This window comes from Snodgrassella sp. W8132 (assembly GCF_016100865.1).
Taxonomy (GTDB): domain Bacteria; phylum Pseudomonadota; class Gammaproteobacteria; order Burkholderiales; family Neisseriaceae; genus Snodgrassella; species Snodgrassella alvi.
The window spans coordinates 1-83,139 of sequence record NZ_JACFRQ010000003.1 but is presented as its reverse complement, the minus strand read 5'-3'; the positions used below and the strand labels follow the sequence as shown (position 1 = coordinate 83,139).

Sequence of the window (83,139 nt, the reverse complement as noted above, 5' to 3'; positions counted from 1 at the left end):
AGGCGAACTATACGCCTCCACAAATCCCCTGTCAACTCCTGCCTGCATTTATTTTTGACTTTCTCTTCACTCAACTGTTTTTCCTAAGTTTATTTTTTGCTCCTTTGACTCAGTTTTGCGGTTTTATTTGACTCCACTATCTGCCGATAGGGATGATGACTTGTTTATAGCCTCTGTTTCCTTTTACTTGTGACTAGATGACAGTACTATTTATCAATGTCATTTTTGAGTTTAGCATTTTCATAGTATTCTTTTTTAAATCTCAACAATGCTATTTGCTTTTTTAATGTTTCCACGGTGTCGAGCAGCTTTTGTTCTTGCTGGCTAATTATATTCAGCCGCTGATCCAGTGTTTTGTCTCCTTGCAAACAGAGCTCTACATAGTGTTGAACATCTTTTATGGACATATTGGCATTGCGTAAACATTCGATTAATTTTGCCCATTGTAAATCTGCATCTGAAAAAAATCTTTTGTCATGCTGATCTCTCTGTAAGAACGGGAATAGATTAAGGGAATCGTAATAGCGCAGAGTATGTGCTGATAATCCAAGAATTTGGGCCGCTTCGGTTACGGAATATTTGGGTTTGAGGCTTAACTGCCCATTATTGGCTATTGATAAAATACAATCCTGTAAATCCACCATTTTTTACCTCTTTAGTTTTATAAATCAACAAAATATCATAATTAGTAAAGACGGGATATTAAGCTTGACTTCGAGTTACTCTAATTATTACATTTAATGCCTATTAAATGAATAAAATCTGAAAGAATGGGAATATGAACCTAAATAATATTAGAAATTTTTGTATTATTGCTCATATTGATCATGGTAAATCTACGCTGGCTGACAGGTTAATTGAAATGACAAAAACGGTCAGCGAAAGAGAAATGAAAGAGCAATTATTAGATAATATGGAGCTTGAAAGAGAGCGCGGTATTACTATTAAGCTCCAGACTGTGCGTATGTACTATCAGGCCGAAGATCAGGCTGAATATGAACTTAATCTGATTGATACGCCCGGTCATACTGACTTTGCCTATGAAGTTTCCCGCAGTTTAGCCGCTTGTGAAGGGGCATTATTGGTGATTGATGCCACACAGGGAGTACAGGCTCAGACTATTGCTAATTTAAAATTAGCGCAGGAGCAGAATTTAACGATTATTCCGGTTATCAATAAGATTGATATGCCAAATGCGGATGTAGAACGTGTTACCAAAGAGCTCGAAGAGCTGGATGGGATTAATCTGGACAATATTATATTGGCTTCGGCCAGAACAGGGGCCGGAGTCGATAATATTCTGAATGCTATTGTTAAAGAAATACCGGCACCTAGTGGTGAGCAGGATCGTCCTCTTCAGGCTTTAATTTTTGATTCGCATTACGATATGTATCGTGGTGTGGTTCTGCATGTCCGTATCTTCAATGGTTCGGTGACTACTGGTCAGAAAATTAAAATGATCAAAAGTGAACTGGAGTTTGAAGCATTACAGATTGGTGTATTTTTGCCTGAAATGAGGTCTGTTGAAACGCTTGTTGCGGGCGAGGTAGGCTATATTTCTACTAATATAAAGGTGGTCTCCAATGTGAAAGTTGGTGATACATTAATTGATATTAATGCACCAGACACTCCGCCCGTACCCGGATATAAAGATGTTAAACCCATGGTATATGCAGGCTTGTTTCCTATTAAAAATGAGGAACAGGAAAAGCTGCGCGATGCGATAGAAAAACTGGCTCTGAATGATTCGGCCTTTGTTTATCAGCAGGAAAATTCTCTGGCACTTGGCAGTGGCTTTCGTTGTGGCTTTCTAGGTATTTTGCACATGGAAATTATTCAGGAAAGACTGGAACGGGAGCATGGTATTGAAATTATTTCTACGTTTCCTAGTGTTGAGTACCGGGTAACGCTTACGAATGGCCAGGTAATAACGGTAAATAATCCGACATTGTTACCGAGTTTTGAAAAAATAGCTTCCATTGAAGAACCTTTTATTGAGTCAGCCATTATTATTCCTGTGGAAAATATTGGCGAAATTATGAATCTGTGCCAGGAAAAGCGTGGCATATTCGTTGATATGACCTACCTCAATAATAAAATGGCGGAACTATTTTTTAAGCTGCCGATTTCTGAAATTGCCTATACTTTTTTCAATTCATTAAAATCCATCACGCATGGTTATGCTTCAGTTGATTACCGCGACAGATGTTATATTGCGTCTGATCTAGTGAAAATGGATATCTGGCTGAATGATGAAATAGTAGATGCATTTTCATTTATTTTACCGCGCAGCAGTAGTTTTGAACGCGGTAAGCAAATAGCTCTGAAAATGAAGCACGTGATTCCGCGCAAGTTATATCCCATGCCAGTTCAGTCTGTGGTTGAAAACAGAGTTATTGCGCGTGAGGATATTCCGCCCTTACGCAAAAGCGTAACCGGAAAAGGATATTCCGGCTCTCTATCCAAAAAGAGAAAAATTGCTAAAAATATAAAGGATAATAAAGTCAGACAACGTAAATTTGGCGGTGTAGATATTCCTCAAGCTGCGTTCCATGCGGTGCTGGATATTAGCTGATAAGTATTTATCTCTGTCAATTTAAAACTAAGAGGGTATGCTTTTTCTATACCCTCTTAATTTTTCTACAGCTATTAAAATAATACTTTGAGTATTAACTGTTTTAGCTTACATTTTTTGTACCTGAATTTCATTTAGATAGATATCCTTTTCAGGTAAAGGTTATATACGACAAAATTATCAATGGTTATATACCATATAGATATAGCTTATAAAATAAGAACATCACTGGCAATCTGTTATCTTTATTAGGAATTATTGACAACTAAAAACAAAATAAATTGTCATGAATTAATCAAATAGAGTTCATTGAATATCGTAGTACAACTTTTAATATATCCTCTCGTTCCAGTTAGAAATCTATTTTCTAACGAGATCAAAATAAATTCTCATAATGCAATAAAAAACTCTGCTCGATAATTTAACTGAGTTAATTATTTAATCAACTGTTCGTCATTAAGATAGTTTTAAGAAGTAGAGCAATCTTTTCCATTGTGGTCACGAATCAGCTCAAAATCATGGCCCAGTGCAAAATTTGTTGCACTAAAGGCCTACTATTTTATTAACACACTCCATGATATTGTTTGTTTTATAAAAAGAATTGTTATTTTATACATAATAAATGATAATGATTATTATTACTTTAATAAGGTACTCATTTAATGAAACCGTGTAATTACAGTCCTGCTTCTCGACTTTGGCAACTCACCTTTAAAAATAAAATTTTAATTATTTTATCTTGTTTATTTTCAGTTTTAAGTGTTGCTACTGCTTTTATCCCTTTTATTTCGGTTTATTATATTGTTTACGAAATAATAATGAGTTTAGTCAATAAGGACGTATTAAATAACGGGCTTATTATTCATTATGGTTGGCTGGCTTTTATTGCGGCTGCATTGTCGCTATTTTTTAATTTCCTTGCACTCTGCTTCTCGCATATTGCTGCGTTTAAAACGCTCTACTATTTGAAATATAATTTCGTTCGGTATTTATCATATTTACCATTAGGATTTTATACTGAACATTCGAGTGGAGAGTTACGAAAAATCGTTGATGATGATATTGAAAAGATAGAAATTTTTATTGCTCATCAACTCCCTGATATGGTTGGTTCGTTTGCGACTCCGATTATCATTTTAATTATTTTAGCTGTTTTTGACTGGCGTTTAGGGTTGGCAACGCTGGTACCCATTATTTTGGCTTATATTGTTTTGATAAGCGGCTACCGTCGTAAAGATATTAAAAACCATATGCAGGAGTTTCAAAATCGACTTATTGATATGAGTAATGCTTCAGTTGAATATATTCGTGGTATTGCTGTTGTAAAAGCTTTTAATCAAACCTTTTTCTCATTTAAACGCTTTTATGAGTCAATTAAAGCGTATCAAGTATTTTGCCTTAAGTTTACTGATTGTTTTAAATATCATATGGCATTTTTTCTGCTGATATTAAATAACATCTATCTTTTTATTCTCCCGGTAATAATTTTCTTACTCGGTTCTGTAGATAATTATGCAAATTTTATCTTAGCTTCTATTTTTTATTTAATTTTCTCACTGGCATTACCAGCGCCTTTTTTAAAACTGATGTATGTTTCTCAAGGCCTTCAAAAAGCAGTTAAAAGCGTTGAAAATATGGATAGTGTTTTAAACGTAAAACCTTTAGCTGAACCCGAATCCGGTTTAGAAGTAAATCGTTATGATATTGGTTTTAATGATGTTACCTTTGCCTACAATAAGATTCAGGGTAGTGAGGCTTCAGAGAATAATGCGCTAAGTCACATTTCGTTTACGGCAAAACAAGGAACAACTACTGCTCTGGTTGGGCTTTCCGGCAGTGGTAAAAGTACAGTCTCACTGCTTATTCCCCGCTTCTTTGATCCTGATGAAGGTTCGATAACGATTGGTGGTGTAGATATTAAGCAAATGAAAAGTGAGTATTTATTGTCGTTAGTGAGTTTTGTGTTTCAGGATGTTTTTCTCTTTAAACAAACTATTTTAGATAATATTAAAATCGGCAAACCCGATGCCCGGTTAGATGAAGTTATTGCCGCCTCTAAAGCTGCACAATGTCACGAATTTATTGAAAAGCTGCCAGACGGCTATCAGTCGGTAATAGGTACTAAAGGACTGCATCTTTCAGGCGGTGAAATGCAACGTTTAGCAATCGCCCGCGCATTACTAAAAAACTCACCTATTTTAATTCTTGATGAAGCCACTTCTTTTGCTGATCCTGAAAATGAATACAAAATTCAGCTTGCCTTGAAAGTTTTGATGCAGGGTAAAACCGTTATTATGATTGCTCATCGTTTATCAACAATAAAAGATGCAAATCAAATTGTGGTATTAGATAAAGGTCGAATTGTTGAAAAAGGAACGCATGAGCAGCTAATTGATAAGCATCATACCTATTACAAAATGTGGCAATACTATAAACAAACATTAAATTGGCAATTGCATCAGTCTGGTCAAGATGATGAGGTGGCATATGTTTAAAAAATTATTGATGTTGTCTGATGCAGAGAATAAAAATCTTAATCAAGCTATTATCGCCTGTATCATCTCTAATTTGACATTAATGTTACCGTTTGTCATTTTATTACAGATAATTATCCTGCTAATTAAGCCATTAACTGACCAAATTCCTGTAAATATAAATTACTTATGGATTATGGCTGGAGCAGGCGTAGTTTCAGCCTTATTATTCTTATTTTGTTATAAAAGAGAATATGAAAAAACTTACGCTAATGCTGTTAGTCAGGCTGCCAATACCCGAATTGAAGTTGCTGAAAAAATCCGCAAACTACCGCTTAGTTTTTTTAATCGAAAAGATCTTTCTGAACTTACGGCTAATATTATGGGTGATTGTGCCGTTATTGAGAACATGCTTAGCCATGTGATACCTCAATTAATCGGTTATTCAATCAGCAGTCTGATAACTTGTTGTTTATTGGCATTTTATGATTGGCGGATGGCTGGTGCTATTTTTTGTACTCTGCCGATTTCTATTATTATTGTTGTTATTGGTAAAAGACTTGAACAAAAATTTGGTGAAAAACATGTTCAGGCTAAATTAATTGTTTCCGACGAAGTTCAGGAATATCTGGATGGTATCAAAATCATCAAAGGTTACGGAATAAGTGGTAAAAAATTCCAACGTCTGGATAAAGCCCTAAAAAAAATGATGTGGGCATCAATTAAGTTTGAAGGAATAGGAGGAATTATTGTCACTTTGTCTACTATGACATTACAAGTCGGTTTAGGCATAGTGGTTTTACTCGGTGTTTCGCTGATGGTTTCTGGCAGCTTAGATCCAATTACTTTTATTGCCTTTGTTATTATCAGTTCACGAATTTATAGCCCTCTGATTTCTATTTTGACATTATTACCCGAGCTGTTTTATATGCTTGTTTCAATCGATAGAATGAGAAGTTTACAAACTGAGTCTATTATGGAAGGAAAAGAAGATGTGACTTTTGCTAATCATACTATCAATATTGATCATGTTAATTTTTCCTACAATCAAATAAACGTTATTAATAATTTAAGCTGCACTATTCCAGAAGGAAAAATGACAGCATTAGTTGGACCATCAGGTAGTGGTAAAAGCACTTTATTACAATTGATTGCACGCTTTTGGGATGTAAATTCGGGGAGGATTACCATTGGTAATCTCGATATTAAGCAAATTGACCCTGAAACTTTGATGCATTCAATGGCTTTTGTTTTCCAACAGGTGGTATTGTTTGATGATACGATTATGAACAATATTCGCATTGGAAGGCATAATGCGTCTGATGAAGAAGTCAAACTTGCCGCTAAAATAGCCAGATGTGATGAACTAATTGCCCGATTACCTGATGGCTGGAATACCTTAATAGGTGAAAACGGCAGTAAATTATCAGGTGGTGAAAGGCAACGAATCTCAATTGCCAGAGCATTATTAAAAAATGCTCCTATTATTTTGCTTGATGAGGCTACCGCCTCATTGGATCCTGAAAATGAGATTTATATTCAGGAAGCAATCGCCAGTCTGGTCAAAGACAGAACTGTAATCGTTATTGCTCATCGTTTAAAAACGATTATCGGTGCGGATAATATTATTGTTCTGGATAAAGGTTCAATTGCAGAACAAGGTAATTATCAAGACTTGATGAACAATAATGGTTTATTTACTAAGCTTTATAGTTTTCAAAAACAAGCATTATCTGTTAATTATTGATTAATTATTTTTCTCATAATTATCGGTATATGCTATAGCAATATAACTGATAAGAAACAGGCGCAGGTTGCAGTCATTCATTTAACGGGGAAATACCATGTTTTATTTATCTGATGCTGAGCTGGATAAACTATTACTCGATGATATCGCTTATGGTGATTTAACCACCCGTGCTTTAGGTTTTGGCCGGCAGGCTGGAAAAATGACATTCTGTTGCCAGAAAGCTGGCAGGGTTAGTGGTGTAGCCATTGCAGCCAGGCTGTTGCAGAAGCTTGGGCTGGAAGTAGTGATACAAGAACAAGACGGTGCTGATGTTAATGCTGAAACCGTACTGTTAACCGCTTTTGGTCAAGCTGAAAATCTGCATCAGGGCTGGAAGGTGGCACAGAATGTACTGGAATGGTGCAGTGGTGTAGCACAATATATGGCGCAAATGCTGGCTAGTGCACATGAGATTAATCCGCTGGTACAAATTGCCTGCACGCGTAAGAGTATTCCCGGTACGAAATCTCTGGCTATTGCGGCTGTAATAGATGGCGGAGGAATATTACATCGTGCCGGCACAGCTGAGTCTGTTTTGCTGTTTGCCAATCACCGCCATTTTTATGCACAGCCGGATGATTGGGCTGCTATGGTAACGCGTTTAAAGTATGCTGCGCCGGAAAAGAAAATTATTGTCGAAGCAGATAATATCGAAGAGGCTTTCGCAGCACTGGCAGCACAGGCAGATATTGTACAGCTGGATAAATTTACGCCGGAAGAATTTGCGATGGTGTTGGCAAAACAGCAAATATTAGCGCCAATGAGTTTATTGTCTGCTGCCGGTGGCGTCACTTTATTAAATATAGCGGAATATGTTCGTGCGGGAGCGCAATTACTGGTTACCTCTGCGCCCTATTATGCCCCGCCGGCAGATATTAAAGTGAAATTGCAACCAGTTTAATGCTGATTTGTGTTTTAAATGATTAGCTGATGGTTTACTGCATAGTATTGGCGACGGCATTTAACTATGGATGATGGAATAGTTATAAATAATAGCGCATCAACCATAGTTTATTGTAAGTGACTAATTATCTGCTTTTACTTATCCAGACCCTGCTGCACCATGTGTGCTGCTCTGATTACTGCTCTGGCTTTATTTTGAGTTTCCTGCCATTCCAGTTCTTCATCTGAATCAAAGACGATACCGCCACCACTTTGTACATATAGTGTATTGTTTCTGACAACACCAGTACGAATAGCAATACATAAATCCATATCTCCGGAAAAACTCAGATAACCGGCTGCTCCGCCATAAACACCGCGTTTGTTTGGCTCCAGTTCTTCGATGATTTCCAGAGCACGTACTTTTGGCGCGCCTGAAAGCGTACCGGCCGGAAAGGTGGCAGCCAGTACATCCAGATTCGATGTTCCATCCTGTAATTCACCTTCAACATTGGATACCAGATGCATTACATGAGAATAGCGTTCGATAATCATTTTATCGGTAACTTTTACCTGACCGATTTTACTAATGCGTCCGACATCATTGCGTCCAAGATCAATTAACATGACATGCTCGGCCACTTCTTTGGGATCATTTATCAGATCCTGTGCCAGTGCCTGATCTTCGTCTGGTGTTCTGCCCCGAGGACGCGTTCCGGCAATAGGACGTACGGTAACGCTGCTTTGTTCACGTCTTACCAGAATTTCCGGAGAAGATCCTACCACATAGAAGTCGTCAAAATGATAATAAAATAAATAAGGGGAAGGATTCAAAGTACGCAGAGCACGGTACAGACTTAATGGATTATCGTAAAAAGGCATGCTGAGACGCTGACTGGGGACAACCTGCATACAATCGCCATTGAGAATGTACTCTTTCACCCGTTTAACATAATTTTTATATTGCTCTTCGCCAGTTTCTGTCACTGGCTCAGTTAATTCACTGCCAAGTGACAATGGCAACTGCACACTCTGACGCAGCGCGGTGCGTAACTCTTCTAAACGTGCTCTGGCCTGCTGATAACCATCTTTTTTACTGGTATCGGCATAAACAATCAGATAAATTTTGCCTGATAAATTATCCACAACCGCCAGCTCTAATGAAAGCAGCAGAAAAATATCAGGCACACCAATCGGATTAGGTTTGTCTGCCTGCTTCAGCCGGTGGGCTATCTGTTCAAAATGATAAATGGTTTCATATCCGAAATAACCTACCAATCCGCCTGTAAATCTTGGCAGGTCAGGAATATCAGGAGTTTTATATCTGTTCTGAAATGTTTTAATGAATTCCAGCGGATTACCCTGATGCGTTTCTATTAGCTGATTTTTCTGGTATACCCTTGTGTTTTGTCCGGATATTTTAATATAGGTATCACAGGGCAAACCGATAAAAGAATATCGACCAAAACGCTCACCATTTACTACCGACTCCAGCAAATAGCTGAATGGTTTATTTGCCAGTTTCAGGTAAAGTGACAATGGTGTATCCATATCTGCCAGCACTTCCTGTACTAATGGAATATGAGTATAGCCGGCAGTCATTTGTTGCTGATATTCAGCTAAAGTGATCATGATTTATGCTTGGTGTTGTTTAAAAGGTGTGGTTTCTGATCGGAAATTTTTACAAATAGTACTATTTTCCTTTTCAATATCATAACTTAAATCCGCTTTAAAAGCATTTATCAGATGTATACCTAAAGTAATGGAATGGTCTCTGACTCTGCAACTCATTTCCGTATTATCAATGGTATTGCTTATTCCATACGCAATTACCTTCCTTTGAACTATATACTATCCAGAATTTTCCAGTCGATTTTTAACTTATATAAGCTAATAAAAAAGCTGCTTAGTGTAGCTAAGCAGCTTTTTAAAACAGACCCGTTTAGTCTTCGGCAGGCATTTCACCATCAGTATCATCCAACTGCCCTTCGGTATTCTGAGCAGTGATACCTACTTTATTGCGAATTTTAAGATTAATTTCGTCGGCTATTTCCTGATTATCTTTCAACCATTGACGTACATTGTCTTTACCCTGACCTATTTTACTGCCATTGTAGCTGTACCATGCACCTGATTTTTCAACAATGCCTAGCTTAACGCCGATATCAATCAACTCACCTTCCCAGCTGATACCTTCGCCATACAAAATATCGAACTCAGCCTGTTTAAATGGCGGAGCTACTTTGTTTTTGATTACTTTAACGCGTGTTTCATTACCAATGACATCATCACCTTTTTTAATCTGGCCGATTTTACGGATATCCAGACGTACAGATGAGTAGAATTTCAGTGCATTACCACCAGTAGTGGTTTCAGGATTACCAAACATGACACCGATTTTCATACGAATCTGATTAATGAAAATAACCAGAGTATTGGTTTTTTTGATGTTACCAGTGAGTTTACGCAAAGCCTGACTCATCAGACGAGCCTGCAAGCCGACATGACTGTCACCCATTTCGCCCTCAATTTCAGCCTTGGGTACCAGAGCTGCAACCGAGTCAACAACAACCATGTCCACCCCGCCACTGCGAACCAGCATGTCACAAATTTCCAGAGCCTGTTCGCCGGTGTCAGGTTGTGATACCAGTAATTCTTCAACTTTTACCCCAAGTTTACGGGCGTAAATCGGGTCAAAGGCATTCTCGGCATCGATAAACGCACATACACCACCATCTTTCTGACACTGTGCTATGGCTTCCAGACACAACGTGGTTTTACCGGAAGATTCCGGTCCGTAGATTTCTACGATACGACCACGTGGTAAACCACCCACACCCAGAGCCAGATCCAGTCCGAGTGAACCGGTAGAGATTACTTCGAGATTTTCATCGGTATGGCTGCCATCCATTTTCATGATGGAACCTTTACCAAAATTCTTTTCTATCTGCGCCAGTGCCGCAGCCAAAGCCTTGCTTTTTTCATCTGACATATTGATATGCTCGCTTGTACTGTATGATTAACTTAATAAAGTTAATTATCTCATAAGCCTATGATTAGATGTTTAGCAAAAGCTTATTTATGCTATCTATTTGAATTATACGATTTTGTTATCTGTTACTTAATAGCTGAATGCCCGTCTGCAAAAGGTTATACAAAGCTGTAATGACTTCATTCAAATGCTAATTTACGAATTTTTATTTAATTTTAGCCAGATAGCAGTCAGGTTTATAACGGGTTGATAAAGATGATACACTATTGGTTTACATTAGTGACTATTTTGTCACAATAACCATAACATCAATGATTACCATCTGCCGTTATGGTGCTTTTCTAAAAATAATGATATTTGAACAGTCATCTATTCTATCCAATTCGTAACAGTTGTATGTATTTGCAGACAACAACTGGAGGTTGTCAAAATGAATGCTTTTGCCAGCCTGGGTTTATCTCAGGAAATTGTTTCTGCGCTAACAGAACAAGGTTATCACGAACCTACACCTATACAGTATGCGGCTATTCCGAAAGCACTGGCAGGTATGGACCTACTTGCTGCCGCACAAACAGGCACAGGAAAAACTGCAGCCTTTATGCTGCCAAGTCTGGAAAGACTGAAACGCTATGCTAATACCAGTACATCTCCGGCAATGCATCCTGTGCGTATGCTGGTACTGACGCCAACCCGTGAGCTGGCTGACCAGATTGATCAGAATGTACAGGGTTATCTGAAAAATCTTTCTTTACGCCAGACTGTGCTGTTTGGCGGGATGAATATGGAGATTCAGAAACAGGATTTACGTCAGGGCTGCGAGATTGTTATTGCTACAGTAGGACGTTTGCTTGACCACGTACAACAAAAAAATATCCAGCTAAACAAAGTAGAAATTGTGGTTCTGGATGAAGCAGACCGAATGCTCGATATGGGCTTTATTGACGATATCCGCAAAATCATGCAAATGCTGCCATCACAGCGTCAGACTTTACTGTTTTCAGCAACTTTTGCACCGGCCATTCAGCGGCTCGCTCAGGATTTTATGCATAATCCGGAAAAAATTCAGGTAGCGGCACAAAATACCACTTCTGCCAATGTGGAACAGCATATTATTGCACTGGATAACGGACGCAAGCGTTCACTTCTGCAGCGGCTGATCTGTGATCTGAACATGAATCAGGTAATTGTATTCTGTAATACTAAGCAAAGTGTTGATCAGGTTAATCGCGAATTGAACCGCCGCGGAATAAGTGCACAAGCCATTCATGGCGATAAATCCCAGCAAACACGTCTGGAAACACTGGCACAATTCAAGGAAGGCGGTTTGCGTGTTCTGGTGGCTACGGATGTAGCGGCACGCGGTCTGGATATTGCTGAACTTCCGTTTGTAATCAATTATGAGCTACCTTTGAATGCCGAAGATTATGTACATCGTATCGGACGTACCGGTCGTGCCGGCGCTGAAGGGGTAGCTATTTCCCTGATGGATGAGCAGGAACAAAAAGTATTTAATGCAATAAAAGAATTAACTCAGAATAACCTGCAAATTGAACGCATTGAAGGCTTTGAACCACGCTGGTGGGAACAGGCACCCGCTGAAAATAAAGCGTCACAGACTTCTTCGGTTAAAGTTGAGAGTGATAAACCGCGTCAGCGTGAACGAGCAGCTAAAGCCAATCAGGCTAATGCAAATAATCAGACAGGCAGAACTCAGGATAGTAATGACGTAAGTGTCAGCTGTCAGCAAATTCCGGGACGTGCGCGCCGTTTCAGCCGTCATAATCATCCGCAATGCGCTCTGCTTCAACCGGATTATGGTGTACGTAAAACCAAAATCAGCCTTTAATTTTTGCGATTAATTATTTGAAATAGCTATTGTTTTAACAATAGCTATTTTTGTTTGTATTAAAATTAAGAAAATAGTTGGGAATTAGTCTAACTACCGGTATAATACCGCGCTGTGGCGGGTCTCCCCGCATGGTTATTTAGGACAACGGGTCAGGTGCGGAAGCAAGCAGCCCATCTTAAAGCGACCAGTGCCGGGGGTTTGGCTCGCCACCCTTATTTCTAAATTCTCTGTATATTCCTCATCTTTTCCCATTATTATCAAATAATTATTGTATTTAATCTGTCACCTTGCTAATCTGCTTTAATTATATTGTGACAAAGGTTTGTACAATGAACCGCCGCTTTATTTCATATATCTTCATAGTATTACTATCTGTATATTCAACAAGTAGCAGTCTGGCAGAAGAAATAAAATTAAATTATGGTGTAGTAGAACTGAGTGCACAGGCGTCGCAAACCGTTACCCGGGATGAAATGGTGCTGGTATTAAAGATTCAGCAACAGGGAGCGGACAGACAGCAGATCAGCAATAAAGTTACCAGTCAACTGAATCAGATTCTGGCTAATGCACACCGACATGCTGATTTTAATACCACACAATTAACGCGTGCGGTTGAGCCAAGATTTGATTATCAAAAAGATAAACGCATCGATAATGGCTGGCAGGACAGTGCTCTGATACAGATTAAAAGTACAAATTTAGCGACTTTAAATCAGTTCGCTGCTACAGTACAGCGTCTGGCAACCATTGAAGCTATAAATTATCAGGTTGCGGATACAACACTGAACAACTATGAAACAAAATTAACCCGACAGGCCATTGCCCGTTTTCAGGAGCGTGCAACACAAATTACTCATGAACTAGGCGGTCATGGATACAAAATAGTGAATATAAATTTAGGCAATGGCCAACCTACCCAGAATTATGCAGCCTATGCTCAACCTATGATGCTAAGCCGTACAGCCGGCTCTGCTCCGGTTCAGGATATTGCAGCCGGTGAAACTCACCTCACATTAAACATTAATGGAAAAATTCAGATAACCGGACTACCTGAATAAAAAAACCAGTCACTCTTACTTAAATTAGTTTAATAAATTTATGAATTCTGAACAGAAATCTGGATAAAAGAAAAGCCAGCTTAAAAAGCTGGCTTTTCTTATTAACTGGCACGCCCACGGGGAATCGAACCCCGGTTACCGCCGTGAAAGGGCGATGTCCTAACCGCTAGACGATGGGCGCGGAAACTTGGTGCACCCGGAGCGATTCGAACGCCCGACCCTCTGGTTCGTAGCCAGATACTCTATCCAACTGAGCTACGGGTGCGAGAAAGATGTGCAGTATAGGTAACATCGGCATTACTGTCAAGACCAGTCATAATTAAAAAATAGCAATATTAAGCAATATACTGTTTTATCGACAGATAAATTCATATTTAAATTCTGAAGACCTGTATAGATAGTGTTTATATAAATTCATTAAACTTCTTAGTATAAAGGCATTATTCCATAACATGCATTTTAGTATAGAATGACTATTTTTTAAGCGTTAGTTATTTGCGTCATGAGTATTGTTACCAACGATGACGCCGCTGCATTTGCCGAGCTGGCAGCGGTTTTTTGTACGCTGCCTCTGCCTGTTGCCATAGTCGATCTTGAAACCACCGGTGGCCATTTCGCTCAGGACCGGATTACTGAAATCGCTATTTTACGTTTTCATCAGGGTTGTATCAGCCGACATCAATGGCTGGTTAATCCGCAGCAGCCAATCAGCGATTTTATTACTAAGTTAACAGGTATCAGCAATGAAATGGTGCAGGATGCACCGAGCTTTACCGACATTGCAGGTGAGCTTCTACCTTTACTGCGCGGACACCTTCTGGTCGCACATAATAGTCGCTTTGATTACACTTTTTTGCGTCATGCTTTTGCACGCAATAATATTAATTTTGCAGCACCAACACTTGATACAGTCCCCTTTTCACGCAAATTATACCCACAGCATTTTAAACATAATCTGGATGCCATTATTGCACGTTTCGAAATTGATCTGAACGCAGCCGACCGCCATCGTGCCATGGGTGACGTTCTTGCTTTAACTGAGTTTTTACAGCGCAGCTTGCGTGAGCATGATAATGCCCATTGGCTGTCTCAGTGGCGGACAATGATTAAACCGGGTTATTTCCCTGCATGGCTTAAACCTGGATTACGTCAGCAATTATATGCACTGCCAGACAGCTCTGGGCTTCTGTTACAACATACTCCGAATCAGCCTGAATCTTTAATGATAGTGGAACGGGCTTTTACCGATATATGTATACAGTTTCAGCGCCAAAATACACAAAACTACTGGAAAAATACTACAGAAATTAATTTTATTCCCGCAGTCAGCTCTTTGCATGCATTATGGCTATATGGTTACTATCAGTTACACCCACAAACACAAACACATTTATCCAAATCTTCCTCACCAGCTAACTGGTATACGGTTTCTTTTATAGCCAATCAGCGCGGACAATTACAAGCAAGAATTATTCGGCTACAGGAAGGAATATTGCAACATCCGCCTTATGGATTATTTGCTCATCCGCGTGCAGCAAAACGTGCATTATCTGACTGGGCACGCCGCTATGATCTGTGCCCAGCGGTACTGGATATTCTGCCGCAAAGCATCAGCACTCATGAGCCTTGTCCGAAACAGGCTGCTCATTTATGTGATGGTCACTGTCGTAAAGAAACAGCTATGGATGAACAAAATGACAAAGTTATCCAATATGCGCCATTGTTACCGATTTGCGACTGGGGAAAATGGCATCAGATACGTGTTACTGAAACAGATGCCGTAACTGATACGAATGTGACGATTGAGGCTCAGGCAGGCTGTATCCGGCTGGATGACCAGCACTGGTATTTTCATCCTCTTTTACCTAAACTACTTAAACAGAGATTGAAAAAACCGGAAAATATCGAATTTATACGCTAATTAAAATAAAAATCAGGCTGTAGCAAAAGTTTTGCTACAGCCTGATTTTTTAATGCATTAAACCCTAATCAGGATTTACTCTGTTGTAGATCAACTGATTTTTCTGTTGGCCCACCGTCACGTGTAGTATTTTTGCTTTTAGGACGTGTCAGCTGCTCGTGGCTATGTATCACGTTAGGACCGATACGATCAGGTACCTGATCCGGCATGCCGTTAATTGGGATGACGGCCGCTTGCATCACATCAGTATAAGGCAAGGTCGAATCCGCATCTGTTTGCGGATTTTTATTTTCTGAACTGGTCATAAATGCCAAAGTGACACTTTTATCAGCACGTTTCTGTAGCAGTTCCTGCAAAGTATTTTTTTCCATCAATTGCTTTGCATCAATATTGAGTTGTTGCAATACTTTTTCATAGCAGCGGTTTAACTCATCTACAGCACTGGCCGTATGAATAAAATGCTGGTCTACCTGCTGACGATAACTGTCAAAGCTGGCTTTAACTGACTGATATTGCTGATTCTGATTACTGCGCCGCAATAACAGCCACATCAGTCCCATACCAAGCACCAAACCGATTATTGCAGCAATTAATACATACAACCAAACCTGACCACTCATGCTGTTTTCCTTTTCCTGTTGAATATCATATCTGACATCAGCCCCATGCAGATTACTTTATCATTATGGTTAGCATAGCATAACGCATTCCGGATTATTATTGATTAAAGATTTAACTGTTTTATGCAATTTTATCTGAATATATTCAAGTTTGAATCATAAGATGATATACAGTATCCCGCCAGTAATAACACCAGTAAACTAAAAATTGCCGCAATCAAATCATCCAGCATAATACCGAAACCGCCGTGTACCCGGGCGTCAAACCAGCGAATAGGCCATGGTTTTACAGCATCGAAAAAACGGAAAATAACAAAAGCAGCCAGCCACCATATCCAGCCTGCCGGGATACAAAATAAAATCAGCATCATAGCAGCAATTTCATCCCAGACGATGCCTCCATAATCCTGCCGGCGCAATGCTTGTTCAGTATAATCACAAATAAATATACCAACCAGAAACAGCGACAAAGCAAAAATGATATTCAGCCACAGGGGTAATCCCAGCATAAGCCATAATGCGGCCAATGGAATGGCTGGTAGCGTCCCGAATGTTCCGGGTGCTTTCGGCGCTAATCCCGTACCAAAACCAAAACCCAGCCAGCATACCGGATGCCGGCACAACCAGCGCCAGGTAGGTGTTACCGGTGCAGTAGTCAAATCTTGTTCAGCCAAAATGGTCAAATCCTTGTTTAGATAAGCTGATAATATTGCCCGCATTATCTTTTAACTGCAATAGTCCTGATGCAGTAATAGCACCAATTCGTGTTACCGGTGTAACAGTCGTCTGAGCTGCGGTTAAAATTGCTTCACGTTGTACAGGAGGTGCAGTAAATACCAGTTCATAATCATCACCTCCGGCCAGCATCCATTGCCTTAATTGCTGCTCATCATCAGATATCTGCCGTAAAGTCTGTAAGCCGGGAATAGCATCGACATTCAACTGTGCACCCACCTTACTCGCAGCCAGAATATGTCCGAGATCCTGAGCCAGACCATCAGAAATATCCTGCGCAGCATGCGCAAGGGAGAGCAGCTGTCTTCCTAGTGCAACCCGTGGTTCCGGACGCAGACGTTTCTGTTCACACGTCTTATATACATCTGCGGGTAATTTTACTTTTCCCCAGTGCATATCCAATGCAGCGGCAGCCAGCCCCAACTGACCGGATACCCAGATATCATCACCGATTTTTGCGGCATCACGTCGCAAAGCCTGTCCTCTAGGTGCTTCACCAATAATATTAACATTAAATATCCAGTTACCTTTAGTGGTATCACCACCAATCAGTGTTACCCCAAAACGCGCAGCAAGAGCAAACAAAGCATCACAAAACGCTGTTAACCATTCTTTATTTAGCTCAGGCAGCGCCACACTAAGCAATGCCCAGCGTGGACTGGCTCCCATAGCGGCCATATCCGACAAATTAACAGCCAGTATTTTATGCGCCAGATCCCCCGGGGCAACATCCGGAAAAAAATGTGTTCCGCCTATCAGCATATCAGTACTGAAATGCAGATCATAGCCATTACGAGGTCTTATAATAGCGGCATCATCCCCAATACCCAGAATAAGTTGCTCATCCTGCTGCTGACGATATAAATATTGACGAATAAAATCAAATTCATTCACGATAGACAGACTTTAGAATACAAATCAGATTCAGATTTTAAGATGTCTGCCTGAATCTTTCCAGAAAGTCTATTACCATAACCAGGCAGAGTTTATTGCCTTATCTAAAGATATCATTGCTTAAATTTAAAAGAAATTTCTCCAATAATTAAAAAGTTATACAATCAATTCTAGATAAATCCATACAATAAATATATATGGATAAAACATTAAAAAACGATTTAACTGCCATCAATGAACTATTAGAAAATACTTTTCATCAATCTATCGACTTTCTAAACAACCTCGACAGTATGCCAACATGTTGCCAATTAACTCAGCAACAGCAAAATAGTTTACCGCAACTAAATCTACCCGAACAAGGTTATGGCGGATTAGCGGCCTTAAATCAATTTAATACTCAGTTTAAAGAGTTTATTGTTGCTTCAGGCGGTCCCAGATATTGGGGGTATGTAACCGGAGGCAGTACACCGGCTGCAATAATAGGCGATATTCTGGCCACTATTTACGATCAGAATACTCAGGCTATCAGCGGCGAGGAGGATGTATCTGCACGTATTGAAACTCAGACAACTGATTTATTACTGGATTTATTCAATCTGCCAAGAGAATTTACCGGCGGATTTGTCACCGGCACGACCATGGCAAATTTTTCTGCGCTGGCTGTGGCCAGACAATGGTATGGCACTCAGTTTAAACAGGATATTGCTGCTGATGGTTTAATAAATCTATCACTGCCAGTTATATCGGCTACCCCTCATTCATCAGTATTAAAATCATTGGCTATGCTTGGTTTAGGCAGAAATAACTTAATTACCATTCCTACTCTTTCAAATCAGCGTGAAGCCATTAACGTAGCCGAATTAAAACCGTTTATTGAAGATCGTTTCAAACATCAGCCATTTATTCTGGTTTTAAATGCCGGTACAGCCAATACAGCTGATTTTGATGCTATTGCGGAAATTATGTAGTTGAAACATAGCTATAACTGTTGGATACATATTGATGCCGCCTTTGGAGCATTTGCCGCCTGCTCTTCACACTATCCGCATTTACTTAATGGTTGGGAAATGGCTGACAGCATTGCCATAGATTGCCATAAATGGTTAAACGTACCTTATGAAAACGCCTGCTTTTTTATACGAAAAGAGCATTTCAGCTTACAGTTTAACCAGTTTAAAAACAGCAGTGCTCCATATCTGGAAAATCAACTGGAAAATTTTAACTTTATGAATATCTTGCCGGAAAATTCAAGAAGACTAAAAGCATTACCAGTATTGTTCAGCCTGTTGGCCTATGGCAGAGAAGGGTATCGGTATATTGTGGATAATTCTATTGAGCTGGCTCAAGAATTTGGTAACTATATACGTAAAAGCAGCTATTTTGAATTATTGGCTGAAGTACGTTTAAATATTGTCTGCTTTAAAGTTACTGCCGCCTGCGATACCGCTGAATTTCTGCAAAAATTAAATAAAACCGGCCTTGTATTTATGACACCAACCACTTTTAATCATGAAAAAGGCATTCGTGCAGCATTTGTAAACTGGCGAACTACTATTGAAGATATTAAATTAGTATGTTCATTAATTGAAAACATGATCAATATTAAATAATCTATAAGAAGTTATACATATTATTGGTTTACCCGTTTATCGGTTTTCTATTTTTATTTAAATACTTACTTTGAATAAAAATTCACTTATTATTTATTGCCTTGTAATTTTTTTGGCTAGCTATCTAATTTAAAGGAGTACTCCGTTCTTAACTGCCTTAAGGCAACAGACCGCTTAACTCTCCCAGAAACCAGTTTACCCGTGGATCAGGCGTAGGACGGGTAACAGCAAAATGATTTACTATATTAGTCGCCTGCTGTGCCAGTAATGGCACCAGTTCACCTGTACGAACGTAAGGCTCAGCCATATCTTGTGACAAAAAACCAAGATGGCTGCCTGCGAGAATAAACAATAATGTTGCCCGCTCTTTATCTGCAGTAGCCGTAGTTACTCCGGCAGAAAAGCCGGCATTAGCCGGAAAATCAGCATAGGTACGTTTTACCCAGTGATATTCTTCAGCAAGCTGATTTAACGTTAAATCCTTAACTTTTGCAGCCGGATGTTCTGCATGACAATAAACATGCTCACGCTGCTCGAAAACTATCTGATATTGCAAATTTTTCAGCAGGCTATAGTAATAGCCGATACCAAAATCCATCTGATTATTGGCAATAGCGGTTTCGATATCATGTGGCGCACAAATATCAATAGTCAGACGCAGCTCCGGATAATGCTGATAGGCACTGGCAATGACCTGATTAAAAATACGCTGAAAATCAGGTGGTAAATACTCAACTAAGCCAATTCGCAACTTACCGGAAAGCACAGAACGATGCCATTTAATATTCTGTACTTCCCGATGAAACTCAGAGGTTGCCTGTAAAAGTAATGTACAAGCTTCATATAATTGATGTCCGGCTTTAGTCAGCCCGAAACCGGAACGACCGCGCCGGCATAATATCACGCCCAGACTTTCTTCCAAATGCGCCAAATGCATACTGATTGCCGATTGTGACATATTCAGCCGTTTTTGTGCAGCAGTCACACCCTGACATTCAACAATGGCCACAAATGCCTGTAAAGCCTTCAAATCATGTTTAATCAAGGTATGCAACATCACTATTTCCCCATATCAGAAATCAGCTCAGAACCGGAATAGATACGTCATCATCACAGGCGGCAGACAGCACCTGATTTAAGACCGCAAAAAATTCACTGCCATCCCGTGCTGAAAGCCATTGACCGTTCTTGCAGGCAAAATGATAACCGCCACTTTTTGCCGCTATCCATAATTCCTGAGTGGCAGCATGCCGGTTTACAATAATCTGCTCACCTCTTTCTGCTTCAATTGTGAGTACATTTCCGCCAGCTTCACAATCGAGATCCCAACCGCCCTCATCTATTTTTTCCTCAATATAGCCAAACAAATCATCACTATATTGCAAAAATTCACTTTCGGTCATCTTACTTACCATACCCCTGCATTTTATTACATTCACACTGTTATCTTGCCATATAATATGTTTAAATCCTAGTTTTATCCGTTCTGGCAGTACAGCTGTTCACTGCCAGCTTAACTACAATAGGTCAGATTAATGTTTCGTTTCTTCTTTTTAACTGTAATTGCAACCAGTTGTTTAGCGGCCTGTGGTTATAAGGGTGATCTTTATTTGCCAAAAGAGGGAGATAAAGCTAAATACGGACCTGTACAAACCGGACTGACTATTGATCCGATTGATCAGAAAAATTTACCTAAACATGACTAATTCCCTGAAATGTGAACAAGTACCCTACTCTGTACTGGCTGCACAGTATGGTACACCATTATATGTTTATAGCCAGAAAGCAATGACAGATGCTTTTAATCTTTATCAGCAGGCTTTTGCCGATTTAAAACCTTTAATATGTTACGCAGTCAAAGCCAATGGAAATTTATCTATTCTGCGCTATTTTGCCAGTCTGGGCTGCGGTTTTGATATCGTTTCAGGCGGAGAATTAGAGCGGGTATTACTGGCTGGCGGAGCTGCCGACAAGGTCATCTTTTCCGGCGTGGGCAAAAGCAGTGCTGAAATTGAATTTGCCCTGAAAAACAATATTCGCTGTTTTAATGTTGAATCACTGGCTGAGCTGGAACGTATTAATAGTATTGCCCAGCGTCTGAATAAAATTGCTCCGGTATCATTGCGTATTAATCCTGATGTTGATGCTCATACTCATCCGTATATTTCTACTGGGTTAAAAGCCAATAAATTCGGAATTGCCAGTCAGGATGCATTAGCAGCATATCAGCTTGCTGCTACGTTACCGCACTTAAAAATTACAGGAATTGACTGCCATATCGGCTCACAACTAACGGATTTATCACCTTTAATCGAAGCATTGCAACGATTGTTAGTACTAGTAGACAAACTAGACGAACTGGGAATCCGGATAGAGCATATTGATTTGGGTGGTGGCATAGGTATTGTTTATCAAAACGAAAATGTGCCTGATCTGAATGCTTATGCAGCAGCAGTCAGCAAATTGTTATCCGGGCGTAACCTACCTTTAATACTGGAACCCGGGCGCAGTCTGATTGGTAATACCGGCAGTTTGCTCACTACAGTTGAATACATTAAACAAGGTGAAGAAAAGAACTTTGTGATTGTAGATGCGGCCATGAATGATCTGATGCGGCCTTCACTATATCAGGCCTATCACAATATTATTAACGCCAGTCCGACAACAGCAGATAAATTTGTTGCTGATGTCGTAGGACCAATTTGCGAAACCGGAGATTTTCTGGCTAAAGACCGAACCATTGCGGCTAAAGCAGGTGATTTACTGTTAATACAAAGTGCTGGGGCATATGCTTCCAGTATGGCAAGTAACTATAACACTCGCTGTCGTGCCGCTGAGGTATTGGTTAATGGTACAGAACATCATCTGATTCGAGAGCGAGAAACAATTGACAGTCTGTTAGCTACCGAAACAGCATGCTTATGAATAATCCATACTTATTGTAATAATGAAGTACAAGTATAGCGTTATCTGTCAGTATTTTTGCACAGACGCTATACTAATTTTATGTTACTCATCGAAAAGCTTTTCAGATATTGAATATTCTCCGGCTGATATTACGCTTTATAAGTACAATAAAAAATTCGTTGCATTATCCAAACCATAATTAAAAAATAATTTTAAAATCAAATAAGATAAATATATTTTAACAATTAAGCAAATATCATCTAAAAAGGTCAGATTTATGCCCTGGAAATTTTCCCGACGTGCGCAAAATTTAAAAAGCTCAACCATCAGAGAAATCCTTAAAGTCACCGAACAAGCAGATGTTATTTCATTTGCTGGCGGCTTACCGGCACCAGATACATTTCCATTATCAGAAATCAAAGATGCAGCTAATGCCTTACTGGAAAACCAGGATATTTATGGTGCACTACAATATGGACCAAGTGAAGGCTATACACCTTTACGGCAATGGATAGCTAATTATTTATCTGAACGTGATCATGTATCTGTCAGTAGTGATGAAGTTCTGATAGTAACTGGTTCACAGCAGGCATTGGATTTAATCGGGAAAGCACTAATTGATACTAACGATAAAGTACTGGTAGAAACTCCGACTTATCTTGGGGCATTACAATCCTTTAATCAATACAATCCCGAATATATAGCTATTGCCAGTGATAATGAAGGCTTAATTCCTGAAACTATTGATAATGAACTGGCAAGCTCTGCAAAATTTCTATATAGCATTCCAAACTTTCAAAACCCTACCGGACGTCGGTTACCATTACACCGGCGAGAGACTTTAGCCGCAAAAGCAAAACAGAATAATTTATTGCTGATTGAAGATGACCCTTATGGCGATTTGGATTATCAGGGTCAGCGTTTGCCTGCTTTATATACGCTGGCACCAGAAAACACTGTTTATTTAGGTTCTTTTTCCAAAATTTTAGCGCCGGGACTCCGCTTAGGATATTTGGTTGCGAATAAGCAATTCATCAGTAAACTGCTTCCGCTAAAACAGGCTTCGGATTTACATACCCCTAGCCTGACTCAGTACATTGCTTATCAGGTTCTTAGTAAAAATAATTTTCTCAATCATCATATTCCGAAAATCCGCCAGCTCTATAATGCCCGCTGCCAGTATATGTTGCAATCATTAGCACAGTATATGCCTAAAGAAGTTAGCTGGAATCAACCTGAAGGAGGTATGTTTATCTGGGTTGAATTACCTGAATATATTAATGCTACTGAATTACTCAAAGAAACCATTGCTCAAAAAATAGTTTTTGCTCCCGGTGAAACTTTCTATGTACACGGTGAAAAAAATAATTGTTTAAGGCTGGCTTTTGTAACTGTTTCAGAAGAAAAAATCGATACAGGGATAAAAAAAATGGCAGATATAATTAAACATCACATTCAACAGTAACAATTGCTGTGAAATATTAGCAAACTGCATTAATCTGTTTTTTCCATCACGGCCCATACCCAGTATAGTATTGTTTTTTTAGGGCTTAAACTTAACTAAATACTCTTCACACCAATTCAAGCTGGCTAATAAATTCCGCATTAATGGAAAAATCATTAACCGCAAAATATCCATCTCACCTGTCACAGCACAGATTTTGCCTAAAATTCTGGATTGGTTATTCTAGCCTATTCAATTAGCCGAATTAAGAATAAATAAAAAACGGACTGGATAATATCCAGTCCGTTTTAGTAATTCAATTAATTATTGAACTTTAATTTCAACATCAACACCAGCTGGCAAGTCCAGTTTCATCAATGCATCAGTGGTTTTATCAGTCCAATCGATAATGTCCATCAGACGCAGATGAGTACGGATTTCCAACTGTTCACGTGAAGTTTTATTCACGTGAGGAGAACGCAGCAGATTAAAACGTTCGATTTTGGTTGGCAGAGGAATCGGACCTTTTACCACAGCGCCAGTACGTTTGGCAGTGTCTACGATTTCCTGTGCAGAACGATCAATTAGAGCGTAGTCATAAGCTTTCAGACGAATACGGATTTTCTGGTTTTTCATATCTATATTCTTCCTGATTAAGCGATAACTTTAGCAACCACACCGGCACCAACTGTTCGGCCACCTTCACGAATCGCAAAGCGTAAGCCTTCTTCCATCGCAATCGGATGAATCAGTTCTACGTCTATCGTTACATTCTCTCCCGGCATTACCATTTCCACACCTTCCGCCAGGCTTACTGCGCCAGTTACGTCTGTTGTACGGAAATAGAACTGCGGACGGTAGTTCGCAAAGAACGGTGTATGACGACCACCTTCTTCTTTGCTCAGTACGTATACTTCTGCTTTGAATTTGGTGTGCGGGGTGATACTGCCCGGTTTTGCCAGTACCTGACCACGCTCTACTTCTTCACGTTTGGTACCACGCAGCAATACACCTACGTTATCACCTGCCTGACCCTGATCCAGCAATTTGCGGAACATTTCAACGCCAGTACATGTGGTTTTCTGGGTATCTTTCAAACCAACGATTTCAATTTCGTCACCTACATTGATTACACCGCGTTCTACACGACCAGTAACCACGGTACCACGACCTGAAATTGAGAATACGTCTTCAATCGGCAACAGGAATGGTTTGTCTACTGCACGTTCCGGTGTAGGAATGTAGCTGTCCAATGCATCTGCCAAAGCCATAATTGAAGCTTCACCGATGTCTGACTGGTCACCTTCCAGTGCTTTCAGAGCTGAACCTTTAATCAAAGGAACATCATCACCCGGGAATTCGTAGCTTGACAACAGGTCACGAATTTCCATTTCTACCAGTTCCAACAATTCTTCGTCGTCTACCATGTCACATTTGTTCATGTATACGATAATGTAAGGTACACCTACCTGACGAGCTAACAGGATGTGCTCACGGGTTTGTGGCATTGGACCGTCAGCTGCAGAAACCACCAGAATCGCGCCGTCCATCTGGGCAGCACCGGTAATCATGTTTTTCACGTAGTCAGCGTGTCCCGGACAGTCAACGTGTGCATAGTGACGTTCTGCGGTTTCGTATTCTACGTGTGATGTATTAATGGTAATACCACGGGCTTTTTCTTCCGGGGCATTGTCAATCTGATCATAAGCTTTGGCTGCACCACCGAATTTCTGGGACAGAATGGTACACATTGCAGCAGTCAAAGTGGTTTTACCATGGTCAACGTGACCAATGGTGCCAACGTTTACGTGCGGTTTGCTCCGCTCGAATTTTTCTTTAGCCATGAGCTAAGTTTCCTTGAATAAAGATCATTAAAGAACGATGATAACCTGAAAGTACAGGTACTTTCAGGTTATCGGTAAATAAGTTAGCCTTTACGTGCAGCAATTACCTGCTCGGCTACATTATTTGGTGCTTCAGCGTATTTCTTGAACTCCATGGAGTAAGTAGCACGCCCCTGAGTAGCAGAGCGCAGGTCGGTTGAGTAACCGAACATTTCTGCCAGTGGTACTTCGGCACGAACTTTCTTGCCGCCGATACCATCATCATCCATACCCAGCACGATGCCACGACGACGATTCAGGTCGCCCATTACATCACCCATGTAGTCTTCCGGTGTTTCCACTTCAACCGCCATGATAGGTTCCAGCAATGCCGGAGAAGCTTTGCGCATACCGTCTTTGAATGCCATAGAACCGGCTAATTCAAACGCGATTTGCGAAGAGTCCACATCATGGTATGAACCGAAAGTCAGGCGCACACGGATATCCACAACCGGATAACCGGCCAGAATACCATTAGTCATGGTATCACGAATACCTTTATCCACAGACGGAATAAATTCACGTGGAATCACACCACCTTTAATTTCGTCGATGAATTCGTAGTTTACACCACCCGGTTCCAGAGGTTCCATAGTGATCACTACATGACCATACTGACCTTTACCACCAGACTGTTTAACGTATTTGGCTTCGGATTCCACTGATTTACGGATGGTTTCACGATAAGCTACCTGTGGTGCACCCACATTGGCTTCTACACCAAATTCACGTTTCATACGGTCTACAATAATTTCCAGATGCAATTCACCCATACCGGAAATAATAGTCTGACCAGATTCTTCATCTGTTTTCACACGGAAAGACGGGTCTTCTTTAGCCAGACGATTCAGAGCCAGACCCATTTTTTCCTGGTCAGCTTTAGTTTTTGGTTCAACTGCAACGTGGATAACCGGTTCCGGGAATTCCATACGTTCCAGAATAATCGGAGCGTCAGTATCACACAGCGTTTCACCAGTAGTTACATCTTTCAGACCAATTACAGCTGCAATGTCACCGGCACGTACTTCTTCGATTTCATCACGATCATTGGCTTTCATCTGTACCAGACGACCAATACGTTCTTTAGTGCCTTTAACAGAGTTCACTACAGTATCGCCAGATTTCACCACGCCAGAATATACGCGGATAAAAGTCAGCTGACCAACGTATTTATCGTTCATCAGTTTAAATGCCAACGCAGAGAATTTCTCATCGTCGCTAGCTTTACGGCTGTCTTTTTCACCATCCGGTTTTTCACCGGCTACTGGCGGAATGTCTGTCGGGCTGGGCAGATACTCAACCACAGCATCCAGCAGACGCTGTACACCTTTGTTCTTGAATGCTGAACCGCACAGTACTGGCTGAATTTCACCGGCCAGTGTACGTGCACGCAGGGCAGCAACGATTTCATCCTCGCTCAGCTCTTCACCACCAAGGTATTTTTCCATCAGTTCTTCGTTGGCTTCTGCTGCAGCTTCAACCATTTTTTCGCGCCATTCTTCGGCAACGTCTTTCAGTTCAGCAGGAATATCAGCATACTCAAATTTCAAACCCTGAGTTGCATCATCCCATACGATAGCCTGCATCTTCAGCAAATCTACCACGCCTTCGAAACCGTCTTCAGCTCCTACCGGAATGACAACCGGTACCGGATTGGCACGCAGACGGGTCTGCATCTGTTCAACCACGCGGAAGAAGTTGGCACCCTGACGGTCCATTTTATTTACAAAAGCCAGACGAGGCACTTTGTATTTATTGGCCTGACGCCATACAGTTTCAGACTGAGGCTGTACACCACCCACAGCACAGTAAACCATTACCGCACCATCCAGTACACGCATAGAACGCTCTACTTCAACAGTAAAGTCTACGTGTCCCGGGGTATCAATAATATTTAAACGGTGTTCTTTAAACTGACCTGCCATACCCTTCCAGAAGGTGGTAACAGCAGCAGAGGTAATGGTAATACCACGTTCCTGTTCTTGTTCCATCCAGTCGGTGGTGGCTGCACCGTCATGTACTTCACCCAGTTTGTGAGTCATGCCGGTGTAAAACAGAATACGTTCTGAAGTGGTGGTTTTACCAGCATCAATATGTGCAGAAATACCGATATTACGGTATTGCTCAATAGGGGTTTTACGAGCCACGATAATTGCCTTTCTGCATTAGAAGCGGAAGTGAGAGAAGGCTTTGTTGGCTTCAGCCATGCGATGTACTTCCTCACGTTTTTTCAATGCACCGCCGCGACCTTCGGCCGCATCAATTAATTCACCAGCCAGACGCAAATCCATGGATTTTTCACCGCGTTTACGAGCCGCATCGCGTACCCAGCGCATGGCCAGAGCCAGACGACGGGCAGGACGAACCTCAACAGGAACTTGATAGTTAGCACCACCAACACGACGGCTTTTTACTTCTACCACCGGTTTGGCATTGGCAATGGCTTCGTTAAACACTTCAATGGCTTCTTTGCCGGTTTTCTTTTCAATCTGTTCCAGAGCGCCGTATACAATGCGTTCTGCTACAGATTTTTTACCGTCAATCATCAGCACATTCATGAATTTGGATAATTCGATACTGCCGAATTTCGGATCAGGCAATATGTCACGTTTTGGGACTTCTCTACGTCTTGGCATTTCAATTTCCTTAAACTATTCAGCTGGGCATAGCCCGCGAATATTTATGTAAATATTCACTTACTCGACAGATAATCTGCCGATGCGTCCGATTATTTAGGACGTTTAGCACCGTATTTAGAACGGGACTGCTTACGGTCTTTAACACCTGCAGTGTCCAGAGAACCGCGTACAGTATGGTAACGCACACCCGGCAAGTCTTTTACACGACCGCCGCGAATCAGTACTACGCTGTGTTCCTGCAAGTTGTGGCCTTCACCACCGATATATGAAATCACTTCATAACCGTTGGTCAAACGCACTTTGCATACTTTACGCAGCGCTGAGTTAGGTTTTTTCGGAGTAGTGGTGTATACACGGGTGCATACGCCACGTTTTTGAGGACAAGCCTCTAAAGCAGGTACTTTGTTGACGTAAACCGGAGCCTGACGTCCTTTACGTACCAATTGGTTGATAGTAGGCATATTTTCTCTTTATCCTGTTGAGTCAATATATGCCGGCACCATGCCGGCAAAACGGGTATTCTAACATTCCTGCTTTATTATGGTCAAGATAATCAAACTTTAAACGCTTTATATCTGTTGAAAAAACAACTATATAAAACCATGTGCAAAATAAAACCGCTGAATGGCTTTCAGCGGTTTTATTTACAACAAATATTAAAGCTTATTCGCTTTTCTCTGCAGCCTCAGCAGCCAATTGCTCCTGCCATTTCTGGCGGCGACTGCGATGGTAAGTCAGTCCGGTACCGGCCGGAATCAGACGACCAACAATTACGTTTTCTTTCAGGCCGCGCAAATCGTCACGTTTACCCATAATAGCCGCTTCAGTCAGCACACGGGTAGTTTCCTGGAAGGATGCAGCAGAAATAAACGAATCGGTAGACAATGATGCTTTAGTAATACCCAGCAATACATTGTCAAAGCGTACCGGTTCTTTACCTTCCGCCAGCAACTTCTCGTTGGCAATCATTACATCACCGCGTTCAACCTGCTCACCAGTAATGAAGTGACTGTCACCGGCATCGGCAATATTTACCCGGCGCAGCATCTGGCGAATGATCACTTCGATATGTTTATCGGAAATCTTCACACCTTGCAGACGATACACTTCCTGTACTTCCTGCACGATATAACGAGCCAGCGCCTCAATACCCTGCAAACGCAGAATATCATGCGGATCGACTGCACCATCTACAATCACTTCACCGCGATTAACCACCTGACCATCATGTACCAGCACCTGTTTTTCTTTGGAAATCAGGGTTTCATAAGCAGCACCGTCTGCATCAGTAATAATCAGACGCTGTTTACCCTTGGTTTCCTTACCGAAAGAAACAGTACCAGTTACTTCAGCCAGCATACCCACATCTTTCGGAGTACGTGCTTCGAACAATTCAGCTACACGCGGCAGACCACCGGTAATATCGCGGGTTTTGGATGAAGCCTGAGGAATACGGGCCAGTACATCACCTTTACCCACTTCCTGTCCTTCTCGTACAGTAATCACCGCACCAACCGGGAAGGCCATGGAAACAGCGGTTTCACTTCCTGCCATGCGAATTTCTTCGCCTTTGTCATCCAGCAGTTTTACTGTCGGACGCAACAGTTTAGACTGAGTAGAGGAACGACGTTTACCATCAATAACTACCAGTGTAGACAAACCGGTAACATCATCGGTCTGTTTAGCTACAGTAACGCCTTCTTCGATATTTTCAAAGCGGACACGACCAGCAAACTCGGTAATCATCGGACGGGTATGCGGATCCCATGTAGCCAGTGTCTGACCGGCTTTCACCACACCACCATCTTTTACCTGCAATAATGCACCGTAAGGTACTTTATGGCGTTCACGCTCACGACCAATATCGTCATGAATCACAATTTCGGATGAACGACCAATAACGACCAGTTCACCTTTGTTATTAGCCACATAACGCATCTGGCTGGAGAAACGAACCGTACCACCAGATTTAGCCTCTACCTGACTAGCAGCTGCAGCTCGTGAAGCAGCACCACCAATGTGGAAGGTACGCATAGTTAACTGAGTACCCGGCTCACCAATAGACTGAGCAGCAATCACACCAACAGATTCACCGGCATTGACCAGTTTACCGCGCGCCAGATCTCGGCCATAACATTTGGCACACAATCCATGGCGTGTTTTACAGGTAATCGGAGTACGTACTTTAACTTCATCGACACCAGAGTTATCAATCAGATCAACCAGACCTTCGTTCAGCAGCGTACCTGCTTCAACTAAAGTTTCACCACTGGTCGGGTCAACTACATCTTCAGCAGTAACACGTCCCAGTACGCGATCACGTAATGATTCAATGATATCACCACCCTGTACCACTGCTTTCATCACAAAACCGTCGTTGGTACCACAATCATCTTCTACTACCACCAAGTCTTGTGTCACATCAACAAGACGACGAGTCAGATAACCGGAGTTAGCAGTTTTCAATGCCGTATCAGCCAGACCTTTACGGGCACCGTGAGTAGAAATAAAGTACTGTAATACTGTCAGACCTTCGCGGAAGTTAGAAGTAATCGGTGTTTCAATAATGGAACCATCCGGTTTCGCCATCAAACCACGCATACCTGACAACTGCTTAATCTGAGCGGCAGAACCACGGGCACCGGAGTCAGCCATCATGTAAATTGAGTTAAATGACTCCTGATCAACCAGATTACCTTCGCGGTCAACTACTTTCTGAGTAGACAGATTATCCATCATCGCTTTGGCAATCTTGTCACCGGTACGACCCCAGATATCGACTACTTTATTGTAACGTTCGCCATTGGTTACCAGACCCTGACGGTACTGGTCTTCAATTTCTTTAACTTCAGCATTAGCTTCAGCCAGTAACTGTGGTTTACTTTCAGGCACCAGCATATCGTCAACGCAGATTGAAATACCGGCACGAGTTGAGAATGCATAACCGGTATACATCAGGTGGTCAGCAAAAATGACAGTATCACGCAATCCGCAGCGACGGAATGAAGCATTAATCAGCTTAGAAATTTCTTTTTTCTTCAGCGTTTTATTAATATGATCGAAAGACAAACCTTTTGGCAGAATTTCTGACAGCAGAGCACGACCGACTGTAGTTTCATAACGATTAACTACCGGTACAAATTCGTCCTGACCATTTTTCACCCATTCACGCAAACGTACAGTAATTTTAGTACCCAGCTCTACCTGACGAGTCTGGTAGGCACGGTGTACTTCTTTTACATCAGCAAACAGGCTGCCTTCACCCTTACCATTAATTTTGTCGCGGGTCATATAATACAGACCCAATACGATATCCTGTGACGGTACGATAATGGGTTCACCATTTGCTGGTGACAATACATTATTCGAAGCCAGCATCAGGGTACGCGCTTCCATCTGTGCTTCCAGACTCAGTGGTACGTGCACAGCCATCTGGTCACCGTCAAAGTCGGCGTTAAATGCAGTACATACCAGCGGATGCAGCTGAATTGCCTTACCTTCAATCAGAATCGGCTCAAATGCCTGAATACCCAAACGGTGCAAGGTTGGTGCACGGTTGAGCAGAATCGGATGTTCACGAATAACATCTTCAAGAATATCCCATACAATCGGCTCTTCCTGTTCTACCATCTTTTTGGCTTTTTTGATGGTAGTTACGGTCGGATCTAACTGTTCAAGTTTATGGAAAATAAATGGTTTGAACAGTTCCAAAGCCATTTTCTTCGGCAAACCGCACTGATGCAGACGCAGGTACGGACCAACGGTAATCACAGAACGACCGGAGTAATCGACACGTTTACCCAGCAGATTCTGACGGAAACGACCGCCCTTACCTTTAATCATATCTGCCAGGGATTTTAGCGGACGCTTATTAGCGCCAGTCATGGCTTTACCACGACGGCCATTATCCAGTAATGAATCTACCGCTTCCTGTAACATACGTTTTTCATTGCGTACGATGATATCCGGTGCACGCAGTTCAAGCAGGCGTTTCAAACGGTTGTTACGATTAATGACGCGACGATACAGGTCATTCAAATCAGAAGTAGCAAAACGGCCGCCATCCAGCGGTACCAGCGGACGCAAATCCGGTGGTAGTACTGGCAGCACATCCATAATCATCCATTCCAGTTTCATACCGGAACGCTGAAATGCTTCCAGAACTTTCAGTCGTTTAGCAATTTTCTTAATTTTTGTATCTGAACTGGTTGAATCCAGTTCCTGACGCAATACAGTAACCTCATGGGCAATATCCATAGCTCGCAGTAAATCGCGAATGCCTTCAGCACCCATCTTGGCTTCAAAATCGCCGCCAGACTCTTCATATTTGGTAATGTATTCTTCTTCACTGAGCAGCTGACGCGGCTGTAATGAAGTCAGCCCCGGATCAGTTACCACATAAGCTTCAAAATACAGAATACGTTCAATGTCACGCAAAGTCATATCTAATACCATACCCAGACGGGATGGCAAAGATTTCAAAAACCAGATATGCGCAACCGGTGCAGCCAGTTCGATATGTCCCATGCGCTCGCGGCGTACTTTGGACAAGGTTACTTCCACACCACATTTTTCACAGGTTACCCCGCGAAATTTCAGACGTTTGTATTTACCACACAAACATTCATAATCTTTAATCGGGCCAAAAATCTTGGCACAAAACAAGCCGTCACGTTCCGGTTTAAAAGTACGGTAATTAATCGTTTCCGGTTTTTTCACTTCACCGTACGACCAAGAACGAATGGTATCCGGCGAAGCAATGCCGATTTTAATTGCGTCAAATTCTTCTTCGGCACTGGCATTTTGCAGCGGATTAAATAAGTCTGATAAAGCTTTCATATTTGCTCCTGACGATGCCGTATACAGTATGCCTCACACACTGTATACGACCGGTGTCGGTTAGTAACGTTCCAAATCCATATCCAGGCCTAAAGAGCGAATCTCTTTCAGTAACACATTGAATGATTCCGGCATGCCGGCATCAATCTTGTACTCGCCTTTAACAATGTTTTCATACATTTTGGTACGACCGGTGACGTCATCTGATTTCACAGTCAACATTTCCTGCAGAGTATAAGCAGCACCATAAGCTTCCAGTGCCCAAACCTCCATCTCACCAAAACGCTGGCCACCGAACTGAGCTTTACCACCCAGCGGCTGCTGAGTGACCAGACTGTACGGACCAGTAGAACGAGCATGCATTTTTTCATCAACCAGATGATGCAGTTTCAGATAATGCATTACACCCACAGTCACCTTACGGTCAAAGGCTTCTCCAGTATGACCATCATACAGTGTCATCTGCGTACGGGTATCATTAAAGCCCAGTTTCTGAATTTCTGGATCATCTTCTGGATAAGCCAGTGCCAGCATATTTTTGATTTCGGATTCTTCCGCACCATCAAATACTGGTGTAGCTACAGTCATACCTTTACGCAAATGCTGAGCCAGATTGATGATTTCATCGTCATTAAATTGCGATAAATCCTCTTTCTTACCACTGCTGTTGTACACTTTTTCAAGGAAAGCACGAATATCATCAGCAGCACGTTTTTCTGTCAGCATACGGTCAATACGCTCACCAATACCTTTGGCAGCCCAGCCCAGATGTACTTCCAGAATCTGACCAATATTCATACGGCTTGGTACACCGAGCGGATTCAGTACGATATCCACAGCGCGTCCGTCAGCCATGTAAGGCATGTCTTCAACCGGCAGAATGCGGGATACCACACCTTTATTACCATGACGGCCGGCCATTTTGTCACCGGCTTTCAGGCGACGTTTAATGGCAATAAACACCTTAACCATTTTCTGTACACCCGGCTGTAATTCATCACCTTGTGTCAGTTTTTTCTTCTTGATTTCATACAGAGCATCTGATTCTTCATGCTTGGCCTGCAAACTTTCCTTAATCAGTTCCACCTGCTTAGCAATACTTTCATCACTCAGACGAATATCAAACCAGTCATGACGGCTCGGCAATGAAGCCAGATATTCTTTAGTAACTTCTGCACCTTTAGCCAGTTTCAATGGTCCGCCATTGACTTTTTGTCCCAGTATCAGGCGTTCAGTACGGTCAAAAGCATCATCATTGAAAATACGCAACTGATCAGTCAGATTCTGACGATAGCGTTTCAGTTCTGCATCGATAATCGCCTTAGCACGTTTATCGCGTTCAATACCTTCACGGGTAAATACCTGAACATCAATAACAGTACCACTCATGCCAGTAGGCATACGCAGTGAAGTATCTTTTACATCACTGGCTTTTTCACCAAAAATAGCACGCAACAGTTTTTCTTCCGGTGTAAGCTGAGTTTCACCTTTAGGTGTCACCTTGCCTACCAGTACATCACCGGCCTCTACTTCAGCACCAATGTAAACGATACCGGATTCATCCAGACGATTTTGCATACGCTCAGACAAATTCGGAATATCACGGGTAATTTCCTCGGCGCCCAGCTTGGTATCACGGGATACCACATTCAATTCTTCAATATGAATTGAAGTATAACGATCACCGGCAACGACACGTTCTGAAATCAGAATTGAGTCTTCATAGTTATAACCATTCCATGGCATGAAGGCGATAGTCATATTCTGACCCAATGCCAGCTCACCTAAATCAGTAGAAGCACCATCCGCAATAACATCACCGCGCTGGATAACATCACCCTTCTGTACGGCAGGACGCTGATTAATATTGGTTGACTGGTTAGAACGGGTGAATTTCACCAGATTGTAAATATCCACACCCACTTCACCAGCAGTAGCCTCGTCATCATTAACACGTACTACGACACGGTTTGCATCCACATATTCCACAACACCGCCGCGACTGGCCGCAATAGCTGTAGCACTGTCAATAGCCACAGAGCGTTCAATACCGGTACCAACCAATGGTTTTTCAGCACGCAGGCAAGGTACTGCCTGACGTTGCATGTTGGCACCCATCAAAGCACGGTTGGCGTCGTCATGCTCAAGGAACGGAATCAGTGAAGCCGCTACTGAAACCACCTGACCGGTAGCCACGTCCATATACTGTACGCGATCCGGTGTTGCCATTATGGTTTCACCTTTTTCACGGCAAGTTACCAAATCACCGATAATCCGGCCGTCTTTATCCAGATCGGCATTCGCCTGGGCAATAACAAAACGACCTTCTTCAATAGCAGACAAATAATCAATGTCATTGGTTACTTTACCGTCGACAACTCGACGATAAGGGGTTTCCAGAAAGCCGTATTTATTAGTACGGGCATAAACTGCCAGCGAATTAATCAAACCAATATTCGGACCTTCAGGTGTTTCAATCGGACATACACGACCGTAATGAGTCGGATGTACGTCACGCACTTCAAAACCGGCACGCTCACGGGTCAGACCACCAGGTCCCAATGCAGATACACGGCGTTTATGGGTGACTTCAGACAATGGATTAGTCTGATCCATAAACTGAGACAACTGACTGGATCCGAAAAACTCTTTGATTGCAGCAGAAACTGGTTTGGCATTAATCAGGTCATGAGGCATCAGATTTTCTGATTCGGCCTGATTCAGGCGTTCTTTAACGGCACGTTCTACACGTGACAGACCACTACGGAACTGATTCTCAGCCAACTCACCCACAGAACGTACGCGACGGTTACCCAAATGGTCAATATCATCTACTTCACCATGTCCGTTGCGCAATTCAACCAGTGTAGCAATTACGGATACAATATCTGGAATAGTCAGTACATGATTGCCTTCTTTATCAGCATTGGCAAAAGTTTGCGTCATCAGACGGCCATACCATGAATCTTGCTGTGCTTCCAGCAATTTTTGCTGATAGGTACGGGTGTTGAATTTCATCCGGCCGACACGTGACAAGTCATAGCTGTCTTCACTAAAGAACAGGCGATTAAACAATGCTTCAACAGCGTCTTCGGTTGGCGGCTCACCCGGGCGCATCATGCGATAAATAGCAATACGTGCAGCCTGCTGACCTTCAGTTTCATCAGTACGCAAAGTATTAGAAACATAACCACCCTGATCCAGATCATTGATATACAGCGTTGAAATTTCTTTGATTCCCTGTATATCAAACTGTGCCAGCAACTCTTCCGTGATTTCATCATTGGATTTAGCCAGTATTTCACCGGTATCCGGAACAACTACATCAGCAGCCAGTACCTTGCCAATCAGACTTTCCGGTTCAACTTCCAGCCATTTAATATCTGCAGCAATAATGTCACGGATATTCTTGGCATTAATACGTTTGCCTTTTTGTACCAGTACTTTGCCGTCTTTATCTACCAGATCAAACTTGGCAGTTTCACCTCTCAGACGTGCCGGAATCAGATCAGTATGCACACCATCTTTAGACAGGTGATAACTTTCACGGTCATAGAACATGTCCAAAATCTGTTCCGGTGTAAACCCAAGTGCTTTCAGTAAAATAGTTACTGGCATTTTACGACGACGGTCGATACGGAAATACAGCAAATCTTTCGGGTCAAATTCAAAGTCAAGCCAGGATCCGCGATAAGGAATAATCCGTGCTGAAAATAATAATTTACCAGATGAATGTGATTTACCTCTGTCATGTTCAAAGAATACACCCGGAGAACGGTGCAACTGTGAAACAATGACGCGTTCTGTACCGTTAATAATGAATGAACCACTGGGTGTCATCAACGGAATTTCACCCATATATACTTCATTTTCACGAACTTCTTTAACCACATTAGGTTTGGATGACTCTTTGTCCAAAATCACCAGCCGGATACGCGCCCGCAACGGGGCTGCATAAGTGATACCACGCAGCTGACATTCCGGAATGTCAAACACTGGTTCACCTAATACATAATGGGTGAACTCAAGGCGGGCATAACCGTTATGACTGATAATCGGAAAAATAGACTGAAAAGCAGCCTGAAGACCAACATCTGCACGCTGGTCGTAGGGTGTTTCCATCTGTAAAAACTGTGTATAAGAATCCAACTGCGTAGCCAATAAAAACGGCACTTCTAATACATTCGCACGTTTGGCAAAGCTTTTACGGATACGTTTTTTTTCAGTAAAAGAGTAGGACATGTACAGTCTCCAGTAGGGAGGTTTGGCAAGTAAGGTTTTATAAATACTCAGATAACTGTTGATATCAAAAGAGTAAAATTAGGTAAATTAAAGGTTTTTTTGTAAATATTTATAAAATATCACTTGAGGTAGACAAGCGAAAGCAGGCTGGTAGCCTAAGCTACCAGCCTGTAAAACGCAACTGAAATTACTTGATTTCGACAGAAGCGCCGGCTTCTTCCAGTTGTTTTTTAATGTCGTCAGCTTCAGCCTGAGAAACACCTTCTTTAAGAGTTTTAGGTGCACCGTCAACCAGATCTTTAGCTTCTTTCAGACCCAGACCAGTGATAGCACGAACAACTTTAATCACGCCAACTTTCTGAGCACCAGCAGAAGTCAATACTACATCGAATTCAGATTTTTCTTCGGCAGCTGTAGCACCGTTATTAGAACCATTATTAACAGCCAGAGCAGCTGCAGATACACCAAATTTTTCTTCAAAAGCTTTAACCAGATCGTTTAATTCCATAACGGTCAGGTTACCAACTGCTTCCAGAATGTCTTCTTTAGTAATAGCCATGCTATTAAACTCCAATAATTGAGAATAAAAATTTAAATATAAATCAGATGAAATTTAGGCAGCTTCTTCGCCGGCTTTTTTCTCAGCCAAAGCAGCAAGTGCACGGGCAAAACCTGAAACAGGAGCTTGCATAATACCCAGCAATTTCGCGAGCAATTCGTCGCGGCTCGGAATAGAAGCAAGTTCTGCTACCTGAGCAACATCCAGCAGATCACCATTATATGAACCTGCTTTCAGTACAATTTTTTCATCTTTTTTCGAGAACTGGTGCAGTACTTTTGCAGCAGCAACCGGGTCTTCAGATACCGCATAAACCAACGGACCAACCATCTGATCAGCCAGAGCGGCAAATGATGTACCTTCAACAGCGCGACGGGCTAATGTGTTTTTCAACACATGCAGGTATACACCTGCTTTACGAGCATTGGCACGCAGTTCGGTCATACTGGCAACACTGATACCACGATACTCGGCAATAACCATAGTTTGAGCGTTAGCAATGGCTGCTACGATTTCGGCTACGGCTGCTTGCTTGGTTTCAATATTGAGACTCAAGGTCTACCTCCCACTGTTTTTAATCAGAGCGATATGAATACCACTCCACCCAGCGCGGCAACCCAAAAAGACATCCGTAAGCAAAGCTTACACAAGATTATCCGGGACTACCGTCTGCGTAGGGTTAATTTTTAAAATTTGTTTTACTACCACAAATTCCCTACGGTCTTGGACATCTACTTATTTCTAAGTAGCCCAACATATAAATGTAAGACATTTATATGAATTTTTAAGGCAGTCTGATATGAGACCAAACTGCCAAAATTCAACGATACTTCTTAATTATTTACAGAGGTACTGTCAACACGCAGACCTGTACCCATCGTGCTGGATACGGCGATTTTGCGCAAATACTGACCTTTTGCTGCAGCAGGTTTAGCTTTAACAATGGCGTCTAGTAATGCGTTAAAGTTTTCACGCAGATCAGCGACATCAAAAGAAGCACGACCAATAGTTGCTTGTACAATACCATCTTTATTTGTACGATACCGTATGCCAGTTTTCGCATTTTTAACAGCTTCAGCAACATTCGGTGTAACAGTACTGTCTTTCGGATTTGGCATCAAACCACGCGGACCCAAAATAGTACCCAGCTGACCTACCACACGCATAGCATCAGGAGATGCAATTACCCGATCAAAGTCCAGATTACCTGCTTTTACTTCAGCAGCCAGATCATCGAAACCAACCACATCAGCACCAGCCGCTTTTGCAGCTTCGGCATTAGCACCCTGAGTAAATACAGCTACACGTACAGTTTTACCGATACCTTTAGGCAGTACTACACTACCACGAACAATCTGATCAGATTTACGTGGATCAATGCCTAGATTGAAAGATACATCGATAGATTCATCAAATTTGGCCGTAGCATTAGCTTTAACCAGACTCAGTGCTTCATCAATAGCATATAATTTATTGGTTTCCACAGCAGCACGAATAGCCTGCATGCGTTTTGAAAGCTTAGCCATTTACACACCCTCCACATCTAAACCCATTGAACGGGCACTACCGGCAATGGTGCGTACCGCCGCATCCAGATCAGCAGCAGTTAAATCAGGCTCTTTAGTCTTGGCGATTTCTTCCAATTGTGCACGAGTCACTTTACCCACTTTCTGGGTTAATGGATTTGAACTACCTTTTTGCAGACCAGCTGCTTTTTTCAGCAAAATAGAAGCCGGTGGCGTTTTCATTACAAAGGTAAATGATTTATCTGCAAATGCAGTAATCACTACCGGAACCGGCAGACCCGGCTCAACATTCTGCGTAGCCGCATTAAAGGCTTTACAGAATTCCATAATATTCAGACCACGCTGACCCAGCGCCGGACCTACCGGAGGAGACGGATTGGCTTTACCTGCAGGAATCTGCAGTTTGATATAGCCTACAATTTTTTTTGCCACTTGATTTAAACTCCAAATAAACGGGTATGACGCAGCAAATGCTGCTCCCCAAAAGCAAGACCCGTGATTATAAAGAAAAAACCTTTTCCTTACAAGCACAGGTTAGTTTATGTTGTATTATTGCAGTTAAATTTTCTCTACCTGAGAAAATTCCAGCTCAACCGGTGTTTCACGTCCAAATATCTGCACAGCAACACGCAGTTTATTGCGTTCGTAATTGACTTCTTCTACAACGCCATTAAAGTCTTTAAACGGACCTTCATTTACCCGCACTTGCTGACCAACATCAAAGAGGACTTTTGGTTTCGGTTTTTCTACTCCACTTTGCACCTGATGCAAGATAGCATCCACTTCACGAGCTGAAATAGGTAATGGTTTATTGGCTGTTCCACCAATAAAGCCCGTCACACGTGGTGTATTTTTAACCAAATGCCATGAAGCATCGGTCATATCCATTTCTACCAGAACATAACCAGGAAAAAATTTACGTTCAGTAATACTGCGACGCCCGTTTTTTATATCCACAACTTCTTCTACCGGCACCAGTATCTGACCAAAATATTCACCCATTCCTTCACGCTCAATGCGCTCTTTTAAGGTTTTTTGTACATTTTTTTCAAAACCAGAATAAGCGTGTACAACATACCACTGTTTTGCCATGATCAGCTTCTCCTCATAAAGATGTCAAATAACAACCATGAAATCAGGCTGTCAACACCCCAAATAAATAACGACAAGACAGCAACAAATATCAGTACAAACAGGGTCATGCGCAATGCCTCATTACGCTCTGGCCAAACTACTTTTCTGGCTTCCGATACACAGTCGCGCACATAGGCAGTAAGTTTGCGTCCACCCGTACTCCAAAAAAATACAATTACAATGGCTGCTACTACACCTACCAATGGAAATAAATAACGGATATAAAGTGGCAATTGCGCATCAAGAGCATAGAATGCCTCAATACCAGCGGCAACCAATATAGCAGAGAGAAGATATTTCAATAAATCAAACCATTTATTACGTTTGACTTCCAACTCCTGCTGTTGCTTAGCTTCAGCTTTTAATTGTGCTTTGGTTTTGGCTCCTACATCTTTTGATGTTTTGTTGTCCATATAACCACCTTTTAATTAATACAAAAAAGACTAACCGACCATTGGCCGATTAGTCTGATTTTTTGGCAGGCCAGGAGGGTCTCGAACCCCCAACCCTCGGTTTTGGAGACCGATACTCTACCAATTGAGCTACTGGCCTACAAAACTTTAAGCGATAACTTTAGCAACCACACCGGCACCAACTGTTCGGCCACCTTCACGAATCGCAAAGCGTAAGCCTTCTTCCATCGCAATCGGATGAATCAGTTCTACGTCTATCGTTACATTCTCTCCCGGCATTACCATTTCCACACCTTCTGCCAGGCTTACTGCGCCAGTTACGTCTGTTGTACGGAAATAGAACTGCGGACGGTAGTTCGCAAAGAACGGTGTATGACGACCACCTTCTTCTTTGCTCAGTACGTATACTTCTGCTTTGAATTTGGTGTGCGGAGTGATGCTGCCCGGTTTTGCCAGTACCTGACCACGTTCTACTTCTTCACGTTTGGTACCACGCAGCAATACACCTACGTTATCACCTGCCTGACCCTGATCCAGCAATTTGCGGAACATTTCAACGCCAGTACATGTGGTTTTCTGGGTGTCTTTCAAGCCAACGATTTCAATTTCGTCACCTACATTGATTACACCGCGTTCTACACGACCGGTAACCACGGTACCACGACCTGAAATTGAGAATACGTCTTCAATCGGCAACAGGAATGGTTTGTCTACTGCACGTTCCGGTGTAGGAATGTAGCTGTCCAGTGCATCTGCCAAAGCCATAATTGAAGCTTCACCGATGTCTGACTGGTCACCTTCCAGTGCTTTCAGAGCTGAACCTTTAATCAAAGGAACATCATCACCCGGGAATTCGTAGCTTGACAACAGGTCACGAATTTCCATTTCTACCAGTTCCAGCAACTCTTCGTCGTCTACCATGTCACATTTGTTCATGTAAACGATAATGTAAGGTACACCTACCTGACGGGCTAACAGGATGTGCTCACGGGTTTGTGGCATCGGACCGTCAGCTGCAGAAACCACCAGAATCGCGCCGTCCATCTGGGCAGCACCGGTAATCATGTTTTTCACGTAGTCAGCGTGTCCCGGGCAGTCAACGTGTGCATAGTGACGTTCTGCGGTTTCGTATTCTACGTGTGATGTATTAATGGTAATACCACGGGCTTTTTCTTCCGGGGCATTGTCAATCTGATCATAAGCTTTGGCTGCACCACCGAATTTCTGGGACAGAATGGTACACATTGCAGCTGTCAAAGTGGTTTTACCATGGTCAACGTGACCAATGGTGCCAACGTTTACGTGCGGTTTGCTCCGCTCGAATTTTTCTTTAGCCATGGCTACTTCCTATCTAAAGATGATTAGGTTTATCAATTCTAATGGTGCCCATGGACAGAATTGAACTGTCGGCCTCTCCCTTACCAAGGGAGTGCTCTACCCCTGAGCTACATGGGCGTACGGTAGGTATTTACTTATCTGGAGCGGGTGAAGGGAATCGAACCCTCACCGTAAGCTTGGAAGGCTTCTGCTCTACCATTGAGCTACACCCGCATACTCACTTAAAAAAACTACAAGTAAGACTGGAATTTTGGTGGAGGGAGAAGGATTCGAACCTTCGAAGCTTTCGCAACAGATTTACAGTCTGCCCCCTTTGGCCGCTCGGGAATCCCTCCAAAAGAGAACGGCATGATAATGTTCATTTGCCACTTCGTCAAGTCTATTCAGCATTTTTTTTTGCTTTAAATAGTAATTAACTGTTTCAAATACATTTCATGCTTGGAAAAATTTACTCTTTTTCCGCCATTAGCTGCTGATATTTTGCTTCCAGCTCTTCTTCGCTTTCCGGATGTTCTTCATCAATAATGATACAGTCTACCGGGCAAACCTGCTGGCATTGCGGCTCATCATAATGGCCTACACACTGTGTACAGCGCTCCGGGGTGATTTCATAAATCTCATCACCCTGATAAATAGCGTTGTTCGGGCACTCAGGCTCACATACATCGCAGTTAATGCACTCATCTGTTATCAAGAGTGACATGTTTTTCCTTTATCGTTAAATTTAACTCTAAACCGTTGGGCGCGGATTATAGCACTATTTTGTTTTCTCTCCTGCAATCCCGCCTTTCTCTCTATTCAGCATCAATTTTATGATAAGTCAATAATTCAAAACGACTTATACCTGACTTTCCTTGTTTAAGCACCTCCCAGCCAGCTGGAAGTACAGGTAATGTGTTACTTTCCATATATACGCGCGCATTCGGAAGCAAATGTAATGAAAGAGCATCCAGCAGTTCATGCCATTGCTGCCAGACATACGGCGGATCGAGAAATACTATGTTAAATTGCTGGTGATTATTTATGAGAAAACTGTGTGCTTCTGTACAGATAAGCTCTATCTGCCCAAAATTCAATTGTTGCACATTACTTTTTATTGCCGCAGCAACCTGCCGATTTTTTTCTATCATAGTAACTTTGGCAGCATTTCGTGATGCAGCCTCCAGCCCCATTACCCCGCTACCGGCAAAAAGATCCAGAACTGCCATTCCGGTTAAATCCTGTCCCAGCCAGTTAAACAATCGTTCACGCACGCTATCTGCAGTCGGACGCAATCCTTCGGCTGCCGGAAATGTTAATTTACGTCCGCGATGAGTACCGCCAATAATGCGTACCTGATTGCGATGCTGATACTGTACTTTTGCCACGTATACTCACTCCGATAAAAAAAGACTTTCAGGCATTCTGAAAGTCTTGATACATCTAATTTTTTAAAGCAGCCTGATTTATTCTTTTGGTGCAGGTGGTTCAATCTGCTCGGTATAACCGCACTCTTTTTGCGGACACACTTTTTCAGTTCCGCGCCGCTTAGTTGTTTTGATGGTCATTATTGGCCAGCCACACTGCGGACAGCTTTCTTTAACCGGCGGATTCCAGACAGCATAATCACAGTCCGGATAGGTATTACAACTGTAAAATAATTTACCATAACGGCTTTTACGCTCAATCAGACTGCCTTTATGACATTTAGGGCACTCAATACCAGTGTCTTTTGGCTTTTCAAGCGGTTCAATATATTTACATTTAGGATAATTGGAACAACCGATAAATTTGCCGTAACGTCCGCGTTTATATACCAGTTGTCCTTCACACTTCGGACAAACCCGCCCTTCTACAACTGTCGGTTCTTCCGCTGCCTTTGCTGCTTCCTCGGCTGTTTCATTAACATTGCGGGTGTAGTCACATTCTGGATAACCGCTGCATGCAATAAAACGCCCGCGCTTACCAAATTTAATTTGTAATTGGTGGGTACCGCATTTAGGACAGATTTCATCCAGATTTTCGGCAGTTAATTCTGCGCGGGGTATATCTTCCTTAGCTTTGATTTCTTTATCAAAGCCTTTCCAGAACTGCTGCATTACGGGTTTCCATTCCCGCTTACCGCCGGCAATATCATCCAGCTGATTTTCCAGTCTGGCAGTAAAGTTATAATCCACATACTGACCGAAATGTTCGGTCAGAAATTTATTAACCACTTCACCGGTATCAGTGGGCATAAAACGTTTCTGTTCCAGAGTAACGTATTCCCGCTCTTTTAGTGTGGAAATAATACTGGCATAGGTTGATGGGCGACCAATACCATACTCTTCCAGTGCTTTAACCAGACTGGCTTCAGAATAACGCGGTGGCGGCTGGGTAAAATGCTGCTCGCCAAAAATCCTGTCAACCGGCAAAATGTCACCCTCATGAAGTTCCGGCAATTTTTTGGCATTCTCATCTTCTTCGCTGTCGTCCACACCCTCTTCATAGACACTGAGGAAACCGGCAAAAGTTTGTACCTGACCGGTTACTCTGAAGATACCTTTACCCACAACAATATCAACACTGGTAGTATCAAAGCGTGCAGGTGCCATCTGACAGGCCACTGCCCGCTGCCATATCATCTGATACAGGCGAAACTGGTCGGCAGTCAGAAATGGTTTTACTGCTTCCGGCGTACGATACACTGAGGTAGGACGAATAGCCTCATGCGCTTCCTGTGCATTTTTAGATTTGGTTTTGTATATTTTGGGCGATGAAGGTAAAAATTCATTACCGATTTTGTTGTCAATATAATGACGTATTTCTGTTACAGCTTCATCTGAGAGACTAACCGAATCGGTACGCATATACGTAATCAGACCCACAGCTCCTTGTCCGACATCCACACCTTCATATAACTGCTGTGCGGTACGCATGGTACGATCAGTTGTCATACTCAGCTTACGTACTGCTTCCTGCTGCATAGTCGAGGTGGTAAATGGAGCTGCAGGATTACGGCTGCGCTTTTTCTTTTCTACGTTAGATACATGTGCTGGCTGACCGGCCAAAGCTGAAACGATACCTTGCTGACGTTCTTCATCAGGAATGTCAAATTGTTCCAGCTTCTGCCCCTGCCAATGGGTTAGTTTAGCGGTAAATTTAGTACGTGCTTTATGGCTGTCAAGGTGTATAGTCCAGTATTCCTGTGCAGTAAACTCGCGAATTTCCTCTTCTCGCTCACAAATCATGCGTAATGCCGGGCTTTGTACTCTGCCAGCAGATAAACCACGACGAATTTTTTTCCACAATAAAGGTGACAGATTAAAACCTACCAGATAATCCAGTGCCCGTCTCGTCTGCTGCGCATCTACCAGCGTTTGTGACAGTTCACGCGGATGGGCTACTGCATCCAGTACAGCTTTTTTGGTCACTTCATGAAACACTACCCGCTTTGGCTGCAAGTTTTTCAGACCGCGTTTGGATTTCAGTATTTCCTGCAAATGCCATGAGATGGCTTCACCTTCCCTATCCGGGTCGGTAGCCAGATACAATGCATCAGCCTCTTTAGCTGCAGCCACAATTGCATCGAGATGTTTGGCATTACGACTTACTAACTGGTATTTCATAGCAAAGTCATTTTCTGGATCCACTGCACCGCTTTTGGGAACCAGATCACGCACGTGACCGTAGGAAGCGAGAATTTCAAAATCGCTACCTAAATATTTCTTCAGCGTTTTCGCTTTAGATGGAGATTCAACAATCAACAGGTTTTTTGCCATTAGTTCAGGCTCACATTCGTAATTTAAATATTTGTGATATGTTGTTAGTCTGGATTATTCTAATAAATACATTTGAACAATGCAAAAAGCTTTCAGACACGCTGACTGAAAGCTTTCATGCAACTGTATCGCTTCAGTAACTTACTGCATGACGGCTTCACCATTGAGTGCAGCCATTAATTCATCACCTATCAGCACCGGTAATTCTGAGCGGTGTGCCCATAACACCAGTAAAGCTAATACTTTAGCATGATCCACCGTAATATCTTCGTAAGGTAAGTTCATCAGGGCATTGAGTACAAATTCACGCTGCTCAGGATTAAGAGCACCATTCTGCTCCAGAAAATGTACCAGTCCACGCACTTCAAGCGGAAGCGCATCGAGCTCTTCATTATTATAAATGCGTGATCCAGTGCTATTGCGTAACTTTTCTGCCGGAATTAATGGTTCAAAACGCAAATCGTCCAGACAGGATAAAGCGTCGCCGATTTCTTCATCATTAAAACCGACTTCTTCCAACAATACACCTAAGTCTTTACGCGGTGGAAATGCATCAACGTCTTGAAAGTGCTCAATCAAAAACGCTATTACATCAATCATTTGCTTTCCTCTCAAGATTTAATGCGTTGATAACAGCCGCCTGGCAGAGTGGTAATCCAGCCACCAAGCTCCAATGTCACGAGATGAGCATACACATCTGTAGCAGCCATGCCAAGTGCTGTAACTAACATATCCGGATGCATTATGCCGTAACCCAGTCCGTCCAGCACCTGCTGCTCCATCGGGTTAAGTATACAATCTGGTGAATGAACTGATAATGAATCTTCTGAACTATCAGTATTTGTAGATGATTTACTTATATCATCAGTTTGCAGATGAGGACGATTGCTATATGATTGCAAATCTTTTTTTTGCAAGAGGCGTGGACATTCCTGCAAAATATCTTCCAGATTTTCTACTAATTTGGCACCCTGTTTGATTAATGCGTGGCAGCCTTTACTTAAAGGGTTATCAATAGAACCCGGTATCGCCATAACTTCCCGCCCCATTTCGCCAGCCAATCTTGCAGTAATCAATGAGCCCGATTCAGTTGCGGCTTCAACTACCAGCGTACCCTGACTAAGTGCAGCAATCAAGCGGTTACGTCGCGGAAAATTTCCGGGCGAAGGACGAGTACCCAAGGGAAATTCAGAAATAATACAGCCATGAGCAGCAATTTGTGTGGCTAAATTTTTGTTACGTGCCGGATATACTCTGTCAATACCTGTACCCCAAACTGCCACTGTTGTACCCATTGCCTGCAAAGCACCCTGATGTGCTGCTGTATCTGCCCCACTAGCCATGCCTGAAATAATTGTTACACCTTTCCGTGCCAGTGCGGCTGCAAAATCATGTGTAATGCGCATGGCTTGTGGTGTAGCATGCCGACTGCCAACAATTGATAAAGCAGGTTGATGCAAACACTGGCTATCACCGCGAACAAACAATAATGGAGGCGGTGTTAAACCCTTGGTCAGCATTGCCGGAAAATCATTATCTGCTAGTAGTAATAAACGTGCATCAGTATGCGCTTGCTCCCATTCTATAGCTGCTTCAGTTGCCTGCTTTGCTACATCACTATGCCAATACTTACTGATTTGCCGTTGACAAAAAGACGATATTTCAGCAGCCGATGCACTAAGAGCATTTTGCGCGGAACCAAAATATTTAATTATGCGAAGAAAAGTTTCAGCCCCCACAAACGGAGTCAATGCCAATTCAATCCAGGCTAGGCGTTCTTGTGTATCCATATTATATTTTTAATATTTATTACATTTGATTATGACAAAATTATTAAAAATAAACAAATTTTGTTTTTTATTATTATTTATTCACATAATATTCAAATCAAATAATTTTACAATTATGACAAACATATTAAATAGATAATTCCCCGTTTACCATAAGCTAATTAATTAGCTTTTAAAAATATAATTTTATCTAATATTCTTTATATATAAAAAAATTAATTTATGATATGAAATTATTATTTTTTATAATGTAAATATTTAAAATAAATTTAATAATTTATATTAATTAATGTTTACTTTTGTAAATTTAATATATATACTAAATTTAGGAAAATTTATGACTCCTGATACTGATTAGATTTCCAGATAAGAATTAAAGGTATTGATATGCTAACGCCTCTTAAATTTAAAGATTTTCTGCATCCGCGTCCGGCTCCATCAGGCATAGATGTAGACTGTAAATTAAAACATTTTGCTATTATTACTTACGCGATTGATGCAGAGAGATTTGCAGGATTATTTCCATCACGTTTTCAGCTGGATAGTGTCATAATTAATGGTGAGCAAAAAGGCTTGTTATCAGTAGTACCTTTTATGGATGTTGATTTCACTTCAGCCGTTTATCCGTTCCCTGTTTTTACCATGGGGCAAACCAACTATAGAATTTATATTATAGATACCACTACTGGTGAACGCTGTATCTGGTTTTTGGGCACAACTCTAGACTCCTGGACGATTATGGTACCCCGTAATGTATGGAAATTACCCTGGCATCGGGGCAAAATAAGTTTCAATTGTCACTTTGACCCACTTTCCAAATGTTACCAGCACTATGAAATGCATACAGAGTCTGACTGGGCACCTGCACAGGTACAATTAAGCCAGCAGCCAGACCAACAATTTCATTTTCAGGGGTTTCCTGATAATGAAACTGCACTGGTATATCTGACTCATCCACTGGCCGGCTTCTACTATCGGCGTAATGGCAAATTGGGAACTTACCGTGTTTGGCATGATCGACTAGATGTAAAACCGGCAAAACTTGAGTCAGCACAATTTGGCCTGTTAAGTAGGATGAATTTAGTTAATCAGGATGAACAACAGCATCCCTACAGCGTTTTACTTCAGCCTATCAACGAATTTACTATTTATTTACCACCAACAGCGTTATAGGTTTTATCAACAAAAATTATAAGTTACTAATAGTATTGTTTTGCACATAGAAATAGGTACTTTGACGTATAGCAGAATAACGTCTGGCGGACAGAATTCAACGAAAACGACCAGATTTAAGGGTTAGTCCCTGTTGAATTCTTGAAGCCAGACTATAATTTCGTAAAGCATGAGTTAATGCTACTGCTAAAGCATCCGCAGCATCAGCCTGAGGCGTACCCGACAGTGACAGCATTTGCACCACCATATGCTGCACCTGCTCTTTAGCAGCTTTCCCCTTACCTACTACAGCCTGTTTGACCTGTAATGCAGTATATTCAAATACAGGCAGCTCTCCCAGGGTTAATGCTGCCAATACGGCTCCGCGAGCCTGTCCCAGTACCAGTGTTGCAGCAGGATTAACATTGACAAAAACCTGTTCTACAGCAGTTTGCGTTGGCTGATAGGTTATAATCACCTCACGTAAATTTTGAACGATTATACGGATACGCTCAGCTAATGGGGCACCTGAAGTCGTTTTAATACAACCGGAAGCAACATAAATATGCTGGCTACCGATGACATCAATCACTCCAAAGCCGGTAACTCGGCTGCCAGGATCAACGCCCAGAATTCGAATATGAGTTTGCTCTGTCGGCTGTTTTTGCATGTTTTACTACTTAATCACTGAAAAACAAGAATTTATGCTGACAGGTTGTGACAATATCTCATAAAATGGATATTCGCTCTGCCAGTTGAGTAAAATATGTTACCGTATATTAATCATACCTGTTAGTGATTCATGATATTTTTTCAACAAGCCATTGATTTGCTTGTTTCAATCGCTCTACTGTACCTACATCCAGCCAATAGCCGTCATAATACTCTCCGCTCACCAGCCCGGTTTGTATAGCTGTACGCAACAAAGGTGCCAGTTTAGCCCGGGTATATCTTGGTATCTCATTAAAAAGAGCAGGATGATAAACACCTACACCACTGAAAGTAAATGTCAGGTTTTCTGGCTGCCGATCAATAATATCTCCTTGGTCCCTCAGGCTAAAATCCCCCTCTGGATGATGTCCCGGATTATTAACCAGCCATAGATGTGCCAGCTTACCTGTTTGCTGTAACTTTTCACTAATCTTGAAAGCCTGTGTAAAATCAATATCGGTTAAGACATCTCCGTTTATAACTAGAAAAGGGGCATGACCCAATAAAGGTAAGGCCGTAGCAATCCCTCCGGCCGTTTCCAATCCACCCTCGGCTTCTGCTGAATAACGGATATCCACCCCATAAGCATGCCCTGAGCCTAAAGTATCTTCAATTTGTTGTCCAAGCCAGGCATGATTAATAACAATATCATTAATTCCGGCTGCCTTTAACCGCCGTAAATGATGAGCAATTAAAGGTAGACCACCGACATTCAGCAATGGTTTCGGACAAGTATCTGTCAGTGGACGCATACGCTCACCGCGTCCGGCAGCAAGAATCATGGCTTTCATGGTGATTGATTATTCCGTAGTAAATACAGTTAAATTAAAGACAGGATAAGATCAAGCCGATAATATAACAGGCAAAGCATATAGCTTTGCCTGAATATTCGAAATCATAGCTGATTAATAAATTTAATCAGTTTAAATCAGATTCAAATCTGCCCCAGTATCAAAGATTGCCGCACCCTTTTCACCCTGTTCATACAGATTAATACGTAAACGTAAGTCATTGGGTGAATCAGACTGACGCAAGGCTTCGTCAAAATCAATAATACCATCAGCATATAACTGAAACAGACACTGATCGAAAGTTTGCATGCCATCATTACCTGCTTTAGCCATCAGTTCTTTTATCTGCATTAATTCGCCTTTGTAGATATAGTCCTGAACAGTAGCAGTATTAATAAGTAAGTCAACCACAGCACGACGGCCTTTACCATCTTTTTTCGAAGCCAGACGCTGACCAATAATACATACCAGATTCAGTGCCAAATCCATCAATACTTGTTTATGCTGCTCTTCCGGATAAAAATTCAGAATACGTTCAATAGCCTGATTTGCACTGCTGGCATGCAGAGTAAAAAAGCATAAGTGGCCGGTTTGAGCCAGCTTTAATGCATACTCCATGCTTTCATCACTGCGCACCTCCCCCACACAGACTACATCAGGAGCCTCACGCAGTGCACTCTGCATAGCATTATCCCAGCTCAGCGTATCTACGCCTACCTCGCGATGAGTAATAATGCTTTTCTTAGGTTTATGAACATATTCAATCGGATCTTCAATAGTCAGAATATGGCCGGCAGAATTAGCATTGCGATAATCCAGCATAGCAGCCATAGTAGTGGATTTACCGCTACCGGTAGGACCGGCAAGAATAATCAGCCCGCGTTTTTTCATTACCAGCTCATCCAGCACCGGTGGGAGAAAAAGGCTTTCAGTAGTTGGAATATCGGTGGTAATCCGGCGCAGTACCATGCCTACCCGACCTTGTTCATGATAGGCATTTACTCTGAAGCGCACGCCGTTTTTAGCAATAATGGAATAGTTAAGATCCAGTTCCTGGATAAACCGCTGACGTTGCGCCATAGTCATGGTTGACATAGCAATTTTGGCAGTTTCATCAGCAGTTAAAGGCTTAGTAGGCGCCGGTGTGATCCTACCATCAATTTTCCATGATGGCGGGAATCCGGGACTGATAAAGATATCAGCAGCATTTAAACGCACAGCTTCCACAGCCATTTTTTCCAGTACCGGATGGAGGTGGATGGTTTCCCGTTCGAGAGTAAGGGAAGCAGGAGAACTGACAGAGGCAGCTGCACTGATATCTGGTGTATGTGAATCTGTCATTGCGCTTGTAAGTTTTGTCATTGTATTTATTTCAGAAGTAACAGAAGTCTTTGCAGGAATACGTTCTGCAACCGGTACAGATACAGCTTTTTCAGTTTGTGATACCGCTGTAACAGCAGATTTTGTCATATTTCCGGCAGTTGCTGTTGTGGCTTTTGTGTTCGGCGTTGATATTTGGTTTGCTGTCGTTACCGTAACCTCTTTTACAACAGCATTAGACTGCAAAACCGGTTGTTCTGTTGTCACTGTGGATGTATTGGCAGCTGTACCGGAAGCAGAAGTATCGGCCCCGGTTGCTGCAGGTTGTTGATAATGTTTAACCATATCTGCAAGTAAATCAGATAAAGCGGACGACTCCTCAGCAGAACCTTTCAACGTACCCATATCAATACACTTTCCTGAATAAAAAATAACAAATAATTAGCCTACCATCTGATCCGGACTTACTGCTTTGGCACGTGCAACATCTATACTAATACGATTTTCACGCACTAATTGCTGTAAACACTGATCGAGTGTCTGCATTCCGAATTTCTGACCAGTTTGTAAGGTGGAGTTGATCTGAGCAATTTTGTTTTCCCGAATCAGATTACGTACTGCCGGAGTGCTGATCATAATTTCATGTGCTGCCACACGGCCGTTACCATCTTTAGTTTTAAGCAGAGTCTGAGAAATCACTGCCTGCAAACTTTCTGACAGCATGGAGCGAACCATTTCTTTTTCACCTGCAGGGAATACATCCACAATACGGTCAACAGTTTTAGCAGCACCTGTGGTATGTAAAGTGCCGAATACCAAGTGACCTGTTTCGGCAGCAGTTAAGGCCAGACCAATCGTTTCAGGGTCACGCATTTCGCCTACCAGAATCACATCCGGATCTTCACGCAGTGCCGAACGCAGGGCATTGGCGAAACTATGAGTATGCTGATGCAGTTCACGCTGATTTACCAACGATTTTTTACTTTGATGTACAAACTCAATCGGGTCCTCAATTGTTAGAATATGACCGGCATCATTATTATTGATGTAGTCGATCATTGCTGCCAGTGTAGTAGATTTACCGGAACCAGTAGGGCCGGTTACCAGTACCAGCCCGCGCGGCAGTTCTGCAATTTTCTGAAAAATTGCCGGAGCCCTCAGTTCTTCAAGTGTAAGAACTTTACTTGGAATGGTACGCATAACGGCTGCAGGACCGCGTTCAGTATTAAAGGCATTAACACGGAACCGCGATACATTGGGCAATTCGAACGAAAAGTCAGTTTCCAGGTTTTGCTGATATTCCTTGCGCTGATAATCGTTCATGATAGAAGCAATCATTTTGCCTACTTCTTCTGCACTCAGTTCAGGCAGATTGATACGACGGATATCACCATTAACGCGTATCATGGGAGGCAGACCAGCACTCAGATGCAAGTCGGAAGCTTTATTTTTAACGCCGAAGGCCAATAAATCGGTTATCTGCATATTTACTCCATTATGCTTGCCTGCATAATACAGGCACAAAATATGGTTCTTATTCTAATCAAGTTGTCGTATCTTTAAAATGAAAATATTTGTCACTATGCCAAAATTTTTACAAATATACTTAGATCTAATCAGAAAAAATTGAAAAATATCATTAATTATGAAAAATACAGTCATCTTAATTCAACACTGGCAACAGGTACTGGCAAACATAAATGATGTCTGCCAGCAAACTGAGGCCCCACAGCAGGTACAGCTAATTGCTGTTAGTAAAACCTTTCCTATCAATGATATCGTTACTTTATATGAGGCTGGCCAACGCGATTTTGGTGAAAACTATATTCAGGAATTCAGCGAAAAAACCAGTCAGCTTGCTGAGCTGGATATTGTCTGGCACATGATAGGGAATATTCAGTCAAATAAAAGCCGAATTGTGGCAGAACGGGCACACTGGGTACACACTATTGATCGTGAAAAAATTGCCCGGAGGCTGCATGAGCAGCGTCCTGAATGTTTACCACCCCTCAATGTCTGCATTGAGGTGAATATTTCAACAGAAAGCAATAAACATGGTATTAGTCCGGATAAAAGCGAATTACTGGCACTGGCTAATATGATCAGCGCATTACCTCGTCTTAAACTTCGCGGACTTATGTGTGTAGCCAAGGCCGGCAGCACAGACTCTGAATTACAGCAACAGTTCCATCAGATGCAAAACCTGTTACAGTACTTGCACCAGGCTGGTTTTGCAGTTGATGTATTATCAATGGGTATGAGCTCGGATTTAAGTATTGCTATAGCTTGCGGAGCTACTCATGTACGGGTAGGCAGTGCAATTTTCGGGCAGCGCAACTACACTCAGACAGAAAATAATTCTTAGAAATAAAATTATGCCGGTAAGGATTTCTTACTGGCAGCACAAAAATTATCATCATTATGATAAATATATAAATCAATCAGGCTATTTTCTCAGCCTGAAAGCGATGTGTAGGATGAGCAATTTCTTCCTGAGCAGCGACCACCTGCAACTCATACTGCCGGCGTTTCAGAGTTTCCAGCATAACGCCGTATACTGCAGCAGTAGTATGCTCAAATGACTCCAGCAAGGTCTTACCGGACAGATAGTCAGCCAGAAAAATACCACTGGTCATATCTCCCACACCTACCGGCTGCCGTTCACCAAAATCCACCAGTGGCCGGTGAATATGCCATGCTTCCTCAGCAGTGACCAGCAGCATTTCAAAACGGTCTGTCTGATAGCCGGCACGGCTCAAATGTTTCACCAGAACCACCCGCGGACCTTTATTGCATAAAGCACGGCAGGCTGCAACTGCTTCCTCAACATTATGAATACGTTGTTGGTTGTTCAATTCTTCCAGCTCAAACAAATTCGGCGCAATCATATCACTCAGCGGCAAAGCCACATCACACAAAAATTCAGCTACTCCACCTGCCACAATACAGCCTTTTTCTGGATGTCCCATTACCGGATCACAAAAATAAATGGCTTGCGAATTAGCCTGTTTCACTTTTCTGACAATATCAGTAATCACATTGCCTTGTTCAGCTGAACCCATATAACCACTTAGTATAGCATCACAATTTTTTAATTCATCAATTGCGGCAATACCATCTGCAATATCCAGTAAATGTGCAGCCGGCATTACCATACCTTTCCATTGCTTGTACTGAGTATGGTTAGAAAACTGTACTGTATTTAATGGCCAGACATTGACACCTAACCGACGGATAGGAAAAACAGTAGCACTGTTACCTGCATGACCAAATACCACGTGAGACTGAATTGAAAGTATATTTTTCATAATAATGCCATTTACAATCCGATGAGTGTTTACCCGGCGGATTTCATAAAAACCTGATAATCAGCTAAACATGCTAAACGAAACTGATTATACTCAGATTATATTGGTTCGGATAAATCATTACTTATATCAACATCCCAGCCCGGAATCTTGCTTTTCATACCTGTATACACACTAATTACGAACATAATTTGTCCGGATTTATCTCAAGTATTGCAAAAACAATACGATATAAAATTTATTTACATAATACTCAGATATTCATCTAACAGCCAAACCTTGTATTTTATTTTTTCTCAATATTTATTGGTTTTATACATTCAGAATACATACTGCATATCATGACCTGAATAATACAGATTCTGATTGCAGAATATAAACCAGACAAGAGTTGAATTGAATTAAACTAAAAACAATTATTTTTATTACTGAAATAAATTACAACCTTTAAATTACTTCAAGGGCATAAATTTTTGTATCTACCAAATCTGATAATTGTAGTGAGCAAATAAGACTGATTCATAAGCAATAAAAAACGAAAAAGCCAGCTTTAAAAAAACTGGCTTTTTAAGTTATTAAACTATCCGGTTCAATAACTCTGTTTATTTTCTATTAGAAATAGAATTTAATATGCTAGTGAATCATGACTTAGTTGTCTTTATCGTCCAGAGCAGCTGCCTTTCTGACTAATTTTACAAATTCAGCGCGGTAGCCCTGCTTATCATCACCTTTGGCATTATTTGCCCAGCTTGCTATCTGCTGATAAGATGTTTTAGACAATTCAGGATTATTACGCAATTTTTGTCCGTATGCAGCCACAGCGGCCATAAACCGTGTTTCTACTCCGGCACTAGCAAAAGAACTGGCCAGAGCTTTCTTTTCTATAGGCAGGGAAACCAATTCACTTTTTTCACCATGTGGTGCTTTCCAGCGTAATTTAAGAAAAGCAATTTCATTATTGTTTGCATTTATAGCTGGTGCTGATTTTTTGTTCTGATAACGTAAAGGATCAATACTTGGTTTACCACCGGCCAGCGTCAGTTCATATAAAACCGTCAGCTTTTTCCCCGCACCAATATCACCTGCATCAACTTTATCATTATTAAAATCTTCCTGCTTTAACTGCCGTTTTTCATAACCGATCTGGCGATACTCGAGTACCTGAGCCGGGTTAAATTCGATCTGGGCTTTGACATCTTTAGCTACCGTAACCAAAGTAGCACTCATCTCCTCCTGTAATACCTTTTGTGCTTCTTCGAGACTATCGATATAGCTGTAATTACCATTACCTGCATCGGCAATCTGAACCATCATTGCATCATTGAAATTATTAGTACCAAAACCAAGTGTAGATAATGTTATACCCTTTTCTTTTTCTCTGCTGACAAATGCTTTCAGCTCTTCTGTGCTATTAATACCAACATTAAAATCACCGTCAGTAGCCAGCAATATCCGGTTGATTCCACCGTTTACTTTGCCCCGCTCTGCCATCTTGTAAGCCAGTTGCAGCCCTTCTCCGCCAGCGGTACTGCCTCCGGCTTCAAATTTATCAATAGCAGCCAGAATTTTGGCTTTATTACTACCAGAAGTGGGTTCCAGTGCCACTCCGGCACTTCCGGCATAAGCAACAATAGAAACTTTATCTTGGGGCCGCAGTTTATTTACCAGTAATTTTAATGATTCTTTGAGCAAATCCAGTCTGTCTTCACCATACATCGAACCGGATGTATCTACCAGAAAAACAAGATTCGAGGGGGGTAATTGATTAAAATTGACATCATTTGCCTTAATATTAACTCTTAACAGAACCTTATCTGTGTTCCATGGGCTGGGTGCGAGCTCATAACCGGCAGAAAAAGGAGAACCTGTTATTGACGTTAATTTCTCATTCGAAGTACTTGGAAAATAATTAATAAATTCTTCTACTCTCACTGCATCCGGATGCGGCATCCGGCCATGTGCAATAAACCGTCGGCTATTTGCATAACTGGCTGTATCCATATCCAGACTGAATGTACTAACAGGTTCAGTAACTACCTGTTTTACCGGGTTATCAGAATAATTTTTATATTGCGCAGTATCCGGCTGCTGAGTTTCAAATACAGCCCTTAAGCCTGGACTCTGATAGTCTGCCCCCCTGAATCCTATTCTGGAATTATACTCCACGCTGGACGAAGATGGTTTACTCTTCCTAAGAGACAGGCTTTCCTCAGAAAACGAAGTTTTATATCCTGCTGACATGTTTGCATAGTAACCATCTGATTGATTGCTGGTGCTATCCGTACTACTAACCCTATCCCTACTACTGGTGCCAGCCGTATTACAAGCACTCAGTATGCTGGTTAATAACACCAAGACTAAACTATAAGAAGCCTTACGACCTATTGCTTTTATTTTTAACATAAATATTCTTTATTTATCAGATAAAAATACATTATTAACATAACAGTCAAATTAACACCAGTAATTTTATTTGTTTCTTTTCAGCTTTAAAATCAATAAAATCAGTAGAATAAAATATTAATTAATTAATATTCAGCTGCTGAATCTGAAGATGCAATCCATATTGACTTTATCCTTTACACATTGAACCTATAATTAAGCTAATATTGAATATAAAAGTCTTTACAAACCAATATTGTTTAAATTTATTCAATTAAGACAATATTATCGATTAAGTTAATTATTTTTAATAAAAACTGAGGAAAATCTTATGAACGTATATTTTCTTGGCGGTGGCAATATGGCAACAGCTATCGTAGCCGGTATGACACAGCAAGGCGGTTATGAGATTGAAGTAATTGACCGTAATCAGAATAAACGACAATATCTAAGCGAACGATATCAGGTACGTACTAGTGCTAAATTAACTGAACTGGCAGCCACAGATATCCTGGTACTGGCAGTTAAACCGCAAGATATGCAGCAGGCTACTACCGGTATCCGGCTTAACGGTGCGCTTGTATTAAGCATAGCAGCAGGCTTAACAATAAGTACTTTAAGTCAATTTCTGGGTAATCACCAGCGTATTATCCGTATTATGCCCAATACCCCCTGCCAGATTGGTCAAGGAATCTCCGGTATGTATGCACCGACAGGCATAAGTAAAGCAGACAAAACCATAGCAGAAAATATCATGCGCACAACAGGCGAAGTAGTATGGCTGGAAGAAGAAAGTGGCATTAATCGTATCGCTGGTATTAGTGGCAGTGGTCCGGCCTATGTCTTCTATTTTCTTAATGCCCTGCAACAGGCTGCCATACAACAGGGTTTCAGCCCTGAAGAGGCTCACCGTTTAACACTTGATACATTCAAAGGTGCTGTAAATCTGGCAGAACAGTCTGGCACCGAATTTGCTCAACTACAAAAAAATGTAACATCTAAAGGTGGCACCACATTTGCTGCGACTTCAGTTTTTGACCAGCATCAGCTGACACAGGTTGTAATTGACGGTGTTGCTGCCAGTGTTGCGCGAGCAGAAGAAATGCAGCAACAACTTGCACCTTTTTAAAAGTTATTATTTTGATATAGAGTCACATTAATTAGATTATTTTGACCTAATTATAAAAAACTTCAGGCGTTTTTATGAAGTACATTAAAGAGTATATTTTTAACATATTCACTTATAATGTACTTCATTTATTGATATTTTATCTTGTTTATATTAAGTATTTAAAAATACTTCAATGTTAATCGACTAATCCAAATCTATATTTCTGGCTTTTACTTAACAATGATCTGTTTTACATATTTAATTTATTGGTTTTGATTAATTAGTAAAATTAAAATACTTTCTCTCTACGCAATTATTGGCACTGTATTAATCATCGATAAAAATACATCAAATATATTAATTAGCAAAACAAATGTACTCTTGTGAAGGGTACAAAATGAATAAAATAACAATACATGATTTGATTATTAAATATAGTTAAAGTAAACCAATATTTACTCGGTGTGCAGAGGAAAAATTTTAATAGCTGCTACAGATATACTTTAACAGTCAAAGCAAACTCAAAACCAAGAAAAGCTGCTCATATCATAGCACTGCAATTCAGATTAGATTTTTAGACTATGAATTCTGCCCACAATCAATGGATTGTATTATTACAGCGGTAAACCCGACTTTAAATAAAAAAATCATATTTATCAAATATCATTATTTATCTCTTATATTGTATACAATATAATCTTAAGTCAGAATTTGTTTGTTCAAATTTTTCCATAATATAATCCGCCCGAATCTTTTTCTATAAAAAGAGAGTTCAATATCCGTCGGACATTAAAGGCAATATGTGATTAGTAAAACATTATTTTTATTAGCCAGTGCACTGAGTATTATATGCTGGGCCCGGCTTCTGTTACAGTGGGCTAAATTACCTTTTCTGCATCCTCTGGCTCAGTTTTGTGTACGCAGTACCAATTGGCTGGTACGCCCTCTGCGTAAAATTATACCGCCATTGTACCAATGGGATATTGCCTGCATTCTGGCTACTGTCATTATTTATTACCTGGCATGTACGCTAAATCTGTTTATCAGCCTTAGATGGGTATTACCGGATATTCGCACTATTGCAGCCAGTCTGGCTCTTTGCATTCTGTTTTCCCTGAAAGCACTGTGCTATGTATTATTCATCGGGCTGGTAATAAGAATGTTTTTAAGTCTGAGCAAACCTTATTCAATACTGCTATTTACCTTGCAACGTATCTATGCGCCGTTAACCCGTCCGTTTACCTTTATGCGTATTGGTAAATATGATTTTTCTGCGACAATTATTCTGCTTGTGCTCTGGCTTTGTCTCGAATGGTGGCTGCCGCAGGCAAGCAGTAAGATTTCATACTGGCTGATATTCGGATAATGTTGTCGAATGCAAAATTATTAATAAATTATAAAAACATGCTATTATGCCCGAACTTTTTTAACAGCCTGAAATCCAGTATCTGTTATTTTCAAATCCAGATTAAGCTGTCAGTTCCTGAGCTAATTGCTTAATCGAGCTATGCAAAAGAAAGACTGTACAATGGCCAAACTCACAGAACAAGACATCCAGGCCTGGAATGGCCCTGAAGAAGAATACATGAATGAAGAACACCAAGCTTTCTTCCGTGATTTGCTGTTAAAACTCCAGGATGAGCTGATTCATAATGCCAACAATACGGCCGGACATTTACAGGAGCAGGCTACTACGCCTGATCCTGCAGACCGCGCAACACTGGAAGAAGAATATGCATTAGAATTGCGCACCCGTGACCGTGAACGTAAGTTATTAAGTAAAATTCAGGCTTCATTGCGCCAACTAGACGAAGGCGATTATGGCTTTTGTCAGGATACCGGCGAACCTATTGGTCTGAAACGGTTACTCGCTCGCCCTACTGCAACTTTGTCGGTAGAAGCGCAGGAACGACGTGAACGAATTAAAAAACAGTTTGTTGATTAATTTATCTGTTATGGATTAAAAACGCTTTCCTGCCGGAAAGCGTTTTTGCATTATTGCTACATATCATCATTGCGATAATGCATGCCTCACCGCTGATTTGCATAATTATTAACTGCTGCTAATTATTTGATATTAATTCAACAGAAATCATAAAATATTAATATAACAGCGATGTACAGATTAAGCATAAAAGTACAATCCCGCGGTTGAATAGCCTCAGAGACAGTATTTTCCCTGCGCCAGCAAGGCTTTCACAGGTGCAAAATCCTGCCGGTGCTGTGGCAGTACACCAAACTGTTGCAATGCAGCAAGATGTGCGGCTGTACCATAGCCTTTATGACGGGCAAAACCATACTGCGGATAACATTTATCCAGCTCATACATCTCTGCATCACGTGCCGTTTTGGCCAGAATAGAGGCGGCTGAAATAGCGGCTATTTTGAGATCGCCTTTAACTACTGCTTCTGCCGGCAAAGTCATATCAACAGGAATGCGATTGCCATCTATCCACACTTTAGCCGGCTGAATATGCAAACCGGCTACAGCACGAGCCATGGCACGCATAGTTGCAAACAGAATATTAAATTGGTGTATTTCTGCCACGTCTGCTGCAGCTACAGACCATGCAGTTGCCTGCTGCTTAATTAATATTGCCAGCTCATCACGCTTTTTCTCGGACAATTTTTTTGAATCAGTAAGACCGGGTAAATCATAATCTGCCGGTAAAATAACTGCTGCTGCATATACACTGCCAACTAACGGACCACGACCGGCTTCGTCTACACCGGCATGGCTGGGTAATACCATCAGCTCTGTATTCATATTTGCCCCGTTGCATGCTGCAATACCGCCTGTGCAGACAGTTCATCAGTATTCAAACGCAGCTGCTGATGTAGTGCTGAAAAGTCTGCCTGCAAATCCTGTACTTCCTGTGGCGATTCGTACCAGTGAATCACAGCCTCTGCCAGTTTTTGTGGTGTTGCATTACTTTGCAGTAATTCAGGTACCACACCTCTGTCTAACAGAATATTAGGCAAACCAACATACGGCACTTTAATTTTATGTTTGACATATGCATAGGTTAAAGGTGAGATTTTATAGCTTATTACCATAGGGCACTGGCATAAAGCCACTTCCAGCGTGGCCGTACCGCTGGTAACCAGTGCCACATCGGCTGCCTGACAGGCCATTTCTGCATGTGCAGACATTAAACGTATCGGCAATTTTTGCCACACCGGCTGAGCCAGAATATCCTGCATACGCTGCCGTGTTGCCGCCGTAGCCAGTGGTAGTAAAAACTGAGCCTGAGGATAACGCTGGTGAATAATTTCAGCAGCCTGTAAAAAAATCGGTGCCATGAAATCAATTTCACTGACCCGGCTGCCCGGCATTAAAACAAACACTGGAGCCTGTTCAGACAGTTTCAGCTGCTGCCTTTTCGCCTTTCTGTCAATAACCAGTGGCAAAGTCTGAGCAAGAGGATGTCCGACAAAACGTGCCCGTCCGCCTGCCTGCCGGTATAGTTCAGGTTCCATCGGAAACAGGCATAATACCTCGTCCACCTGTTTAACAATCTTTTTTACCCGTTTACGCCGCCATGCCCAGACAGACGGACTGACATAATGTACGGTAGCAATACCGGCCTGTTTTAAACTTTCGGCAACACCCAGATTGAAATCCGGTGCATCAATACCGACAAATACCTGTGGTCTGATTTGTTTCAGTGAACGAATCAGGCCGCGACGAATGGCCAGAATTTCCGGTAGTTTTTTGACAACTTCAACAAAACCGCGTACTGCCAGTTTTTCCTGATCATAGAGACTTTGTATTCCGGCTGCCAGCATCCGCGGTCCGCCAATACCAACAAACTGTACCCGCGGATAACGTGCACGAATCGCATTCATCAAATGGGCACCCAGTAAATCACCAGATGCTTCGCCGGCACACAAGGCTATGGTTAAAATGGGAAGTTCAGTTGCAGCTTTATTCATAGCAGGATAGCAGTTTTATAAGCAACTATTATAGTAAGACGTAATAGATAGCAAGTTTAGCAGGCGATAGTGTATTCCCGAAGGGTATCATAAAAATTAAAAGCCCAAGCAAACGGCTTGGGCTTTTATATTGGGGTGGCTGATGGGGCTCGAACCCACGACAACTGGAATCACAATCCAGGGCTCTACCAACTGAGCTACAGCCACCATAAAACTTTTCAAACTTTGGTGCGCCCGACAGGAATCGAACCTGTAACCCCCGGCTTAGAAGGCCGGTGCTCTATCCGGTTGAGCTACGGGCGCGTACTCTCAAATCTATCCGGACAAGGATTCGGTCGATATGGTCGGGGTGGTGGGATTCGAACTCACGACCCTCTGCTCCCAAAGCAGATGCGCTAACCAGACTGCGCTACACCCCGACGAGAGAGGCGAACTATACAGCCCTGAAAAACTATCGTCAAGAGGTAAAGTAAATTTTTTTGCCATATTTTTGAAATATGGCTGATTTATATGAATGGCTATATATAAAAGCAGATGAAACCGCTTAAAAAAAATGCGACAATGCTATTTTTGTAAATATTAGCTGATAGTTACCTGCCATCGGCATAATCTTTTTCTCTGGAATTTTCTCATGACCGCTCAACTCATTGATGGTAAAAAAATTTCCCAACAAATCCTGCAAGAATTAACCATTCGTGTACAGCAGCGTCTGGATAATCAGCTACGCCGCCCCTGTCTGGCCGTGGTTCTGGTTGGTGAAGATCCGGCCAGTACAGTATATGTACGCAATAAAAAGCGTGCCTGTGAAACCATTGGCTTTGAATCCCGCAGTTACGAGCTGCCTGTACATACCACTGAAGCCGAATTACTGGCCTTGATTGACGAAATGAATGCAGATAATGGTATAGACGGAATTCTGGTGCAATTACCACTGCCTGCACATATTGACAGTCAGCAGGTACTGGAACGGATTGTGCCTCATAAAGATGTAGATGGTTTTCATCCGTATAATGTTGGCCGGCTGGCGGTAAAAATGCCATTAATGCGTCCGTGTACACCTAAAGGAGTAATGACATTACTGGATGCCTATCAGGTACCAATCACCGGTAAAAAAGCTGTTGTAGTAGGCGCTTCAAATATTGTCGGCCGACCGCAGGCGTTAGAATTACTTCTGGCACGTGCGACAGTCACAATCTGTCATAGTGCTACCCGGAATCTGGCACAGGAAGTTGCTGCTGCTGATATTGTGGTTGTAGGCGTCGGCATTCCGAACTTTGTTAAAGGTGAATGGATTAAACCCGGGGCTGTAGTAATAGATGTGGGAATTAACCGTCTGGAAAACGGACAGTTGTGCGGGGATGTAGAGTTTGATGCAGCCAGAGAACGTGCATCTATGATTACACCGGTACCGGGCGGAGTAGGCCCTATGACCATAGCTACCTTAATGGAAAACACATTGAAAGCAGCAGAAATTCACGATACAAAACAATCGTGACGTTATCGGCAAAGCTATATTGTGTATTGATTACACAATAATATCAGCCATCATACAAAACAACAAACATGTTTGCTTGGTAAAATAGACATATCAGTCTTCTGGTCTGTACTTGATTATGATGCGATAGAATGGCTGCCGATTAAAATAGCTATCCTTATTTACAACCCTAATTGTGGTATTAACCTGATGTATCAATTTTTTCTGGACGCCTGTGCTGCTCTGCGCCTGCGCTTTTATCCCAAAACACATTATCGTTACAATCCATTAATCTTCGTTACCGTTTTACTTGCGCTTGGTCTGCTGAATATGGCCAATATGTCACAGATTCTGGGACGGCAAACCGGTATAACTATCTTTGTCATTGTGTTAACAGTGGTGCGCTGGGGTGTTCTGAGCATGGCAATGGAGATTATTCTAGGCTATTACAATAAGCAGCCAGGACGCTGGTATGGTTACGTACTGGCCACTGAAGTGCTGATCCTGCCTACACTAGCCACACTATACTGGCCACAGGTATTAGCCACTCCGGGGTCTTTATGGTTGCTATGGACATTGGTAGTACAGATCTTTGGATTTATCCGCATCAGTCAGCAAAATATATTTAAAGTATTTTTGGGATACATTATCTATTTCTTAATTACCTGTCTGGCCGGAGGTATACTGCTATTATTATTCAGCACCATGGGCTGGGTGGATATTAACAGCATGTCAGATGCATTCCGGCAAATGCTGGAAGCTCAGTCAGCTGGAACAGGTATGCGCTGATACAGATGTGGAAACAGACCGGTTCAGCTATAATATATGATGCTTTTGGTACGGTTTAAACCATTTCGCTCTGTACATCCCAAATTTGCCTGATTGGTTTTGTTGATTTAAAAAGGAATAAGCATGACGTTAAAAGTTGCCATTAATGGTTATGGCCGTATTGGCCGCCAGGTATTGCGTGCAATCTATGACTATAACTTGAGCAACCAGTTGGAAATTGTTGCGGTAAATGCCAGCGGTTCACTGGAAACCAGTGCCCACCTGACAAAATTTGATACGGTTCATGGCCGTTTTGCCGCAGATGTTTCATCTGATAATGATGCTTTAATTATTAATGGCGACCGCATCCGTTTTTTTTCTACCCGTAACCCGGCAGAATTACCCTGGGGTGAACTGGGTATCGATCTGGTGCTGGAATGTACCGGTGCTTTTACTACCAAAGAAAAAGCCAGCATTCATTTACAAAGTGGTGCCAAAAAAGTTCTGATTTCCGCACCCGGCGGTGCCGATGTGGATGCCACCGTAGTATACGGAGTTAATCATCAGGTGTTAACACCGGAAATGACAGTAATATCCAATGGTTCTTGCACAACCAACTGTCTGGCACCGGTGGCAAAAGCCATTAACGACGAACTGGGCATGGTAAAAGGCTTAATGACAACCATTCATTCATTTACCAATGATCAGGTACTGACTGATGTTCGCCATAAAGATTTACGCCGTGCCCGCAGTGCTGTTGAAAATCTGATTCCGACCAAAACCGGAGCAGCCAAGGCTGTAGGACTGGTATTACCGGAATTACAGGGTAAGTTTGATGGCTTTGCAGTACGTGTTCCCACAATTAATGTTTCACTGGTTGATTTAACGTTTGAAGCCGCCCGTAACACCAGTATCGAAGAAGTTAATGCCATAGTTAAAGCAGCCAGTGAAGGCAGTATGAAATATATTCTGGGCTACAATACTCTGCCATTGGTTTCCACCGATTTTAATCATACAACTCAGGCTTCCATATTTGATAGTACATTAACTAAAGTTACCAATGGTAATATGGTAAAAGTACTGGCCTGGTATGACAATGAATGGGGCTTTAGCTGCCAGATGCTGAATACTGCACGTGCTATGTTTGGCATGGAAGTTACTCCACTCGCGTAACCCGTTTTACCAGCAGAAGTACAGGCTGTCTGAATCCGCTTATACAGGCTTCAGACAGCCTGAACCTATTGTGGCAAACAGAATCAGTACCTGTTGCCATACAAACACCAGAACAAATTCAACCAAGTTAATATTAATCTTGGCAATTTTTCTCTGACAGACAACGCTGATATTTCTTTTCCGCTTCATTGAGGCACAAATTATGCTTAACTATCATTTGCAACCCCATTCTCTGACTCAGCATCTGTGGCAAGTACGCCTTAGTTTCACACAACTGGATAATCAGAATTTCAGTCTGAGTTTACCCAGTTGGGTACCCGGTAGTTACATGATTCGTGATTTTGCCCGTCATATTGTCACTTTATCGGCCAGTTGCAACAATACACCGGCATCAGCTGAACAGATAAATAAAAATACCTGGGCTTGCAACGGACAGGCAGGTAAATGGGAGATCACTTATCTGGTATATGCTTTCGATACTTCTGTGCGCGGCTCTTTTTTAAATACTGAACGAGGTTTCTTTGACGGTGCCTGTCTGTTTTTACGGCATAATCAGCGTGAACAGGAGAACTGCCAGTTAATCATTACCGGCCTGCCTGAAAACTGGGATATTGCCACTACCATGCCGCAAACATCACAGTCCCATGTTTATCAGGTAAGTAATTACCGCTCTTTAATTGATTATCCGGTGGAAATGGGCTATTTGCTGCGTCTGCCATTTAGTGCAGGCGGCATTGAACATGAAATTGTTATCAGCGGCCATTTCTCATCTTTCGATCAGCAGCGTCTGGTAGATGATGTAAGCAAAATATGTGCCAGTGAAATTGCTATGTTTGCCGCACCGGCACCGTTTGAACGCTACAGCTTTTTACTTTTTGTCGGAAATGGCATTTATGGCGGACTGGAACATAAATCCTCCTCTGCCCTCATGGCCGACCGGCATGATCTGCCGCAAAAAGACGGAAAAAATAACGACGCTTATATTACATTACTGGGTTTGTTCAGCCATGAATATTTTCATGCATGGAACGTAAAATCTATTATTCCTTCTGCATTTTTAAACAGCAAACTGGATGATGAAGCTTATACAAAGCTGTTGTGGGCTTTTGAAGGTATCACTTCCTATTATGATGACTGGTTTCTGGTACGCAGCGGTGTGATTACACCAGAGCAGTATCTGCAATTACTGGCCAAAACCATTACCCGTGTGCAACAGGGTGCCGGCCGTTTAAAGCAAAGTCTGGCAGATTCCAGCTTTACTGCATGGACAAAATATTACAAACAGAATGAAAACAGTGCCAACAGTATTGTCAGCTATTACCAGAAAGGCGCACTGGCAGCTCTGTGTCTGGATCACTATATCCGCCGGCATACTGGCCAGCAAAAAAATTTGGATGATATTATGCGTGCCCTGTATCAGGACTGGCGTCAGCGGGGTATGGGGCTGGCGGAAAATGAATGGCTGAAAATAGCCCAGCAAGCTACCGGAATAGACTTAACTCAAGTTTATCAGCAATACATTATGACCACGGCAGACTTGCCTTTGGCAGAACAATTACAGCAGGCTGGTGTACAGCTCCACTGGGCTGCCTTGCCTCGCCAGCATGGTGGCGCATATGTTGAGCATTATTCCGTTGCCGAACAGCCCAGTGCAGATCTGGGTGCCCGCGTTCAGCCAGCCTCATTCGGTGTCAGCCTGCAACAAGTATTTAATCAAGGCAGTGCCGAGAATGCAGGTATGAGTGCCGGTGACCAGCTGATTGCTATTAATGATGAAATTATTACCGATTTTAATAAGCAGTGGGCACGTATTCATGTTGGTGAAACAGTACAGATACACTTCATCCGTGATGGTTTGCTGCGACAGACTACCTTACAGGCGCAGGCAGCATTAACAGATACTGCGCTGCTAAGTATTGATGATGTATTGCTGTTACAGCAATGGTTACAACCACAATCTTAAATTCAACCGCATATTTTTACCGTTATCTTTACAATGGTTTTAGAATGACAAAAATAGCGAACATTTTTTTATGGTGCTGCTTATGTTTAATCATTAGCAGCTGTCGATCCAATGATAATTCTAACCAGTTACCCGACAACTTTTATAAAGTATCTGACGATATATACCGGTCTGAACAACCTTCTTTAAAAGAGATTGAACAGCTTAATACGATAGGGATTAAAACGATAATTAATTTGCGTTTATGGCATAGTGATCGGGATAAACTGACCAATACCGGAATTGCTGAGGTTCGGATTAATATGCGGGCAGGTAAGGTTACTGATGAAAAAATAATTCAAATCCTTAAAGCCATCAAAAATTCGCCTAAACCGATATTAATTCATTGCTGGCATGGCAGTGACCGCACCGGAGTAGTTATCGCGATGTATCGGTTAATCTTTCAAAATTGGACTAAAAAACAGGTTATTGATGAATTAATGAAGCCTGAACTGGAACATCATTACAATGTTTACCCTAACATACAAAGGTATATTGAAGATGTTGATGTTGAAAAAATTCGTCAGGCTGTATTCGAATAATTCCGTGATGAAATAAATTAAAAGTATAGCATCAAATTAACAATCTGATTTGATAAAAAAAATCAAAGTGATATTGACTTTTATACTGGGAAATTGTGTATTCATGTCAGCCGATTTAAGTATAACTCTCGTTCTGCCGGGTTTATTATGGCCGCATCAAGAAGCTGCGTTACCTGACTTACAGCTACCGGCACTGAATACCTTGCGGCAATGGAGCAAGCATACATTACAAACCATAAACAGAAGTCAGTTATACCGGCAATATCTGTGGGAAGGTTCATGGGTACAACAGGCTCAGCAGCAATTAAACCTAAACCGGGAATATTGCGGCCTTATTGTCACACCTATAAACCAGACAGCCGGCATGCATCAGCTTCAGTATCTTGACGGAAATGCTCTTGGTTTGAATCCAGAAGAGGCAAAAGCTTTCTGTGAAGTATTAAGCACATGGTTACAGCCAGATGGCTGGCGGTTTTCTCCGGTCAGACCGGATTTATGGCTAGTTACCACGCCACGGGTATTTGATTTTACCCTGTCATCTTTACTTGATTTGTCAGGTTGCATAGATGGTACCGCCAAACCTTCGGGTAAAGATGCAACCCTGATTCTGCAACAGCAAACTGAGCTGCAAATGTTGCTGCATCAGCATCCACTGAATCAGGAACGCAGCACACGCGGTCTGCCCACGATTAATGGTTTATGGTTTGAAAAAGACCTTATTGGCACAGCAAAGCACGACACACTACTTTATACCAATAGTTCGTGGGCATTGCATGCGCATGAATTACCGCTAAATTACGCAGCATTAATGGATACTCTGTCAGATTCAGGCCAGCAGGAAATTGTATTGTTTAATGATAGTTTATGCTTACCAGTAAATCAGGGTGATGTTTATACCTATGCACAAATAATGCATCAATGGGAACAAGACTGGTGGCAACCTTTGCTGTCAGGATTAAAAAACAGACATATCAGCCAGCTGAATATCCGATGTGAAGCCGGATTGCTTCAGATTCGCAAGCCCAGATTTCGTTTGTTCCGAACTAAAACCCAACCTTTTACCGGATTAAATTTATGAAGCCGGCACATATTATTACCCGTTCGGTAGATACTGATGCTCTGCAAACTCTGCTTGCTCAGGGTGTTGATCCTCTGCTGGCCAAACTGTATGCAACACGAGCAATTAAAAACAAAAGTGAAACTGAATACAATTTATCTGCGCTGTTACCGTTTCAGAATTTGAAAAATATTCAGGCCGCCAGTGAACGATTGGCTCAGGCAATCGAACGGCAGGAAAAAATTCTGATTGTTGCCGATTATGATGCAGACGGAGCCACAGCATGTGCCTTAGGGATGCGCGGATTACAGGCAATGGGAGCGCAAACCGATTTTTTCGTCCCCAACCGCTTTGAACATGGTTATGGCTTAACTGAACAAATTGCTGAGCTTGCAGCTCAGGCAGGTACGAACCTGCTGCTTACCGTGGATAATGGTATCGCCAGTGTAGCCGGCGTACAACGCGCACAACAGCTAGGCATGGACGTCCTGATTACTGACCACCATCTGCCGGGTGAACAACTGCCTGAATGTATTATTGTTAATCCTAATCAACCAGATGATCAATTTCCCAGTAAAGCATTGGCTGGTGTGGGTGTGATGTTCTACGTACTAATGGCTTTGCGTTACCATCTGCGCCAGCAAAACTGGTTTAGTAAACATCCGGAACCTAATCTCGCTCAATGGCTTGATTTAGTGGCACTGGGCACCATCGCCGATGTGGTACCTCTTGATCAGAATAATCGCCTGCTGGTAACTCAGGGACTCAGACGAATTAAAGCTGATAAAATGCAAGCAGGAATACGCGCCTTGTTTGCAGTGGCCAAACGCAACCCGCAACAGGCACATGCATTTGATCTGGGTTTTGCTATCGGACCCCGTCTGAATGCTGCCGGCAGACTGGATGATATGAGTCTGGGTATAGCCTGTCTGTTGAGCGATGATATGGAAAGTGCAACCGATCTGGCCGAACAACTGAATGATCTGAACCATGAACGTCGTCAGATTCAGCGCAGCATGCAGGATGAAGCTAATCTGCAAATGGCCGGCTTCAATACAGAAAACAGCTATAGCATCGTTGCTTATCATGATAACTGGCATCAGGGAGTAACCGGAATTTTAGCAGGCCGGTTACGCGAAACCTTTCATCGACCCAGTATTGTTTTTGCTCAGGCGGAAGATGGTACATTACGCGGCTCCGGCCGGTCTATTACCGGTTTACATCTACGTGATGCACTGGATATGGTCAGTAAACGCCGGCCGGATATTATCCAGAAGTTTGGCGGACATGCTATGGCTGCAGGCTTAAGTATTTCCGAAATACATCTGGCAGTTTTCCAAAATGAATTTGAGGCAGTCTGCCGGCAACTCATCCGGCCGGCGGATTTAAACTATACGTACCAGACTGATGGTTCATTAGACAATCAATATCTGAACTTAGCCACAGCACAGCAATTGGCGGCTCTGGTATGGGGCCAGAATTTTCCTGAACCCCGTTTTTGCGATGAATTTAAAGTAATCAGACAACAAATAGTGGGTACCGGCCATATTAAAGCAGTGTTACACAAGAACAACTGTGAATATGAAGTTATGTTTTTCCGCTGTACAGCCACCTTACCGGAACATATTCGCGTGGTTTACCGGCTAATTGCCAACCAGTGGCACCAGCAAATGGAATTACAGTTATATGCAGATTACTGGGAAATTTGTAATTAAACCGATATATAGGCTGTTTAAATACACAAATTCACTTATAATTAGCACAATTAAACATTAACATGAATTTACTCTGGTCTTTTATCTGATACAGGTTAGAAAAAAGTGTGCTGTATGCAGTAATATTTCAGTCAAACCTGAACAGGTACAGCATTTACCAGAATGTAAACTCAGAAGTTATGGAGACGGGAATTAATTTGTATGAGTCTTGGACTGATCAGGGTTTTATATAAGCACCAGATTATTGACGCAGAAAAAGCAGAAAAACTGCGTCAGGAACTGGAACAGAAACGTCCGGTTATACCGGCACTACTACAATCTGGAGCCATCAATGCTGATAAACTGGCCAGCTTTCTGTCCGGTGTATTCGGTATTCCTTACCTGAATCTGGAGCCATATAATCAAAGTCTGGTACCGCTGGATTTAATTAATCTGAAAATAATGCAGCAATACATTTGCGTGCCGCTATTCAAGCGCGGTAATCGACTGTTTTTAGCTGTATCTGATCCTACATCAATTCAGCATTACCAGAAAATTGCCACAGATGCCGGCTGCGTACTGAATCTGGTTATAGTCCGCGATAGTCAGTTACGCCAATTACTGGAAAATCTTGGTCAGGAATCCACCAACCTTCTGGAAGATATGGATTCAATTGGTGACTCCAGTGCTGTAGAAAATAACGCCATGTCTGCAGATGACGAAGATGGCGAAAATGGACCAATTGCAAAATTTGTTTTTAAAATACTTGGAGATGCATTAAACAGCGGCGCATCAGATATCCATTTTGAATTTTATGAAGAAATGGCACGAGTACGCTTTCGCGTTGACGGACAGTTGCGTGAAGTGGTACGTATGCCACTGAATATTCGCAGCCAGATCGCTTCACGTATTAAAGTAATGGCCAAACTGGACATTTCTGAAAAACGTATTCCTCAGGACGGACGTATTCAGATTCAGTTCCGTAAAGGTGCCAAGCCAATTGATTTCCGTGTCAGCACACTGCCCACTCTGTTCGGGGAAAAAATTGTAATGCGTATCCTGAATTCGGATGCGGCTACTCTGAATATTGAACAACTTGGTTTTGAGCCATTTCAGAAAGAATTACTGCTTGAGGCCATCCACCGGCCATACGGTATGGTGCTGGTTACCGGCCCTACCGGTTCCGGTAAAACCGTATCACTGTATACCTGCCTTAATATTCTTAATACCGACAGTGTAAATATTTCCACTGCTGAAGACCCTGCGGAAATTAACCTGCCTGGTATTAACCAGGTAAATGTTAATGATAAACAAGGACTGACATTTGCTGCAGCGTTAAAATCGTTTCTGCGTCAGGATCCGGATATCATTATGGTGGGGGAAATCCGAGATCTGGAAACCGCGGATATTGCCATTAAAGCTGCACAAACCGGCCATATGGTATTTTCAACTCTGCATACCAATAATGCCCCGGCTACATTATCCCGTATGCTGAATATGGGCGTTGCTCCATTTAATATTGCCAGCTCAGTAAATCTGATTATGGCACAACGTCTGGTGCGGCGTTTATGTACTTGCAAGGCACCGGCAGAGCGTCCGCCTGAATTTGCACTGAAAAAAGCAGGTTTTTCAGATGAAGATCTCGCCAAAGAATGGACATTCTACCGGCCAGTAGGTTGTGAAAGGTGTAAGGGTAAAGGTTATAAAGGACGCGCCGGCGTATATGAAGTTATGCCGGTCAGTGATGAAATGCAACGTATTATCATGAATAATGGTAATGAAGTTGATATCAGCACTCAGGCGCTCAAGGAAGGGCTAGTTGATTTACGCCATGCCGGTTTACTGAAAGTCATGGAAGGCATAACGTCTCTGGACGAGATTCTTGCTAGCACTAATGATTAAAACTGATTGTTCGCCTATACAATTAAGTCAATACTGTGAGAGAACACTATGAATAAACCCGTAGCAGTATCCAAAACCAAATCCACCGGAACCAGTTTCAGTTTTGAAGGCAAAAACCTTAAAACTGAACAGATTGTACGCGGAGAAGTTGTCGCGAAAGACGAGGCTGATGCACGCGCCAAGCTAACCCGGCGTCAAATTCGTGTAATACAGATTGCCAAGGTCAAAAAACAGCGCCAAAAGAAAATCAGTCAGGCAGATATTACCGTTTTTACCCGGCAATTATCCACCATGATGAAATCCGGTCTACCTATGATGCAGGCTTTCGATATTGCAGCCAAAGGTCATTCTAACCCTGCAATGACCCAGCTATTGATGCAAATCCGCTCTGATGTTGAGCAAGGTACATCTCTGGCAGAGTCTTTTTCTAAACATCCAAAATATTTCGATCATTTTTACTGTAATCTGGTGCATGCAGGTGAAGCCGGTGGTGTACTAGAGGCTATTCTTGACAAGCTGTCGGTATATAAAGAAAAAACTCAGGGTATCAAGAAAAAAGTTAAAAGTGCCTTGACCTACCCAGCTGTGGTAGTAGTCGTAGCAATCGCACTGGTAATCGTCATGATGATGTTCGTATTACCTTCATTTGGTAAAGTTTACGAGAGTATGGGCGTACCATTACCTGGTTTGACTCAGTTCATGATGAATATTTCCAATTTCTTTGTACATTACGGCATATTTGTCATCATCGCACTGATAGGTGGTGCAATTGGCTTATTTAAGTGGTATCAGAACTCAGATGATCTGAAAAAACGTTTTGATTATATGCTGTTAAAAATGCCTATTTTCGGCCAAATCGTTCGTAAAGCCACCATTGCACGCTGGTCTCGTACAACAGCAACTCTATTTGCAGCAGGCGTACCATTGGTAGAAGTTCTTGATTCAGTTGCCGGAGCTTCCGGTAATATTCGCTATGAAGAAGCTACTCAGGAAATCCGTGCCAAAGTTAATCAGGGTATTTCTCTTACCTCAGCCATGCAGGCAACAGAGTTGTTTCCGAACATGGTGATGCAAATGGCTTCAATCGGTGAAGAATCAGGTTCTTTGGATGACATGCTCAATAAAGCCGCAGAATTCTATGAAGAAGATGTAGATACTGCCGTTGCACAACTGTCTTCATTGATGGAACCGATTATTATGGTTGTACTTGGTGGTATTGTCGGGATAATTCTGGTTGCCATGTATTTACCGCTATTTAATATCGGTAATGCTGTAGGTTAATACCTGATGTTAACTGATACTCTGTTTTTTAGCGTCATTGCATTAATATCGGGATGTGCTGTTGGCAGTTTTCTGAATGTAGTGATCTATCGTTTACCCATTATGATGGAACGAAGCTGGCAGGCAGAAGCACGAATGGCATTGCAACTGCCTGCAGAACACACCAGTCACTTTAATCTCTGTGTTCCGCATTCAGCCTGCCCGTACTGTCAGCATAAAATCCGCTGGTGGCAGAATATACCTCTTGTCAGTTATATACTGCTACGCGGACGCTGTGCTTCATGTTCAGCATCCATCAGCCCACGCTATTTTTGCGTGGAATTATTAACCGGTATTGCATTTGCTGCAGTAGTCTGGCGTTATGATGTCACACCTATTGCTGCGGGCGGTCTGATACTGACTGCCGCACTGATTGCACTGACCTTTATAGATGCCGAAACCCAGCTGTTACCTGACCAAATCACCTTACCTCTACTCTGGCTGGGTTTACTGTTTAACTGGTATTGTGAATTTGTTCCCTTAGCTTCTGCTGTCTGGGGTGCTGCATTAGGCTATCTGAGCTTGTGGTCACTTTTCTGGTTATTCAAACTACTAACCGGTAAAGATGGTATGGGTTATGGTGATTTTAAACTACTGGCTGCCCTTGGTGCGTGGATGGGTGCTTCTGCATTGCCTTTAATTGTATTTATGGCAGCAATTGTCGGTATTATTGCTTCACTTATTCTCAGAGTTGCCCGCAGCCAGCCTATGGCTTTTGGTCCGGCACTGGCCATTGCAGGCTGGATTGTGTGGATGACAAACAGTCAGATTAATCAGTTGATTCACTGGTGGCTGCGTCTTTCCGGGTTTAGTACATGACGTTCTGGATAGGTCTGTCCGGTGGCATAGGTAGTGGAAAATCTGCCGTAGCAAGCTGTTTTACTGCTCTGGGCATACCAGTACTGAATGCAGATGAAATCGCACACCAGCTTACTGCTCCTGGCGGTCTGGCGTTACCTGAAATCCGCAGACAGTGCGGGAATAATCTATTTCTTACTGACGGCAGTCTGGATCGGCCAAAACTGCGTAATTGGGTGTTTGCCGATTCACAGAATCGTATTCTGCTGGAAAATATTCTCCATCCGCTAATTCTGCAAAGTCTTCAGCAAGCAAAACAGCAAATCGTTTTGAATCAGCATTATGGAATTATTGAAATTCCTTTACTGGCAGAAAAACCAGAATTTCAACAACTGGTACAACGTATACTCATTATCGAAGCACCGGTTAACATATGTATTCAAAGAGTTCGGCAGCGCAGTAATCTGGACGAATCAACAATCCGTGCTATCATGGCGCAGCAGGCTGACAGTAATAGCCGGAAAGCCATTGCCGATGACATCATTATCAACGATGGCAACTGGCAGGAACTTAACCGGAAAGTTATCCAGCTGCATCATTTCTATCAAGCTCTAACACCAGCCAAGTTATGACAGATATTATCCATTTCGAACATCCTTTGTCTGAGCGCGTCCGTAATTTCCTGCGCATAGCACATCTGTTCAAACACTTCCATGAAGTAGTGATACGCAGTGAAATCTGGGCACATCATTGTGCATTATTCTCACTATTCGAAATCATGGAAGCAGCAGCACGTGCCGAATTGAAACTGGATATTCTGCAAGAACTGGAACGACAAAAAAGTCTGGCCAGACAACGTGGTGAAGAAGGTAAAAATGTCCTGGTAGATATACAAACTGCAATTACAAATCTGCAAAGCGTTCAGCAAAAATTCGGACAGCATTTGCGCGAAAATGAATGGCTGATGGCAATTAAACAGCGAATATTCGTACCCGGCGGTACCAGCCCGTATGATTTGCCTTCCTATTATTACTGGCAACAAAAAAAACCGGCAGAACGTGAATTACAGTTACGTCAGTGGATCCAAAGTCTGTTACCTACTTATGAAGCCATCAAACTGCTACTGGAAATTCTGCGTCAAAACAGTCTGTCTGTAGACTGTCTGGCAACAAGCGGAAGTTATCAGCACAACAGCCTTGGACAGAACATTCATCTACTGGGTATTAATGTTTCCCAAAATGCCACTGCACTGCCAGAAGTATCTGCTAATAAATATTTTACCCATATTCGCTTTTTACAGGCTTCACAACAACAGGCACGTGGCCAGGTTTTAACCACTGATATACCATTTACTCTGGTCATGTGCAGCTTTGATCCGGTAATCAAATAATGACTGAAAAAATCACCACTGTAATTTGCCCGATATGCGGGAAAAATGTTGACTGGACTCCGTCCAGCCGCTTTCGTCCGTTCTGTTCAGAGCGTTGCAAAATGATTGATCTGGGAGCATGGGCTAGTGAAAATTATAATCTGCCAGCCGATGAAGATCAGCCGCTAAGTGAAGAAATAACACCATCAAAGCATTGATAAACAGCGGCAAATATCACTTATAACCTTACAAATATTCAATTTTATGACTTCCCCTGCTCTTTGTATTAAACAAGCAGTAAAAACCTATGCTAATGGTTTTACTGCTTTAAAAGGTGTCAGCTTTAGCGTCCAGCCCGGTGAATTTTTTGGTTTACTCGGTCCTAACGGTGCCGGCAAAACTACTCTCATTTCCGCAATGGCCGGACTAAGCCGCCTGACTTCCGGACAAATCAGCATTTGTGGTCATGATGTACAACTGGAAGCAAACACTACCCGTAAACTTCTGGGTGTCGTTCCGCAGGAACTGGTTTTCGATCCTTTTTTTAACGTACGTGAAGCACTGAAGTTTCAGTCCGGCTATTTTGGTCTGCGTAATAACGATGACTGGATAGATGAAATTATCGCCGGTCTCGGACTGACAGATAAAGCCGACACAAACACACGTAATCTGTCTGGCGGGATGAAACGCCGCGTTATGGTTGCTCTGGCATTAGTACACCGACCGCCCGTTATCGTACTGGACGAACCCACAGCCGGAGTAGACGTAGAATTACGTCAGAATCTGTGGCAGTTTATTACCCGGCTGAATACAGACGGCCATACCATTATTCTAACCACACATTATCTGGAAGAAGCACAATCATTATGCAATCGCATCGCCATGCTGAAACATGGCGAAATTGTCGCACTGGACAGCACACGCAATTTGCTGGATACCGAAACAGAATTACGGCTGGCATTAACTACAGATCAAACATTACCGGATAATTTACGTCATTATCTGATTAAAGAAGATGATAATAACCATTATCTGCTTAAACTCACTGACTACAACCAGCTAACAGCCTTATTACAAATTCTGCAGACTCAGAGAATTAACGTTATCAATCTGAATATTCTGGAAAACGATCTGGAAAACGTTTTTCTGCGCCTGACCAGTGACCATGCGAAAGGCACAAAATGAATACAATTGGTTGCTACACCCTTTTTAAAAAAGAAGTATTGCGATTCTGGAAAGTAGGGTTTCAAACTTTATCTGCTCCTATCCTCACCGCCTTGCTGTATCAGCTGATATTTGCTCATGTAATGCAGGGGCGTCCTGATATATTACCGGGAGTCAGTTACAATGTATTTCTGATACCGGGCCTGGCTATGATGTCCATGCTGCAAAATGCTTTTGCCAACTCATCTTCCAGCCTGATTCAGTCACGGATTACCGGTAATCTGATATTTATTCTGTTGCCGCCATTGGGTACCATTGCTTTCTTTTGCGCTTATGTCGGCGCTTCCATCCTACGCGGACTGATGGTAGGTATTGGAGTCATAGCAGTAACAGCTTTTTTCGGATTAACCATGCCACATCATATCGGCTGGATAATAACATTTGCACTGCTCGGATGTGCCATTATGGGTATGTTTGGCTTACTTGCCGGCATTGTTGCAGAAAAATTTGATCAGCTGGCCGCTTTTCAGAACTTTCTTATCATGCCTTTAACATTTCTGTCCGGTGTATTCTATTCTATCAACAGCCTGCCTGAATTCTGGCGTTCACTCAGCCATTTCAATCCGGTTTTTTATATGATTGACGGCTTCCGTTTTGGTTTTTTTGGCCAGAGTGATTCCTCTCCCTGGCTTGCACTAACGGTAGTCGGCAGCTTTGCTATCGTCCTGTGTTTTCTTGTCTGCGGCATCCTGAAATCAGGCTGGAAATTACGCAATTAGACACAGCAAAACGCTATAATAGCCGCCTTATTAATAACTATTCCGGAGCACGTTATGTTAACACCAGAAGAAGTTAAAACCATGATTGCAAACCTTCTACCTTGTGAATATCTTGAGGTTGAAGGTGATGGTCATCATTTCTTTGCCCGGATTGTATCCAGTGCCTTTAACGGAAAAAACCGGCTGGCACGCCATCGTATGATTAAAGACGGGCTAGCGCAGCAGATTGCCAGTAATGAATTACATGCACTATCCATTACCACTGCCGCCACTCCTGACGAATGGGCTGTCAAACAGCATTAATCCGGCAAACAGACACTATTGCCATAATTGAGAATCCATATGGAAAAATTAAAAATCCGTGCTAACGGCGCATTACACGGTGAAATTGTTATTTCCGGCGCTAAAAATGCCGCTTTACCTTTGTTATGTGCCTCCTTACTGACTCGTGATACCCTGCATCTGACCAATGTGCCCATGCTTCGTGATGTTAAAACCACCCAAAAACTGTTACAGGGCATGGGAGCACGTGTACTTACAGATAATATTCAGGAATTTGAAATAAACTGTAACAGTATCAATAATACCTGTGCACCATACGATCTGGTTAAAACCATGCGTGCATCTATTCTGGTACTGGGTCCCACACTGGCACACTTTGGTGAGGCTCAGGTCAGCCTACCCGGAGGCTGTGCCATCGGATCGAGACCGGTAGACCAGCACCTCAAAGGGCTTGAAGCCATGGGGGCAGAAATCAGTATTGAGCATGGTTATGTCAAAGCCCGGGCAAAACGTCTGCAAGGTGCACATATTGTTATGGATATGGTTACCGTAACCGGCACAGAAAATCTGTTAATGGCTGCAACACTGGCAAACGGAACGACTATTCTGGAAAATGCTGCCATGGAACCGGAAGTTACCGATCTTGCCGATTGCCTGGTTAAAATGGGTGCCAATATTCAGGGAATAGGTACACCGACTCTTACTATTACCGGTGTAGAAAAATTGCATGGATGCAGTCACCGTGTCGTTCCCGACCGCATAGAAGCCGGAACTTTTTTGTGTGCAGTGGCTATGACCGGCGGCAAAGTCGTTCTTAAACATGCCGCACCTAAAACCATGCAGGCCATTCTGGAAAAACTAAGTGAAGCCGGCGCAATTATTGAAGCCGGTGACGATTGGATCAGCATCGACATGCAACAGCGTCCCAAAGCTATCGATATCCGCACCCTCCCCTATCCGGCATTTCCTACCGATATGCAAGCACAGTTTATGGTAATGAATAGTATTGCCAGCGGTAACAGTAAAGTAGTAGAAACCATTTTTGAAAACCGTTTTATGCATGTACCCGAACTTAATCGCATGGGTGCCCGGATATCCGCTGAAGGTAATACTGCAATTGTGGAAGGTGTAGAACAATTATCTGGTACAACTGTTATGGCTACCGATTTACGCGCTTCTGCCAGTCTGGTACTTGCCGGTCTGGTAGCCAGTGGTGAAACTACAGTTGAACGTATTTATCATCTTGATCGCGGCTATGAAAATATAGAACAGAAGCTAGGCGGAGTGGGCGCAATTATTGAACGCATTAATGACCACTAATTGATGTATATCAAACAGAGCTATTTAGAAATTTCTAAATAGCTCTGTTTATTTATATTTATACTTTAGAAAAATTGAATTAATAAATCTAATAAATTAATATAAAAATAATATTTTAAATTTTATAAATTTAATTTAACTTATAAAAATATACTTCAATTGAAATTTGAAATGCAATTTTAAATAAATTATATCCTGTACTTTCAAAATACCTAAATATAAAAAAATTTTACATTTTTTATAAAAATAACATAAGCATTAGATTTATATAAAAAAAATATATATAATGAATTTTATATGTAAATTAAAGTTATTTATTTGTAATATATATAAATAATTTTGTTAATTTTATTTATTCTGCTTTCGCAATACCGTATATATTTTTCAACCACCTGAGACATGTCTTATGGAAAACTTTAATAAAAATTCCGAACAATCATTTAATCTTTCTGATAATGAAATTAATTCATTATGGAATGAAATTAAAACTTGTTTTCAGCCTGATAAACCTACAATTATTTCTAATACTCTGAAAAATACTATTAATGAATATATAAAATATACGTATGATGAAACTGAATTATCAGACGTACAGCGTCAGCAACTTGTCGAAATAGTAAGTAACAATTTTGAGAAAAATATAAATCTTGCTAAAGCTCAATATTATGCAAATCAGGTTGCTAAATATAAGTCAGAAAATAATGAAAGTAATGAATATACTAAAGCTTTAGCAAATCAGAATGCCTATCAGCAAATGGCTATGAATAGCAGCCAAAAAGTTATAGACGGCTTGAATAATTTTACCTCAAAAGGATTGCTTTCTAAAGATATCGGTACTCAGGCTCTTAATACTTTAGAACCATCGCTTGACAATATTTATAATCAAATGAAACCAACATATATTCCTGATGATATAGGCAGCTATGGCATCAAAGATAGTATGGGTATGTTAGGTTCTCTATTTAAAATAGCTAAAATGGGAAAGGCTCTTTACAGTAATGATGCAAATCAAATTGCCAAAACAGGAGTATCGATCCTAGGCTCAATGGCTGCAGCAGCTGCTGCTGGGGCTATTGCAGCAGCTGCCGGAGCCTCAGCTCCAGCAGCTATTGCAGCAGGTGTAGGTTTTGGAGTGGGTATGGGAATAAACTGGTTATGGGATTATTTTAATGTAGGAGAGAAACTTGGACTTGACCCCAATGAACCTGCATTTGATCCCTTTTTCGGTTTTGTATACGATAAAACAGGCTGGAATGGTGATTTACCTAATTTTGGTGACTGGCAACATTTAAATCGGGATGGGAAATACCATCTCTATGATCCGCTAGTATTAGACTTAGACGGTGATGGAATTGAAACTGTTGCTGCTGGTGGTTTTAAAGGTGCTATGTTTGACCATGATAAAAGTGGTATACAGACAGCGACCGGCTGGGTTAAACCTGATGATGGTTTTCTGGTAGTTGATCGTAATGGTGATGGAATTATTAATGACGGTAGTGAACTTTTTGGTGACGGAACTATTCTGTCAGATGGCTCCAAAGCCACTAATGGTTATCAAGCATTAAGTGAGTTTGATAGTAATGGCGATGGTATCATTAACGATGAAGATGTCAACTTTAATCAGCTGAAAGTTTGGCGCGATTTAAATCAGGATGGCATTAGTCAGGAAAATGAATTATTTACATTAAAAGAACTGGGAATAAAATCACTCAAATTACAATATGAAGACACTAATACTGCACTTGGAAATGGCAATATATTAGCCCAAAAAGGCAGTTACGAAACCATAGATGGTACTGAACGTACTATGGGTGATCTCAATTTCATGTATGATAGTTTATATAGTAAATTTACTAATCATATAGATTTAACTCAAGAGCAGATGCAATCAGCTAATCTTAGAGGTATTGGACGATTACGTGATCTAAGGGAAGCAGCAGCATTATCAAAAGATTTAGCATCAGTTCTTGAGCAATATTCAAAGGCTAAAACCAAAGAAGAACAATTAAAATTACTGGATTCACTAATAATTGAATGGGCAAAAACAGACCCTGCTTTTGATATCAATAAAAGTATAGCATTAAGTGAAGATTGGGTGATAACCAGCGGAGAAGGCATTGGACTTACCCCCGGGCAGGTAAATCGCGGTCAACATACACCGAGTAATGAATGGATTGCCAGCTTTCAGGAATTGACCAAGAAAGTAAATATTTTAAATACTTATACAGGTCAAACTTCTTCAAAATTCTATGCCTTAACTGAAACTGACCAGCAAAATTTATTGAATGCTATCAGATCAAGTTATGACAATATGGCACAAGGGATTTATGAAGGGTTATTATTTCAGACAAGATTAAAACAATATATTACACAGATTGATTATTTTAAACAGGATAGTCAGTATATTGCAGACTATAGCGGTGTTGCTACTCAGTTTGATAAAGTATTTCAAGAAAGTCCACTAACCGCATTTAATGATTTAATAGAATTATTTGCATACAAGCCAGAGATACGTAATGAATGGGTTGAAAGTAATTCAATATTTGCAAAATATATACAATATGCCGAAATAAATAATTTAACAACAGACTGGTTTCATCAAATTGATCAAAAAACATTATTAAAAGCTGGAATATACATCGGATCAAATAATGATGACATCATTAAAAATAATAATATTATATTTGGAATGGATGGTAATGATTCCATAATTGGTAATAACTCTAATAATATCCTGTTTGGCGGTAATGGCAACGATTATCTGGAAGGTGGTAAGGGAAACGATATTTATATATTTTCCAAAGGTCATGGACAGGACAGAATTTATGATATTGAGGGTGCTTCTGATACCATCCAGTTTACCGATGTTAATTCTGACGAAGTCAAATTCCGCAAAGATAACTATGATTTAATTATCTATGGTTATAA

68 protein-coding genes, 9 tRNA genes, 1 other RNA gene and 2 pseudogenes are annotated in these 83,139 nt (G+C 41.8%); 35 read left to right on the top strand and 45 right to left on the bottom strand.

From position 1 onward, the window contains the following. Nucleotides 1-206: 206 nt before the first annotated feature. Entirely contained in the window at nucleotides 207-644 is a 438-nt protein-coding gene (locus H3U82_RS09700; protein WP_084551112.1) for a MerR family transcriptional regulator, read from the bottom strand. Nucleotides 645-778: 134 nt separating this feature from the next. Between H3U82_RS09700 and lepA the strand changes: the two genes are divergently transcribed. The 4 genes from lepA (at nucleotide 779) to modD (ending at nucleotide 7,739) form a co-directional block, all read left to right on the top strand. Next, a complete protein-coding gene (gene lepA / locus H3U82_RS09695; protein WP_198210367.1) occupies nucleotides 779-2,575 on the top strand; it encodes a translation elongation factor 4 in 1,797 nt (598 codons plus the stop codon). A 662-nt stretch (nucleotides 2,576-3,237) separates the two neighbouring features. After that, a complete protein-coding gene (locus tag H3U82_RS09690) occupies nucleotides 3,238-5,070 on the top strand; it encodes an ABC transporter ATP-binding protein (RefSeq protein ID WP_198210366.1) in 1,833 nt (610 codons plus the stop codon). Beyond that, the gene (locus H3U82_RS09685; protein ID WP_198210365.1) at nucleotides 5,063-6,796 is read left to right on the top strand and encodes an ABC transporter ATP-binding protein; all 1,734 of its coding nucleotides are present in this window, start codon (nucleotides 5,063-5,065) and stop codon (nucleotides 6,794-6,796) included. Before H3U82_RS09690 ends, H3U82_RS09685 begins: the two co-directional genes overlap by 8 nt. A gap of 97 nt (nucleotides 6,797-6,893) precedes the next feature. Next, nucleotides 6,894-7,739, top strand: coding sequence for a ModD protein (gene modD, locus H3U82_RS09680; RefSeq protein WP_198210364.1), 846 nt, complete (start codon nucleotides 6,894-6,896; stop codon nucleotides 7,737-7,739). A 137-nt stretch (nucleotides 7,740-7,876) separates the two neighbouring features. Here modD and trpE read toward each other — a convergent pair whose 3' ends face one another. Both trpE and recA read right to left on the bottom strand, forming a co-directional pair. Next, entirely contained in the window at nucleotides 7,877-9,352 is a 1,476-nt protein-coding gene (trpE, locus tag H3U82_RS09675; protein WP_198210363.1) for an anthranilate synthase component I, read from the bottom strand. A gap of 310 nt (nucleotides 9,353-9,662) precedes the next feature. Continuing rightward, a complete protein-coding gene (recA, locus tag H3U82_RS09670; RefSeq protein ID WP_025329915.1) occupies nucleotides 9,663-10,712 on the bottom strand; it encodes a recombinase RecA in 1,050 nt (349 codons plus the stop codon). A gap of 430 nt (nucleotides 10,713-11,142) precedes the next feature. Between recA and H3U82_RS09665 the strand changes: the two are divergent. The 3 genes and pseudogenes from H3U82_RS09665 to H3U82_RS09655 all read left to right on the top strand — a co-directional run. Continuing rightward, nucleotides 11,143-12,379, top strand: a pseudogene (locus H3U82_RS09665) (DEAD/DEAH box helicase); the annotation flags it as partial. Nucleotides 12,380-12,674: 295 nt separating this feature from the next. Next, nucleotides 12,675-12,772: signal recognition particle sRNA small type (gene ffs / locus H3U82_RS09660), an RNA gene on the top strand. Nucleotides 12,773-12,890: 118 nt separating this feature from the next. Next, entirely contained in the window at nucleotides 12,891-13,619 is a 729-nt protein-coding gene (locus tag H3U82_RS09655; RefSeq protein WP_198210360.1) for an SIMPL domain-containing protein, read from the top strand. Between the two features lie 106 nt (nucleotides 13,620-13,725). Here the strand turns inward: H3U82_RS09655 and H3U82_RS09650 are convergent. Then, nucleotides 13,726-13,800: transfer RNA gene (locus H3U82_RS09650), tRNA-Glu, on the bottom strand. A 7-nt stretch (nucleotides 13,801-13,807) separates the two neighbouring features. Continuing rightward, nucleotides 13,808-13,884, bottom strand: a tRNA-Arg gene (locus H3U82_RS09645). A gap of 237 nt (nucleotides 13,885-14,121) precedes the next feature. Between H3U82_RS09645 and H3U82_RS09640 the strand changes: the two genes are divergently transcribed. Beyond that, on the top strand, nucleotides 14,122-15,540 hold the full coding sequence (locus tag H3U82_RS09640) for a 3'-5' exonuclease family protein (RefSeq protein WP_198210358.1): 1,419 nt from the start codon (nucleotides 14,122-14,124) through the stop codon (nucleotides 15,538-15,540). A 68-nt stretch (nucleotides 15,541-15,608) separates the two neighbouring features. Here H3U82_RS09640 and H3U82_RS09635 read toward each other — a convergent pair whose 3' ends face one another. The 3 genes from H3U82_RS09635 to thiL form a co-directional block, all read right to left on the bottom strand. After that, entirely contained in the window at nucleotides 15,609-16,160 is a 552-nt protein-coding gene (locus tag H3U82_RS09635; protein WP_198210356.1) for a ZapG family protein, read from the bottom strand. Between the two features lie 131 nt (nucleotides 16,161-16,291). Then, nucleotides 16,292-16,843, bottom strand: a complete 552-nt coding sequence (locus H3U82_RS09630) for a phosphatidylglycerophosphatase A (RefSeq protein ID WP_370524692.1) — start codon at nucleotides 16,841-16,843, stop codon at nucleotides 16,292-16,294. After that, a complete protein-coding gene (gene thiL / locus H3U82_RS09625) occupies nucleotides 16,827-17,789 on the bottom strand; it encodes a thiamine-phosphate kinase (RefSeq protein WP_198210354.1) in 963 nt (320 codons plus the stop codon). The genes H3U82_RS09630 and thiL overlap by 17 nt, the downstream gene beginning before the upstream one ends. Before the next feature lie 197 nt (nucleotides 17,790-17,986). Here thiL and H3U82_RS10905 point away from each other — a divergent pair. Next, a pseudogene (locus H3U82_RS10905) lies at nucleotides 17,987-19,402 on the top strand (aspartate aminotransferase family protein). A 157-nt stretch (nucleotides 19,403-19,559) separates the two neighbouring features. On the opposite strand, the gene H3U82_RS09610 reads toward H3U82_RS10905, so the two are convergent. Both H3U82_RS09610 and cyaY read right to left on the bottom strand, forming a co-directional pair. Beyond that, nucleotides 19,560-20,459 carry a LysR family transcriptional regulator gene (locus tag H3U82_RS09610; RefSeq protein WP_078474528.1) on the bottom strand — a complete coding sequence of 300 codons (900 nt, stop codon included), beginning with the start codon at nucleotides 20,457-20,459 and terminating at the stop codon, nucleotides 19,560-19,562. A 22-nt stretch (nucleotides 20,460-20,481) separates the two neighbouring features. After that, complete coding sequence (gene cyaY, locus H3U82_RS09605; protein ID WP_084586041.1) at nucleotides 20,482-20,805, bottom strand: iron donor protein CyaY; 324 nt, start codon at nucleotides 20,803-20,805, stop codon at nucleotides 20,482-20,484. Between the two features lie 132 nt (nucleotides 20,806-20,937). Between cyaY and H3U82_RS09600 the strand changes: the two genes are divergently transcribed. From H3U82_RS09600 to H3U82_RS09590, 3 genes are all read left to right on the top strand, one after another. After that, nucleotides 20,938-21,108, top strand: coding sequence for a lipoprotein (locus H3U82_RS09600; protein WP_078474526.1), 171 nt, complete (start codon nucleotides 20,938-20,940; stop codon nucleotides 21,106-21,108). Continuing rightward, the gene (gene lysA / locus H3U82_RS09595; protein ID WP_037392513.1) at nucleotides 21,101-22,327 is read left to right on the top strand and encodes a diaminopimelate decarboxylase; all 1,227 of its coding nucleotides are present in this window, start codon (nucleotides 21,101-21,103) and stop codon (nucleotides 22,325-22,327) included. Before H3U82_RS09600 ends, lysA begins: the two co-directional genes overlap by 8 nt. A gap of 259 nt (nucleotides 22,328-22,586) precedes the next feature. Continuing rightward, entirely contained in the window at nucleotides 22,587-23,774 is a 1,188-nt protein-coding gene (locus H3U82_RS09590) for a PLP-dependent aminotransferase family protein (RefSeq protein ID WP_037392515.1), read from the top strand. Nucleotides 23,775-24,077: 303 nt separating this feature from the next. Here H3U82_RS09590 and rpsJ read toward each other — a convergent pair whose 3' ends face one another. The 23 genes from rpsJ to dprA form a co-directional block, all read right to left on the bottom strand. Continuing rightward, the gene (rpsJ, locus tag H3U82_RS09585; RefSeq protein ID WP_025329903.1) at nucleotides 24,078-24,389 is read right to left on the bottom strand and encodes a 30S ribosomal protein S10; all 312 of its coding nucleotides are present in this window, start codon (nucleotides 24,387-24,389) and stop codon (nucleotides 24,078-24,080) included. A 17-nt stretch (nucleotides 24,390-24,406) separates the two neighbouring features. Then, entirely contained in the window at nucleotides 24,407-25,597 is a 1,191-nt protein-coding gene (gene tuf / locus H3U82_RS09580) for an elongation factor Tu (protein WP_025329891.1), read from the bottom strand. Nucleotides 25,598-25,680: 83 nt separating this feature from the next. Next, the gene (gene fusA / locus H3U82_RS09575; protein ID WP_100125045.1) at nucleotides 25,681-27,783 is read right to left on the bottom strand and encodes an elongation factor G; all 2,103 of its coding nucleotides are present in this window, start codon (nucleotides 27,781-27,783) and stop codon (nucleotides 25,681-25,683) included. 18 nt (nucleotides 27,784-27,801) lie between these two features. Next, a complete protein-coding gene (rpsG, locus tag H3U82_RS09570) occupies nucleotides 27,802-28,272 on the bottom strand; it encodes a 30S ribosomal protein S7 (protein ID WP_025329901.1) in 471 nt (156 codons plus the stop codon). A 92-nt stretch (nucleotides 28,273-28,364) separates the two neighbouring features. Beyond that, nucleotides 28,365-28,736 carry a 30S ribosomal protein S12 gene (gene rpsL, locus H3U82_RS09565; RefSeq protein WP_025329900.1) on the bottom strand — a complete coding sequence of 124 codons (372 nt, stop codon included), beginning with the start codon at nucleotides 28,734-28,736 and terminating at the stop codon, nucleotides 28,365-28,367. Nucleotides 28,737-28,938: 202 nt separating this feature from the next. Next, nucleotides 28,939-33,114: a DNA-directed RNA polymerase subunit beta' gene (rpoC, locus tag H3U82_RS09560; RefSeq protein ID WP_096766339.1), complete on the bottom strand. Its 4,176-nt coding sequence runs from the start codon at nucleotides 33,112-33,114 to the stop codon at nucleotides 28,939-28,941. Nucleotides 33,115-33,174: 60 nt separating this feature from the next. Beyond that, complete coding sequence (gene rpoB, locus H3U82_RS09555; RefSeq protein ID WP_198210349.1) at nucleotides 33,175-37,356, bottom strand: DNA-directed RNA polymerase subunit beta; 4,182 nt, start codon at nucleotides 37,354-37,356, stop codon at nucleotides 33,175-33,177. A gap of 187 nt (nucleotides 37,357-37,543) precedes the next feature. Next, on the bottom strand, nucleotides 37,544-37,915 hold the full coding sequence (gene rplL, locus H3U82_RS09550) for a 50S ribosomal protein L7/L12 (protein WP_025329897.1): 372 nt from the start codon (nucleotides 37,913-37,915) through the stop codon (nucleotides 37,544-37,546). 54 nt (nucleotides 37,916-37,969) lie between these two features. Beyond that, nucleotides 37,970-38,470, bottom strand: a complete 501-nt coding sequence (rplJ, locus tag H3U82_RS09545) for a 50S ribosomal protein L10 (protein WP_025329896.1) — start codon at nucleotides 38,468-38,470, stop codon at nucleotides 37,970-37,972. A gap of 278 nt (nucleotides 38,471-38,748) precedes the next feature. After that, nucleotides 38,749-39,441, bottom strand: coding sequence for a 50S ribosomal protein L1 (gene rplA / locus H3U82_RS09540; protein ID WP_025329895.1), 693 nt, complete (start codon nucleotides 39,439-39,441; stop codon nucleotides 38,749-38,751). Then, complete coding sequence (gene rplK / locus H3U82_RS09535; protein ID WP_025329894.1) at nucleotides 39,442-39,873, bottom strand: 50S ribosomal protein L11; 432 nt, start codon at nucleotides 39,871-39,873, stop codon at nucleotides 39,442-39,444. It lies immediately after the preceding gene. Between the two features lie 126 nt (nucleotides 39,874-39,999). Next, complete coding sequence (gene nusG, locus H3U82_RS09530) at nucleotides 40,000-40,533, bottom strand: transcription termination/antitermination protein NusG (protein WP_025329893.1); 534 nt, start codon at nucleotides 40,531-40,533, stop codon at nucleotides 40,000-40,002. 2 nt (nucleotides 40,534-40,535) lie between these two features. After that, on the bottom strand, nucleotides 40,536-40,988 hold the full coding sequence (gene secE, locus H3U82_RS09525; RefSeq protein WP_078474521.1) for a preprotein translocase subunit SecE: 453 nt from the start codon (nucleotides 40,986-40,988) through the stop codon (nucleotides 40,536-40,538). 63 nt (nucleotides 40,989-41,051) lie between these two features. Beyond that, nucleotides 41,052-41,127, bottom strand: a tRNA-Trp gene (locus H3U82_RS09520). Nucleotides 41,128-41,135: 8 nt separating this feature from the next. Further along, nucleotides 41,136-42,326, bottom strand: coding sequence for an elongation factor Tu (gene tuf, locus H3U82_RS09515; protein WP_025329891.1), 1,191 nt, complete (start codon nucleotides 42,324-42,326; stop codon nucleotides 41,136-41,138). A gap of 42 nt (nucleotides 42,327-42,368) precedes the next feature. Then, nucleotides 42,369-42,443, bottom strand: a tRNA-Thr gene (locus tag H3U82_RS09510). Between the two features lie 22 nt (nucleotides 42,444-42,465). Beyond that, nucleotides 42,466-42,539: transfer RNA gene (locus H3U82_RS09505), tRNA-Gly, on the bottom strand. A 38-nt stretch (nucleotides 42,540-42,577) separates the two neighbouring features. Beyond that, a tRNA-Tyr gene (locus tag H3U82_RS09500) sits at nucleotides 42,578-42,661 on the bottom strand. Nucleotides 42,662-42,774: 113 nt separating this feature from the next. Beyond that, entirely contained in the window at nucleotides 42,775-43,029 is a 255-nt protein-coding gene (locus H3U82_RS09495) for a YfhL family 4Fe-4S dicluster ferredoxin (RefSeq protein ID WP_037392355.1), read from the bottom strand. A gap of 91 nt (nucleotides 43,030-43,120) precedes the next feature. After that, nucleotides 43,121-43,693 (bottom strand): 16S rRNA (guanine(966)-N(2))-methyltransferase RsmD, encoded by a 573-nt coding sequence (gene rsmD / locus H3U82_RS09490; RefSeq protein WP_198210347.1) that lies wholly within the window; start codon nucleotides 43,691-43,693, stop codon nucleotides 43,121-43,123. A gap of 78 nt (nucleotides 43,694-43,771) precedes the next feature. Next, nucleotides 43,772-46,066 (bottom strand): type I DNA topoisomerase, encoded by a 2,295-nt coding sequence (gene topA, locus H3U82_RS09485; RefSeq protein ID WP_198210345.1) that lies wholly within the window; start codon nucleotides 46,064-46,066, stop codon nucleotides 43,772-43,774. A gap of 141 nt (nucleotides 46,067-46,207) precedes the next feature. Beyond that, nucleotides 46,208-46,666: a DUF494 family protein gene (locus tag H3U82_RS09480; RefSeq protein WP_025329887.1), complete on the bottom strand. Its 459-nt coding sequence runs from the start codon at nucleotides 46,664-46,666 to the stop codon at nucleotides 46,208-46,210. Nucleotides 46,667-46,677: 11 nt separating this feature from the next. Beyond that, nucleotides 46,678-47,856, bottom strand: a complete 1,179-nt coding sequence (gene dprA / locus H3U82_RS09475) for a DNA-processing protein DprA (RefSeq protein WP_198210343.1) — start codon at nucleotides 47,854-47,856, stop codon at nucleotides 46,678-46,680. A gap of 387 nt (nucleotides 47,857-48,243) precedes the next feature. Here dprA and H3U82_RS09470 point away from each other — a divergent pair, with 387 nt between their 5' ends. Then, nucleotides 48,244-49,029, top strand: coding sequence for a DUF2071 domain-containing protein (locus H3U82_RS09470; RefSeq protein ID WP_198210340.1), 786 nt, complete (start codon nucleotides 48,244-48,246; stop codon nucleotides 49,027-49,029). A 97-nt stretch (nucleotides 49,030-49,126) separates the two neighbouring features. Here H3U82_RS09470 and ruvC read toward each other — a convergent pair whose 3' ends face one another. The 4 genes from ruvC to H3U82_RS09450 all read right to left on the bottom strand — a co-directional run bounded on the left by ruvC (nucleotide 49,127) and on the right by H3U82_RS09450 (nucleotide 53,315). Then, nucleotides 49,127-49,678, bottom strand: coding sequence for a crossover junction endodeoxyribonuclease RuvC (ruvC, locus tag H3U82_RS09465; protein ID WP_198210339.1), 552 nt, complete (start codon nucleotides 49,676-49,678; stop codon nucleotides 49,127-49,129). Nucleotides 49,679-49,808: 130 nt separating this feature from the next. Continuing rightward, nucleotides 49,809-50,510 (bottom strand): N-acetylmuramate alpha-1-phosphate uridylyltransferase MurU, encoded by a 702-nt coding sequence (murU, locus tag H3U82_RS09460; protein ID WP_198210337.1) that lies wholly within the window; start codon nucleotides 50,508-50,510, stop codon nucleotides 49,809-49,811. Between the two features lie 132 nt (nucleotides 50,511-50,642). Then, nucleotides 50,643-51,872, bottom strand: a complete 1,230-nt coding sequence (locus tag H3U82_RS09455) for a PilT/PilU family type 4a pilus ATPase (RefSeq protein WP_100125703.1) — start codon at nucleotides 51,870-51,872, stop codon at nucleotides 50,643-50,645. A gap of 399 nt (nucleotides 51,873-52,271) precedes the next feature. Continuing rightward, entirely contained in the window at nucleotides 52,272-53,315 is a 1,044-nt protein-coding gene (locus H3U82_RS09450; RefSeq protein ID WP_084547955.1) for a type IV pilus twitching motility protein PilT, read from the bottom strand. 160 nt (nucleotides 53,316-53,475) lie between these two features. Here H3U82_RS09450 and H3U82_RS09445 point away from each other — a divergent pair, with 160 nt between their 5' ends. Continuing rightward, on the top strand, nucleotides 53,476-54,195 hold the full coding sequence (locus H3U82_RS09445; protein ID WP_198210335.1) for a YggS family pyridoxal phosphate-dependent enzyme: 720 nt from the start codon (nucleotides 53,476-53,478) through the stop codon (nucleotides 54,193-54,195). A 76-nt stretch (nucleotides 54,196-54,271) separates the two neighbouring features. Here H3U82_RS09445 and pdxY read toward each other — a convergent pair whose 3' ends face one another. Next, nucleotides 54,272-55,138 carry a pyridoxal kinase PdxY gene (gene pdxY / locus H3U82_RS09440; protein ID WP_198210333.1) on the bottom strand — a complete coding sequence of 289 codons (867 nt, stop codon included), beginning with the start codon at nucleotides 55,136-55,138 and terminating at the stop codon, nucleotides 54,272-54,274. A gap of 648 nt (nucleotides 55,139-55,786) precedes the next feature. After that, nucleotides 55,787-57,541, bottom strand: a complete 1,755-nt coding sequence (locus tag H3U82_RS09435) for a VWA domain-containing protein (protein WP_198210331.1) — start codon at nucleotides 57,539-57,541, stop codon at nucleotides 55,787-55,789. A 310-nt stretch (nucleotides 57,542-57,851) separates the two neighbouring features. Between H3U82_RS09435 and proC the strand changes: the two genes are divergently transcribed. The 3 genes from proC to dksA all read left to right on the top strand — a co-directional run bounded on the left by proC (nucleotide 57,852) and on the right by dksA (nucleotide 60,576). Next, the gene (gene proC, locus H3U82_RS09430) at nucleotides 57,852-58,649 is read left to right on the top strand and encodes a pyrroline-5-carboxylate reductase (RefSeq protein ID WP_084552597.1); all 798 of its coding nucleotides are present in this window, start codon (nucleotides 57,852-57,854) and stop codon (nucleotides 58,647-58,649) included. A gap of 784 nt (nucleotides 58,650-59,433) precedes the next feature. After that, on the top strand, nucleotides 59,434-59,997 hold the full coding sequence (locus H3U82_RS09425; protein ID WP_084552596.1) for a YggT family protein: 564 nt from the start codon (nucleotides 59,434-59,436) through the stop codon (nucleotides 59,995-59,997). 162 nt (nucleotides 59,998-60,159) lie between these two features. Continuing rightward, nucleotides 60,160-60,576 carry an RNA polymerase-binding protein DksA gene (gene dksA / locus H3U82_RS09420; RefSeq protein WP_025329875.1) on the top strand — a complete coding sequence of 139 codons (417 nt, stop codon included), beginning with the start codon at nucleotides 60,160-60,162 and terminating at the stop codon, nucleotides 60,574-60,576. A 216-nt stretch (nucleotides 60,577-60,792) separates the two neighbouring features. Here the strand turns inward: dksA and rnhB are convergent, their stop codons facing one another. The 5 genes from rnhB to H3U82_RS09395 all read right to left on the bottom strand — a co-directional run bounded on the left by rnhB (nucleotide 60,793) and on the right by H3U82_RS09395 (nucleotide 62,986). Then, nucleotides 60,793-61,398, bottom strand: a complete 606-nt coding sequence (rnhB, locus tag H3U82_RS09415; protein ID WP_025329874.1) for a ribonuclease HII — start codon at nucleotides 61,396-61,398, stop codon at nucleotides 60,793-60,795. Further along, complete coding sequence (lpxB, locus tag H3U82_RS09410; protein ID WP_198210329.1) at nucleotides 61,395-62,567, bottom strand: lipid-A-disaccharide synthase; 1,173 nt, start codon at nucleotides 62,565-62,567, stop codon at nucleotides 61,395-61,397. The genes rnhB and lpxB overlap by 4 nt, the downstream gene beginning before the upstream one ends. A gap of 131 nt (nucleotides 62,568-62,698) precedes the next feature. Then, nucleotides 62,699-62,774 (bottom strand) — tRNA-His (locus tag H3U82_RS09405). Between the two features lie 19 nt (nucleotides 62,775-62,793). After that, nucleotides 62,794-62,870 (bottom strand) — tRNA-Arg (locus tag H3U82_RS09400). A 38-nt stretch (nucleotides 62,871-62,908) separates the two neighbouring features. Further along, nucleotides 62,909-62,986: transfer RNA gene (locus tag H3U82_RS09395), tRNA-Pro, on the bottom strand. 212 nt (nucleotides 62,987-63,198) lie between these two features. On the opposite strand from H3U82_RS09395, the gene folD reads away from it, so the two are divergent. The 3 genes from folD (at nucleotide 63,199) to gap (ending at nucleotide 65,982) form a co-directional block, all read left to right on the top strand. Next, nucleotides 63,199-64,062 (top strand): bifunctional methylenetetrahydrofolate dehydrogenase/methenyltetrahydrofolate cyclohydrolase FolD, encoded by an 864-nt coding sequence (gene folD / locus H3U82_RS09390; RefSeq protein ID WP_198207796.1) that lies wholly within the window; start codon nucleotides 63,199-63,201, stop codon nucleotides 64,060-64,062. Nucleotides 64,063-64,251: 189 nt separating this feature from the next. Further along, nucleotides 64,252-64,830, top strand: a complete 579-nt coding sequence (locus tag H3U82_RS09385; RefSeq protein ID WP_232336156.1) for a hypothetical protein — start codon at nucleotides 64,252-64,254, stop codon at nucleotides 64,828-64,830. Between the two features lie 123 nt (nucleotides 64,831-64,953). Next, nucleotides 64,954-65,982, top strand: a complete 1,029-nt coding sequence (gene gap, locus H3U82_RS09380; protein WP_198210325.1) for a type I glyceraldehyde-3-phosphate dehydrogenase — start codon at nucleotides 64,954-64,956, stop codon at nucleotides 65,980-65,982. A gap of 39 nt (nucleotides 65,983-66,021) precedes the next feature. Here gap and H3U82_RS09375 read toward each other — a convergent pair whose 3' ends face one another. Then, nucleotides 66,022-66,171, bottom strand: a complete 150-nt coding sequence (locus H3U82_RS09375) for a hypothetical protein (RefSeq protein WP_198210320.1) — start codon at nucleotides 66,169-66,171, stop codon at nucleotides 66,022-66,024. 13 nt (nucleotides 66,172-66,184) lie between these two features. Here H3U82_RS09375 and H3U82_RS09370 point away from each other — a divergent pair, with 13 nt between their 5' ends. The 15 genes from H3U82_RS09370 to H3U82_RS09300 form a co-directional block, all read left to right on the top strand. Next, nucleotides 66,185-67,945, top strand: coding sequence for a M61 family metallopeptidase (locus H3U82_RS09370; protein WP_198210319.1), 1,761 nt, complete (start codon nucleotides 66,185-66,187; stop codon nucleotides 67,943-67,945). Next, complete coding sequence (locus tag H3U82_RS09365) at nucleotides 67,924-68,526, top strand: tyrosine-protein phosphatase (RefSeq protein WP_084585188.1); 603 nt, start codon at nucleotides 67,924-67,926, stop codon at nucleotides 68,524-68,526. The genes H3U82_RS09370 and H3U82_RS09365 overlap by 22 nt, the downstream gene beginning before the upstream one ends. A 103-nt stretch (nucleotides 68,527-68,629) precedes the next feature. After that, a complete protein-coding gene (locus H3U82_RS09360; RefSeq protein WP_198210318.1) occupies nucleotides 68,630-69,604 on the top strand; it encodes a hypothetical protein in 975 nt (324 codons plus the stop codon). Beyond that, entirely contained in the window at nucleotides 69,601-71,298 is a 1,698-nt protein-coding gene (recJ, locus tag H3U82_RS09355) for a single-stranded-DNA-specific exonuclease RecJ (RefSeq protein ID WP_198210317.1), read from the top strand. The genes H3U82_RS09360 and recJ overlap by 4 nt, the downstream gene beginning before the upstream one ends. A 201-nt stretch (nucleotides 71,299-71,499) precedes the next feature. Then, entirely contained in the window at nucleotides 71,500-73,179 is a 1,680-nt protein-coding gene (gene pilB / locus H3U82_RS09350) for a type IV-A pilus assembly ATPase PilB (protein WP_084547380.1), read from the top strand. A gap of 48 nt (nucleotides 73,180-73,227) precedes the next feature. After that, entirely contained in the window at nucleotides 73,228-74,460 is a 1,233-nt protein-coding gene (locus tag H3U82_RS09345) for a type II secretion system F family protein (protein WP_084585192.1), read from the top strand. 6 nt (nucleotides 74,461-74,466) lie between these two features. Next, nucleotides 74,467-75,318, top strand: coding sequence for an A24 family peptidase (locus tag H3U82_RS09340; protein WP_198210315.1), 852 nt, complete (start codon nucleotides 74,467-74,469; stop codon nucleotides 75,316-75,318). Then, nucleotides 75,315-75,929 carry a dephospho-CoA kinase gene (gene coaE, locus H3U82_RS09335; RefSeq protein ID WP_084551530.1) on the top strand — a complete coding sequence of 205 codons (615 nt, stop codon included), beginning with the start codon at nucleotides 75,315-75,317 and terminating at the stop codon, nucleotides 75,927-75,929. Before H3U82_RS09340 ends, coaE begins: the two co-directional genes overlap by 4 nt. A gap of 5 nt (nucleotides 75,930-75,934) precedes the next feature. Continuing rightward, entirely contained in the window at nucleotides 75,935-76,687 is a 753-nt protein-coding gene (gene zapD, locus H3U82_RS09330; protein WP_198210368.1) for a cell division protein ZapD, read from the top strand. Continuing rightward, nucleotides 76,687-76,884: a DNA gyrase inhibitor YacG gene (yacG, locus tag H3U82_RS09325; protein WP_025329859.1), complete on the top strand. Its 198-nt coding sequence runs from the start codon at nucleotides 76,687-76,689 to the stop codon at nucleotides 76,882-76,884. Before zapD ends, yacG begins: the two co-directional genes overlap by 1 nt. A gap of 46 nt (nucleotides 76,885-76,930) precedes the next feature. Next, on the top strand, nucleotides 76,931-77,851 hold the full coding sequence (locus H3U82_RS09320) for an ABC transporter ATP-binding protein (RefSeq protein ID WP_198210313.1): 921 nt from the start codon (nucleotides 76,931-76,933) through the stop codon (nucleotides 77,849-77,851). Then, the gene (locus H3U82_RS09315; RefSeq protein WP_038648602.1) at nucleotides 77,848-78,609 is read left to right on the top strand and encodes an ABC transporter permease; all 762 of its coding nucleotides are present in this window, start codon (nucleotides 77,848-77,850) and stop codon (nucleotides 78,607-78,609) included. Before H3U82_RS09320 ends, H3U82_RS09315 begins: the two co-directional genes overlap by 4 nt. A 54-nt stretch (nucleotides 78,610-78,663) precedes the next feature. Further along, the gene (locus H3U82_RS09310) at nucleotides 78,664-78,912 is read left to right on the top strand and encodes a BolA family protein (RefSeq protein WP_025329856.1); all 249 of its coding nucleotides are present in this window, start codon (nucleotides 78,664-78,666) and stop codon (nucleotides 78,910-78,912) included. A 39-nt stretch (nucleotides 78,913-78,951) separates the two neighbouring features. Further along, on the top strand, nucleotides 78,952-80,211 hold the full coding sequence (gene murA, locus H3U82_RS09305; RefSeq protein WP_084547387.1) for a UDP-N-acetylglucosamine 1-carboxyvinyltransferase: 1,260 nt from the start codon (nucleotides 78,952-78,954) through the stop codon (nucleotides 80,209-80,211). Between the two features lie 406 nt (nucleotides 80,212-80,617). Beyond that, nucleotides 80,618-83,139 (top strand): hypothetical protein (locus tag H3U82_RS09300; protein WP_198210311.1); only part of this gene is annotated, 2,522 nt, incomplete at its 3' end.

Excerpts from the sequence above, each read along its gene's own strand:
- H3U82_RS09635 (WP_198210356.1), bottom strand. The coding sequence starts at position 16,160 with ATGAGTGGTCAGGTTTGGTTGTATGTATTAATTGCTGCAATAATCGGT.
- H3U82_RS09690 (WP_198210366.1), top strand. The coding sequence starts at position 3,238 with ATGAAACCGTGTAATTACAGTCCTGCTTCTCGACTTTGGCAACTCACC.
- rpsJ (WP_025329903.1), bottom strand. The coding sequence starts at position 24,389 with ATGAAAAACCAGAAAATCCGTATTCGTCTGAAAGCTTATGACTACGCT.
- tuf (WP_025329891.1), bottom strand. The coding sequence starts at position 42,326 with ATGGCTAAAGAAAAATTCGAGCGGAGCAAACCGCACGTAAACGTTGGC.
- H3U82_RS09455 (WP_100125703.1), bottom strand. The coding sequence starts at position 51,872 with ATGACAAAACTTACAAGCGCAATGACAGATTCACATACACCAGATATC.
- dprA (WP_198210343.1), bottom strand. The coding sequence starts at position 47,856 with ATGGATACACAAGAACGCCTAGCCTGGATTGAATTGGCATTGACTCCG.
- H3U82_RS09640 (WP_198210358.1), top strand. The coding sequence starts at position 14,122 with ATGAGTATTGTTACCAACGATGACGCCGCTGCATTTGCCGAGCTGGCA.
- H3U82_RS09610 (WP_078474528.1), bottom strand. The coding sequence starts at position 20,459 with ATGTTGCATACCTTGATTAAACATGATTTGAAGGCTTTACAGGCATTT.
- rpoC (WP_096766339.1), bottom strand. The coding sequence starts at position 33,114 with ATGAAAGCTTTATCAGACTTATTTAATCCGCTGCAAAATGCCAGTGCC.
- recA (WP_025329915.1), bottom strand. The coding sequence starts at position 10,712 with ATGTCAGATGAAAAAAGCAAGGCTTTGGCTGCGGCACTGGCGCAGATA.
- rpsG (WP_025329901.1), bottom strand. The coding sequence starts at position 28,272 with ATGCCAAGACGTAGAGAAGTCCCAAAACGTGACATATTGCCTGATCCG.
- H3U82_RS09340 (WP_198210315.1), top strand. The coding sequence starts at position 74,467 with ATGTTAACTGATACTCTGTTTTTTAGCGTCATTGCATTAATATCGGGA.
- yacG (WP_025329859.1), top strand. The coding sequence starts at position 76,687 with ATGACTGAAAAAATCACCACTGTAATTTGCCCGATATGCGGGAAAAAT.
- H3U82_RS09360 (WP_198210318.1), top strand. The coding sequence starts at position 68,630 with ATGTCAGCCGATTTAAGTATAACTCTCGTTCTGCCGGGTTTATTATGG.
- H3U82_RS09320 (WP_198210313.1), top strand. The coding sequence starts at position 76,931 with ATGACTTCCCCTGCTCTTTGTATTAAACAAGCAGTAAAAACCTATGCT.
- H3U82_RS09700 (WP_084551112.1), bottom strand. The coding sequence starts at position 644 with ATGGTGGATTTACAGGATTGTATTTTATCAATAGCCAATAATGGGCAG.
- rnhB (WP_025329874.1), bottom strand. The coding sequence starts at position 61,398 with ATGAATACAGAGCTGATGGTATTACCCAGCCATGCCGGTGTAGACGAA.
- pilB (WP_084547380.1), top strand. The coding sequence starts at position 71,500 with ATGAGTCTTGGACTGATCAGGGTTTTATATAAGCACCAGATTATTGAC.
- H3U82_RS09375 (WP_198210320.1), bottom strand. The coding sequence starts at position 66,171 with ATGAAGCGGAAAAGAAATATCAGCGTTGTCTGTCAGAGAAAAATTGCC.
- rplA (WP_025329895.1), bottom strand. The coding sequence starts at position 39,441 with ATGGCTAAGCTTTCAAAACGCATGCAGGCTATTCGTGCTGCTGTGGAA.
- lepA (WP_198210367.1), top strand. The coding sequence starts at position 779 with ATGAACCTAAATAATATTAGAAATTTTTGTATTATTGCTCATATTGAT.
- H3U82_RS09365 (WP_084585188.1), top strand. The coding sequence starts at position 67,924 with ATGGTTACAACCACAATCTTAAATTCAACCGCATATTTTTACCGTTAT.
- H3U82_RS09345 (WP_084585192.1), top strand. The coding sequence starts at position 73,228 with ATGAATAAACCCGTAGCAGTATCCAAAACCAAATCCACCGGAACCAGT.
- H3U82_RS09370 (WP_198210319.1), top strand. The coding sequence starts at position 66,185 with ATGCTTAACTATCATTTGCAACCCCATTCTCTGACTCAGCATCTGTGG.
- rpsL (WP_025329900.1), bottom strand. The coding sequence starts at position 28,736 with ATGCCTACTATCAACCAATTGGTACGTAAAGGACGTCAGGCTCCGGTT.
- murA (WP_084547387.1), top strand. The coding sequence starts at position 78,952 with ATGGAAAAATTAAAAATCCGTGCTAACGGCGCATTACACGGTGAAATT.
- H3U82_RS09480 (WP_025329887.1), bottom strand. The coding sequence starts at position 46,666 with ATGATTGATGTAATAGCGTTTTTGATTGAGCACTTTCAAGACGTTGAT.
- H3U82_RS09435 (WP_198210331.1), bottom strand. The coding sequence starts at position 57,541 with ATGTTAAAAATAAAAGCAATAGGTCGTAAGGCTTCTTATAGTTTAGTC.
- H3U82_RS09655 (WP_198210360.1), top strand. The coding sequence starts at position 12,891 with ATGAACCGCCGCTTTATTTCATATATCTTCATAGTATTACTATCTGTA.
- topA (WP_198210345.1), bottom strand. The coding sequence starts at position 46,066 with ATGGCAAAAAACCTGTTGATTGTTGAATCTCCATCTAAAGCGAAAACG.
- folD (WP_198207796.1), top strand. The coding sequence starts at position 63,199 with ATGACCGCTCAACTCATTGATGGTAAAAAAATTTCCCAACAAATCCTG.
- coaE (WP_084551530.1), top strand. The coding sequence starts at position 75,315 with ATGACGTTCTGGATAGGTCTGTCCGGTGGCATAGGTAGTGGAAAATCT.
- H3U82_RS09685 (WP_198210365.1), top strand. The coding sequence starts at position 5,063 with ATGTTTAAAAAATTATTGATGTTGTCTGATGCAGAGAATAAAAATCTT.
- ruvC (WP_198210339.1), bottom strand. The coding sequence starts at position 49,678 with ATGCAAAAACAGCCGACAGAGCAAACTCATATTCGAATTCTGGGCGTT.
- H3U82_RS09315 (WP_038648602.1), top strand. The coding sequence starts at position 77,848 with ATGAATACAATTGGTTGCTACACCCTTTTTAAAAAAGAAGTATTGCGA.
- H3U82_RS09385 (WP_232336156.1), top strand. The coding sequence starts at position 64,252 with ATGTATCAATTTTTTCTGGACGCCTGTGCTGCTCTGCGCCTGCGCTTT.
- rpoB (WP_198210349.1), bottom strand. The coding sequence starts at position 37,356 with ATGTCCTACTCTTTTACTGAAAAAAAACGTATCCGTAAAAGCTTTGCC.
- recJ (WP_198210317.1), top strand. The coding sequence starts at position 69,601 with ATGAAGCCGGCACATATTATTACCCGTTCGGTAGATACTGATGCTCTG.
- proC (WP_084552597.1), top strand. The coding sequence starts at position 57,852 with ATGAACGTATATTTTCTTGGCGGTGGCAATATGGCAACAGCTATCGTA.
- murU (WP_198210337.1), bottom strand. The coding sequence starts at position 50,510 with ATGAAAGCCATGATTCTTGCTGCCGGACGCGGTGAGCGTATGCGTCCA.
- lpxB (WP_198210329.1), bottom strand. The coding sequence starts at position 62,567 with ATGAATAAAGCTGCAACTGAACTTCCCATTTTAACCATAGCCTTGTGT.
- nusG (WP_025329893.1), bottom strand. The coding sequence starts at position 40,533 with ATGGCAAAACAGTGGTATGTTGTACACGCTTATTCTGGTTTTGAAAAA.
- dksA (WP_025329875.1), top strand. The coding sequence starts at position 60,160 with ATGGCCAAACTCACAGAACAAGACATCCAGGCCTGGAATGGCCCTGAA.
- lysA (WP_037392513.1), top strand. The coding sequence starts at position 21,101 with ATGACTAATTCCCTGAAATGTGAACAAGTACCCTACTCTGTACTGGCT.
- H3U82_RS09600 (WP_078474526.1), top strand. The coding sequence starts at position 20,938 with ATGTTTCGTTTCTTCTTTTTAACTGTAATTGCAACCAGTTGTTTAGCG.
- rplL (WP_025329897.1), bottom strand. The coding sequence starts at position 37,915 with ATGGCTATTACTAAAGAAGACATTCTGGAAGCAGTTGGTAACCTGACC.
- tuf (WP_025329891.1), bottom strand. The coding sequence starts at position 25,597 with ATGGCTAAAGAAAAATTCGAGCGGAGCAAACCGCACGTAAACGTTGGC.
- H3U82_RS09310 (WP_025329856.1), top strand. The coding sequence starts at position 78,664 with ATGTTAACACCAGAAGAAGTTAAAACCATGATTGCAAACCTTCTACCT.
- H3U82_RS09495 (WP_037392355.1), bottom strand. The coding sequence starts at position 43,029 with ATGTCACTCTTGATAACAGATGAGTGCATTAACTGCGATGTATGTGAG.
- H3U82_RS09470 (WP_198210340.1), top strand. The coding sequence starts at position 48,244 with ATGCTAACGCCTCTTAAATTTAAAGATTTTCTGCATCCGCGTCCGGCT.
- H3U82_RS09445 (WP_198210335.1), top strand. The coding sequence starts at position 53,476 with ATGAAAAATACAGTCATCTTAATTCAACACTGGCAACAGGTACTGGCA.
- pdxY (WP_198210333.1), bottom strand. The coding sequence starts at position 55,138 with ATGAAAAATATACTTTCAATTCAGTCTCACGTGGTATTTGGTCATGCA.
- gap (WP_198210325.1), top strand. The coding sequence starts at position 64,954 with ATGACGTTAAAAGTTGCCATTAATGGTTATGGCCGTATTGGCCGCCAG.
- secE (WP_078474521.1), bottom strand. The coding sequence starts at position 40,988 with ATGGACAACAAAACATCAAAAGATGTAGGAGCCAAAACCAAAGCACAA.
- H3U82_RS09450 (WP_084547955.1), bottom strand. The coding sequence starts at position 53,315 with ATGCAGATAACCGATTTATTGGCCTTCGGCGTTAAAAATAAAGCTTCC.
- cyaY (WP_084586041.1), bottom strand. The coding sequence starts at position 20,805 with ATGACCGAAAGTGAATTTTTGCAATATAGTGATGATTTGTTTGGCTAT.
- trpE (WP_198210363.1), bottom strand. The coding sequence starts at position 9,352 with ATGATCACTTTAGCTGAATATCAGCAACAAATGACTGCCGGCTATACT.
- modD (WP_198210364.1), top strand. The coding sequence starts at position 6,894 with ATGTTTTATTTATCTGATGCTGAGCTGGATAAACTATTACTCGATGAT.
- H3U82_RS09590 (WP_037392515.1), top strand. The coding sequence starts at position 22,587 with ATGCCCTGGAAATTTTCCCGACGTGCGCAAAATTTAAAAAGCTCAACC.